Source organism: Embleya scabrispora (assembly GCF_002024165.1).
Taxonomy (GTDB): Bacteria; Actinomycetota; Actinomycetes; order Streptomycetales; family Streptomycetaceae; genus Embleya; species Embleya scabrispora_A.
Genome location: NZ_MWQN01000001.1, coordinates 1,307,938 through 1,423,280 on the forward strand (window position 1 = coordinate 1,307,938; position 115,343 = coordinate 1,423,280).

Below are 115,343 nucleotides of genomic sequence, written 5' to 3' on the forward strand. Positions count from 1 at the left end.
ATCGCCCAACTCACCGGAATCGCCCGACCCGCCCATCACCGCTCCCCCAGCTTGAATACCCGCATCGCGTTCTCCCGCAGGAACTTCGCCCGCACCTCGGGCTTGAACGGCACGTCCGGCAACTCGCGGAAGATCCGCTCCAGGGACAACCCCATCGGGTAGTAGCCCGCGTACATCACCTTGTCCGCCCCACGCGTGTTCGCGTAGTCGACGATCGCCTTCGGGTAGTACTTCGGCGCGAACGCCGAGGTCATGTAGTACAACCCCGGCCACTTGAGCATCAGCTTGACCGCCAGGTCCTCCCACGGCTCCGCGCCGTGCCGCATCACGATCCGCAGTTCGGGGAAGTCGTAGCAGACCTGGTCGAAGTGCATCACGTCCTGGCACGCGGACGGCACGCGCGGACCGGCGATGCCCGCGTTCGACACGATCGGCAGGTCCAGGTCGATGCAGGTCTGGTAGATCGGGTAGTAGCGCCGATCGCTCACCGGCACCTGCGGATTGCAGCCTGCCGGGAACGTGGTCACCGCGACGATCCCGTGCTCCTCGTACGCCGCCCGGATCCGGCGCACCGCCTTGGTGATGTCGTTCGGATCCACCTCCAGCGTCGGCCGGAACCGCTTCGGATGTGCGGCGATCGCGCGCAGCGCGACCTCGCTCAGCCCCACCAGGCCGATCTCGACGCCGCACGCGTCCATCTGCCCGAGCGTCACCTCGACCGGATCGGCGCCCTCGTCCAGCCGGTTCGGCACACCCTTGAACATGTACTCGGCGGGAAACTCCATCTCGCCGCTCTCCGCGTCGCGCAGTTGCGGCTTCAGGAAGTCGTAGTGGCTCCTGGCCTGCGCACTCGGGAAGCCGATCATCAGATCGACCGCACCCAGAGCACCGGCGGACCCGGGCGACCCGGCGGACCCGGCTTCGGACATGGCGAACCCCCTGCCCATAAAGTTGATTGACTCCATCAACTTAACAGCAGCAGGGGGCAACGGCCATAGCCAAACGCGCGCGTCAGCGGTTGGTCATCGCCTGCTTGATCAGCGTGCGGCCGAAGTCCCACATCAGTCCCGTGCCCTTGTGCGCGTCGTCCATGACGTCCACGAAGCCCGCGACGAAGTGGTCCACGTCCTCCTGCCCGATCACATACGGCGGCAGCAGCTTGATCACGTCCATGTGGTCGCCCGCCACCTGGGTGAGCACGCGGTGCCGCTGGAACAGCGGTACCACCACCATCTGCGCGAACAACCCGTGCCGGGCCGCCTGGAGCGCCGTCCACCCGGCGCGCAACTTCAGCGAGCGCGGCTTGCCGAACTCCAGGCCGATCATCAGGCCGCGCCCGCGCACCTCCGCGAACAGCTCGTACTTGTCGATCAGCGGGGTCAGCGCCGCCGTGAACGCGTCGCCCATGCGCGCGCTGTTCCCGATCAGGTCCTCGTCGTCGAGCACCGCCAGCGTGGCCAGACCCGCCGCCATCGCCTGGTTGTTGCCGCCGAACGTGCAGTCGTGCACGAGCACCCGGTCCATCGTCGAATAGACCTTCTTGAACACCCAGTCGCGGGTCAGTGTCGCGCCGATCGGCACATAGCCGCCCGACAACGCCTTCGCGATCGTGACGATGTCCGGCTCGACGCCGTCCTCCCACTGGTACGCGAAGAACTTGCCGGTGCGCCCCATCCCGGTCTGCACCTCGTCGGCGATCAGCAGCGCGCCGTGCTCGCGCAACAACTTCTGCGCGGCGGCCAGCCACCCCGGCGGCGGCGCGAGCACGCCCTTGCCCAGGATCGGCTCGATGATCAGCGCCGCGACGTCACCTCGCTTCAACTCCCGGGCCAGTGCGTCCAGATCGCCCAGCTTGATGCCCACGTCCGGCAGCAGCGGCTCGAAGCCCTTGCGGAACTCGGCCGCGCCGTTGACGGAGAGCGCGCCCGTGGTCAGCCCGTGGAAGGCGTGGTCGATGTAGACGATCCGCCGCCGACCGGTGGCGAACCGGGCGAACTTCAGCGCCGCCTCGACCGCCTCGGTCCCGCTGTTGCAGAAGTACACCCGATCCATCCCGGGGGCCCGGGCGAGCAGCCGGTCGGCCAACGCGGCGGCCAGCGGCGGGGTGTGGAAATGCACGATGTCCGGCAGGTCGAGCGCGATCACATCCTGCATCGCCTTGCGCACCACAGGATGGTGCCGGCCCACCCCGTAGGTGCCGAACCCGGACAGGAAGTCCAGGTAGCGGTCGCCCTTGTCGTCGTACAGGTACGGCCCCTCGGCCCGGACATACTTCCGGTCCATGCCGATCGTCCGCAGCACGCGCGGGAGTTGCGGGTTGAGGTGCTTCGCGTGCAGCTCGAAGCCGCGGTCCGCGTACGCCTCGTACGTCTCACCCAGGTCGAACGTCATCGCCCGCCGTACCTCCTGACTTGGTTCGCTCGTCGTTGGCCCAGTCAAGCAGGGCCGGGGTGGCGTGGCGCAACGTGCGGAACGCCCGGAACCCGTCCACCGCCAAGCGCGGCCGGAGCAGTTCGCGCTCCGGGGTGTCGGTGATCACCCGGATCACCCCGGCCGGCCGCTCCCCCGCCGCCGCGAGCAGGTACGCCGACTCCATGTCGGCGGCCAGCACGCCCCGTTCGCGGAGCGTGCCCCGGGCCCGACCCTTGACCAGCTTGTCCACCGTCTCGATCGGGCCGTGATGCAGCGTCAGCTTCGGCGAGACCCGCTGCATCCACTCCAACAGCACCCCGGACGTGGGCAGTTCGACCACCGTCCCGTCCGAGCCGCGCACCTCGGAGGCGACCACCACGTCACCCACCGCGACCCCCGGTCCCACGCCCGCGCCGAATCCCGCCACCGCCAACGTGCCGAACTCCTCGGCCGGCAGCGCGGACAGGGCCCGCGCGCGGGCACGAGCCTTGTCCGCTCCCATGCCCGCGCGCACCACGCGCACGTTGAACGCCCCCATCAGCCCCGCCTCGACCGCGCGCATCTCGATCCGAAGCGGAGTGACCACCATCAAGGGCATGATTCAGCCTGTCGTCCTGGCATACCGGCCGAGCGCCATCACGGGGAAGACGAGCCGGTACATGTGGTACTTGATGTAGAAGTCGCCGGGGAAACCGGTGCCGGTGAACTGCGGCTCGTCCCAACCGCCCAGCTCGTTCTGATGCTCGGTCAGCCAGTCGATCCCACGCTGCGCGACCTCGCCGAACTCGCCTGCCGCATGCAGCGCGAGCAGCGCCCACGCGGTCTGCGACGCGGTCGACTCGCCGCGTCCCGACCAGGCCTCGGCCTCGTCGTAGCTGCGCAGATCCTCGCCCCAGCCGCCGTCCGGGTTCTGCCGCGCCTCCAGCCAGGCCACCGCGCGCCGGATCGCCGCGTGTCGGGGGTCGACCCCGGCGGTCACCAGCGCCGGCACCACCGCGCCGGTGCCGTAGACGTAGTTCGCGCCCCAGCGGCCGAACCAGGAGCCGTCCGCCTCCTGATGCTCCATCAGCCACTTGACGCCGTCGGCCACGTAGGAGCTGTAGCGGGCGCCGCCGTCGGCCAGCATCTCCACGATGTGCGCGGTCACGTCGGCCGAGGGCGGATCGGTGACCGCGCCGAAATCACTGAACGGCAACTTCAGCGGCAGGATGCTGACGTTGTCCGCGTCGAACGCGCCCCACCCGCCGTCCTTGCTGCGCATCCCGGCGGTCCACCGCTCGGCCCGGTCCAGAACCGCGTCCTTGCGCGCCCCGTCGGGGTGGTCGGTGTAGCGCAGGGCCATCACGATCTCGGCCGTGTCGTCGGTGTCCGGGTAGTAGTCATTGGCGAACTCGAAGGCCCACCCGCCCGGTTCCAGATGCGGTCGGCGCACCGCCCAGTCGCCGACCTCGCGGATCTCCTCGTCCATCAGCCACCCGGCCGCCTTGACCACCCTCGGGTCGCCCGCCGGGACCCCCGCGTCCCGCAGGGCGACCAGGGTCAGGCCCGTGTCCCACACCGGCGACTGGCACGCCTCGAACCGGCGGCGCACCTCGCCGTCCTCGTCGGTGTCCACGATGGTGAAGCCGTCCAGGCCCTTGATGCCCTGGGCCATCACCGGGTGGTTGAGCGGATACCCCATCAGCCGCAGCGCGATCAGCGAGTAGACCCACGGCGGTTGGATGCCGCCCCAGCCGCCGTCGGCCTCCTGGCGGCGGATGATCCACTGCTCGGCCTTGCGCATCGCGGCCTGCCGGATCGGCTTGATCGGCCGCTTCCGGTACTGGTGCAGCCCGGCGTCCAGCGCGCGGAAGACCCGCGACCACGGGTCGGTGGCGGCCGTCTTGCCCACCACCGGCCTGGTCGGGCGCAGTTCGCCCAGGCCGAACGGCGCGGGCCGGACCGGGCGCATCGAGCTGACGATGGTCAGCGGCACGATGGTCTGCCGGGCCCAGCAGGCGAAGTCGTAGACGTTGAGCGGGAACCACTTGGGCAGGTAGACGATCTCCGGCGGCAGCACCGGCAGTTCGTCCCACGACCACCAGCCGAAGAAGGCCAGCCAGAAGCGGGTGAACACCCGCGTCTCGGCCAGGCCGCCGCCGTCGCGGATGAACTCCGCCGCCGCCGCCATGTGCTTGGCGTCGGGGTCGTCGCCCGCCAACTTCAGCGCCACGTAGGCCTCGACCGTCACCGACAGGTCGGCGGGCCCGCCGAAGAAGGTCGACCAGGTGCCGTCGGCGCGCTGGTTGGCCCGGATCCACCGGGCGCTCGCCGCGGTCTGTTCCTCGGTGCGGATGCCCAGGAACTCGCGGAAGAGCAGATCCTCGGCGTCCATCGTGACGTTGGTCTCGAGTTCCCCCTTCCACCAGCCCGCATCGTCCTGAAGCTCCATCAGATGAGCGACGGCCTTGTCGAGCGCGTCCCTGACCCTGTCATCACTGACATCGCCGATTCCCGGCTGGGCGGTCACTGTCATCTCTTCACAACTCCCGAGTGGTGGTGAAGGCCGCGAGAGAGGTCAGGTCCGTGTAGGTACCTTGCGGGACGTCCAGGGAGTCCAGGCAGGCCATCGCCTGCTCCAGGCGCCGAGCCGCCTCGGTCTCGGTGCGGGCACGTCCGCCCGCCTCCTCGACCAGGCGCGCGGCCAGGGCCAGTCCCTCCTCGTTGCGCGGTCCTTCGTCCGTGTAGATGCGCGCCAGCTCACGGCCGGCGGTCGTGTCGCTCGCGAGCGCGGCGACGACCGGCACGGACTTCTTGCGCCGGCGCAGGTCGTTCCAGGCGGGTTTGCCGGTCACCTCGGGTCGCCCCCAGATGCCCAGCAGGTCGTCCACCGCCTGGAAGGCGACGCCGAGGTGGTGCCCGAAGCCGTACAGCGCCTGCACGGTGCGCTCGTCGGCGCCCGCGAGGGCCGCCCCGATCGCCGACGCGCAGGCCAGCAGGGCCCCGGTCTTGTTGCCCGCCATGGTCAGGCACTCCTCGACGGTGACGTCGAGTCGGGCCTCGAAGGACAGGTCCTGGGACTGTCCGTCGATCAACCTGGCGGTCGCTTCGGTGAGCAGACGGGCGGCGCGATCGCCGTCCGCCTCGTCGGCGTCCATCAGGACCTGTTCGGCCAACACGAGCAGTCCGTCGCCGGCCAGGACGGCAAGTCCAGGACCGAAGACCTTCCACGCGGTGGGCCGATGCCGACGTTCCTCGTCGCCGTCCATGAGGTCGTCGTGGATCAGCGAGAAGTTGTGCACGAGTTCGACCGCGACCGCGCCCGGGACGCCCACGGCGGTCGGCGCGCCGACCGCCTCGGCGGACAGCAGCGCGAGGGCCGGGCGCAGCGCCTTGCCGCCGTTGCCCGGCAGTTCGCGGCCGGCCTCGTCGGCCCACCCCATGTGGTACGCGGCCACGCGGGCCAGGGGCGGTTCGAGTCGGGCGGTCGCGACCCGCAGCGCGGGGCGGCTCGCCTCGCGCGCGCGATCGAGCACGGCGGGGGCGATCGATGCGTCGGCGAGCGTCATAGCGGCGTCGTCCTCTCCGGAATGGCACGGGTGCGGCCGAGATGCGGGAGGGCTTCGCGGGCGGCGGAAAGGCCGCTGCGAACGGCGCCCTCCATCGTCGCGGGCCATCCGGTGGCGGTCCACGCCCCGGCCAGGGCGAGACCGGGGATCGCGGTCCGGGGGCCGGGACGAAGCCGGCCCGAACCGGGAGCGGGACGGAAGGTCGCGGACCGTTCCTTGGTGACCACGAACCGCTCCACCCGGGCCTGCCGGGCAGCGGGCAGCACGCGGGCCAGCTCCGGGATGAACCTATCCCGCAGCTGCGCGCTCGTCAGGTCGATTTCCCGAGTCGCCGCGGACAACGACACCGCCACGTAGCGGCCCGGCGCCAGTCCGTGTCCGGCGCTGCGGTCGAACATCCACTGGACCGGGCTCCCGACGCCCGCGGTGAGCGGGACGTCCAGGACCGGGCGGTCGTAGACCACGTGCAGGTTCACGATCGGCGAGGTGCCGAGGCCGGTGAGCAGGTTCGGGTCGGCGAGCACGTCGTCGAGCAGCAGGGCGCCCGCGGGCAGCAGTCGGGCCGCGTCGTAGTGCGGTACGGCCAGCACCACCGCCTCGGCCTCGATCCGCTCGCCGCCCGCGTGGACGGCGAAGCCGCCGGCGCCGGCGTCGAGCGCGTCGACCCGGGCCCGCAGCCGCACCCGGACCCCCGCCTTGGCCAGCGCGCGGGCCGAGGCGTCGCCGTGCAGTTCCTGGAGCGGGACCAGGCTCCACCCGATGTCCGCGCCGTCGTTGTGGTCGAGCACGCCGGTGCGGAAGACCTTGACCGCCATGGCGAGCGAGGCCTCGGTCGCGGGCAGGTTGAGCGTGGCGATGCCGATCAGGTCCCACATCGCCTCGCGCTCGCGGGCGGTGACACCGAACCGGTCCAGCCACGCGGCGAAGGTGGCCTCGTCCAGGGCGGGGTCGGCCGGGTCGAGCCGGCGCAGGGCGAGTGCGGCCAGGCCGACCCGGGCCCGGCCGGCCATGGTCAGCAGGGGATAGCGGGCCAGCGCCGAGGACAGGTGCAGCGGGGCGGGCAGGCCGGAGCGGGCGAGCCGGGTCCGGGTGCCCCAGGGGGTGCGGACCGGGACGTCCATCCGGCGCTGGAGGTGCACCTTGTCGGCGCTGCCGATGCGCTCCAGGAACGCGATGTATTCGGTACAGCAGCGCAGGAAGACGTGTTGCCCGTTGTCGAGCCACATGTCGTCGCGGCGCAGCGAGAACGTCGCCCCGCCCAGTCTGGGTCGGCCCTCGAGGAGGGTGACCTCGACGCCGGCGTCGGCGGCGGTGAGCGCGGCGGTGATGCCCGCCAGGCCGCCCCCGATCACCACCATGCGTGCGCTCATGCCTTGCTCCGTACCCACGTGATCAATCCCTGTACCGGCCCCTGCGACCGGTTTGTCCCACCGGCTCCGGGCCGGTCGTCGCTCGGTGTTTCACCGCCCGCGCGCGAGCAGCGAGCGGGCGCCGACCGGCAGTCCGGCGAGCGCGCGCGCGGCGATCTCGGCCTTCTCCCACCCCGGGAGGGAGAGCCGACCTATCAGCACCTGGCCCGGCTCCTCGCGGATCCTGGTGAGCAGCCGGCGGTAGATGCCCGCCATCGCCCCGGTGCTGGCGGCGCTGCGCCGGTCGAGCAGCGGGAGCAGGGTCAGGCCCCGCTCGAAGAGCTGTTCGGCGCGCTCGGCCTCGAACCGGACCATGTCGTCGAACGCGGCGCTCGGGGTGAACCGGCCGTCCCGCTGCCACGCGTCCTCCAGGCCGAACTTGGCCAGGTCCTCGCGGGGCAGGTAGACCCGGCCGTTGTCCTTGTCCTCCTTGATGTCGCGGAGGATGTTGGTGATCTGGAGCGCGATGCCCAGGGTGTCGGCCAGGTCGGGCGCGTGCAGCGGGTCGCGGGAGCCGAAGATGCCCAGCGAGAGCCGGCCCACCGTGCCCGCGACGCAGCGGCAGTAGACCCGCAACTCGTCGAAGGTCTCGTACTCGGTCTCGCGCACGTCCATCTCGACGCCGTCGATCAGTTCGTCGAGCGCGGACAGCGGGATCGGGAACCGGGTCGCGGCGTCGGCGAGCGCGACCGCGACCGGGTCGCGGTCCGCGCTCAGGTCCTTGAGCTGCTTGCGCATCCGGGCCAGCTCGGCGACCTTGCGGTCGGCGGGCAGGTCGCCGTCGCCGATGTCGTCGATCTCTCGCGCGAAGGCGTAGACGGCGCTGAGCGCGAGGCGCTTGGGCTCGGGCAGCAGCCTGATGCCGTAGTAGAAGTTGCGCGCCTGATTGCGGGTCAGGCGCTCGCAATACGCATACGAAGCGTCGACGTCCATGGTTCCCCTTTTACCTCTTTCGTACCAGTACGCCGGACAGCTCGCGCAGCAGGGCGGCCTTCCCGGGTTTCGCCCGGTGGGCCAGGACGTCGAAACCGACGTCGCCGATCGCGGCCAGGGCCGCTCGTCCACCGGCCACGAACCCGGCGATCGCGAGGCGCTCGCGCCCTCGCAGTGTCCCCGCGAGCGGTGCGCCGGTGCGCAGCAGCCGCGTCGCGCGGTGTGCCTCGTAAGCGATCAGCCGCCGCACCGAGGGTGTGGCGGCGGGTGCGGCGAGGTCGGCCTCGGTGACGCCGAACCGGTCCATGTCCTCCCGCGGGAGGTAGATCCGGTCGCGGTCGAGGTCCTCCGCCACGTCCTGCAGGTGCTCGACGATCTGGAGCGCGGTGCAGATCTCGTCGGAGCGGGCGATGCGTTCCTCGGTGGCGCGGCCGAACACGTGCAGCACGATCCGGCCGACCGGATCCGCGGACAGCGCACAGTACGCGACCAGGTCGTCGTAGGTCGCGTAGCGGCGGACCACCTGGTCCTGCCGGTTGGCCTCGATCAGACCCAGGAACGGCTCGATCGGCAGATCGAGTTCGCGCACGCTCGGTTGCAGCCGGCGCAAGACCTCCAGGCGCGGCTCGCCGGTGAAGACCCGGCGCAGGTCGGTCTCGAACGCGTCGAGTTGGGCGACCCGATCCCCCTGAGCCTCGTCGCCGATGTCGTCGACCAGGCGGGCGAAGCCGTAGACGGCCAGCAGGTGTCGCCGGTGATCGGGGCGCAGGATCCCCATCGCCACGGGGAAGTTCTCGTGGCCGGCCTGACGCATGACCACGTCCGGGTCGATGATCGCGGCGTCGATGCCCGCCGTGTCGTCGTCACTCGCGCCGGGCGCGCGCTCGAGACCGCGGGAATCACTCCCCATATCTCTCCCTGGGCCCCCGAAAACATCCCCAACATTACAGTTGGCCAGGAATTCGTGCCGTCCCGGTCGGTCTGACGGTTCAGCTTGCCCGATCGAAGTCGGATCGATCAAGCACCGAGAACACGCGTGTCATAGCTCACCCGGACTTTTCCTTCACGAAACACTTTTGTTATCACCACGAACGTCCGGGGCACCTTCGACGATCCCCGTACCACTCAGGACGTCCGGCATGCCCCGGTGGTTTCTGGGCACCCGGGGAGGTTTCGTCGCACGATCCCCTCCTTGCGGAGTAGTGCGGAGTTCCGCCTTCCGCATGAGGAGTACGGCGATTATCCGTGCGCAATGGACCAAGTGGGGTCGATAAAGCGAGTGCTCGGCGAAATGTTGATCAACTTTCCGGATTTGCGGAATACCCGGAGGATAGCGGTGCGCGCCGACACGCCGCCGTACACCGAATCGATACCCGAATGCGCGGCCCCCCGCCGAACCGCCTCCATCCGGCCGACTGCTTCGGGCTGCGGCCCCGCCGATCCTCGCCGGAGCGGACCCGGGCCGGCTCCGGTCTCAGGCCGGGTGGTGGCAGGCGACCTCGACGTCGTCCAGGATCTCCCGTACCGGCCGCCGCTCGGCGCACACCTCGGTCGCCAGGGCGCAGCGCGGGTGGAACGCGCAGCCCGAGGGCGGGTCGAGCGCCGAGGGCACCTCGCCGATCGCGCCCGCGCCGAAGTCGGCCGCGCTCGCCGGGCCGGTCCGCTCGGGGTCGGGCACGGGCACGCTCGCGAGCAGCAGGCGCGGATACGGGTGGCGCGGCCGGGCCAGGACCGAGGCGGCCGGCCCCAGCTCGACGATGCGACCCAGGTACATCACCGCTGCCCGGTCGGCGAGCCGGCGGGCGATGTCGATCTCGTGGGTGATCACCACGATCGCCAGGTCCGACTCGGCGCGCAGCCGCAGCAGCAGGTCGACCACGGTCGCCTTGACACTCGCGTCCAAACTCGCGGTGGGCTCGTCGAGCACCAGCACGCGCGGGCGCACGAGCAGCGCGCGGGCCAGCACCAGGCGGGCCAGTTCGCCGCCGCTCAGCTCACCGGGCAGGCGGTCCAGGTGCTCCGTCGACAGGCCGACCCGCTCCACCATCTCGGCCACCAGCGCGTCGCGTTCGGCGCGGCCGGCGCCCAGGCCGTGCACCCGCAGCGGCTGGTCGAGGGCGTGCCGCAGGGTGCGGCGGCGATTGAACGCGGCCCGGGGGTTCTGTGTGACGAGCTGGATCAGCCGCTGATCGGCGGGGGTTCGCCCGCCGGTCAGCTCGCGGCCGGCCAGTGCGACGGTGCCCGAGGTCGCGGTGTCCAGGCCCGCGAGCATCCGGGCGACGGTGGTCTTGCCGCATCCGGACTCGCCGACCACGGCCAACACCTCGCCGGCGGCGACCTCGAACGAGACGTCCTCGACGGCGTGCACCACCCGCGGCGCGGTCCGCCGGCCGAAGGATCGCGGCAGGGTGAACCGACGGGTCAACCCCTGTACGTCGAGCAGCGCGGTCATGCCCCGACCCGCTCACTCGCGAGGTGGCAGCGCACCGTGCCCGCCCCGTGTGCGGTGGGCTCGGGCATACGCTCCCGGCAGACCGGCAGCACCTGCGGGCAGCGCGGCGCGAACGGGCAACCCGGCAGCAGGTTCGCCCCCTCGGCGGTGCCCTCGATCGCGCGCAGCGGCCGATCCGCCGGCGTGGTCGCGGGCATCGCGGCGAGCAGCGCCCGGGTGTACGGGTGTCGCGGCGCGGCGAACAACTCCCGCACGGGGGCGGTCTCCACGAGTCGACCGCCGTACATCACCCCGACCCGGTCGCAGATCGTGGACACCACCGCGAGGTCGTGCGAGACGTAGACCAGGGCCAGTCCGAGCTTGTCCCGCAGGGTCAGCAGCAGGCGCAGCACCTGGGCCTGCACGGTCGGGTCCAGCGTGGTGGTGGGCTCGTCGGCGAGCAACAGCGCGGGTTCGTGCGCGAGCGCCGCGATGGCGATCACGACCCGCTGGAGCTGCCCGCCGGAGAAACCGCCGGGCAGGTCGCGCGGGCGGTCCAGGACGGAGCCCAGGCCGATGCCGGTCAGCGTCTCGCGGACCTCGACGTCGTCCAGCCGATCGCCCAGGTACCAGCGCAGTTGGCGTACGACCGGGGTGGTCGGCGCCAGCGAGGTCATCGGTTGTTGCGGTACGAACGCCAGCCGCCGGCCGCGCACCCGGCGCAGGTCGCGTTCGCGCAGCGCGGCCAGGTCGGCGCCCTCGAACTCGATGGCCCGGGCCCGGCGGTGCGCGCCGGCCGGCAGCAGGCCCGTCAGCGCGGTGCACACGCTGCTCTTGCCGCTGCCCGACTCGCCGACCAGGCCCAGGATCTCGCCCGGCGCGACGTCGAAGGAGACCCCGCGCACCGCGGGCACCGGGCCGGGATAGGTGACGTCGAGGTCGCGCACGCGCAGCAGCGCCGCGCCCGCGGTCGTCTCCGCCATCACACGAACCGCAGGTGGTGCGGGTCGAGCCGGCTGATCCGCAACATCGTGGGGTCGAGCGGGGACAACTCGGCGCGCTGGGCGAGCGCGAGCTTGGGGTAGACCGGCGGGGTGATCACCGCGTCCTCCGCGAGCAGTCGGTCCACCCGGGACAGCGCGGCCACCCGCTCGGCGTCGTTCGAGGTCTGCCAGACGGTGTCGATCAGCCGGTCCACCTCGGGGTTGGCGTAGCCGCAGGAGAGCACGTTGGTGGACCCGGCGGGGGCGAGCGTGAGGTAGTTCGCCGGGCCGGAGGTGAACCCGGAGGAGAAGGTGTTCATCAGCATGTCGTAGTCGCGCGAGAGCCACTTGTTCGACCAGGGACCGCCGGCCAACTGCTCGATGGTCACGTCGAGTCCGACCTGCTTCCAGCCGGCGACCAGCACCTGGGCGACGTCGCGGATGCCCTGGTTGGTACCGATGGTCACGGTGAACGAGCGCTTGCCGGTCCTGGCCCGGGCCAGCAGTTCGCGGGCGCGGGCGAGGTCGGGCGCGGGCGCGAACGGGGCGAACGCGGCGTCCCAGCCGAGTTCGGCGGGCCCGATCGGACCCTGTCCGATGGTGCCCTCGCCGCCGTACACCCGCTGCAACACGCCCTGGCGGTCCATCGACAGCGCGACCGCCTTGCGGAAGTCCGGGTCGCTGAACGGCTCCTTGCGCATCATCACGTAGCTGAGCACGTCCAACGGCGCCTCGGTGAGCACCAGCGCGAGCGAGCGGTCCTTGCGGATGGTGTCGAAGGTGGCGAAGGACGGCGCGGTGATCAGATCCACCTTGCCCTGACGCAGGCTCAGCACGCGCGTGTTGGCGTCGGTGAACACGGTGTACTGCATGCCGGCGAACGCGGGCGCGGAGCCGGCCGGGTACTGGCCACCGTGGTAGCGGTCGAAACGGGACAGGGTGAAGCTCTGGCCGGCCACGAAGGTGTCGAGCCGGTACGGGCCGGTGCCCATCATCGTGTCCTTGCGGGCCACGAAGTCGCGGTGGGTGATCGGCAGGTTGGTCAGATGCGAGCGCAGCAGGCCGTACGGCTTGCTCAGCACGATCCGCACGGTGTGCTCGTCGACCTTCTCGAACCGGGAGAGGTAGCCGAGCATGTAGGTGATCCACTCGCTGCCGGCCGACAGGTCGAGCATGTGCGCGAGGGTGGCCACCACGTCGTCGGCGGTGAACGGCGTGCCGTTGTGCCAGAGCACCCCCTGACGCAGCCGGATGGTCCAGGCCAGCCCGTCCTCGCTGATCTGCGGTTCGCCGTCGGCGAGCAGTGGCACCGAGGCGAGGGTGCCGTCGTAGCGGTACAGGCTCTCCATGATCGGCTCGGCGATCCAGCGGGTGATCTCCGACCCGGAGTCGAGCGGATTGAGGCTGCTGGGCGCGGAGGCGACGCCGATCCGCAGGATGCCGTCCCTGTGCCGGTCGGCCACCCGCTTGGTGCCCGAGGAGCCGGAACACGCGGTGAGCACGCCGGTGCCGCCGGCCGCCGCGAGCGCCGCGAGGCCGAGAAAGCCTCGACGGTTCAGGCCGACTGTGTGCGCCGGGGTCACTGGGTCTCCTTGGGGGTCGGGGTGGAGATGTGTCGTCGGCCCGGGACGCGCCGGACGCTCGGGGCCGAACGCGCGCGGCGGCCCGGTCGGCCGCCGAGCGTGTCGCCGAGCAGGTTGAAGCCCAGGATGCCGAGCACCAGGACCGTGCCGGGCAGCGTGGCGTACCACCAGTCGCCGCCGATGATCTGCCCGCCCGCGTCGGCGATCAGATTGCCCAGGGTGGCATGCGGCGGGGCCACGCCCAGGCCCAGGAAGCTCAGGCCCCCCTCGGCGAAGACCGCGATGGCCATCGCCAGACAGGCCTGGCCGAGCACCGGCGGCCAGACGTTGACCAGCACCTCGCGGAACAGGATCTCCCGCTCCGGCACCCCCAGGCCGCGCAGGTTGGCCACGTAGTCCTCCTGCATCTCCACCACGGTCGCGGCGCGCGCGACCCGGGCGAAGTAGGGCACGAAGCCCAGGCCGATGGCGAACGCGACCCGGGCCCCGTTGCCCACGGTGACCGGCCCGAAGTGCATGTCGGCCGTGCCCATCAAACCGATCAGGAACATGACGAAGACGAACTGCGGCAGCGCCTGGAGGGTTTCCACCGCGCGCATCAGCAGTCCGTCGAGCCGGCCGCCGTGCCGACGCCCGGCCAGCACGCCCAACGGCACCCCGACCACGATCGCGAAGCCGATCGAGGACAGGCAGATCAGCAGCGAGGTCCAGGCGCCCTCGGCGGTCCGGGCCAGCAGGTCGCGGCCCAGGTGGTCGGTGCCGAACGGATGCCCGACCGAGGGCGCCTCGGGCCCGAGGGCGACCAGCGCGGCGGGATCGCCGTGCAGCCGGCCGACGGTGGCGACCAGGAGATAGAGCAGTACGCAGACCACGCCGATCCACCCGGCCACGCCGAGGTGCGGCGGCCGCGTCCGGGCCCTCACGCGGTCCGCCCCGCGAGGTCGCCGGTCACGCCCGCGGCGGTGCGCGGATCGACGAGCGGGTAGAGCAGGTCGACTCCCAGGTTGAGCAGCAGGAAGATCGCCGAGGTCGCGACACACGCGCCGAGCGCGAGCGGATAGTCCTGTCGCTGGAAGGCGGTGACCATCAGCTGGCCGATCCCGGGGATCTGGAACACGTTCTCGATGAGCACGGTGCCCGACAGCAGGCCGCCGATCAGTACGCCGGCCACGGTCAGCGTCGGCACCAGCGCCCCGCGCAGCGCCACCCGGCGCAGCGTGAGCAGCCGCGAGCCGCCCATCGCGCGGGCGAACATCGCGTGGTCGGAGGCCATCGCGTCGGCGAGGCCGCCGCGCAGCGAGCGGGTGAGCATCGCGAAGGTGGCCAGGCCGAGCACGATCGCGGGCAGCACGAGCACCCGGAGGTTGGCCGCGGGATCCTCGCCGAAGGTGACGAAGCCGCCGGCGTTGGGCAGCAGATCGGGATGGCTGTCGCCGACCACCACGAGGGCGACCACGGCCAGCCAGTAGCCGGGCAGGGACATCGCGAGCACGGTCAGCACGCGGGTGCCGTGGTCGACCGCCCCGCCGCGGCGCAGCACCGACCACGCGCCCAGGACGACGGCCGGGATCACCGCGAACACGGAGGCGATCAGCCCCAGTTCGAGCGAGACGGGCAGCGCCCGGCCGATCTGGTCGGCGACCGAGGTGCCGTCGTAGAGCGAGGTGCCGAGGTCGCCGCGCAGCGCGTCGCCGACGTAGTCGAGGTATTGGGTCACCAGCGGCCGGTCCAGGCCCATCCGGTGTTCGACCGCGGCCCGCGCCACCGGATCGGCCGCGACCTGCGGCGCGAGCTGGTTGACCGGGCTGACCGGGGAGGCGTGCAGCAGCAGGAACAGGCCGGTCAGGACGGCGAACATCACCACCACGACGCCCAGGACGCGCCGTGCCAGGTAGTTCGTCATTGCTCCCCCTGCCGATCCGATGCGCCATCCATTGTCGGACGGCGCATCGGACGGTGGGCCCCCGGGTCGTGCGGTGTGTCCGAAGCGGCGGGTTCGGGACGGCGCCGGAGGCGGTATGCCGACCGGTGTCCCGAGGGCCGCGTTCGGGTCAGGCGGCCTTGCGATAGCGGTCCAGGTCCCGGCCCAGCTCACGCAGGACGGCGCTGTTGATGTCGTACGCGAACAGCACCTCCTGGATCACCAGCTCCTGCTCGGCCTCGTCCCACGGGGCGTCGTTCATCGCCGCGCGGTACGCGTCCTTCCACACGGTCAGGTCGCCCAGCCCGTCGAAGACGTAGAAGTCGCTGCCCCGGGTGCCGGGCAGGTCGTAGTGCTTGCGCATCTGCTTGGCGATGAACTGGCCGCCCGACATGTCGCCGAGGTAGCGGGTGTAGTGGTGGGCGACGAAGCCGCCGGCCCAGTCGTAGCACTTCTCCCGCATCCGGGCGGTGTAGCGCCGGGTGGCCTCGTTGGCGGGCCACCGCTCCTGCCAGCCCTCGCCGGCCAGGAAGAGCATGTCGGCCTCCAGGATCGCCCGGCGGTCGAGGCGCGCGTCCGCGAACGGGGCGCCGATCGGGTGCTCGCGCATGGTGTCCGCGGCGTCGTCGAGCACCACGTAGGCCCAGTAGTGCTGGGCCACCATCGCGGTGTAGGCGTCGCGGGTCAGTTCGCCCTTCATCAGCGCCTCCAGGAAGCCCGAGCCCTCGGCCTCCTGGTGGAAGGCCCACGAGCGCTTGCGCAGCGTCTCGGCGAAGGTCGGGGTGGCACCGGCGGTTTCGGCGGTCTCGGTCGTGGTCATGAGGTTTCCCCTAGGTGCGACAAGATCTACCGGACACGCACGCATGGGTGCGGACGGTGCGAACTGTGGAGGATCGGGCGCCATTGCCCGTGCGGAGTCGACGCTTCGGCCATGGCGAAGCCCATGACAAAGCACCTGCGGGGAATCGGTTCTTCGCCCGTTTCCGCCGGCCCCCGCAGTCTGTGCGGCGCCGTACGGTGCCGTCAATAAGTTACCGACAACTTGTCGGCACGTTGTCGGCGGGGTCACATTCCCCGAGCCGGCGGGCCGGGAGAAACGCGGGAGCGACCCGGGAGGAACATGGCAACGGGCCTACGGCACCCGGAGGAACGCGGCGCGGAACCGCCTCGGAACCACCCCCCGGACCTTCCGGCGACCCGCCCCGTCTTAGGATAGCCTCACCTCCAATCATTCCGTACGCAAGCGTACGGTCGACCCAGAGGAAACAACGTGAGCCCAGCCCGCACCGGACGCCTCGGCGGCGCCGTCGCCGCCACCGCGACCCTCCTTCTCGCCTGGCTGGTTCTCGGCCTCGCGGGCCCGGCGCACGCGACCGGCACGCCGGCGGCGGGCAAGGCCACCTTGAGCGCGGTCAAGACCACCGGCCTGAACCCGGCGGGCGACGTGGTCAAGCTGGTCGGCAAGGGCTTCACGCCGGGCGTACGGCTGTTCATCCTCCCGTGCGACCCCGCCCAGGGGGCGGGCCGCGCGTGCGACATGGGCTCGTTCGGCGGCCCCACCGAGGCGGACGCGACCGGCTCGTTCAGCACCGACATCAAGGTGGCCGCCAAGTTCGGCGCGGTCGACTGCCTGAAGACACGATGCGCGATCGCCACCTCGAACTCGGCCAACGGCAAGGACCGGACCCAGGAGGTCTACCTGCCGATCGGCTTCGAGGGCGAGGTCGCGGGCCTGCCGGCCACGCCGGGTCCGGCCACCGCCGCACCGCAGGCCGGCGCCCCGGGCGCGGGCGGCGCGGCGCAGCCCCCGGCCTCCGCCGGTGTGCCGGGGGCGACCGCCACCGACTCGGCGAGGTCGTCGGCCGCGGACAAGGACGACGACGACGGCGGCAACACCGGCTTGATCATCGGCGTGGTCGCCGGCGTCGTGGTGGTCCTGGTCGTCGCCGGCGTCGTGGTCAAGCGCCGCCGCCCGAGCGCCTGATCCACAGGCCCCGCTCCCGCACCTCCCCACCTGCCTCACCAGCCAGTCGTCTTCGTTCGGAGTCCACATGCACAAGTCCCGTACGGCCGCGGCCGTCGCCGCGACCGCGATCGCCGGCCTCGGCCTCACCGCGTTCGCGAGCGCTCCGGCCTCGGCCGCCGACGCGCCGACGATCACCCTGTCCAAGTCGACCGGCCTGGCCGCCGGCGGCGAGGAGATCACCGTCACCGGCAAGGGCTACAAGCCGGGCAAGGGCGTGTACGTCGCGCAGACCGTGGCCAAGCCCGCCGGCGGCGTGCCGACCCAGTACGGCAACGCGGGCTACGTCCCGCAGGTCGGCCCGGACGGCACGTTCACGGTCAAGCTCAAGCCGACGCAGAGCTTCGAGGGCAAGGACAAGGCGAAGGTCGACTGCGCCGCCACCGCGTGCTTCGTGGCCACCTTCAACGACCACACCGACCTCGCCAACCGCGACCAGGACGTGTGGCTCCCGGTGTCCTTCGCCGGCGCGGCCGGCGCGCCCGCCGCCAAGACGCCGACCGGCACCCCGCCGCAGGCCGGCGCCACCAACGAGGTCGGTCAGCCGCAGCTGCCCAAGACGGGCGCGTCGAGCACGCAGCTCGGCTACGTGGGCGCGGGCATGCTGGTGGTCGGCGTGGGCGCGGTGTTCGCGTCGCGTCGGCGCCGCGACTCCGTGTCCGGCTGACACACGTCCCCCACCCCTGCCCCGACCCCACCGCTTACCGCCGGAGGCGAACCCGCATGAACGAGGCGACCGTCAACCCGTTCGGAGCGGACGCGATCACCGCCGTCTGCAAGCACATGAACGACGACCACCCCGACGACTGCCTGCTGATCGCGCGCGGTCTCGGCGGCCGGCCGGAGGCCACCTCGGCGACGATGACGGGCCTGGACGGCGACGCGGCCTACTACTCGGCGATCGTGGCAGGCGAGTCGGTCGAGATCCGGGTGCCGTGGAGCCGGTCGATCACCGAGCGCCGGGACGTCCGGATCGAGGTCGTCGCGCAGTACAACGCCGCGTGCGAGGCCCTGGGCCTGCCGCCGCGGGGCGAGGGCGAGCACTGAGCCCGAGCGGGAACCGGCGGGCGAAGCGGCCCGACCACCTGTAGGACCTGTGACACGCAACAGGTAACAGGTAACAGGTAACAAGCATCACGCCGACGGCCCGGGAGGAAGGTCTCCCGGGCCGTCGGCGTTGTGGTGTCCGGTGCGTGGGGCTGGGAACGCGCCCACGCCGCAAATAACCTGTCGGCTACACACGTACGAAAAGATATACTGAGCTTCGCTCAGTATCAGATCGCGCCTCCCGATTGAAGGCCCCACCCCTATGCCGCCCATATCCGCGTCACGTCTCAGCCAGAAGGTCGTGGTCGGCGCCGTCTTCGTCGCCGCGATGTTCGTCAACATCCTCGACGTCACCATCATCAACGTCGCGCTGCCCGCCATCGGCAAGGACCTCGGCGCGTCCCAGGCATCGCTGGCCACGGTCGCCGTCGGCTACCTGGTCAGCCTCGCGGTGTTCATCCCCGCGTCCGGGTGGCTGGGCGACCGGTTCGGCACCAAGCGGATCTTCCTGATCGCGCTGGCCCTGTTCACCGGCGCGTCCGCGCTGTGCGGCCTGGCGCAGAGCATCGACCAACTGGTGCTCTTCCGCATCCTCCAGGGCGCGGGCGGCGGCATGCTGACGCCGGTCGGCATGGCGATGATGTTCCGGGTCTTCCCGCCCGAGGAGCGGGTCCGCGCCTCGCGCATCCTGATGGTGCCCACCGCGCTGGCCCCCGCGCTCGGTCCCGTGCTCGGCGGCCTGCTCGTGGACAAGGCGTCCTGGCACTGGGTCTTCTACATCAACCTGCCGGTGGGCGTGGCCGCGTTCGTGTTCGGCCTGATGTTCCTGGAGGAGTACCGCAACCCCAAGGCGGGCCGCTTCGACCTGCCCGGCTTCGTCCTCTCCGGCGCCGGCTTCGCACTGCTGATGTACGCGCTGAGCGAGGGCGCGACCAAGGGCTGGGGCTCGCCGATCATCCTGTCCACCGGGATCGCGGGTCTGCTCCTGTGCGTGGCGATGGTCTTCGTCGAACTGCGGGTCAAGGAACCGATGCTGCACCTGCGGCTGCTCCGCGACCGGTTGTTCGTCAGCACCAACGTGGTGTCGATGGTCAACTCGGCGGCGTTCCTGGGCGTGCTGTACGTCTTCCCGCTGATGCAGCAGCAGGCGTTCGGGAAGTCGGCCCTGGAGACCGGCCTGCTCACCTTCCCGGAGGCGTTCGGCGTGGTGATCGCCACCCAGTGGGTCTCGCGCCTGTACCCGGTGGTCGGCCCGCGGCGGCTGATGGCGGGCGGCCTGCTCGGGATCGGCGCGTGTGCGGCGTTGCTCGCGCTGGTCGACGGGGACACCGCGGCCGTGTTGATCGTGGTGCTGATGTTCTGCACCGGCGCCTCGATGGCACACGTGATGATCCCGATGCAGGCGGCGGCGTTCGCGCGGACCGCGCCGGCGGACAACGGCCGCGCCTCGACGATCTTCAACGTGCAGCGCCAACTCGGCTCGGCCCTGGGCGTGGCGCTCCTGGCGAGCATCCTGGCCGGCATCGGCACGATGACCGGCCACGGCGGTGGCGCGCCGACCCCGAACCTGCACGCGTACCACGTGGCGTTCCTGGTCGCCGCGGCCCTGGCAGTCCTCGGCGCCATCGCCGCCCTGACCATCCGCGACAAGGACGCAGCCTCCACGCTCCGCAAAAAAACCGAGGTCACCCCGACAACCACGACCCAGCCAACGGAACCGGCAAAGGTCTGACCCGAACCCTCCCCCGAGGCACACACCAAGCAAGCCCACAAAACCCCAGCCCACCCGGCACGCAACACACGCACCCAACCGGACCGCCCCATCCAGCCCGTCCGGCGCTTGAGGACGCCCGCCGCAGGCGCTACGAACCGCAGCCGAGGCCACCAAACGCAACCAATCCCAGCCCGCCCGGCACGCGACACACGCACCGAACCCAACCGCACAAACCCAGCCCGTCCGGCGCTTGAGGACGCCCGCCGCAGGCGCTACGAACCGCAGCCGCGGCCACCAAACGCAACCAATCCCAGCCCGCCCGGCACGCGACACACGCACCGAACCCAACCGCACAAACCCAGCCCGTCCGGCGCTTGAGGACGCCCGCCGCAGACGCTACGAACCGCAGCCGAGGCCACCAAACGCAACCAATCCCAGCCCCTCCGACGCGCAACACACGCACCGAACCCAACCGCACAAACCCAGCCCGTCCGGCGCTTGAGGACGCCCGCCGCAGACGCTACGGACCACAGCCGGGGCCACCAAACGCAACCAATCCCAGCCCGTCCGGCGCTTGAGGACACCCGTCCCCGGCCGGCCGCCCGGCCCGGGTTCAGGCACGGAACCGCCACGCCACGTGTTCCGCACGCCTCCGCAAGGACTCGTGCCGCTCGCCAACCCCGATCGTGCGCGTCGACGGGTGCAAATGCTCCCGCACCGACGTGCGCGGCACCACCACCGCCCGAACCGCCGGCTGCGCGTACGGGTCGAGCCACCGGTGCGTGGCGAAGACCTCCGCCCGCCCCTCGGTGTCCAGCCAGTTCGGCACGCCCGGATCCACCGCCCCGATCACGACCCGGATCCGCCCGTCCGGATCGTGCTCGGCCTGCACGTGGTTCAGCGAGGTCTGCCGGTTGGCGAAGTCGAGCGATTCGAACCAGCCCGGGCTGTACAACTGCAGGTCCCACTGCCCGGAAACCCCGGGATCGGTCTCCACCACAAGCACCTGATCATCCGTCAGCCGCACCCGCGCAAAGCCGTAGACGACCTCCTTGACCCCACCGGCCACCGTCGAGGGCGTACTGAACGTGTTCACCGGCTGCCGATCCCCCGTCGCCCGCACCCAGTCGTTCCAGACCTCGATCGAGTTCTCCACCGAGGCCGCCGCACCGGCCAGCATGCCCGCGACCCGCTCCGGGGTGACCCGCTCGGCCGGTCGCCCCTGGGTGTCCAGGCGCTCCAGGGCAAACATCGCGGGTTGCTCCGGCGTCCAGTCGAAGTAGTAGTCGCGCACATGCAACACCCGTGCGTCCGGCGTGAGTTCGATCCAATTACCCGGCTGCCGGTCGGCACTCAGCACGATCTCGACCGTATCGCCCGGCCCCACACCCAGCGCGGTGGAGGATGTCTCCGCCAACACCTCCGTACGCCCAGCGTGCATGTCCCCCGGCTTGACCTGGAGCACGAACTTCTCGCACGCGTTCATGGTCACGGTGAGGCGATACACGCCGTCCCAGGAGATCGGCGCACGCCGCGCGTTCTGGTCCACGTTCGGACCGCCCCAGCGGTAGACCAGGTCGTTGTGGGTGAAGAACGCCGGGTTCTCCGGGTCGGTCGCGGCGAGTTGGTAGGTCAGCCAGCAGGCGACCTGATTGGCCAGGTGCCGAATGCCCTCGGCCCGGTCGGCGTCCGTCGCGCCGGGGAAGTCGGCCTCGAGGATACGATCGCCCAGCGCGGCCATCCGCTCGCAATAGGCGCGCCAGGCACTGCCGTCGACCACGCCGGAGGCGGAACCATCGGGCCGGGGACGGGGACGGTCGTTCGAGTCCGAGTGCACGTCAGATCTCTTCCGTCGGAACCTGGAACCGCTTCTGATAGTCCGCCAGTCGAGAACGCACGTCCTCCCGATCCAGGCCGAGGTCGTCGAACGCATAGGCGTGCCGTCCGTGCCGCCCCTGCGGGCGCGCGGCCAGATACGCGCGCATCCGGCCCGCCGCGTCCGCGCCGAACTCCAGCCCGAACCCGGCATACAACTCCCGTACCACCGCGATCGGATCGCGCATGAAATCCGCGTAGGTCGAGTCGTGCCAGTCGGATTCGGTCACCCGGCCCGCGTCACGAAACGCGGTGAGCCGGGCATAGGCGGTGCACCACAGGTCGCTCTGGGTCCGCGCGACGTCCCGGATGTCGGAACGATTCCCGTACGCGTGGTGAATGGTGGCGATCAGGCTGCTCAGCGAGGCCAGCACGGTGAGCGGATCGCGGTGCGTCACCGCCAGGCGCGCGTCGGGGTACACGTCGACCAGCGCGTCCAGGGTCAACAGGTGCGCGGGCGACTTGAGCACCCAGCGGGTCGCCCCCGGTGTACGTCGCTGCAGGATCTGCAGGACCAGTCGGTGGTAGGCGTACGCGGGCCGCATGTCGCAGTCGGCCAGCCACGCGGCGTACGACGGGATCGCGAACTGCCCGGTGAAGTCCTCGGAGCGGAACGCGAGCACGTGCGCGCTGATGCACTCCTTGGGCAGCGTGCCGCTCTTCTCGTGGATCGCGTCCATCGCGGGAAGAGCCGCGGTGACGAAGCGAATCTCCCGCTCGGCGAGCGCGATGCGCGGGTCGGTGTCGCGCGTGGCGGGCTCGGGCGGCGGGACGGGACGCAGGAACTCCCAGGTGGTGGGCACCCGGTTGGCCGGATCGCGGGCAAGCAGCGCGTGCAGGATCGAGGTGCCGGTGCGGGGGCCGCCGGTGACGAAGATCGGCCGCTCGATCGGCTCGTCGCGCACGCCGGGGTCGTCGCGGACGTAGCGGGCGACCTGGAGTCGGACGTCCAGGAGCCGATTCACCCAGGTGTACGCCCACCAGCGGCCGACCCGGTCCAGGTTCGCCTCGTGTTCGAGGGAGTGGAGGAGGCGGTCCAGGCCCTCGCGGAAGGCGGGGTCGGTGTCGGTGAGGGCGAGGCCGGCGGTCTCCGGGGTGCCGACCGGGTCCGGGTCCGCGCCCGCGCCCGCGCCGGCCCATGCACCGCCGGCCCGGGCGCGGGCCTCGCCGAGGAGGGTGTCGGCGTCGAAGGGACGGTCGAGGTCGTCGGTGAGCGGTGGGATGGCGCCGGCCGCCAGGGTCTCGGTCCAGGCGGCGCGTTGTGGTGGTGTCCAGGCCATGGCCGGTCGGCCTCCCTCACGTTCGGGTGTCGCGTCTCACGTCTCGCGTCTCGCGTCTCGGCGTCTCGGCGGTGCAGGTCCGGGCGGCTGTGGCTCGGTCCCGGGCGCAGGTTAGCTCTATGTGAAGGTAAATCTGAAGGGACGTCAGATTCGGGGGCCGGCTTTTCGGCGTCCGGGTACTGGACCGGGGCCGAGCCGCGCCGGGTCGCCCCGTACGGTACGAATCCTCGGGTTCATTGCGAACGGGCGGATGGAGAGTCGTGAGCGAGCGCAACGTGGTCTGGCACGAGGGCGGAGTGACGCGCGAGCAGCGTCCATCGCTGGGGGCGACGGTCTGGTTCACCGGCCTGTCGGGTTCGGGCAAGTCGACGGTCGCGGTGATCGCCGAACGGCTTCTGGTCGAGCGCGGGGTCACCGCGTATCGCCTGGACGGCGACAACGTGCGGCTCGGCCTGAACGGCGACCTGGGTTTCGGCGCCGAGGACCGGACCGAGAACATCCGCCGGGTCGGCGAGGTCGCCAGGCTGTTCGCCGACGCGGGCGTGGTCGCGATCGTCCCGGTGATCAGCCCGTATCGCGCCGACCGCGACCGGGTCCGCGCGCTGCACGCCCGGGACGGTCTGCCGTTCCTGGAGGTGTTCGTCGACACCCCGATCGAGGAGTGCGAACGCCGCGACCCGAAGGGCCTGTACGCCAAGGCCCGGCGCGGCGAGATCGGCGACTTCACCGGCATCTCCGCCCCGTACGAGGCCCCGGAGAAGCCGGAGTTGCGCCTCACCCCGGCAGACGGCGACCCGGAGCAGCAGGCGGAGCGGCTGCTGGCGCTGCTGGAGACGATGGTGGGCGAGGGGTAGTCGGCGGGATCGGCGTCAGGTCACTGGCGAAGGTCGCCGACGGAAAGCGCCAACGCGGCGTCAGGTCCTGTGGATCCCCCTCGGATCCACGGATCCTGACGCCGCGTCACACACCACGAGCGGGTGTGCGATCGGTGGTGCGGCCGCTAGTGGAGCAGGCCGCCCGTGGCGGGCTTGCGGCCGTGCCGCATGACCAGCGCGATCACCAGCGCCAGCAGGCCGCACACGATCAGGATCCAGAAGCCGGTGGTGAAGGCGTCCGTGGTGTAGGTGCAGCCGCGCGGGTCGCAGGCGTCCTGGGTGGCCAGGCCCTGTCCGCTCGGCGCCGGACCGGTGATCCGCAGGCGGTTGTTGGTGAAGATCGGCGACAGCAGCGCGACACCGACCGAGGCGCCGAAGGACTGGGCGACGACCAGCATGCTGGACGAGATGCCCTGCTGCTCCTGCGGCACGGCCTCGATGATCAGGTTCGGCGCGGCGGCGTAGTACATCCCGAAGCCGATGCCGTAGACCACGCCGCAGATCAGCATGAGCTGCCACGAGTCGTGCATGAACACGTACATGAAGCCGGCCAGGGTGAGCGTCGTGACGCCCACGATCATCGGCATCCGCAACCCGCTGCGCTGCCCCCAGAGGCCGGCCAGCGGGCCCGCGATCATGCTGGACATCGACTGCCAGATCAGTACGTGCAGGGCGAGGCCGAGGAGGGTGAAGCCGAGCGCGTAGTCGAGCGAGTCGTTGAACGACACCGCCGCCTTGACCTGGTCGGCGATGCCAGCCCACATCGCCTCGGGCGCGCCCATGGCCTTGGCGCTCTGGACGGCGCCGTCGCCGTACTTGTCGAGCGTGCTCTGCTTGACGTTGTCCGGGGTCAGGCCCATGTAGCTGGTCAGGTAGTTCTGGATGCCGATGATCATGTTGGCCAGGAACGCGATCCCGAGCACCAGGGCCACGCGCGGCGCGGTGAGCAGCTTCAGGTCGATGATCGGGTTCTCCACCCGCTTCTCCCACAGCACCCACAGCCCGATCACGGCCACGCCGGCGAGCGCGTACCCGAATGCCGAGGGCTTGCCCCAGCCCCAGGCCTCCCCCTGGCTGATGTACAGCAGGATCAGCGCGAGCCCGACGCCGAGGATGACCCCGCCGACGTAGTCCACCTTCTGCGGAACGCGCAGCTTGGACTCGGGCACCACGATCAGCAGGAGCGGGATCAGCACGACCATGTAGACGACCAGGAACCAGAACAACGAGCGCCAGGAGTAGTGCTCGGTGAGCAGCCCGCCGACGACCGGCGCGAGCGCGGCGGACAACCCGAGCCCGGTGGCCGAGACACCGATCGCGACCGGGATGAACTTGCGCGGCATCAGGTCGCGAATCAGCCCGTACACCACGGCGGTCATGCCGAAGGCGACCGCCTGGAGCGCCCGGCCGACCAGGAACAGCGGCCAGGAGCCGGTCACCGCGCAGATCAACGACCCGACCAGGAACGACACGCTGGTCGCGAGCAGCAGCCGCTTCTTGCCGTAGACATCGGAAAGCTTGCCGATCAGGGGGCTGACCGCGCCGCCGACGAGGCCCAGGATCACGACCATCCACGAAATGCTCTCGCCGACGGACCGGAACGACGGGGCGATCTCCGGCACGGCCGAGGAGATCATCGCGTACTGGAGCGGCACGACCTCGGAGAACATCACCACGACGGCCAGGACGGCGAACACCCGGCCCTTGGAGACCCCTTCCAGCCGACCGGTATCGACCGAGGACGGGTCGGATCCGGGCTCCGGCGGCTTCGCCGATACTTCAACGGTCGCAGACATACCGGTACTTTCCGTTCTGTGCAGGGACGCGCACCGGACACGTGTCACTAGGGCGACACGCCCGGTTTTGTACGGAATATGCGGGGGGCAAAACGCCACTCGGCCTCGATGAGGCCGGCATGTCTCGTGGACATCGCCAACCGGATCGGTGCACTCCAGCCGAACTGATTGACAGTGTTTAGCACGCCGGGGAAGTGCGCGGAAGGGTGAGGGCGAGAGAGATGGGAGGTTGATCCCGTTTTAGTATACAAATTCCCTGACGGACCGTCAGCTCCCTGTCGGGGTCAGGGTCGGGGTTCGGGGTCGGGAGCATTACGGCCGTTGCGCCTTGGGTTGCGGGTGGCCGGTGCGGGGCCGGTCCGAGTCGGTGATGGGCCGCCGCCGGCGTGCGGGGCTCCAAGACCCGGGACTCCCGACGAGACGCACGCATTGCTCGGCGAAAACCGGCTGGCAGCGGCGGGCGGGGAGGGCGGCCGGGTCGAGTCCTCCGGGGAGCGTTCGCGAGTGGGTCGGCGTTCCCGGCGGGCGTTGGCATGTGGGTGTGACGAAGGCTCACGAACCCGGATCGCGATGGGTGATTGAGGGCTTCGAGCTTCGGTGACCTGCGGTTTTGTGGCGTCGGAGGGGAAAGTCGAGCGTCGAGTGCCGGTTTCGTGTGCTGTGGCCCCTTCGGCGCCGGAGCGGAGACCGGAATCGCCCAATCGGCGTCCGCTTGGAGCCCTGCGACCCCACGGGGGCCGCCGAGGAGACCGAAAGTGCCCAATAGGCGCCGAACCCGGATCCCGAGGAACCCGAATCAGCCGCCGCTCGCGCTGACCTGCGGTTTTTTCCCACGCGAAGGCTCCGGCACCCCACGGATCCGGATTCGTGAACCTTCGTCACCCACATGCCAACGCCCGCCGGGAACGCCCGACCCACCCGGGAACGCTCCCCGGAGGACCCGACCCGGCCGCCCTCCCTGCCCCCCGCTGCCAGCCGGTTTTCAGTGAGCAAGACGCCCGCCTCGTCGCGATCACCGAGTCTCGGAGCCCCGAGCGCTGGCGGCGGCCGACCTCTGGCGCCGGACCAACCCCGCACTTGTTACCCGCAACCACACGCGCAACGCCCGCCGAAGACACCCAACCCACTCGGGAGGGCTCCCCGGAGGACCCGACCCGGCCGCCCTCCCTGCCCCCCGCTGCCAGCCGGTTTTCAGTGAGCAAGACGCCCGCCTCGTCGGGAGCCCCACGCCTCGGAGCCCCGAGCGCCGGCGGCGGCCGACCTCTGGCGCCGGACCAACCCCGCACCAGCCACCCGCAACCACACGCGCAACGCCCGCTGGAAACGCCCGACCCACTCGGGAAGGCTCCCCGGCGCACTCGACCCGGCCGCCCCTCCCCGCCGCTGCTGGTGGTGGTGGTGTGTTCCCGGGAACAACAGCCCTGTTTCGCCCGGCAATTCGACTCCCCCGGCACCCATGACTCCGCGCCCGAAGCGGTCGGACCAGCCAACCCGCTCAGCCGTCCCGGACCGCACGCTCAGTTCGGTCCGGTTCGGCTCAGTTCGTGGAACTGTTGTGTCACCTCTGTCCAGCGTTCGATCGATGCCGGGTTCTCGCGCCAAGTGCTCACCGCCGAGTACGCGACCACTCGGGTTGCGGCTGCTTCGTAGCGGGCCAGGAGGGACTGGGCCAGGGTGTTCCAGGGGGCCGTTACCGTGAGGGTGTCGAGGACCTCGTCGGTGATGGCGGTGGCCATGGCCTGGCGGTCCTTGGCGGCGAAGAGGCGGTTGAGGCGGGGTTGGAGGTCGTTCCAGCCGTGGGTTTCGAAGACCTTCGAGTAGCCCGGGGTCGAGCCGTAGAAGGCCAATCGCAGGCGCAGCTTCTCGCGTTCGGACTCGATCTCCTCGTCGGTGTCGCCCGTTGCCGTCATCACCGGGCAGACCAGCGCGAAGTCGTCGGCCGCGCCGCCGGCGGCCAGTTCGGGGCGGACCACCTCCTCGATGTAGCGCAGGCTGTGCAGCGGGTGGACGTGCAGGCCGTCGGCCACCTCGCCGATCATGCGCAACATCCACGGGTTGACCCCGGCCAGGTAGATCGGCGGGTCGGCGATCGAGCCGCCCGGCGTCCACTCCGGCGTCATCAGGGTGAACCGGTAGAAGTCGCCCTTGAACCGCAGCCGTTCCTCGCCCCGGAAGGCCGACCAGATCGCCCGCAGCGCGGCGACGTACTCGCGCAGTCGCGGGCCCGGCCGGTCGAACTCGGCCGAGTAGCGCCGTTCGATGTGCGGCCGCACCTGGGTGCCCAGGCCCAGTACGAACCGGCCGCCGGTCGCCTCGGCCAACTCCCAGGCCGCCGACGCGGTGACCATCGGGCTTCGGGCGAACGCGACGGCGATGCCCGTCCCGACGGTCAGGTTCTCGGTGGCCAGCGCCGCGGCGGTCGCGGCGGTGTACGCGGTGCGGCCGCCCTCGGTGAGCCACAGGCCGTCGAACCCGGCGCGCTCGGTGGCGGCCGCGGCACGTTGCATGTCGCGGAGGGTGAGGCCGGCCGCCATGACATCGAGCTGAGGGGGTGTCAGGCGACGAGGGGTCGGCGGAGAGGGGGTCACTGGTGCTCCTGTCGTACCGAGGGGCCTGTCATGCCGAGGGTCCTGTCGTGCCGAGGTCCTGTCATGCCGAGGGAGCCGGCCGTTCCGATGATTCCGCCGCCAGTACACCGTCCCACGCGCCGGTGACCGTGCCGGTCCAGCGTGGTGTGCGCCGTTCGGACCACGCGCGGGGGCCCTCGCGTGCGTCGTCGGTGCCCATCAGCACGCGGTGGTAGGCGGTTTCCAGGCGTTCGACCTCGTCGAGCCCGGCGTCGGCCCACAGCAGCCGCTTGGTGAGCGCCGCCGACACCGGGTGCACGTTGGTCGCGATGTCGCGCGCGATCTCCAGTGCGGCGGGCAGAACCTCGTCGGCGGGCAACGCCCGTGACACCAGGCCGAGTACGGCCGCCTCGGCGCCGCGGAAGGTGCGCCCGGTCAGCAGGATGTCGGCGGCCACCGCCCGCGACGTGGCCGCCGGCACGGTCCAGTGCGACTGGGCGTCGGGGACCATGCCGCGCCGTACCTGTGGAATCGCCAGCTTGGCGTCCTCGGCCACGAGCCGGATGTCGCACTGCATCGCCAGCGTGAACCCGATGCCGATCGCGTGCCCGTTGATCGCGGCGATCACCGGCTTGCGCACCTCCCACGCGGCCGGCCGCACCGGCGACGCGCTGAACTTCCGCGACCGTGCCGCCGCTTCCCCCGGTCCCGCGAAGCTGTCCGCCTCCGGCGACATGTCGGCGCCCGCGCAGAACGCCCGCCCCGCGCCGGTGAGCACCACCGCGCGCACCGCATCGTCGGCGTCACACCGCGCGTATGCGTCCCCGAGGGCCGAACCCATGCCCCCGGAGAAGACATTGAGTTCGTCGGGCCGATCCAGCGTGACGACGGCAACCCCGTCGCGGATGTCGAACTTGATCACCCTGGGACGGTAAGCCGGATCCTTGACCAAATCAAGTGATGGCTTCGCGCATTCCGCACACCCGCCGCACCCGCCGCACCCGCGCGATTGCCGACAAAAATTGCCGGGGCCCGCCGTCGAATGCCACGAACACAGCAGCAGCTGCGAACGCCCCGACAGCCGACCCCGGCAATCAATATGGAATATGACGAACAGTCGGACGGTCAGACGGTCAGACCGCGCTGTCCTCGACCTCCGCCGCGGGAATCTCGCCCTGGGCCATCTCTTCGACGAATCGCTGCAGGAGCGTCGCGAACGTCTCGCGATCCTCGTCGCTCCAGCGGTCGAGCATCTCGCTCATCCGTCGATCCATGACGTCGTTCAACCGACGCCGCACGGAGTCGCCGCGCGGGGTGAGCGAGACGAGGCTGACCCGGCCGTCGTCCGGACTGGGCGAGCGCCGGACATAGCCGTCCCGCTCCAACTGGCCGACCTGGCGCGCGGTGGCACCCGGGTCCATGTTCGTCATGCGCGCCAACTCCCCCATGGGGAGCGGGCCTTGCTTCTCGATTCGGCGCAGCAGCACATAGGCGGGCTGCGAGATGGTCGCGCCCGCCGCGGCGGCCTGGCCCGCGTACACTCGGCGGCTGGCGTGGCGCCGAAGCAGGGCCTCCAGCGCCCGCTGGATCGCTTCGACGTTTTCGGTGGAGTTCACCCCGCCATGATAGCAGTCCTTGACTACGTCAATTTAATACTGTGCGATAACGTGCATTACCCGTATCGGATTCCGGATTCCGCGCCCGAGTGCGGGTGTGTACAGGCGTACCGGAGACGGGGATTTGCCGGGCATTGTCGCGGGCCGGCGCGGATCGGCGAGGGCTGCGGGCTCGATCCGAGCGGTCGCCTCGGTCCCGACGGAGGAAACGAGACCGAGACGACCTGCCCATGGACTATGTCAGTCGTCCGACGATCAGACAATGGCAACCGGATTGATGGGACTGCCCGTTGCGCCGGTGACCGGAAGCGGGGATACGCACAGCAGGCACGAATAAGTGCCCGCCTGTGCCATGCCCTCGGCAAGATCGGTCAACCACAGGTGTTCGAGCAGCGGTACACCCGATTCCACCAGCAACGCGATATGTACCGACAGGAACCGGTCGTCGAACGGAATGCACTCGATCGCGCTGTTGTCGGCACCCACGACGCTGATCTCCCGGGCCCGCACGTAGTCGACCGCGTCGAGCGACAGACCGGGCTGCGCGAAGGACGGCTCGCGGCCGGATGCCTCGATCGCCCGGTATTCGTCGAGGTAGCCGGTCCGCACGAGCAGCGCGTCGCCGGACCGCACCTCGACCCCCTGCCGCTCGGCGCAACCCGCCAGATCCGCGGCGGTGATCCGGTAGCCGCCCTCCAGATACGGCGTGTCGAAGTGGCGGGGCAGGTCGAGCAGCACCGCCCGGGTCGCGAAGGCGCCCAGTTTGTCGATCCCGCAGCGGCCGGCGCCGGTGTGTGAGCGGAACGTGTCGGCCGGGAAGCCGTTGTAGAAGCGGCCCTTCGCCTGGACATGGCAGAGCGCGTCCATGTGGGTGAGGTTGTGCGACGGGATGATCAGGACGTCCTCGTTGGACCCGACGTCGCCACCGCCCTCGAAACCGTCGTACATCGCGTCGGTCTGACTCACCAGGGTCAACCGCTGCGGCGAGCCCCGAAAGTCGAAGGCCGGCTGGTTCCCGCGCGCGATGGGCAGCGCCAGGGAGTAGGTCCGCCCGGTCCGGACCTCGTGCGCGGCGGTTCGCACCCCCTCCGGTTCGATCAGGTTCAGCGCCCCGCGCTCGTCCTCCGCGCCCCAGCGGCCCCAGTTGCCGGCGGGGGCGGGGCGACGGACGACGCGGCCCCTTCGGTCGAGCGGATCTCCGTCATGCCTGCCGCGGTCCTCTCGGTGAACGGGGTAACGGGGTAACGGGAGAACAGGTGAACGAATGGGCGCATGGACCGATCGGCTCGGCGATCCGGTCGCGCTCGGCGTTCCGGAGCGGGCGACCGGATCAGAACGCGATGACCCCGCGCGCGATCCGTCCGTGGTGCATGTCGTCGAGGACGTCGTGGAAGCCCTCCGCCGGATAGACCCTGGACACCAGCGCGTCCAGGTCGAACTTGCCCTGGCGGTACAGCTCGACGACGGTCCGGATGTCCTCGTGCGGACGTACGCCGCCGGCCCGGGTGCCCAGGATGCCCCGGTCGCACTGGAGCAGGTTGGCGATCCGGATGCTCGCGGTCGCGGTCTGCGCCGGCTGGCCGACGGCGATCAGCGTGCCGCCCCAGTCCAGCGCCTCCATGGCGTTCTCGAGCACGGCCGGGATGCCGGTGCACTCGAAGATCCAGTCCACGCCGCCCGCGCCGAACACGCCGACCTTGACCTCGTCGCTGTACGGGAACAGGGTGCGGATCTCGTCGGCGACGTCGACGCCCTTGCCGGACTTGACGAAGTCGGTCGCGCCGAACGCGCCGGCCAGTTCGAACTTGCCGGGCACGGTGTCGATGCCGACCACCCGGCCCGCGCCCTTCAGACGCAGCGCCTGGACGGCGGACAGGCCGACGCCGCCGAGGCCGATCACCGCCGCGGTCTGCCCGGGGAGCACGTTCGCCCGGTTGAGTACGGCGCCCGCGCCGGTGACCACGCCGCACGGGACCAGGCACGCGGAGGTCAGCGGCACGTCCTTGGGGATGGACACGCACTGGATCTCCTTGACCAGGGTCAGCTCGGCGAAGGTGGAGGCGCCGGCGAAGTTCCATACCGGCTCGTCGCCGATCGCGAACGGCGTACCACGATTGCCCAGCGTCTGCCGACAGCGGTTCGGGTGTCCGGTCTGGCAGTGCCGGCACATCCCGCACGCGGCGATCGTGGTGATCACGACGTGGTCGCCCGGCGCGACCGAGCCGACCCCCGCGCCGACCTTCTCCACGATGCCGGCGCCCTCGTGGCCGAGCACGGACGGCGTGGGCCACTCGATCACGCCTTCGAGCACGCTGACGTCGCTGTGGCAGACGCCGGTGGCGACGATCCGCACCAGGACCTCACCGGCCTCCGGATCACGTACGGTGACGTCGTCCCGGATCTCGGCGCCCGTGGCGGTGTGCAGGATCGCGCGCATGTACCGTCTCCTCGTTCCGGGCGGACGGCCCGCCGCGAGGTGTTTTCGCCGCGCCCCGGACCGGCCCACCCCAAGCCGAACACTCACATCCTTGGTCACTACAACCGATCTCGATTATTCATCGGTGTCCGGAGAGGTCAAGGCATACCGGGATGGGATCTGACGGACCGTCGGATCCGTTGCGGGGTGTGTTCGGAGTGCGCCGGAGTCAGATGACCGTGGGGCTGCGGCGCTCCAGGAGGGTGACGTCGCGCCAGCGGTCGCGGTGGCGGCCGACGCGTTCGCGCACGCCGATGGTGCGGAAGCCGAGGGCGGCGTGCAGCGCGAGGCTGCCGACGTTCTCGGGGAAGACGCCGGCCTGGATGGTCCACACGCCGGCCGCCTCGGTCGAGGCGATCTGGGCGCCGAGCAGCGCACGGCCGACGCCCCGGCCGGCCGCGTCGGGGTGGACGTACACCGAGGTCTCCACCACCCCGTGGTAGACCGGGCGGCGCGAGGTCGCGCTCGCGGCCACCCAGCCGAGCACCGCGCCCGCGGCCCCGTCGAGCGCGACGAAGCGGTGGTCGGGCAGCTTGCCCTCGTCGAACTCGGCCCAGTCGGGCGCGTGTTCCTGGAACGTGGCGTTGCCTGTGTCGATGCCGAGCTGATAGATCGCGAGCACCGACTCCGCGTGCTCGGCGCGCATCGGCACGATCGTGACGGCGGCGAAACCGCGGCCGTCGGGGGCTGGGGCAGTCGAGGTCATGGCGTTCTCCGAGGACGGGACGATCCGGCGAACACGGCCGTCGGCAGCGATCGACGGGACGGTGAGCGAAGCCACGGGCACACCTCCATCCTCACCCGCGCACCCGCGGGCTCCACACGGGGGTGGCCGCCGGGCGCGGGTCGCGGCCGGGACCGGCCCGGCGCGTCCCCGTCGACCGCTCGGCGCCTGCGACGACGCGCTCGCGTTCCCGCCGGCGATACTCGCGTGCGTTCCCGGAGTCGCGCCGGTATAACTCGCCGGATGGGAGCACACGCAGCGCAGGATGTGGAGGCGACGGTCGCGCACGCCGTCGCCGTGTTGGCCGAGGCCACCGAGGGCAATCGGGACTGGTCGCGGCCGGCCGGCGACCTCGAGTGGGACTGCTGGTACACGCTGGTCCACGTGGTCGGGGATCTGTACGGCTACGCGGGTCAGGTCGCGTCGGGTCGGATGGACGACTACGTCCCCATCGACATCCACGAGGAGGACGACGCGACGCCGGCCCAGATGTTGCACGCGGTCCGCGCCGGCGGCACGATCCTGGCGTCGGTGGTCACCACGCAGCCGGACTCGAACCGCGCCTTCCACCCGTACGGCGTCTCCGACCCGGACGGCTTCGCCGCGATGGGCATGGTCGAGGTGATGGTCCACATGCACGACATGGCGGCCGGACTCGGCCTCGACTACCGGCCCGACCCGGAGATCTGCGCCCGGGTACTGGCCCGGATGTTCCCCGACGCCCCCGCCGGCTTCGAGCCGTGGCCGGCCCTGCTGTGGTGTACCGGCCGCACCGAGCTGCCGGGCCATCCGCGCCGGGTGGGCAAGTGGCGTTGGAAGGGCACCCCGGACGAGTAGGGCGGGAAACCCTCGGGAGCGGAATTCGTCCCCGTTCGACGACCCGACCCCGGAACCGGTCCCCGGGACACGGCACCTACGCTGCGGGCTACCAAGCGCCGATGCGCCTCGCGTTCGCCGAAGGAGCCCGCAATGACCGCACCTTCCCTGGATGGACTTCGCTTCGCCCCGCTCGGTCGTCCCGAGCACGGAGAGGTCGACGCGTCCACGCTGTTCGCGTACCACGAGGTGGACGGCCGGATCTGGGCCGAGTACGACGGCGGCGACATCGTGCACGGTCACCTCGTCGGTACCCGCGACGGGGACACGCTGGACTTTCGCTATGTGCAGCTGAACCGCTCCGGCGGCACCGCCTCCGGGCACTGCGTGAGCGCCGTCGTCGTGTTGCCGGACGGTCGGATCCGGCTGGACGAGACCTGGGAGTGGGAGTCCCGCGAAGGCAACGGGACGAGCGCGGTGGAGCAGGTCGCCGAGACCGGGAACTGACCGCCGCCGGCGGGTCGGGGCCACGACGACAGGGCCGCCCGGAACCGTCGTGCGAAGCCCCCGCGCACCCCTGTCGCCGGCACCCGGCCGGTTGTCGGACGCGGTATCTACCTTGGGCCGCAACGGACATCGCGACCGAAGGGGTGGCCATGGGGTTCAACGGGGACATCGTCGTTTTACGTGCGGACACGCCGCTGGCCGACCTGGCGCCGTATGTGGGCGGCGAGGGCCATCCGGTCTATGCCGAGTGGGCCTACCGCGACGGCTGGCGCGCGGTGCACGTGCGGCACTTCGAGGATCCGTACGCCTTCCAGGGCCCGTGGTTGACCGACCTGGCCGCCAGGACCGGCTCCCCCGTGCTGGTGTGCGGGGTGTTCGAGAGCGATGTCGCGCATGTCCAGGGACTGAGCGGGACGGACTTCTGGGAGGGGTGGCTCGACCCGGGCACCGCCGCCTCGCGGTTGGCGCAGAACCGGTGGCACCGGGGCGGCGGGCGGGGCGACTTCGCCCGGTTCCGGGACGAGGCCGCCGCGTGGCTGGAGGAGGACCGGCCGCGGGTCGCCGAGGCGGCGGTGCGGTGGGCGGCGGCGGCCGGCTACGAGGTGCGGCCCGAGCCGATCCTGGAGTTGTTGGGTTTCCGGCGGGATCCATTCGTCGAGCAGTTGTTCTTCACCCTGCTGAACCACCTCGGGCTCACCGAAGTCCCGGTCGGGTAGGGCGAATTCGTCCGGTCGGTCAGTCCTGGCCGCCCTCGCCGACCCGCTCCACCTCGGTGTCCTCCGGCCGGATCGGGCGGCCGTCCGCCGCACGCACCTCCAGGGTGCGCAGCGGGCGGCCGTCGCGTCGGTCCAGGAGCCTGGACATCGGCTCGCCGGGCCCGAACCAGTGCGTCTCGCCCCACTGCCGCAGTGCGACGACCACGGGGAAGAGGTCGCGCCCCTTCGCGGTCAGTACGTATTCGCGGTAGGCGCTGCCGTCCGACGCGGGTACCGTCTCCAGGATCCCGCCCGCCACCAGGGCCCGCAGTCGGGCGGTCAGGATGTTCTTGGCCACTCCGAGACTGCGCTGGAACTCGCCGAACCGGCGGCTCCCGTCGAACGCGTCGCGCACGATCAGCAGCGACCACCAGTCGCCGATCGCGTCCACCGATCGCGCCACCGGACAACTGTCCTCGTCCAACCGCGTGCGCTGCACCATGGCCCGTCCTCTCGCTCACCCCACCGGTTGCAACATGCTACCAACATTGCCTATGGTCACCTGGTGGCAACTTGCAACCGGATATCCCGCGCCCTCACCCTGCTCTTCGCGATCGCCGCCGGCGTCGCGGTCGCCAACGTCTACCTCGCCCAGCCGCTCCTGGTGACCATGGGCCACGACCTCGGCCTCGCCCCCGGCACGGTCGGCGTCGTGGTCACCCTCACCCAGGTCGGCTACGGGTTCGGCCTGTTCCTGCTCGTCCCACTGGGCGACCTGATCGACCGCCGCCGCCTGATCGTGGGTCAATTCGCCCTGCTCGCCATCGCGTTGGTCGCCGTCGGTACGGCCCGGGGGGCCGCCCCGCTGTTCCTGGCGATGATCGCGGTCGGCCTGCTCGCCGTGGTCACCCAGGCGGTGGTCGCCTACGCGGCCTCGCTCGCCGCCCCCGCCGAACGAGGTCGCGTGGTCGGCGCGGTCACCAGCGGCGTGGTCATCGGCATCCTGCTCGCCCGTACGGTCTCGGGCGTGCTGGCCGACCTCGCGGGCTGGCGCGCGGTGTACCTGTGCTCGGCCGCGTCGACCCTGGTCCTGGCAACGGCGCTGTACCGCGTACTCCCCAGGCGGCGCGCCGCAGCTGCGCCGCTGTCGTACCGCGATCTGCTCGGCTCGACCGTGCGGCTGTTCGTCGAGGAGCCGGTCCTTCGCGTCCGGGCCGGCTTCGCCCTGCTGGCCTTCGCCGCGTTCAGCACCCTGTGGAGCAGCATCGCACTGCCCTTGAGCGAACCTCCACTGTCCCTGTCGCACACCGCGATCGGCGCCTTCGGCCTGGCCGGCGCGGCCGGCGCGCTGGGCGCGATCCCGGCCGGGCGGCTGGGCGACCTCGGCCACGCACACCGGGTCACCGGCACCGCACTGGTGTTGCTGACCGTGTCCTGGCTGCCACTCGCGTTCACCCGCCAGTCGTTGTGGGCCCTGGTGGTGGGCACGATCGTGCTCGACCTCGCCGTCCAGGCGGTACACGTCACCAATCAGAGCCTGATCTACCCGCTGCGTCCGGACGCCGGCAGTCGGTTGATCGGCGGCTACATGATCTTCTACTCGATCGGCAGCGCGGGCGGCGCGATCGCCTCGACCACGCTGTACGCGGCGGCGGGCTGGACCGCCGTGTGCCTGCTCGGCGCGGGCTTCGGCGCACTCGCGCTGTTGCTGTGGGCAGTGGACCCGACGCGACGCGGTCGGCCCGCGCCGGTCGCGGCGTGAGCCGCCTCGCGTCGCGCCGACGGTTTCCGTGGCAGTTGAACCCGTGCCCGGCCGGCGGGCCCCGGGTGGGACCCGCCGGCCGGGCGTCGCCGGCTCACGCGTCGAAGGAGTCCCTGCGGGTGCGCGGGCGCTTGCGGGCCGCCGGGATGGGCTGCGGCGCCGCGCCCTCGACCACCGTGTTGGCCACCGTACCGATGCCCTCGACCGTCAGCGAGACCGTGTCGCCGGCGCGCAGCGACGGCAACTCGCTTCCCCGGCCCCACAGTTCGCCCAGGCAACCGCCGTTGCCGCAGGTGCCGGTGCCGAGCACGTCGCCGGGCCGGATCCAGGTGCCGCGCGAGGCGTAGGCGACCAGTTCGGCGGGCGGCCAGCCCATGTTGACCAGCGAGTCCCGACCGATCTCGACGCCGTTGACCGAGGCGCGCATGGCCAGGTCCAGGAAGCCGTCCGCGTCCCGGAACTCCTCGAACTCGTCCGCCGTCACCAGCCACGGACCGAGCGTGGTCGCGGTGTCCTTGCCCTTGCACGGGCCGAGGCCGACCCGCATCTCGCGGGACTGGAGGTCACGGGCCGACCAGTCGTTGAAGATGGTGTAGCCGATGATGTGTTCGGCCGCCTGATCCACCGTCAGGTCCCGGCCCGCCCTGCCGATCACGATGCCGACCTCCAGTTCGAAGTCGAGCACGGCCGACCCCGGCGGCATCGGGACCGGGTCGTTCGGGCCGATGATCGCGTACGGGTTGGTGAAGTAGAAGGTGGGCAACTCGTACCACTCCGGGACCACGACCGCGCCCGGGCCCTGCACGGTGATCATGGCCCCTTCGACGTGTTCCTCGAACGCCACGAAGTCGCGGACCGTGGGCGGCTGGAGCGGCGGCAGCAGGCGCACGTCGGCGAGCGCGACCGAGGGGCCGGCCAATGCCTGCTCGCCCGCCGCGCGCAGGGCCTCGGCACCACGTTCGATCAGACCGAGCAGGGTCTCGCCGGCCGGCAGCGGATGTACCGCGTCCTCACCCGGCACCACTCCGGAGTGGATCGAGCCATTCAGGTCGAAGGTCGCGAACTTCACGATTGGTGCTCCTTGTTCCGGTACGTGCCGAGGACCGGCGACGATGCGTCGGTATCGCTAAATGATCACATCGGCGCCGGTCGATCTCCGCCCCGACCTCGGCGGACGGCGTCAGGTCAGCAGCCGCGCACCGGTCTTCGCGCGCACCTCGTCCTCGGTCACCCCGGGGGCGGTCTCGACCAGGAGCAGGCCGCGATCGGTCACGTCGAGCACCGCGAGGTCGGTGATGATCCGCCGCACGCAACGTTTCCCGGTGAGCGGCAGGGAGCACTCGTCGACGATCTTGTGCTGGCCCTTCCTGGTCACGTGCTCCATCAGCACGATCACCCGGCGGGCGCCGTGCACGAGGTCCATCGCACCGCCCATGCCCTTGATCATGCTGCCGGGGACGGTCCAGTTCGCCAGGTCGCCGGCCACGCTGACCTGCATCGCGCCCAGGATCGCGGTGTCGATGTGGCCGCCTCGGATCATCCCGAAGGAGAGTGCCGAGTCGAAGTAGGAGGCGCCGGGCAGGACCGTGACGGTCTCCTTGCCGGCGTTGATCAGGTCCGGGTCGACCGCGTCCTCCGTCGGATACGGCCCCACGCCGAGCAGCCCGTTCTCCGAGTGCAGCACGACGTGTACGCCGGCCGGGATGTGGTTGGGCACGAGGGTGGGCAGGCCGATCCCGAGGTTGACGTAGGAGCCGTCGATCAGCTCTGCCGCCGCCCGCGCGGCCATCTCGTCCCTGGTCAGGGCCATCAGTCGCGCACCGTTCCGCGCACCGCCGGGGCGCCGTTCGTGGTCTTCTTCTCGATCGGCTTGTCGGCGACCTGGGCCGGGGTCAGCGCCACCACGCGCTGGACGAACACCCCGGGCAGGTGGACCGCGTCGGGATCGAGCTCGCCCGGCTCGACCAGTTCCTCGACCTCGGCGATGGTGATCCGACCGGCCATCGCCGCGAGCGGGTTGAAGTTGCGCGCCGACTTGTCGAACACCAGGTTGCCGTGCCGGTCGCCGCGGGCCGCCCGGACCAGGGCGAAGTCGGTGGTGATCGCCTCCTCCAGGACGTACTCGACGCCGTCGAAGACGCGGACCTCCTTGCGCGGTGAGGCCACCAGCACGTTGCCCGCCGCGTCGTAGCGCCATGGCAGTCCACCCTCGGCCACCTGCGTCCCGACCCCGGCCGGCGTGTAGAACGCCGGAATCCCACAACCACCGGCCCGCAACCGCTCGGCCAGCGTGCCCTGTGGGGTCAGTTCCAGTTCCAGTTCCCCGGAGAGGTACTGCCGAGCGAACTCCTTGTTCTCCCCCACGTAGCTCCCGGTCGCCCGGGCGATCCTCCCGGCATGCAACAGGATGCCGAGCCCCCACCGATCGACCCCGCAGTTGTTCGAGACCACCCTCAGCCCGGCGGCCCCCTGCGCATGCAGGGCGCCAATCAACACCGAAGGAATCCCACAGAGCCCAAACCCCCCAACGGCGACCGAGGCCCCATCCCCCACATCCGAAACCGCGTCAGCAGCCGCCCCGACCACCTTGTCCACACCGTCTCCATTCACCGACCCGCCCCTGGACGCTAACCCCGGACCCCCCAGCCCCCCGCAGCCCCCTTCCACTCACCGGAAGCCGGGCCCAAAGGCAGACAGCGTCCGACCGGGCCAAAACCGGCGTTCGAGGCCACCCGGCCGGCGCTAAGGAAGCCGGCGTCCGAACAGACCCGCCGAAGCCACACACAACAACACCGACCGGGCCAAAACCCCAGCCCGGCCGGCGTTTGAGGCCACCCGGCCGAAGGCCGGAACGGACCCGCCGAAGCCCCACACAACAACACCGACCGGGCCAAAACCCCAGCCCGGCCGGCGTTTGAGGCCACCCGGCCGAAGGCCGGAACGGACCCGCCGAAGCCGCACACAACAACACCGACCGGGCCAAAATCCCAGCCCGGCCGGCGTTTGAGGCCACTCGGCCGAAGGCCGGACGGATCAGCCCGGCCGGCGCGTGAGGCCGGCCAGGCCGCCAGGCCGGCCGACCACACCTACGCGTAGCACGAGAGCGGCTTGCCCCCGTTGAACGTCACCATGTCCCCGAGCGCGGCGTAGATGTCGATCGCCCCCGCCCGCTCCACCCCACCCAACTCCGCATAGGCACGGTGCAGGTTGCCCACGATCCGCTCCGAGTCGGACAGCGCCGCGTACTCGCCCAGATCCGTCTCCCGCGCCACGCTCAACGGGTCCAGACCCGCCTCGAGACCCTTGCGCGCGGTCTCCAGCACGAACTCGGTGTATCCGATGGCGTAGTCGATCTGGTCCGGACCGCACACCTCGCCGTGCCCGGGAACCAGCGTCGCCGCGCCCAACTCCTTTACCTTCTCCAGCACTTCGAGGTAGCCGGCGGGCGAACCCATCAGCAGGAACGGGGTGCCGCCGTTGAAGATCAGGTCGCCCGTGTACAGGACACTCTGCTCCTCCAGCCACACCACCGAGTCGTTCGAGGTGTGCGCGGCACCGAAGTGCCGGACCTGGGCCCGCAGATCGCCCGCGTACACGGTGACGCCCTCGGTGAAGGTGAGGAACGGCGGTACCGCCCGCACGCCGCCCCAGCCGACACCCGGCCAGATCGACTCGACCTCCATGATCCCGAGGTTCAGTATCTCGGTCCGGGTCTTCTCGTGCGCGACGATCGTGGCCGTCTCGAACAGGTAGTTCCCGTTCGTGTGGTCCCCGTGGTGGTGCGTGTTGATCAGCGTGCGCACCGGTGCGTCGGTGTGCTTGGCGATCGTCTCCTGGAAGGTCCGGGTGCGGGCCTCGGTGGCGCAGCCGTCGATCGCGACGACGCCCTCCGGACCGACCAGGAACCCGGTGTTGTTGATCCACCAGGTGCCGTCCGGCTGGATGTACGCGTACGCTCCGTCGGCCACCTCCTGGACGCGAGGCGGATCCATCCGGCCGTGATCGTGCTGCGACGTGCTCATCGATACTCCCGATCGACTGGGGGTGTGCGTTGACGTGCTTACACCGCCGACCGCCCTCCGCGCAGCCTGACGTACCGTCAGTTGCCGCGTCCGGGAGGGCTTGTCCCGGGATGTCCCGGGCCCGATCGGCGATGTGCGGTCAGTCGACCACGCGTCCGGTGAACGCGGCGAGCCGGTCCGCCGCCGGCGCGTCCGGGGCGACCGGCTGCACGGGGCCGAACGCGCGGCCCTCGCCGCGCGCGGCATCCGGAAGGGTTTGCCGCATACGCTCGAGCAGTTCCTCGGCGAGTTCGGGGTCCAGGTCGCTCGACCGGCCCAGCGCCCGGGCCAGGTCCCACGCGTGCACGAAGATGTCGCCGGTGGCCAGGCCGAGCAGGAAGCCGCCGGTCCGCTCGCCGAACGGGGTCTTGATGGCGGCGGCGATCCGCTCCGGGGTGAAGGTCGCGACCATCGTCTCGACCGCCGCCTCGAAGTCCTCGCGGGGGTCCTCCGAAAGAGGCTCGCTGGGCCCGGTCAACGCCGACGCCAGGCCGCGCTGCGCGCCGGTCGTGTGCGCCAACAGGGCTCGGACGTCCCATTCGGAACACGGACAGGGCAGTGTCAACTCCGCGTCGCCGACCTCGGCCAGCAGCGGGCGGAAGCTCTCGACGGCGCGCCGGTACTGGGTGATCTGGTCCACGAAGGCTCCTCGGGGGGTGACGCCGCGACCACGCGGCGTGATGTCCGGGTGACGGGAGACGAGCAGCGGACAGGCTACGCCCAGGCCCCGAAGCCGCGATACGTCGCGGTTGGGGAATGATGACGCCTGCACGAATGTTTTGCCTCGGGTGTCTCCGGCACCGTGATCGCCGGTACACCCGACCCGCGCCCGTCCCGTACAGCGCCCGAACTTCCCGCGTCCCGGCGCGCCGTCGCGGCCCGACGCCGCGCGCCGACCCCGGGCCCCCGATCCGGAAGGCTGGAGAGCAAGTGAAGGTCGAGATCTACAGCGATATCGCGTGCCCGTGGTGCTACGTCGGCAAGCGGCGCTTCGAGCGCGCGTTGGCCGTGTTCCCCGGCGGCGAGGACGTCGAGGTCACGTACCGCCCGTACGAACTGGACCCGAGCACACCCGCGGAGCCGGCCCCGCTGCGCGAGCGGCTGGCGGAGAAGTTCGGCGCAGACAACCTGGACGCGATGAACGCCCGGCTCGCCGAGATCGGCGAGGACGCGGGCATCACCTTCGACTTCGCCAACGCGCTGGCCGTGAACACGCTGACCGCACACCGGGTGTTGCGACTCGCGCTGACCGAGTACGGCCCGGCGGCTCAGGCCGCGCTCAAGGACCGGTTGCTCGCCGCGTACTTCACCGAGGGCGAGAACGTCGCCGACCATGCCCGCCTGACCGAGTTCGCGGTCGAGGCCGGCCTGGATCGACATCGTGTGGTCGCCTACCTGGCCTCCGACGAGGGCGTCGCCGAGGTGCGGCGGGAGATCGACGAGGCGCGGGAGATGGGTGTCACGGCGGTGCCGACGTTCGTCTTCGAGGGCACGTGGGCGGTCCAGGGCGCGGAGGAGTCCACCACCTTCCTCCGGGTGCTCAAGCAGGTGCGGGAGGGGATACGCGAGCGCGACGGCTCGTCGTCCGCCCCGGAGCCGGCCGCGGGCGACGCGTGCGCCGACGGCTCCTGCGCGGTGTGAGCGCCCTGGGGGAACGGGCCGAGACACCGTCCGTCGCGCGGCTGCGTCGCGCGCGGTTCGCGGCGCTGTTCGTCTTCTTCGCGTTCAGTGCCGCGGTGGCCGACTTCCTGGCCCGGATCCCCCAGTTCAAGGAGGATCTGGACCTGGACGACGCCCAGTTGGGCCTGGCCCTGCTCGGCTCGCCGGTGGGCGCGCTGGTGGCGGTGCAACTCGCGGGCACCGCCGCCGGGCGTTGGGGCAGCAGACGCGTCGCCCGGGTGTCGGTGATCGGCGGCTGCCTGTCCCTGCTGCTGCCGGCGTTCGCGTGGGACCTGCCCTCGCTCGCGGTCGGCCTGCTGGTCCTGGGTGGCCTGATGGGCTTCACCGACGTCGCGGCCAACGCCCAGGGGGTGGCGATCGAACAGCAGTTGCGCCGCCCGATCATGAACAGCCTGCACGGCGGCTACAGCCTGGGCGGTCTGTTCGGGGCCCTGATCGGCTCCGGCGCCGCGGCGCTCGGCATCACTCCGAGGGTGCACCTGTCGATCATGGCCGGCGTGCTCGCGGTCGCGGTCTGGGTCGGGTCGCGGGCGCTGCTCGGTCCCGCGGACGACCCCCATGTCCGCGCGCCGGAGACCGTACCCGCGCCGGACACGAGCACCGACGCGGACCGCGCGCCCGCCCCGGCCGAAGGCGGCCTGGGCCGACTGCTCGCGGGCTATCGCGCGGTCGTCCTGCTCGCCCTGATCGGCCTGTGCTCCTTCGTCGGCGAGGGCGCGGTCGCCGACTGGAGCGGGGTACACCTGCGCGAAACGCTGGACAGTTCGGCGGGCGTCGCCGGTCTCGGTTTCGCGGGCATGTCGGTGGCCATGGCGGCCGGCCGCTTCGCGGGCGACCACGTGGTGGAACGCTTCGGCCCGGTGCGCGTGTTGCGCGTGGGTGCGCTGATCGCCGCGCTGGGCATGACGATCGCGCTGGTCACCCCCTGGCCGGCGGTATCGGTACTCGGCTTCACCCTGTTCGGCATCGGCGTGGCCCCGGTCGCCCCGGTGACGTTCAGCGCGGCCGGCAACACCCCCGGGGTTCCGGCGGCATGGGCCATCTCCCGGGTGACCGGCATCGCGTACATCGGCCTGCTGGCCGGCCCTCCGGTGATCGGCTTCATCGCCCACCACACCAGCCTGACCACGGCCCTGGCCATCCCGGCGGTACTCGTGGCCGTCATCGCCCTCACCGCGGGAGCGGTCCGCCGCTAGGGAGCGTCCCACGGCCGGAGTTCGGCACCGAACCGGGGCAAGTCGTGCCCGAAGGGGTCGGGTTCGGTGCCCGTTCGCCGTCGGCCGGGCGCCGACCCCGAGCCGGACCGGCACGCCTCCGGCGGCCCGCCGGCGCAACACGACAGGCCGTCCCGGCACTTGATCGATGTAGTCACAGGTCGACCAATAGCCGGCGGACGACCGACGCGCGGCCGGCGTGCGACGCGGCGGAACCGGTTCCCGCCGGCGGTGCCGACGCGGAGGATCACCGTCCACTCGCGGCCTCGGGCCGCTCGACAGCCGCCTCGCGCCCCCACCCGACATGTGACCCTTCCGACCCCGGCTCCCCTCGCATCGACCCGAGCCGCTTCCGGTGCCCCCGGCCATGCCGCGCCCATCCGACTTCCGGATAAACGGAGCACAACGATCCGGTATATCCCAACGAATGGTTGGCAAACGGGCACTCCTTCCCGGGTGTGGAAATCCGGATATAAACCCGCGACAGCCGACGCCGACCCCAAATCGCTCGATATCATGACCTGTATTGTCATGTGGCACAATCCGTTTTGCTTCGCCCAGTTAACTTACGCCTGTCAACATTCGGCACCGTATGCGGGCCGGCGCGCGTATTACCCACCGGCAACTGCGAGCACACGTGCGAATGCCGCTAGGCTCTGCCCGTCGTGCACGGAATAGGACGCGATCCGCGTCACCGAAAAGGCAAGACCGGAAAGTGCGAATCATCGGGAAAATGACGTACTTGACAAGCGGAACAATTGACTCCGCATCCCTGGCTCTCTCCCCCGCCCCCTCCCCCCTCTCGGCACCGATCGGGTGGTGGACAAACTGAACATCACTCGCAAACTCGTCCTGCTCGTCGCCGTGCCGCTCACCGTGATGGTGGGTTCGGCGGGCCTCGCCGTGTCCACCACGACCGGCGAAGCCCTGGACGCGAATCGCCTGCGCTCGCTGACCAAGGTGTCCGCCGAGGCGGGCGAACTCGCGCACCGGCTGCAGAGCGAACGCGCCGCGGCCACCGCAGTGTTGTGGCCCGACCCCGGCGCGCTGGCGGCGTACCACCAGCGCACCGCCGCGACGGACGAGAGCGCCGCGCGCTACCGCAAGCTGCGCAAGGACCTCGGCTCGATTCCCGGCAACACCAAGGAACGGTTGCGCAGGGTGGACGCGGGCCTGACCGACCTGACCGCGCTGCGCGAACAGGTCCAGGCGCCCAAGGGCACCTCGCTGACCGCCGTCGTCTTCCGCTACCGCATCCTGATCGCGGCCACGCTCGACTACCGCGACAGCGTGGCCCAGGCCGGCGGCGCCGGCCCCGACAACTCGGACCGACTGCGCGCGGCGGCGGCACTGTCCCACGCCACCGAGTGGCTCGGCCAGCAACAGAGCGCGGTGCTCCGTGCGTTGGCCGCCAAGACGGTCTCGCCGGCCCAACAGCAGGACATCCTGGCCACCCGCACCGGCTACAACGAGAGCGAGTCGTCGTTCGAGTCGCTCGCCGACGCGGACTGGATCCCCTGGCTGGAACAGGCCCAGACCGGGCCCGAGATCCAGGCCGTGCACCTCCTCGAGGACTCCGTCTCCCGGGTCCGCGCGGACGGCTCCATCTCCATCCCCCAGGATGTGTGGACCAAGGCGACCAACGACCGCATCGCCAAGATGAGCGATGTGGAGCGCAAGGTCGACGCCTCGGTGCTGTCCTCGGTCAGCGACGAGCGCGACTCCCGCCGCTGGTGGGCGATCGGCCAGGGCGGCGCGGTGCTGCTCGCACTGATCGCCGCCGTGCTGCTGGTGCTGCGCCTCGGCCGGCCGATGACCCGTGAGCTGGTGCGTCTGCGCGACACCGCGCACGACGTGGCCTACTCCGGTCTGCCGGAAGCGGTCGCCAAGCTCCAGCAGGGTCGCTCCCTCGACGGCGCGACCGCCGAGGAGATGGCCGAACGCGCCGGCACCCCGATCGAGGTGCGCGGCAAGGACGAGATCGCCGAGGTGAGCTCGGCGTTCAACACCATGTTCACCTCCGCCGTCAAGATCGCCGCCGAACAGGCGGTCCTGCGCGCCGGTATCGCGACCGTGCTGGTCGCCCTCGCCCGCCGCAACCAGCGTCTGACCGACGGTCTGGTCAAGGTCCTGGACGAGGCCGAGGCACACGAGCACGACCCGGACCGACTCAAGCGGCTGTACTCGCTGGACCACCTGGTCCAGCGCATGGGCCGCAACAACACCAGTCTGCTCGTGCTCGGCGGCGAGGGCACCGCGCGCGTGCGCGAGGACGCCCTGCTCCTGGACGTGGCGCGCGCGGCGGTCGGCCGGATCGAACGATTCACCCGGGTCGACCCCGGCGCGGTGGACCCGCGCATCCTGATCGCCGGTCGGGCCCGCGACGACGTCGCGCACCTGCTCGCCGAACTCATGGACAACGCGACCAAGTTCAGCCGCCCGGAGACCTGGGTGGTGCTCCAGGCGAACCGGCGCGGCGACGGCGCGGTACTGACCGTGACCGACAGCGGTGTGGGCATCACTCCCGAGCGACTGGCCGCGTTCAACGAACGCCTGTCCTCGCCGGCCCAGTTGGACGTGCACGCGGTGCGCACGATGGGTCTGACCGTGGCCGGGCACCTCGCCTCGCGCTACGGCATCACCATCACCCTGGCGCCCGGACCCCAGGGCGGCACGGTCGCCGAGGTGGGTCTGCCCGAGACGATCGTGGTCTTCCGCGATCGACCCGGCCGGCACCGCGCGGGCGCGCCGAAGAACGAGGCGCCGGCGCTGCCGAAGCCGACTCCCACGCGCGCGATCGACAGCGGCGTACGTGCCGGCGGTCACCCCGACCCCGGTCCGTTCGAGCCCGTGCAGAACGTGTTCGCGCCGGTCAAGCCGCAACCGGTCAGCGACGCGAGCGCCCCCGGACCGCAGGAACCCGCGCCGTCGGGCCTGCGCTTCACCGGCTCCCGGCCGCCCGCTCCGGCCGCGCCCACCCCGCCGACGCTCGCCCCGCCGACCCGCACGCCGGCGAACCCGGCGGCACCGGCGATCCCGGGCACACCGGCCGGCCCGGCGAACCCGGCACTCCCGGGGACCCCGGCGACGCCGGACCGGTCCGCCGGACGCGGGGCCGAACCCCTGCCCCCGCGTTCGACCCCGGAGCCCTCGGAGTCCGGCCGCACCACCAACAAGGGCCTGCCGCTGCGGGTACGCCGGGACACCCCGACCGTGCACCCCGGCACGCCCCCCGCACCCGCCGCGCCGCTGGTCGGCTCGGCCGGGGCACCCGCCCGGGCGAACCCCACGACGCCGGACCGCCGAGACGCCCGCCAGGTGTCCGCGGCGATGTCGGCCTTCGCCCAGGGCATCGGGCACAGCCGGGCCCGACGCGCCCCCTCGCCCCGCCCCGACGGCGGCGAACCGGATCCCAAGGAGAGATCGTGACCCACCCCACCGCAGCCGATCTCAGCTGGCTGCTCAACGATTTCGCCACGCGGGTGCCCGATGTGCTGCACGCCGTCGCGGTCTCCGCGGACGGCCTCGTGGTGGCCAACACCAGCACGCTGCCGCAGGACCGCGCCGACCAGCTCGGCGCGGTCGCGTCCGGCCTGGTCAGCCTTCTGGCCGGTGCCGCACGGCTGTTCGGCACCGACCCGGTGGCCAGCAACCTGACCGAGATGAACGGTGCGTTCATGTTCTCGATGCAGGTCAGCGACGGCGCGTCGCTGCTCGTGCTGGCCTCGCGCGAGTGCGACATCGGCCAGGTCTCGTTCGAGATGGCCGAGCTGATCAACCAGGTCGGCCCGGCCCTGACCCCCGCGGCACGGGAGCGCTTCCTGCACGTGCAGCGCGGCGCGCTGAGCTGAGCCGACCGACGCATCCCCGCGTCCCTCCCGACGCGACCCATCCCATCGATCGACCGCTGTACCCGTCCGAACCCTGGAGCACGTCATGACCCCGGCAAGTCCCATATCCCGTCGCTCGTTCCGCGTCTCCGCCGCGGGACTGCTCGCCGGCGCGCTCGCGTTCACCGCCGCGTGCAGCGGCAGCGCGGCCGACGACAAGAAGGGCGGCTCGTCCTCGGGCACGCTCAAGATCGGCCTGACGATCCCGCTCACCGGTGTGTACGCGGCGCTCGGGCCGGACCTGCAGAACGGCTTCCAGACCTACCTGGACCAGCACGGCGGCAAGCTGGGCGGGCACAAGGTCGAGCTCGTGATCACCGACGAGGGCGACGGTCCGCAGACCTCGGTGCCCTCGGTGACCAAGCTGATCAAGCAGGACAAGGTCACCGCGGTGGTGGGTCTGTCCAACGCCGCCACGGTGGCGGCCAACGTGGACCTGGTGAACGACAACAAGGTGCCCATGATCGGCGCCGTCGGCCGCCCCGGCGAGATCAAGCGGCAGGACTACGTCTGGCACACCAGCTACCTCTCCGAGGAGCCGGGTGTGGCGGCGGCGCCGTACATCAAGGAGGCCGTGCAGGGTCCGGTCTACGCGATCGGCCCCGAGTACCAGGGTGGGTTCGACCAGCTGCGCGGCTTCACCGAGACGTTCGACAAGCTCGGCGGCAAGCTGGCCAACCCGGACGGCAAGACCAAGTGGACGCCGTTCCCGGCGACCACCAACTTCCAGCCGTACTTCAACGAGATCAAGAACTCGGGCGCCAAGGCGGTCTACACGTTCTACGCGGGCACCGCCGCGGTGAACTTCGTCAAGCAGTACAAGCAGTCCGACATCAAGGACATCCCGCTGTACGCGGCGGGCTTCCTGACCGAGGGCGCGGTGCTCGGCGCCGAGGGCGACGCGGCCAAGGGCGTGTTCACCTCGCTCAACTACACGCCCACGCTGGACATCCCGGCCAACCGCTCGTTCGTCTCGGCCTACCAGGCGAAGTACAACACGCTGCCGACGATGATGTCGGCCACGATGTACGACGCGGCGGCCGTGCTGGACAAGGCGATCGCCGCCGCCGGCGACAAGGTCACCCCGGAGGCGGTCAACGCCCAGATCGCCAACACCGGCAAGGTGGACAGCCCGCGCGGTCCCTGGGAGTTCAACACCAAGTCGCACGCCCCGGTGCAGAAGTGGTACCTGCGTGAGGTCAAGCAGGACGGCACCGCGCTGAGCAACGTGATGGTCCGCGAACTCGGCACCCTGGGCTGACGGCGGATCGGGAGCGAAAGGAAGCGTGCCGTGGGCTGGTTCGACGACAATTTCATCCCGGCCCTGGACGGAGTGGCCTACGGGCTGCTGCTGTTCGTCGTGGCCGCGGGCCTGACTCTGGCCTTCGGTTCGGGCGGGGTCCTCAACCTCGCGCACGGCACGCTCTACGCGTTCGCCGCCTACACCGCCACCGAGGTCGCCGACGGCTCGTGGCTGGGCCTGGTGCTCGCGGTGCTCGCGGGAATCGCGGCGGGCGCGGCCGGCGGCGGGGTGCTCGCGGTGATGACCGCCCCGATCGCCGGCAGAGGACACATGGCGCAGGCCATGTTGACCTTCGGTGTCGCCCTGGTCGGCGGCGATCTGCTGATGACCGTATTCGGCAAGGACGACCCGCAGGTCTCGGTGCCCGGTGCGCTGGAGAAGCCGGTATCGATCCTGGGCCACAACTACCCCGGCTACCGGCTGGCGTTCATCGTGGTCGCCGTCGCGCTCGGCGCGGGCGGCTGGTACGTGCTGGCCCGCACCCGGATCGGCGCGGCCGTGCGCGCCTCCGTGGACGACCCCGAGATGCTCGCGGCCGGCGGCATCTCGCCCGCCCGGGTGCGCTCGGGCGTACTGATCGCGGCCGGCGCGCTGGCCGGTCTCGCGGGCGGGCTTGGCGCGCCGATCATCGGCCCGTCCACGTCGGTGGCCAACACCGTGCTTTTGCAGTCCCTGCTGGTCGTGGTGATCGGCGGCCTCGGCTCGGTCGGCGGCGCGCTGCTCGCCGCGATCCTGGTCGGCGAGGTGCAGACCCTCGGGGTCACACTGATGCCCGACTTCGCGCCGTATCTGATGTACGCCACGATGGCCGTGATGCTGATCGCGCGGACCGCGCGCTTCGGCCCGACGGGGAGCCGAGTATGACCACCCTTGCAACGGCCGCCCTGCGCGCGCGTACCGCGCTGCACTCGCCGCGCGGGATCCTGGCGGGTCGGATCCTGGCCGTCGCAGCGATCGTGTGGCTGATCGCGGCGCCGTACATGGTCGACCTGTTCACCATCATCCTGCTGTCCCAGGCGCTGTCCCTGGGCCTGCTCGCGGTCAGCGTCGCGGTGCTCGGCGGCGGCGCCGGGCTGCCCTCGCTCGGCCAGGTCGCGCCCTACGCGGTCGGCGGCTACACGGCGGCGATCCTGGCCGACCACGGCATGCGGATCGGCGTCGTACACACCCTGGTGGCGGCCGCGGCGGGTGCCCTGTTCAACGCGCTCACCGCGCCGATCGTGGTCCGCACGCGCGGTGTCACGGTCCTGATGATCACGCTGGCCGTCGGCGAACTGGTGCGCACCGCGGCGGAGAAGTGGAAGTCGGTCACCGGCGGTACCGACGGCAAGTCCGGCATCCCGCCGATCGAGCCGTTCTGGGGCATGGGCGACCTCGTCGACGACGTGGACACCTACTGGTACGTACTGCTCACCACGCTCGTGGTGATCGCCCTCACCGCGCTCGTGCTGCGCTCGCCGGCCGGACTGCTCCTCGACGGCGCGCGCGAGAACGAGACGCGGATGCGCGCGACGGGCCACCCGGTGACCCGCTATCTCACCGTCACCTACATCGGGGTCGGCGCCATCGCGGGTGTCGCGGGCGCGCTGTTGATCTCGATCCAGCGCTACATCTCCCCCGCGCACATCGGCTTCGACACCTCCTCGCTGGTGCTGCTCGCGGTGGTCATCGGCGGCGGCGCGTCGCTGGTGGGCGCGATGATCGGCGCGGCGCTGATCGTGTTCACCCGGGACTGGCTGTCCGGTCCGTGGCCGGGGCACGGGCCGCTGCTGCTCGGCCTGCTGTTCCTGATCGCGGTCTACACGCTGCCGGGCGGGCTGGCCGGGGTGGTCGCGGGCGGGCCGCGCGCTGCGTGGCGAAGTCTGGCCAAGGTGATCCGATCGGACGGGAAGTCCACGGAAGCGGACGAGCCGACGGCGAGCGAGCCGACGGCGAGCGAACCGGCCGGTAAGCCGGACCTCGCCAAGCGGGCGGCGAGCGGGGCGAGCGGCGCAGGCGCCGCCGACGCCTTGCTCACCATCACCGGTCTGACCCGGCGCTACGGCGCGCTGGCCGCGGTGGACGGTCTCGACCTGACCGTGCGTCGCGGTGCCCGGCACGCGCTGCTCGGCCCCAACGGCGCGGGCAAGTCGACCGTGCTGGCGATGATCGCGGGCGCGAATCCGGTCACCTCGGGCACCATCGTCTTCGACGGTTGCGACATCACCGACCTGGCCCCGGCCCGGCGCTCCCGCCTGGGCATCGCCCGCGCGTTCCAACAGCCCGCGGTGGTGCCCTCGTTGTCGGTCCTGGACAACGTGACCCTGGCCGCCTGGCGGCACGCCCGGCGCGGCGGCATCGCGTGGCGCCCGGGCCGCTACCGCGCCCTCGCGGGCGAGGCGGCGATCCATCTGGAGACGGTCGGCCTGACCGCGCGCGCCGACGAGATCGCCGGCGAACTCTCGCACGGCTCCCGCCGGTTGCTGGACATCGCGATGGCGCTCGCGGGGCATCCGAAGCTGCTGCTCCTGGACGAGCCGGCCGCAGGTCTGACCGACACCGACATCGAGTTGCTGGCCGACGTACTCAAGGCACTGCCCGCCGAGGTGACCATGGTCCTGGTCGAGCACAACTTCGCGCTGGTGCGCGAGGTCACCGACACCGTCACGGTGTTGGCCTCGGGGCAACTGCTCGCCACCGGCACGCCGGACGAGATCGCCGAGGACCGGGCGGTGCGCGACACCTATCTGGGCGCGTCCGAGCCCGAGCACCAGGAAGTGGGCTGACATCGTGCTGGAGATCGGCGAACTGACGGCGGGCTACCAGGGCGGCTCGGTGCTGCACGGGGTCGACCTGAGCGTGCCCGAGGGCACCGTGCACGCGCTCCTGGGCGCCAACGGGGCGGGCAAATCCACCCTGATCCATACCGTCGCGGGCCTGCTCAAGCCCTCCGGCGGACGGGTCGAACTGGCCGGTGTCGACCTCACCGGGCGCCCGGCGCACCGGGTCTCGCACGCGGGCATCGGCCTGGTGCCGCAGGGCCGGCGGGTGTTCGCGAGCCTGACCGTCGCCGAGCATCTGCGCCTCGCCCACCGCAAGCACGCCGCGTGGACGCCCGCGCGCGTGTTGGAACTGCTGCCCCGACTGGGCGAGCGGGCCGGCAACCGCGGCTCGCAACTCTCCGGCGGGGAACAGCAGATGCTGGCCATCGCCCGGGCGCTGCTCGGCGGTCCGCGGCTGATCCTGCTCGACGAGCCGACGGAGGGCCTGTCCCCCGTGATCGCCGAGCAGATCCGGCAACTGATCACCACCCTCGCCGGCGAGGGCCTGACGATCCTGATCGCGGCGCCGCAACTGGGCTTCGTGCAGGGCATCGCGGACCGGCTGACCGTGCTGTCCACGGGCCGGGTCACCGCCCGGATGACCGCGGCCGAGGCGGCGGCCGACCCGGAGCCGATCCTCGCCGCACTGGCGCCGGGCGTGGCCCACGTGGGCTGAACCACGTCGCGCCGGTCGGGGTCGCCCCGACCGGCGCCGGCGCCCTCACAGGTCCACGCGTCGGATCTCCAGCGTGGTCCAGGCCCCCACATGCACCCGGTCGCCGTCCTTCAGGTGCACCGGGTCGCGGCGGACCCGGTCGTAACCGGAGTTGATGGTGGTCCCGTTGGCCGATCCGAGATCCATCACCTCCCACGTCCCGTCCCCGCAGCGCAGCAACATCGCATGCCGACGCGAGACGCCCGGGTCGGTGATCGGGATCTCGGGCGGAGCGGAGCTGGTGCCGGCGTTGCGCCGGCCGATCCGCATCGACTCGCCGGTCAACTCCTGCGTCCACGGCTCCTGTTCATGCGGGAAGTGCATATTGTGCGCGTCCGGGCCGTCCCATTCGAGCACCCGCAGGAAGTAGTCGTGATCGGGCATGACCCGCACGGTCCACAGGGTGCGGGTGGTCGGCGGAGGCTCCGGGTCCCGCTTCCCGGACGACCCGTCGTCCGGGGGAGGATCCACCACGTCGACGACGGTCGTCGAGGGGTTCTCGTGCCCGCAGCCCTCGCAGAACTGGTCGTCGGGGGTGTACTCGGTGGCACAGATCCGACAGATCAGCGTGCCCCAGGGCGGCTGTTCGGAACCCCCGCCGCCACCGGAGGGCTCCGCGACGGTCATGGTGCGCCCGCACTCGTCGCAGTAGTCCGCGGCGGTGGATTGATGGCCGACCGGACAGATGTGCATGAGCGGACCTCCTTCCTGTTCCCCTACCCGACCCGACGCTCGCGGAGCGGCGATGCTCAGTCCCGGGTGGGCGGTCCGACGCGGGCGGTCTTGTGCGACTCCACGTCGATGATCATCATGCCCTCCTCGTCGTTGCGCAGCCGACTGGTGCCGTCGGCCTCGACCTCGACGACCCGGCGGAGCAGCTTCGCGGTGTGCTCGTCGCCCGCCTCGTCGGCCAGTTCGAGGGCCTGGACCAGGCGAGCGGTCGCGGTGGTCTCGTCCCCCCGCGTGCGCGCCTCCAAGCCTTCCTGGACGGCATTGGCCAGTTTCTCCCGGCCGGTGACCTTGGCGACCTCGGAGTTGATCCGGGTGGACAGCTCCTCGTCGTCGGTCCACTGCGCGAAGACGCCGGCCTTGGCCAGTTCCAGGCCGCCCGAGCCGTCCGGCAGGACCACCGAGACCTGGCACGGCCGGCGCTTGCCGCCCGGGTTGACCTCGTCCGGCTCGACCTCGAGACAGATGTGGTAGTGCTTGCTCTCGCCGCCCCACGACCCGGTCGGGTAGTCACCGGCGTTCGGGCCGACGTCGGTACGCCGGGCGGTCAGGTCGTCGATCACCGGGTAGGTCTGCTTGACGTACTTCACCCGCGCGTTGTTGATGGTGCGCACGCGCAGGGCCACGTCGGCCACGGCCTTGCCCATCGCGTTCTCCATCATCTTGGTGAAGTCCGCGACCAGGTCTGCCGGTTCGCTCACCAAGCCGATGTCGCCGAGCAGCGCGTTGGAGATCTTGCGCACCTCGTCCACCCGCCAGTCCAGGCCGATGCCGCGGCAGTCGCAGACGAACACGCCCTCGCAGTAGGCGATCGCCTCGGCCAGGTCCTGCTCGCGCTCGCTCTCGTTCTTGCCGTCGGTGAGCAGGATCGCGTGCCGGATCGCGTCGCGGTGCGGTTCGAGCAGCCGACGGGCCATCAGCAACCACTGGCCCATGGCGGTGCCGCCGCGGGCGCGGAGCTTGTCCACCTCGCGCTTGGCCTCCTTGCGGCTGCGGTCGTCGGCCGGTACGAGCACCTCGTCGAACGGGTAGACCATCGACGCCATGCCGGTCCCGGAGACCACCGCGAACAGCGTGCCGTCGCGCAGCGTGTCGATCGCCGCCTTGGTGGCCTGCTTGGCCGCCTTGAGCTTGCTGGAGGGGAAGTCCATCGAGCCCGAGGTGTCCACCATGATCACCTCGGCGCCACGCCTGGCCGAGGCCGTGCCCGTCGGCAGCCCGGAAGCCTTGATGTGGGCCACGGCGTGGACCTCGTGTCCACCCATCGGTAGGTAGGCGTTCTGGTTGATCTCGATGGTGAATTCGGGGGCGCCTGACATGAATCCGACTCCTTCGCGTCTCGGGTCAGTCGTGGTGGGGGTCGCGTGCGGCGTCCCCGGGCGGGAGGTATGGGATGAGGGCGACGGTGATGTTGTCCGCGCCGCCCTGGTCCAGGGCGAACCCGGTGAGCAACCGGGCCGCGGCCAACGGCTGCTCCAGCGCGTCCGGGAGCACCATCGCGGCCAGCGTCGGTGCCACCGAAAGGTAGTTCCACAGCCCGTCGCTGCACAGCAGCAGCACGCCGGGCCCGGTCGGACGCACGCTGGTCACCCGGGGCCGCACCTCGCCGGCGTCGGCGCCGAGCCAGGACACGATCGCGTGCGCGCGCCGATCCGCGTACGCCTCGGCCTCGGTCATCGCGCCGAGCGCGATCATCCGGGTCGCCCACGAGTCGTCCTCGGTCAGCAGCGCGGAGGGGGTGCGCCGGTCCTGCTCGTCGTCGGGCCCGGCCGACGCCTCGACCGCCCCGCGGGGCAGCGTGCTCGCACCGGGCAGCGTGTCGTCGCCGTCCGCCGGATCGTCGGCCCCGCTGCCCGGGTCGGCCAGCCAGTAGGCGCGGCTGTCGCCCACCCAGCCCACGGTGATCTCGCCGGGCGTCATGATCGCCGAAACCAGCGTGCACGCGGGCGCGTTGCCCTGGTCCTCGGTGCCGGGCATCCGGGCCACCGCGCTCGCGGCGGCGGCCACCCCGGCGCTGGTGGCCTTGGCCGGCGCGCACCCTTCGATCAAGGTCGCCGCCATCGTCGCGCACGCGGTCGTGGCCGCGGTCGCCGAGGCCTCGTCGGGCCGCGGCGAGGAGGACACCCCGTCGCAGACCACCGCCACCACCCGCTTGCTGCCGTCGGGCATCTCGAACACGCGCAGCGCCGCGGAGTCCTCGTTGCGCCGGTGGCGCAGCCCCCGGTTGCTCACCATCGCGACCAGGCCGCTCAGGTCGCTTTCCACGTGGTCGCGCGGGTTGAACGGCCGTCCGCACGCCTCGCACCAGCCGTCCGAGCCGATGGTCGCGGTGCCACAGGCGGAGCAAACCGGTCCGTGTCCGCTGGGCGCGGGTACCCGCCGCGGCGGCGGACGTTCGGCCACCGGGGTCGGGGGGATGTCCAGGTCGTAGCCGCACGACTCGCAGTAGCGGTCGTCGGCGTCACCGGCCAGACCGCAGGACGGGCACCCGTCGGGGACGGCCGTCGCGGGCGGCTCGGGCGGCGGGGCGGCCTCGCCCCCGTTCGGGGCGCCCCCGAGCCCGGTCGCGTCCAGTCGTCCATATCCAGCCACTCTGATCACACCCACGTCCACGGTCGCACTTCGTTCGCCCGGTCGACGAGCGCGATGCGCTCCGCATGCGTCGTCACGTGCCGGGCCAGATCGCGGTAACACTTTTCCAAGGCGAACCGCAGAGGCTTTTCCTTCAACTCGCTGCCGAGCACCCTCGCGGTTCCATCCGCCCCCCCGGCGCCCGAATTCCCCCCGTTCGCACCTGCCTTCACCCACTCCAGGGCCGTCTCCAACAACTCCACGGCGAGCCGGTCGTGCGCCTCGCCCTCCAGTCGCAGCGCACCGAGCCGATCGGACGCGGTGGTCAGGTCCGGCCCCAGCGGCTCGGCGGCGGCCCGGCCGCTGATCCGGGTGCGCAACGCGGCGGTCTGCGCCGCGACATGGTTGGCCGAGGTGTCCGGCACGCTCTCCAGGATGCGTACCGCGCCCGCCCGGTCGCCGGTCGCGAGCAGGCAACGGGCCAGGCCGAAGGCGGCCGAGACGTACGCGTGGTCGGTCGACCAGACGCCGCGGTACTCGGCGGCGGCCTCGGAGTGACGGCCCATCAGTTCGCGGCAGGCGCCCAGCGCGATACGCGGCGCCGGCTCGCCGGGCAGCGCACCCCGCACCCCGTCGAAGAACTCGTGGGCGCGCGGGAGATCGTGCTGGGACAGCGCCGCCAGCCCCTCGAACCAGGGCAGTCGCCAGTCGTCGGCGTCGATGTCGGCCAGGAACGCCCGGGCGCGCACCACGTCGCCCTGTTCGATGCACATCCGGACCAGGCGCAGCGTGCCCTCGGCCGAGGAGATGCCCGCGGCGGTGAGCGCGGAGAGCAGTTCGTCGGGGTCGGTGGTGGCGACCGTGGCCAGCAGGTTGGCGGCCGGGTCGAGGGGGTCGACCCGGGGCACCGGCAGCGCGCCGGCGATGACCGAGGGGTCGGGCGCGGGCGCGAGCAGCCCGGGTTCGGTGTTGCGCGCGGCCACCTCGGCGTGCACCACCCGCGTCTCCGGCCCGAACAGGCCGGACACGCCCGGGCGCGGCTCGCCGGAGCGGATCGCGACCACCTCGCGCAGCACCGCGACGCACTGCTCGGCCATGTCCGCCGCGGAGGCGAAGCGCTGTTCCGGGTCGGGGTGCGTGGCCCGCAGCAACAGGCGGTGATAGGACTCGAATTCGGTGAACAGCGGCACGTCGGCGGCGGGCGGCAGGGATGCCTTGTACTTGCGGGTGTAGCCGGCGAAGTAGAAGCTGAGCACCGCCATCGTGCGACCGATGGTGAACAGGTCCGACTCCACCGACGGTTCGGCCCGCACGGTCTCGATCTCGGGCGCCTGGTAGCCGACCGTGCCGTAGGTGAACTTGCCCGGCCGGGCCAGGTCGGTCACCGCGCCGAGGTCGATCAGCTTGAGCTGGTCCTCGGTCTGGATCACGTTGTCCGGCTTGAAGTCGCAGTAGACCAGGTTCTGTTGGTGCAGGTAGCCGAACGCGGGCAGGATGTCGATCGCGTAGGCCAGGACCTGCTCGACCGGCAGCACGGCCTTGGGGTCCACCTCGCGCATCTGCTTGAGCCGGTCCATCAGCGACAGGCCGCCGACGTACTCCATCACCAGGTAGGTCTCGTCCTGACCGGTGAGCGGGTCGGGGTGCTGGACCACGGTCTGGATGTGCACGATGTTGGCGTGCTGGATCTGGGTGAGGATGCGCTGTTCGGCCAGGGCCGCGGCGCGCGAGTCGGGGTCGTCGCTGCCGAGCAGGCCCTTGAGGACGACCCACATGTTGTGCGCGGCGGTGTCCTGGGCGAGGTAGACCCAGCCGAATCCGCCGCGGGCGAGGCAGCCGATGATCCGGTATTGGCCGACCATGTCGTCGCGCTGGAGCTTGGGCGCGAAGGAGAACGGCGTGCGGTCGCGCGGACAGAAGCCGTTGGCCACCCCGGGCCGGCCGCCGCGCCCGCGCCCGACGGGCTGTTCGCACTTGCGGCAAAACCGCTTCTCCTCCGGGATGACCGGATTGCGGGCCAGCGCGCTCTCGGGGTTGCGGCGCGGCACGTTCGGCATCTCGACCAGACCGCCGCCCAGTCGCCGACTGGTCCCGGTGCTGCCGCGTCGCGAACTGCGCCCGGAGGCGCTGCGCGAGGAGGACGAACCGGCGGTACCGGCGGTACCGGCCGTGCCCGACGTGCCCGACGTCCCGGAGACCCCGGACCGCCCGGTCCTCGGGCCGGGCACGGGCGCGCCGGTCGCCAGCGGCTCGTTGCCGCAGGTGTCGCAGAAGCCGTCGTCGATCTCGCCCGGGCAAGGCGGGCGATTGCACTTGATCATCTCTGGTCCCCCTTGTCGTCCGGACGATCCTTGCGTTGCGCGGCGATGACCGCCTCCTGATAGCGGGTCACCACCCGTACCGCCACGTCGAGTTCACACGGTGCTCGCCACAACAACTCCTTGGCGTGGTCGTAGAGCGACTCGAGCACGGCCTCCTCGCCGTGCCCGGCGCGCGCGGCCATCGCCCGGTAGGACTGCACGAGGCCGCGCAGTTCGTCCCGCCGGGCCAGTGGCGCGTCGATGTGCCCGCGTGTGGCGGCCAGTCGGTCCCGGGCACCCTGCGCGTCGTTCTCCAGGGCGCTCAACTCGCGCGAGACGCGCACCCAGTCGCCCCGGGTGCCGAGCCCGAGGACGCCGGCCATCCGTTCCCGCAGGGTGGCGGCACGCAGCGGTACCTCCGGTACCCGCTTGTCGCTGATCCGGGTCAGTACGTGCGCCCGCCGGCGGATCGTGTCGCCCTCCTGGTAGTCCAACTCGTCCAGCAGACCCGCGAGTCGCCGGATCCGCTCCTCGAAGCGGGCCCGGACGATGGTCAGGTGCCGCACCTCGTCGGCGACGCGGCGCAGTTCCGCGTCCAGGGCGGCGACGTCCACGCCGCCGATGCGCCGGTCGTCGGCGGCGGTCAGCGCCAGCGGGTCGCTCGCCACCAGGGTACGGGCGGTCTCCAGCCGACGGCGGACCCCGTCCAGGGCGGCGGTCTGCTCCGGCACCGCGTCGGGGCCGCCGAGTTCGGCGATCCCGGCCTCGGCGGCGGCGATGCCGGCGTCGACCCGGTCCAGGGTGGGCACCAGGCGGGTCCAGACCGCGTCCGCGGCCTCCACGACCGCGGTCGCCTCGCTCCAGGCGGGCGCCATGTCGGCGACCAGTTCGCTCAGGCTCATCCGGTGTACGCGCAGGGCCGGGTCGAGCAGGCCGCGCTGCCCGATCGGCACGTCGCGCGCGGCGAGTTCGGCGGATTGTCCGAGCAGCAGGAAGGACAGCTCCTCCAACTCCGGCCGCTGCGGCTTGCCGCGCCGTCCGCGCAGCGTCCGGGCCCGGTCGAGGACCGCGCCGTACGCCTCGCGGTGTCCCCACAGCAGCGCGATCGCCCGGCGGCCGACCTCCCAGCGCTCGGCGGTGCGTCCGGTCAGCGTGCCGCCTTCGAGCAGTTGCCGGCCCGGGTGGCTCTCCAACTCCATCAGGCCGGCGGTGATGCCGTCGTACTCGCCTTCGTGACGCACGATCAACTCGTCGATCTCGTCACGACCGAGCACGCGCGGGGCTCGGTTCACGCGGCGTCCCGATATTCGGCCTCGGGCGGCGCGGGCGTGTCGGCCCCGAGCGAGGTGCCCAGATACTCCCGGTACAGCTCGCCCCATCGCCCGTTGCGGCGCAGTTGTTCGAGCACCGCGTTGACGAACCGCACGAAGTCGCCGCGGTTCTTGGCGATCGCCATGCCGTACGGCTCGAAGGTGAGCTTGTCGCCGACCACGACGGTGAAGACGTGGTCCTGCGCCTGGAGCCCGGCCAGGATGGTGTCGTCGGTGGTGACCGCGTCGGCCTGCCCCTGCTGGAGCAGAACCAGACAGCCCGCCCAGGTGTCGCCCTCGATCACGTTCACCTGCGGGGCCTGTCGACGCAACATGCCGATCGAGGTGGAGCCGGGTACCGAGCACACGCGCATGCCGCGTGGCAGGGCGGCCAGTCCGCCGGAGTAGTCGGCGCGGTCCGCGGTGCCGTCCCGTTGCACCAGCAGCCGCTGGCCGGCTCGGAAGTAGACGGAGGAGAACTCGACGCTCTGCCGACGCTCGCAGTTGATCGTCATGGTCTCCGCGACGATGTCCACGTCGCCGCGCGCGATGGCCAGCGTGCGGTCCTCGTTGCGCACCACCCGGAACTGGATGCGGTTGGGGCCGGCGTCGCCGAAGATCGCCTTGGCCACCTCGCGGAGCAGGTCGATGTCGAAGCCCCGCAGCGTGTTGGTCCTGGGGTCGACGAAGCCGAACGGGAAGCTGCTCTGGTCGATGCCGGCGATCAGGAAGCCGCGCCTGCGCAGGGTGTCCATGGTGCTGCCGGCGGGCAGCGCGGTGGGGGCGGGCAGCGAGCCGGTCGGGCGCAGGCTGGCCAGCACGTTCGGGCACGAGGTGTCCGGTCCCGGGGCGCCCTCGGCGGGTGCGCGCGGGGCGCCGGCGGCGGGCGCGGCCGGGCGGCCGAGGGCGCGCTCGGCCGACCCTGCGCCGCACCCGGCGAGGGCCAGCGCGAGGGCGCACACCAGTGCGGGCAGGGCGATGCGGGTGTTCATGGCCGGTTGTACCTCCCGACCTCGCGACGGACGCCGTCCACGGTCGCGGCGGCGGCGATCAGGGCCAGTACGCCCATGCCGACGCCGAGGCCGGCGAGCGCGTCGCGGCCCTGGCGGACCGAGCGGGCGAAGTCGCCCTGGTCCTCGGTGACCGCGGCGGCCAGCGCCTCGTCGATCCGGGTGAAGGCCGTACGCGAGGCGCCGTCGGCCTTGGTCACCTTGGCGACGGCCTGTTCGAACTGGCCGTTGCCGTAGAGCGTGATGACCTCGTCGTGGGCCTTCTTCCAGTCGGCGGCGGCGGCCCGCGCGGCCTTGACCTTGGCGAGCGTGCCGGCGTCGGAGCGGGTGACCCGCTCGGCGGTGGCCAGCATGCCGGTCACCGCGGGTCGGCCGTCGCGCGCGTCGACGCCGACGAGCCTGCCCCACACCTCGTTGAAGTCGGCCTCGTACTGGCCGTTGTCGCTGCCGCGCATGACCAGGGTCAGGCTCTCGTCGCCGTGTGCCTGCAGGGTCAAAAAGCGGGCCTGGGCGAGCGTTTCGACCGGCCCCCAGCCGTCGCTGCGGCTGCGGTCGAGGTGGTCGCGGGAGTTGCCGGAGGCCGCCCACAACCAGCCGATCGACACCAGGGTGGCCAGACCCGCGATCAGCAGGCCGATGTTGATCCGGCGGTGGGTGCGCCGGGCGAAGAACCACAGGGCGCCGGCGCAGGCCGCGAGGGAGACCAGGAGCAGGGACAGCGGTGCCCACGGGGTCGAGGTCGCGTCGCGGTGGTCGCCCGCGAGGCGCTTCTCGGCGATGTCGTGCAGGGCGGTGGCGGCGGGCAGGATCTTGGCCCGCATCACGTTCTTGGAGGCCGAGCGCAGGTAGGCGGCACCGACGGTGTTGCCCTGTCGGGTCTCCGCCCGGGCCCGCTCGACCAGGCGCGCGTATTCGGGCAACTGCACGCCGATGACCGCGAGTTTGTCGGCCACCTCGCCGGAGGCGCCCGCGGCGGTGGCCTCGATCAGCTTGCGCGACGCGGTCTCGATCGCCTGCTGGTAGCGCTCGCGCACGTCCGCCGATTCGACGCCGCCTTCGAGCAGTCCGGCCGCCGCGGTCGCGTCGGCGTCGGCGAGGGCCCGGTAGATGTCCTGGGTCTTGACCCCGAGCGGTTCGCTGCCGGTGGCCACCGCCTTGGCCGCGTCGGCGCGCCGGCCCACCGCGAGGACCGTGAACAGCCCGGCGAGCAGGCTGATCACGACCAGGGCCACGCCCGTGACGAGCATCAGCCCCGGGGTGGTGTTGCCGACCCTGATCAGCCGGCCCACGGATATCCGGCGGGGGCGGAACACACGGGGAGAACGGCCCGCCGCCCGTGCGGGCGTCCCCGGACCCGGTGCTTGCGAAATCGGAACGGCTGCCGCCAACGCCTTGCCTCCCCCACTGTCGCGTGTGCCCCCTGCCGGTCGACCCGACACACCCTGCCGTCTTCGTCGAACGCCGAACGCCGAGGTGCCCGGTGAACGCCGTCACCCAGAAGTTATCGCGAGCGTGTCACGGCTCCCGATGGTCTTCCCTCGTTCTCCCCACAAGACCCCTCACAGGGCCAGGACACTACCGCTGCCGGCGGCCCGCGTGAGCGCGACGCCGGTTTCGATCGGCCGGGCGACAGGCCGGTGGATCAGTCCGCTGCCGGCGGTGCCGGCGGCGTGTGCGCGCGATGCCGGCGCCCCGGACGACGCTGGGTTCCATACGAGGCGAGCCCCGTCGATCCGTCGACGAGCGCCCGCCGCACGAGAGCGACGGACACCGACGGGGAGCAATCCATGACATACGCGATCGAGACCGAGGGCTTGGTCAAGCGGTACGGCGACACCACCGCGTTGGCCGGGATCGATCTGCGGTCCGAGGCGGGCACCGTGCTGGGCCTGCTCGGCCCCAACGGCGCGGGCAAGACCACGATGGTGCGGGCGTTGGCCACGTTGATCAAGCCGGACGCGGGGATCGCCCGGGTCGGCGGGTTCGACACGGTGCGCCAGGCGCAGGACGTACGCCGGCTGATCGGTCTGACCGGCCAGTACGCGTCGGTGGACGAGGAGATGACCGGGTTCGAGAACCTGCTGCTGCTCGGCCGACTGCTCGACCTGCCGCGTGCCGAGGCCAAGGCGCGGGCCCGCGAACTGCTCGCCCGGTTCGACCTGGCCGAGGCCGGCAACCGCAGCCCCGACACGTATTCGGGCGGTATGCGGCGCCGCCTCGACCTGGCCGCCTCGCTGGTCGGGCGCCCGGCCTTCCTCTACCTGGACGAGCCGACCACCGGTCTGGACCCGCGCAGCCGCGGCGACGTGTGGCAGATGATCCGCGACCTGGTGCGCGACGAGGGTGTGACCGTGCTGTTGACCACGCAGTATCTGGACGAGGCCGATCACCTGGCGAACGACATCGTGGTGATCGACCACGGCCGGGTGATCGCGAACGGCACCTCCGACGAGCTCAAGGCGCAGATCGGCGGCCGGAGCCTGGAGGTGCGCCCGGTCGACCCGGCTCGACTGCCCGATGTGGTCGAGCTGTTGCGCGAAGTCGCCGGCCGGGAGCCGTTCGTGGAGCACGAGCGCGGTCAGGTCACCGTCGCGGTGAGCGACGAGGACGTGCTGCCGGTGGTGGTGCGTCGGCTCGACGAGGCGGGCATCCGGGTCAACGAGTTCACTTTGCAACTCCCCAGTCTGGACGAGGTGTTCCTGACCATCACCGGGCACCGCAGCCAGGACTCGGCGGAGCGGGACGACGGCGCGGACCCGAAGAGGGAGGCCGCGTGAACCGACTCCCGGATCGTTACGGCACACGCGTGATGCCGATGCTCGCCCTGCTCCTCACGATCGTCTCCCACCTGGCCCTCATCCCTGGAGCCTCCCGATGACCACGACCACCGTCCGCCCGGCCGACAAGAGCGCCGCCCCGCCCCCCGCCCAACGGCCCGGGGCACACCGCAACGATCCGAGCGCCGTGGTGCGGCACACGCTCACCCTCACCTGGCGCAGCCTGGTGAAGCTGAAGAAGCAGAGCGAGCAGCTGATCGACCTGACGCTGCAGCCGATCCTGTTCACCGTGATGTTCGTGTACCTGTTCGGCGGCGCGATCGAGGGCAGCACGCACGACTATCTGCAGTTCATACTGCCCGGCATCATGGTGCAGACCGTGGTGTTCGCGTCGGTGGGCACCGGTGTCGGGTTGTGCACCGACATGTCCACGGGCGTGTTCGACCGTTTCCGCAGCCTGCCGATATCGCGTCTCGCGCCGCTCGCGGGCACCGTGCTCGGCGACGTGTTGCGCTTCCTCGTCGCCATCACGTCGGTGTTCGTGTTCGGCACCATCATCGGTTTCCGGTTCCAGACCAATGTGCTCGCGGTGGCCGCCGCGGTCGGTCTGGTCCTGGTCTTCGCGTTCGCGTTCTGCTGGGTCGTGGCACTGCTCGGGGTGAGCATGAAGCAGCCGCGCACCGTGCAGGGCGTCTCGTTCCTGATGATGTTTCCGCTGACCTTCGGCTCGAACCTGTTCGCCAAGACCTCGACCATGCCGGGCTGGTTGCAGGCGTGGGTGAAGGTCAACCCGGTCACCGCGGTCACCAACGCCTCGCGCGGGCTGCTGACCGGGGGCCCGGTGGCGCACCACGCGATGGTGGCGCTGTTGTGGGCGCTGGGCCTGATGCTGGTGTTCATTCCGCTGACGGTGCGTCAGTACAACCGGCGGGCCTGACCCGCCGCTCCCGCGTCGTCGACCACCCGTCGCCCGACACCCACAGCGGTGGCGGCGCGACGGGCAGGTCGGCCGTGAGCAGCGCGACCACCTCGTCCCGGGTCATCGCCGTGCCGATCGCCCGGGCCCGGTCGAACTCCTCGACGCTCATCCGCTCCAGGATCCGCTCGGCCACCCGGTCCGCGTCGACGTCGCCCAGATCGGGATGGCCGCGCACCACCTGTGCCCCGCCGAGCAGGATCGCGGCCTGCTCCGGATCGCCGGAGACCAGCGCCAGCGCGGCGAATCCCTCGACACAGCCCGCCAGGATCGGCATGTCCTGGCTCTCCAGCGCGAACGGCAGCCCGGTGCGCAGGTCGGCGCGCGCCGCCGCCGCGTCGCCCCGCGCACAGTGCACGTGCGCTCGGCCGACGTACAGGCTGCAGATGAACTGCGGCGGCAACTGCGGCAGTCGCGGCGTCGGCGGCAGCGCCGCTATGACCTGGTCGTAGCGCTCCGCCGCTTCATCGAAGTCCCCGACGAAGCGCGCGAGTTCGGCCAGGCCCAAACTGGTGCCCAGGCCGGTGGTGAGCGAGGCGCCGGGTGCGCCGGGCCGGCGCGAGATGTCCTCCATCACCTGCCGGGCGAGGGCGATGTCGCCGGCCCGGGCGTGGATCATCCCGCGACGCACCATCAGTTGCGGGATCTCGTCCTCGGCCTGGAGCGCGCCCAGCAGGTCCAGCGCCTCGTCCACGGCGGCCAGCGCCTCGTCGTAGTCGGCCGTGTACATCAGCAGTTCGGCCAGACCCGAGATCGCCGAGGCCCGGCCCCAGCGGTCCCCGATCGCGGCGAACCGATCCCGGGCGTCGGTCAGGAAGGTCACCGCCTCCTTGGGACTGCCCAGGTTGACCGCGAAGTGTCCGCGCATGAGCCGGGCCATGGCCTGGACCCACGGGTCGTCGATGTCGTCCGCGTCCTGCAGCGCGGCCCGCAGACCCGCTTGGTCGGTGCGGATGACGGACGCCAACAGGGCCATGAAGATCGGCAGTTCGGGCACCTCGCCCGGATCGAGCCGACGACTGATCAGCCGGGCCCGGGCGTAGGAGCGCAGCGCGTTGCCGCGCTCTCCCGCGGAGAAGGAGTGCAGCGCGTGGAAGGCGAGCGCGGCGGCCCGGCGGGCCTGCGGCACGGGGCCGGGCAGGGCGAGCGCCTCGTGACCCCAGGAGTACGCCTCGGCGTGGGTGCCGCGCATCGCCCAGTACCAGGAGAGCGCGTCGACCAACCGGGTCGCCAGCCAGGCGTCGGCGTGGTCGACGGCGTAGCGCAGCAGGAGGGCGAGGTTGTCGTGCTCGGCGGTGATCCGGTTGATCGCCTCGATCTGTTCCGGGCCGCGCAGCCGGGCGCCGGCCGCCTCGACGTAGTCGATGAACCAGCGCGCGTGCCGTGCCGAGGTCGCCTCCGCCTCGCCCGCCTCGGCCAGTTTCTCGCTCGCGTACGCCTGGATGGTCTCCAGCAGCCGGTAGCGGGTCTCGGTGCTGCCCACCACGTCCACCAGCGACTTGTCCACCAGTCCGGCGAGCAGGTCGAGCACGTCGGCGGGGTCGAAGTCGTCGCCGGGCAACACCGCCTCGGCGGCCTCCAAGGTGGTGCCGCCGGCGAACACCGACAACCGGCGCAGCGCGGTGCGTTCGCGCTCCTCCAGCAGGTCCCAGCTCCACTCGACCACCGCGCGCAGCGTCTGGTGGCGGGGCAGCGCGGTACGGCTGCCGCCGGTGAGCAGCCGGAAGCGGTCGTCGAGGCGGTGTGCGATCTGCGCGGGGGTGAGCGAGCGGGTGCGGGCCGCGGCCAGTTCGATGGCCAGCGGCTGGCCGTCGAGCCGGCGGCAGATCTCGCCGACCGCGCCGATCGTGTCGGCGTCGACGGCCAGGCCCGGCCGCACCGCGCGGGCCCGGTCGGCGAACAGCCGCACCGAGGCGTAGCCCAGCGCGGCCGCGGCGTCGACGCCGACCGGCGGCAGGGCGAGCGGGCCCAGCGGGTACAACATCTCGCCGTCGATGCCCAACGGCTCGCGGCTGGTGGCGAGGATCCGCAGCGACGGCGCGCGGGCGAGCAGTCGACCGGCGAAGCTCGCGGCGGCGGCGATCAGGTGCTCGCAGTTGTCCAGGATCAGCAGGCTGGGCGGGCCGGTGAACGCGTCGACGATCCGGTCGACCAGGTCGCGCGGACCGGCCAGGTGCGGATCGAGCAGGCCCACCTCGCGCCGGCCCAGCGCCCCCAGCACCGCCTGCGGCACGTCCAACGGGTCGAGTACGGGGGCGAGTTCGACGAACCAGATGCCGCCGTCCACGCCCTCGCCGCGGGTCGCGATCCGGCTGCCGGCCTCGGTGCTCAGTCGGGTCTTGCCCGCGCCGCCGGGGCCGACGACGGTGACCAGGCGCGATTGGCCGAGAAGCCGGTCGACCCGGTCCACCTCGTCCTCGCGGCCGACGAAGGTGGTCAGCCGGGCGGGCAGATTGCCCGGGGCCGGTCGGGCGGCGACGGGCGGGGCGGGTGCGGGCGACGCGGATGCGGCGGGCGCGGGTACCGGTGCGGGCCGCGCATCGCCGCCGCGCAACACCGCCAGGTAGGCGGCCTCCAGGTCGGGCGAGGGGTCGATGCCCAGCTCGTCCGCCAGCCGCTCGCGCAGGTCCTGATACAGCGTCAGCGCATCCGCCCGGCGGCCCTCCTCGTGCAGCGTGCGGATCAGCAGGCCGTACAGCCGCTCACGCAGCGGATGCTCGCGGGTGAGCTGCTCCAATTCGGCGGCCAACCCCTGGCTGCGGCCCAGGATCAGCTGCGCCTGGACCCGGTCCTCGATCGCGCCCAACCGCTGCTCGGCCAGCCGCGCCGCGGGTCCCAGGGCGAAACTCGCGTCGGCGGCGTCGATCAGGGCGGGCCCGCGCCACATCGCGAGCGCGCGCGTGAGCGTCTCGGCCGCACCGGCCGGGTCGCGCTCGTGGAGTTGCCGGCGTCCGCGCACCGCCAGTTCGGCGAACACGTGCGCGTCCAGGTCGTCGGGGCGGATGCCGAGCCGATAGCCGGCCGGCCCCGAATCGAGCCCGACGGGCAGTTGCCGGCGCAGTCGGGAGATCAGCGACTGCAACGCGTTTCCCGCGCCGGAGGGGGGGTCCTCGCCCCACACGGCGGTGATCAACCGGTCGGCGGAAACCGGTCTGCCGGGGTCGAGGGACAGGCGGATCAGCAGCGCGCGCAGGCGCGCGCCGCCGATCGTCACGGATCGACCGTCGTCGTCCCACGCCTGGAGCGGGCCAAGCACCGAGATGTACACCCCACCACTCTTCCACCCCGACGGGTCGCCCGGGGGTGTCGGCCGGCGGCGCGCGGAGCGCGGTGGGGGTCGGCGACGGAGAGTTGCGCTTTGGGAGCGCCCCGGGGCACGGGAACCCGGGACGATCATCTGGAGAATTCACTCTTTCGTGGGATTAATTCCCACTCGGAGGAGTGAGCGCCCCGAACAAATCAACCGTTCGGTATCGGATCGGATCCGACTCAGGCGCCGATACGACCGATAAACGTTTGCCACGCACCGGATTCCAGTTCGAGGACCGGACCGGCGGCAACTTTCGAGTCGCGCACCAGGACGGCGTCGGTGTCGGGGGCCGTCTCGACGCAATTGCTGGTGGCCCCGCTGTAGGTGCTGCGCCGCCAGGCGTAGCCGGTAGCAACCTCGTGACCTGCGACTTTCCCATCGGAGTGGGAATCGATCGCAGCCTCTTGGGAAACGAACGGGAAATGCGATCCCTGCTTTGTGTTGCTCAAGACAATTCCTTTGCTGTGAGCTCGATCATGGACAAGGATTCACCGTACGACAGTGCGGCCGCGCGGATGTCCTCAAACATCCGCTCATAGACACTGACGTGTTCGGGCTCCTCGAGATAGAGGCTACTCGTATGCGTGTCGAGGACGACCACATCCAGATCGGAAAGTTCGGGGAATCCGATGATCGCGAATGAACCCTCGATCGCGGGGTGTGCGCCGGCGGCGAACGGAAGGATCTGCAACCGCACGTGCGGCCGGGCCGCGGCGGCCATCAGATGCTCCAACTGGGCCCGCATCGTCTCGCGCCCGCCCACCACCGTGCGCAGCACCGACTCGGAGATCACCACGCTGAGCCGAAACGTCGCCTCGCCCTGCGCGCCGACCCGGTCGAGCACCGCCTGTCGCTCCTGACGCACCCGCACCAGCATGTCCACCTGCTCGGCCGGCATGTCGTCGCGGACCGCCGCGATCACCGCCCGCACGTAGTCGGGCGTCTGCAACAGGCCCGGAATGAGCGAGAGTTCGAATCCGCGCATGCCCGACGACTCGGCCTCCAGGCTGAGCAGCTCGGCGTAGGAGCTGGGCAGGATCGACGAATAGCTGTGCCACCAGCCGCGCTTCTTGGCCTCGCGGGCCAGGGTGAGCAGCGAATCCCGCTCCCGCTCGTCCGCGACCTCGTACAGGTCGAGGAGGATCCGCAGGTCCACCGGTCGTACCCCGCTGCGCCCCAACTCGATCCGACTGACCTTGGAATCCGAGCACTCCAGACGTACGGCGACGTCTTCGAGGCTCAGGCCGCGCGCTTCGCGCAACCGGCGCAGCTCGGTCCCGAGCCTGCGCTGCCGAACGGTCGGATTGGGCGCCATGGCCACGCCGCACCTCCATGTACACGCTGTTGACGCACCGAACCGGAACGTCGGCGCGTCCGATCGGGGGACAGTGTGCCCTACTGAGCGTGGAAGTGTGGTTACTACCGGAATCTTCCCGTGCATCCAAGAGTGGGAGTTGCACACTCGTTGTCGGCCGGGCACACTCCACGCCGGCCATGACTTACTGTTGTCAACGGGTCGCTCTGGGTGCGTGTTCCGGATCGTGCGACCCCCTGCCGCACGTCCGGAGGTCGACATGCCGGTGATGGCGGAGGACGTCCGTCACTATTGCGTTCAACTGGCCGCCTCGGCACCGGCGGTGGGCAGCGCCCGCCGCACCACCGGCAAGGTCCTGCACGACTGGGGCCTGGCCGCATTGGCCGACGTCGCAGAGGTGTTGCTGACCGAACTGCTGACCAACGTGCTCGTGCACGTCGGGCCCGGCGCCTGGCACGCGCTCACCCTGCTGCACGACGGCGACCTGCTGCGGGTGGAGGTGCGCGACTCGTCGCCGCGCATGCCGATCGCCCGGGTCGGCGACTGGGACGAGGAATCGGGCCGAGGGCTGCGGATGATCGACGCGCTGGCCCACGCGTGGGGCGCCGACCGACTCCCGCCGGGGAAGGTGGTGTGGTTCACCCTGCCCGACGCACCGTAGCCGCGCCCGGGCCGCACACCGGCCCGGGCCGGCTCAGCGGGCGGTCGGTCCGGCGACCGCGAGCAGGCACTCCTCGGCGAAGGCCAACACCCGCAGGTGATAGGCACGCGCGGCGTGGTGGAGGCTGATGTTGTGCCCCACGCCGCGCTGGGTGTACGTCTCCACCGCGCGCGCCCGGCGCAGCGATTCCCGTGCCAGGGCCGGTACTTCGGGCCCCGACGGGTGGGACCGCTCGAACTCGGCGACGGTCCAGTGCACCGCCGGCGTCACCCTCACGAGCACGTCCGGCAGCGTGTTCGGGCTCTCCCGCACATCCACGAACTCGGCCATCGGCACCGGCGCCACCACCCGGCCCGCCCGGGTCAACAGCGCGGGATCGTAGGACCCCGGCGGCCCGAAGAAGGCGTCCGGGGCGGCGCCTCCGGTCGAGGGGACGAAGTCGCCGTCGGTGGGGACGGCGGCGAACTCGGCGAGTCGGGCGGGGGTGTACCGCAGCGGCACGCCCGCGACGGCCAGGCCGAGCAGATCGTGGCCGCGCTTGTCGGCGCCCATGCGCAGCGCCAGGACCGCGCCCATCGAGTGCGCGACGACGAACACGGGCGGGCGCGCCGGCTCGGCCGGCTCGACGGGTTCGACGGTGGCCGCCGGGTCGGGGTCGGCGCCGGCGGCCGGGGCCTGCCCGGGGTCCGGCGCCGCGTCGAGCGCCCCCGCCGTCGACTCCTCGATGAGGGCGAACAGGGCATCCGCCTGCGCGTCCAGCCCCTGGCGGGCCCGGTCCAGGCCCGCGGACGCGCCGTACCCGGGGCGGTCGATCGCCAGCACGGTCCAGCCGAGCGCCGCGCCGAGCAGCAGGAGCGAGCCGTCGGGGGCGCCGTCGCGATGCCAGTAGGCGGCGCGGGAGCCGCCGCCGTGGATCGCCAGGATCAGCCCGCGCGGGCGGACGCCGGCCTCGGGTCGGGCGAGCAGACCCGACAGGGTCGTACCCGCGATGTCATAGCCAACGTTCTCGACCCGGCCGGGCATGGTGCTGACCTCCACGTGCGATTGCCCCCCGATGACACCACATCGCCTCGCCGGACATTGACGGGGTATCGCCCCCGACCAACAATGTAACGGTGTAACAGAGACGAGGTCGGAGCACGGACGCCCACCCGTCGCGGACATTCACCCCTACGGGACAACGGAGTCACCCCTTGAAGCACCGGGACGTGGTCGCCACCGGGCGGCGCATCATCGAGCACATCACCCACCGCACGCTCGACCTGGGCGCGGCCCCCGTCGTCCTGGACGGCTCGGCCTTCACCGATCCGGTCCGGCACGCCCGCGAGCGCGAGGTGTTGTTCCGACGCACGCCGCAGGTGATCGGATGGGCGGGTGAGGTGGCCGAGCCGGGCGACTTCATCGCGCGCGACGTGGACGGCGTGCCGGTCCTGGTCACCCGCGACCGCGACGGTGAGCTGCACGCGTTCCTGGACGCGTGCACCCACCGGGGGATGCGGGTCAGCCGGGACGTGCCCGAACCGGAGGGGCTGTCCGGGACCGGTTGCGGCAGCGCGCAGCGGTTCCGCTGCGGCTACCACGGGTGGACGTTCGGCAACGGCGGCGAGCTGACCGGCCTGCCCTCGCGTCCGCAGTTCCCCGGCATCGACCCGAAAGAGTTCGGTCTGCGCCGGCTGCCGGTCGCGCTGTCCGCGGGCCTGGTCGTGGTGGGCCTGCGACCGGAGGTCGAGGTGGCCGGCGCACTTGACGAACTCGCCGACGCCTACGCCGGTTTCCCCTACGACCGGACCCGGGCGGTGGTGAGCGAGCGGTTCGAACTCGACTGCAACTGGAAGCTCACCGTCGACGTCAACGTCGAGGCCTACCACGTACCGTTCCTGCACACCGCGACGATCGACGGCATCGTGCTCAACCACGGCATCGTCGACACGTGGGGACCGCACACCCGCTTCGCGGTGCCCATCGTCGGCTTCGAGCAGCTGGCCGAGGTGCCCGAGGAGTCCTGGCCCGCGCGGCTGCCGATGGTCAACGTCCAGACCGTGCTGCCCTCGACCGTGTTGATCGAGAGCCCGCTGAGCACCACGATGTTGCGGATCTACCCGGGCGATCGGCCGAACCGGTCGGTCGTGCACATGACCGAGGGCACCTGGGAGCCGCTCGGCGAGCAGAGCATCGCCACCGCCGGGGCCAACCACGAGACCAACAAGCGGGTGCTCGTCACCGAGGACTTCCCGGGGGCCGAGTCCTGCCAGCGCGGGTTCGACGCGGGGCTGCCGACGATGGTCGTGGGCATGGGCGAGTCGGCGGTGGCGCACTGGCACCGGGTGTGGGACGACGCGCTCGCCACGGCGGGAGACTGACGGGTCAAGGCGGAGCGACGGGCGGAGCACCGGACAGGGCAGGCGGGCGGGGCGGTGGGCGGGGCGGGACTTCGGGCGCCGTCGGGTTATGATCGTGCCGCTCGCGAAACGCTGTGCGGTTCGCGAAGGAGGCGCCTTTGGCCGGGCGCCTCCTTTTCTTTTGCCCGAATCCCGGTTACCCGCCCGAAACCGGCACCGTCCCGAGACCGCGCGGTGGGTGTGCGCGCGGCGGGTGCGCGAACCGTTTCCGGATCGTTTTTCCCCGCTCTACCCGTGCCGTGCCGCAGGTCCTACTCTGCTCTCCAGCAAGCACGTCGACGGGTCCCGAAGGGGCGTGGGCGATGCCCGGGGTGCGCACGCTCGAAGAAGTGCTCGACCACGACGGCCCACTCGCCGAGGGGCCGTTACGCGAGGTCGCGGCGGGTATCGCCGACGCGTTGGCCCGGGTGCACGCGATCGGCCTCGTGCACGGCAGGCTCCGTGCGGACCAGGTCCTGCTCACCCCGTACGGCCCGCGCGTGACCGGGTTCGCCGGCCGCGCCGACACGGACGACGGCGGCGATCCGTCGGAGGACGTGTACGCCTTCGGCACACTGATCACCCTGGCCGGGGGCGGGGCGTCCTGCGGCGAACTGGGTCCGCTGCTGCGCCGCTGCCTCGACCCCGATCCCGGGCGGCGCCCGACGGCGGTCGACGTGGACCGGGTGCTCACCCCGAGGCCGGCCGTGCTGACGGTGCCCGCGGGCGTGGACGACAGCGCCGACGTACCGCAGGAGGCACGCGCCGAGGACCCGCCGACCGGGCGCGGGCTGACCCGTCGGCGTCTGCTCGTCGGGGGCGGTTTCGCGCTCACCGCGGCCACCGTGACCTCCGCCGGCGTCGCCTTCGCACGCTATGCCGGCGACGGTCGCTCGGGGCCCGGGGTCCGGTGGCGGCGCTCGGTCGAGGGCCGGGTGACCACCCTTCAGGTCTTCGACAACGTCGCCTACTGCACCACGACGGACAACGTGGTGATGGCCGTCGGCACCGAGACCGGGGTCGCGCTGTGGACGGCGCGGACCGAGTCGATGGTGTGGTCCCAGCCGGTGGTCTCCGGCACCGCGATGTTCCTGGCCTGTGTGGCCGGGCAGGTCACCGCGCTCGATCCGAGCAGCGGCGAGCGGTTGTGGCAGCAGCACGCCGGCGACCGGATCCTCGGCGCACCGGTGTTGTACGGCTCGTCCCTGGTGGTCGGCACCCGGGACGACCGGGTGGTGGGCATCGACATGACGCAGGGCGCGCAGAGTTGGCAGTGGAGCGCGGGGACACCGCACGGCGGGGTGATGCCGGCCGTCTCGGAGACCGGCGGCGATCTGCTGTACCTGACCCACAGCGACGGCACGGTCGGCGCGATCCGCGACGATCGCGGGGAGCCGAGGTGGTCGACCCGGCTCGACGCGCCGATCGCCCGCCCGGCGCGCGCGATGGGCGATCTGGTCTACGTGGTGTCGGGCTTCACGCTGGTGGCGCTGAGCGTGTCGACCGGCGAGGTGCGGTGGCGTTTCCAGGGCGCCCCGGACATGACCGTCCCGGTGGTGACCGAGAACCTCGTCTACACCACCGACGTCGGCGCGCTGTACGCGCTCGACGCGCGTACCGGTCGGGAGCGCTGGCGGCAGCCCGTCGGCGCGCGGGTGCCCAGTCCGGTGGCCCTGGTGGACGGGACCGCCTATGCCGGCGGCACCGACACGCTGTACGCGTTCGACCCGGTCACCGGCGGACGGCACTGGCGGCACGGGCTGCCGACCTACCTGACCGCCGCCCCGGCGGGGGCCGGCAAGGTGCTGCTCCTCGGTACGGCCGGGTCCGAACTGGTCGCGCTCGAGACCTGATCCGCCCGGGCCGCGGCGGCGGCGAGCGTGGCGTGGGCGGCCGGCGCGTCGGCCGCGGTCACCGTGATCAGTCGGCCGCCCCCGGCCAACGCGCACACCGCGCGTCCGGGGGCGCTCGACGCCGGTTCGGCCGGTGCGGGCAGGGTCAGCCGGGTGCCGACCACGGTCCCGCCGGCGGTGCCGGCCGGTCCCCGCCACCCCGGCGGCGCGGCGGGGCCGTACACGCTCTGCTGACGCAGCACCGGCTGCCCGGCCACCACCGCGTCCCACCGCGAGAGCACGTCGCCGCAGGGTTCGCCGGACCGGCCCAGGATCAGCGTCTCCCGGGCGAACAGCCGCGCTCCATCGTCGAGTTCGGCGTGCACGACGGCGTGGAACGTGGCCCGCGCGGCGACCACGACCGGCTCGGGCGACCAGTCGAGGACACCGCCGGCGGCGATCACCAGGTCGACCCGCTGCCGGGCCGGGGTGCCGTCGCCGATCAGCACCACCGCGGCGGCGGCGGTCCGGATCCGCAGTCGGGCGCCCGGGCCCACCTCGACCCGCACCGCCAGGTCGTCGCCGCCGATCGGGCCGGCCGCGCCGCCGACGAGGACCACCTCGGGGATCGGCCCGGGGACGGACACCTCGCGCGGCGCCAGTGGCACCTGTCCCAGCAGCCGGGTTACCACCGAGCGGCCGTGTCGAACCTCCGCCCGGATCAGGGCGGTCGCCCTCACCCGCCTGCCCGGACCGCGGGGACGGGGGTGCCGGCCCGCCAGGCGGCGAGTCGGTCGAGCACCCACGCGGTGACCACGTCCGCGTCCGGGGTCTCGCGCAGCGACAGGAAGGCCACGGGGGTGCCGGGGCGCATCCGGGCCGCGTCCCGGTCCATCACCGCCAGGTCGGCGCCGATCTGCGGGGCGATGTCGGTCTTGTTGATCACCAGCAGGTCGGAACGGCTCACTCCGGGGCCGCCCTTGCGCGGGACCTTGTCGCCGCCGGACACGTCGATGACGAACATCTGCACGTCGGCCAGTCCGCGACTGAAGGTCATGGTCAGGTTGTCCCCGCCGGATTCGATCAGCACCAGGTCCAGGTCCGGATGCGCGGCCTCCAGGTCCTCGACCGCGTCCAGGTTGCCGCTGATGTCGTCGCGCACCGCGGTGTGCGGGCAACAGCCGGTCTGTACCGCGGCGATCCGGTCCGCCGCCAACACCCCGGCCGCGCGCAGGAAGTCGGCGTCCTCGGTGGTGTAGATGTCGTTGGTGACGACGGCGAGCGAGAACCGCCCCGCGAGGACCCGGCACAGCGCGGCGACCAGCGCCGTCTTGCCGGATCCCACGGGACCGCCGACGCCGATCCGCAACGCGCGCGAGCCGGGCGCCGAGGGCTGCGGACGCGCCGACGGCCCACCGTTGCCGGGTGTGTGGTCACGATGCAAAGTGCACGACCTCCTCTTGGACGTGCAGTTCGTGGCAGACGTCCAGGCCCACGGCGGACCAGCAGGGCAGCCGGTCCCAGTCGCCGTCGGCGGACACGGTGCGGGCGGCGTCGGCCGCCTCCTCGGCCACCTGGTCGCAGTGCCCGGCCATCTCGGCGAGCACGACGGTGACCGAGATCGGGTCGAGGGAGAGCAGTTTCACCGCGGCGGAGGCGGGCCCGTTGACCACGTTGGTGGCGGCCAGCACGGCCGCCTCGCGCGCGTCCAGCCGGGCCCGGGTGGCCGCGGCGCCGAGCACGATCGCGTGGTGCGGGGACACCCCGAGCGCGGTCCACGGCTCGGTGGGCCAGGCGGCCTTGACCACCCGGCGCAACGACCGGCCCTGCGCGCGCGAGGCGGCCCGGGCGGGCGCGGACGCGGTCCGGGCATCGAGTTCGGCGTCGAGTTCGGCCCAGGGCCCGTGTTCGGGCAGCGTGTAGGGCCCCGCGGTCAGCGCGGCGACGGCGGCGAAGGCCGCCTGTACCGCGCCGGTGGAATAGAGCTTGCCGAGCAGGAACTCGGTGAGCGTGTCGAGGTCGTGCACCTCGCCGCGCAGGACCGCGTTCTCCAGACCGCCGGAGTGCGCGTAGCCGCCGGCGGGCAGTCGTGAATCCCCGAGCAGGAGCAGTCCAGCACCCATGAGTACCACCTCTTACTGGTCGTAACGTGTCGATGTCGGTCCCGGCCGGTCACCGCAGTCACAGCTCGCTGCCCTGACGGTGAGTCAGCTTTCCCTGACCCTCCGTCAAGAAGCAAGCACAAGCAATCAGAAAAGGAAATAACGTTGGGCCATCGGCAGGGTTCCGGCCGGCGCGGCGACCACCTTCTCGCCGTCCACCCGGACCGAGAACGTCTCGGGATCGACCTCGATGCGCGGCATGGCGTCATTGAGCGGCATGGCCGACTTGCCCCGACCCCGCACGTCGCCGGTGGGCACGAGTCGACGATCGAGATCCAGCCGCCCCGCGAGCCCGTCCTCCAGTGCCGCCGGCGCCACGAAATGCACCGAGGTCGCCGCCGCGGTGCGCGCCGCGGCGCCGAACATCGGCCTGGGCAACACGGGTTGCGGGGTCGGGATGGACGCGTTCGCGTCGCCCATCGCGGCCCACGCGATCGCCCCGCCCTTGACCACCAGATGTGGACGCACGCCGAAGAACCTCGGGTCCCACAACACCAGGTCGGCGAGCTTGCCGACGGCGACCGAGCCGACCTCGTCGTCGAGCCCGTGGGCGACCGCCGGGCAGATCGTGTACTTGGCCACATACCGCCGGGCCCGCAGATTGTCCGCGGCCCCGTCGCCGGGGAGCGAGCCGCGCCGGACCTTGTTCACATGCGCGGTCTGCCAGGTGCGCAGCACCGTCTCGCCGACTCGGCCCATCGCCTGGCTGTCCGAGCCGATCATGGAGATCGCGCCGAGGTCGTGCAGCACGTCCTCGGCGGCGATGGTCGAGGGGCGGATTCGCGATTCGGCGAACGCCAGGTCTTCGGCGACGGCCGGATTCAGGTGGTGGCAGACCATCAGCATGTCGAGGTGTTCCTCGATCGTGTTGACGGTGTGCGGCCGGGTCGGATTGGTGGACGAGGGCAGGATGTTGGGCAGTCCGGCGACGGTGATGACGTCCGGCGCGTGGCCGCCGCCCGCGCCCTCGGTGTGGTAGGCGTGGATGGTCCGCCCGTCGATCGCGGCCAGCGTGCCCTCGACGAAACCGGTCTCGTTGAGCGTGTCGCTGTGCAGCGCGACCTGGATCCCGGCCGCGTCCGCCACCCGCAGCGCGGCGTCGATCACGGCCGGGGTCGAGCCCCAGTCCTCGTGCAGCTTGAGCCCGCCGGCGCCGGCCCGGATCTGCTCCCACAGGGCCTCCTCGGACACGGTGTTGCCCTTGCCGAGAAGCACGAAGTTGATCGGTACGCCGTCCAACGCCTCCAGCATGCGGGCCAGATGCCACGCACCGGGCGTGACGGTGGTCGCCTTCGACCCCTCGGCCGGCCCGGTCCCCCCGGCGACCATCGTGGTCACCCCGGCGGACAACGCCTCGGGAAACTGCGTCGGCGAGATCAGATGCACATGGCAGTCCACGGCACCGGCCGTCAGGATGCGTCCATTCCCGGCGATGACCTCGGTCGACGGCCCGATCACCAGATCGGGATGCACCCCGTCCATCGTGTCGGGGTTGCCGGCCTTCCCGATCCCGCAGACCCGCCCGTCCCGAACACCGACATCGGCCTTGACCACGCCCCAGTGGTCCAGGATCACCGCCCCGGTGATCACCGTATCCGGAGCCCCTTCGGCCCGAGTCCGAGGCGACTGCCCCATCGACTCGCGAATCACCTTGCCGCCACCGAAGATCACCTCGTCCCCGGCAGCCCCCAGCGGCCGCGTCAGATCCTCGGTCACCTCCACCAAGAGCTCGGTATCGGCCAACCGAATGCGATCCCCGGTGGTAGGCCCGTACAAAAGCGCATACCGATGCCGATCGACGGTCGTCACCGCGAGCCCTCCCGGTCCAACTCGCCCCCGCGCCCGACCCGCAGCCCCGGCACCACGCGCGCCCCCGCGAGCGGCACCAACTCCACCTCGCGCCCGACGCCCGGCTCGAACCGCACCGCCGTCCCGGCCGGCACATGCAATCGATGCCCCCAGGCCGCGTCCCGATCGAACTCCAACGCGTCGTTGGCCGCCGGGAAATGCAAATGCGACCCCACCTGCACGGGCCGGTCCCCGGTGTTCAACACCCGCACCACCACCACGGCCCGCCCGGGATTGAGCACGATCGGCTCCGCCCCCAACAACACCTCACCGGGCACCACGGGCACCAACGACCGCCGAGGCCGCCCCCCACTCACGGAATCGGCCGATGCACGGTGACCAACTTCGTCCCATCCGGAAAGGTCGCCTCCACCTGCACCTCGGCGACCAACTCCGGCACCCCGTCCATCACATCGTCCCGCCCCAGCACATGCCGCCCGGCCTCCTGAAGGTCCGCCACGGACCGCCCGTCCCGAGCCCCTTCGAGCACGAACGAGGCCAACACCGCAGTAGCCTCGGGACAGTTCAACCGCAGCCCCCGAGCCCGCCGCCGCTCCGCCAGGTCGGCCGCATACGAAACCATCAACCGCTCCCGCTCCCGCGGCGTCAACAACACGCGACACCCTCCTCCGAAACCACCCCGGCCCGTCCACCCAGCCTGACCACCGCGTGTTTCCCACCGAAGCAGGGCACGTTAACGCAAGGTATCCAAACTCTCACGCAGGGTACCTGTAGGCGTCCGCTCCGAATCCCGAGCGGAACATGCGGTCCCGGGACACCCCCGCCGAACGGTGGTGCGGCTGCGGCGCCGGGCAGCCCGTGGCCGGCGGCCACGGGCCACGCGGGCCGCCGACGAACCGCGGCACGCGGTGCGCGGTTCGGCGGCGGCCGTTCGGCCCGGAGGTCAGAAGCCGCCGCCCGGCGGGGCCTCGATCGGGTCGGCCGGGACGAATTCGAACACCTTTCCGTAGAACCAGAGTTCGGCCTCCAACGCGCGGATGATGTTCTCCGCCCGGCGGAAGCCGTGTTGTTCGCCCTCGAACGCCAGGTAGACGTAGGGGAGTTTCTTCTCCTTCAGGGCCGCCACGATCATCTCGGCCTGGGCCGGCGGTACCACCTCGTCCTCCAGCCCCTGGAACACCGCCAGCGGGCTGGACAGGGCGTCGGTGTGGTTGATCGGCGAGCGGGCCCGGTACACCGCCTCGGCCTGCGGATACGGGCCGACCAGGCGGTCCAGGTAGCGCGACTCGAACTTGTGCGTGTGCCGGGCCAGGGCCGCGATGTCGGCGACGCCGAAGTGGCTGGCGCCGGCGGTGAAGACGTCGTTGCCCACGAGTGCGGCCAGCGTGGTGTAGCCGCCCGCCGAACCACCGCGGATGGCCAGCTTCGTACCGTCCACGACACCGGTGTCGGCCAGGTGCCGGGCCACCGCCGTGCAGTCCTCCACGTCGACGATGCCCCACGAGTCGTACAGCAGGTTGCGGTACTCCCGGCCGTATCCCGTGCTGCCGCCGTAGTTCACGTCGGCCACCGCGAAGCCGCGGCTGGTCCAGTACTGGATCCGCAGATTGAGCACCGCCGGCGCCTGCGCGGTCGGACCGCCGTGGATGGAGACGATCAGCGGCGGCAGCGCGCCGGCGGGCGCCTGCGCGTGCGGGTTCTTCGGCAGGTACAACAGCGCGTGCGCGGTCCGCCCGGCCGCCGAGTCGAACTCGATCGGCCGCGGCGGGCTGAACCACCGGGCGTCGAAGTCGAAGTCCCGCGCCGGACGCAGCCGTTCGATCTGCAGCGCGGTGCCTCCGGTGGGCGCGAGCCGAACCCGGCGCGGCGCGTCCTCGTCGTCCGGACCGCCCCCGATCACCAGCACCCCGCCGGGCACCGCGGCCAGGTCGGACAACCAGGTCAGCCCGGTCTCCACCCGCGTCGGCGGCTCCTCCGGGCGGGTCGGGTCGAGCACGCCCAGGTGCACGAAGCCGCCCGTGTTGACCGTGCAGGCGATCCGGCCGTCGTCGAGGAAGGCGTAGTACCGCTCACCGAACACCCACTGCGGGCCGCCGATCTCGGCCTCGACCGGCGCCACCGCCTCCACCTGACCACCCGCGCCGACCCGGTACAGGTTCCACCACCCGGTGCGGTCCGAGGCGAACCACAACGCCCCGTCGGGTCCCCACTCGGGCTGCACCACCGACTCGCGCCCCCCGCCCGCGACCGCCTGCGCGCCGGTCGTGCGCGGTCCCGCCTCGATCGCGGCGACCATCAACTCCGCCGCGTCCCACGGCATGTCCGGATGCGACCACTGGGTCCAGGCCAGCGCCGAGCCGTCGGCGGCCGGTCGCGGCGAGGACACGAAGTCCGGCCCGGTGACCAGGACCCGGGCCGGCTGCGTACCGTCCAGCGGCAGGGCGACGATCTCGTTGATCGCCTCTCCGTGCGCCTCGACCGCGGCCGGCTCGTGGCTCTCGCGCACCGCGACCAGCCACTCCCCCGCCCCCCACTGCCCCGCGGGCACGAGGGTGAGGTCCGCGTAGCGCAGCCCCGCCGTCTCCCGCGGCTCTTCGGTGATCGCCACCGGCGCGTCGTCGTCGGGCCCCAGCCGGTACAACCGCTGGTCGGTCCAGTTCGCGAAGACCAGCACGCCGGCCCGCACCGTCCAGGCCGCGCCGCCGTACTCGTGCACCCGGGTCCGCGCCGAGAACCCCTCCGGCAGCACGTCCTCCGGCGCCCCGCCCGGACGCAGGCGCACCAATTGGATGCGCCCACCCTCCGTCGGCCGCGCCTCGGCCCACCACACCTCTTCCCCGTCGGCCCGGATCTCCCCGGGACTCGCCGCCCCCTCCACCAACCGCTCGGCCGTGATCGGCGAGGGCCAGGAACCGTATGCCTGCGTCTGTTCCGCGTTCATGTCGGCACTCATCCCACGATCCTCGCCGTCCCGCGCCGGGAAAGCATCCGGCGGCCCCCGGGAAAACCCCGAAAAACCCGGTCGCCCCCGACCGGGTCCACGCGGGATCATGTGCGTATGACGACAGATCTCGACATTCGCGGCGTGGCGATACCCGCCGCCGAGCTGTCGTGGCGGTTCTCCCGTTCCTCCGGCCCCGGCGGACAGTCGGTGAACACCACGGACAGCCGCGCCGAGGTGTCCTTCGACCTGGGCGCCACCACCGCGCTGCCCGACGTGCTCAAGCAGCGCGCGCTGCGCCGGCTGGAGGGGCGTCTGGTCGACGGCGTGCTCACCGTGGCCTCGTCCGAGCAGCGCTCGCAACTGATGAACCGACAAACCGCCGCCCGGCGCCTGGCCGACATCCTGGTCGAGGCCACGGCCCCACCCCCGCCGCCCCGGCGACCGACCAAACCCACGCGCGGCATGCGCGAGCGCCGGCTGCGCAACAAGCACCACCGCAGTGAGATCAAACGACTGCGCCGCTCGACCGGAGACTGATCCCGGGTCCGAACAGGTTCCGAAGCGAACCCAAAGTCGAGATGAAGCGTCGCTTACCGAAGCATTACGGATCACACCCGGAAAACCGGCGCATGAGCACGATTCGCCATCGCAGACTGCGAACGCCGGCCAGTGCCGCGTACCGCAGCGAACGAAGCGAAGGACTCCGGGATGCCCTCCCCCGCACGTGCGCCACACCCACCGCGACCCACGCTCCCCCCCGTCGTGTACCACTCGTGGAGTCATCCGTGACCGCCGTCGGGCGGGCCCGTGCCCGCGCTCGGCACGAGCGGCGCGGCTCGACGAACCACCACCGCGAACCCGATCCCGAACACCCGCCCGGCCCGGTGTTCGTGCGCTGGACCATCGCACCCACCGTCGCGGGCGTACCGGAGGTCCGGCACCGCCTGCGCGACCTGTTACACGGCTGGGGGATCGCCGAGGAACTGGTCGACACACTGCTCCTGATCGCCACCGAACTGACGTCCAACGCGGTCCGTCACGCGGCGATCCGCACCGACCGGGTCCGGATCACCGCGGCGCACGGCGGCGCCGAGATCCGCCTCGAGGTCGCCGACGGACACCCCTTCCGCCCGCACGCGCTCCTGGAGACGGGGCCGGAGTCCGAGGACGGGCGCGGTCTGATGATCGTGAAACTGATGGTGGCCGAACTCGGCGGCCGGATCGACGTGCTGCCCAGCGGCCCCGGCAAGAGCATCCGGGTCACCCTGGACCCGGACGCGCACGCCTAGCAGCCCCGGCGCGAGCGCACGCGCCCGCTCAGTGGAAGGCGTCCAGACCGGTCAGCGCCTTGCCGATCACCAGCGTGTGCATCTCGGAGGTGCCCTCGTAGGTCAACACCGATTCCAAGTTGTTCATGTGCCGGATGACCGGATACTCCAGCGAGATGCCGTTCGCGCCCAGGATGGTGCGCGCGCTGCGGGCGATCCCGATCGCCTCGCGGACGTTGTTGAGCTTGCCGAAGCTGATCTGCTCCGGCCGCACCCCGCCCGCGTCCTTGCGCCGCCCCAGGTGCAGCGCGAGCAACTGCGCCTTGCCGATCTCCACCGCCATGTCGGCCAACTTGGCCTGGGTCAACTGGAACGCGCCGATCGGCCGGCCGAACTGCTCCCGGGTGCGGGCGTAGTCCAGCGCCGACTCGAAGCAGGAGCGCGCCGCGCCGACCGATCCCCACACGATGCCGTAGCGGGCCTCGCCCAGACAGCTCAGCGGACCGCGCAGGCCCACCACGTCGGGCAACACCGCGTCGGCCGGCAACCGCACGTCGTCCAGCGTCAACTCGCTGGTGATCGAGGCCCGCAGGGACATCTTGTGCCGGATGTCGACGGCCGCGAACCCGGGGGTGTCGGTGGGCACCACAAAACCGCGCACGCCCTCCTCGGTGCGCGCCCAGATCACCGCGACCTCGGCCACCGAGCCGTTGGTGATCCACATCTTGCGCCCGTTGAGCACCCAGTCGTCGCCGTCCCGCTTGGCGTGGGTACGCATCGACGCCGGGTCCGAGCCGTGGTCGGGCTCGGTCAGGCCGAAGCAGCCGAGCACCTCGCCGGCGGCCATCCGGGGCAGCCAGGTCTGCCGGTGCTCCTCGCTCCCGAAGCGGTGGATGGCGTACATCGCCAGCGATCCCTGCACCGACACCAGCGAACGCAGCCCCGAGTCGCACGCCTCCAATTCCAGGCAGGCCAGGCCGTACTGCACGGCACTGGTCCCGGCACAGCCGTAGCCGTCCAGGGTCATCCCGAGCACCCCGATCCCGCCGAGGCCGCGCGCGAGTTCGCGCACCGAGGGCAGTTCGCCGCGCTCGAACCAGTCCGCCACGTAGGGCGTGACATGGTCGGCGCAGAACCGCCGCACGGTGTCCCGGATCGCCCGATCCTCGGCATCGAGCAGGTCGTCGATGCCGAGCGGGTCGGCCGGGTCGAACGCGGGTGCCTTGGCCATGCCTGGTGCCTCCTGGGTGCCGTTCGACAGACCCGAGCGGTGTCGAACGGGTCCCGATAGATTGCCCCGAACATAGATCCGGAACACGGGGGAGCACCACCATGACCCAGCCGCCGCCCGAACCGCATCCCCTCTTCGCGGGGGCGACGGGCCCGAGCGACGAGACGCCCGAGGAGCGCCGTCGCCGCCTCGAACAGGAGGAGGAGGCCCGCCGCCGGCGCGAGCGGCGCGAGGACCTCGCCGAGGGCGCCGGCGAGAGCCTGGGCGACCTGCCCGGGGGCGGCGGCGGAGGCGACGGCGCAGGCGGCTCCGGTGGAGGTGGCGGCGGCGGGGGCGGCGGCGGGGGCGGCGGCTGCTTCGGCGGAGGTGGCGGTGGCGGAGGAGGAGGAGGAGGAGGAGGAGGAGGCGGCGGCCGCGGCGGAGGTGGCGGTCGCGGCGGCAGCGGTGGAGGCGACGGCTGCGGCTGCGACCCCTGCCTGCTCAACCTGCTCTCGCTCCGCCTGATGTGGATCACGCTCACGAGCCTGCTCCGCCCGCGCGCCGGCTCGCCCGCCCGCCGCCTCGGTGCCGCCGTCGACCGCTACCGCGCCGAGATCAGCCCGAAGACCGCGCCGTGTTGTACCTTCACGCCCACCTGTTCGACCTACGGCAAACGGGCGCTGCACCGCCACGGCGCGCTCCGCGGTACATACCTGACCGCTCGCCGACTGCTGCGCTGCCGGCCCGGCAACGGCGGCTACGACCCGGTACCGGCCGCGCGGCCTGCTCGGCGACCGCGCTGACCGGCGGTCGGGGCGGGCCCGCGCCCGCCCCGACCCGGGGTCACTTCTTCGGCGACGGCGAGCGGCGCATCTCCTTGTGGATCATCTTCCACTCCCGGGCGCGTTCGGCCCGGATGCGGTGGTCCTCGCGCGAGGCCATCCACCGGGCCTCCCGAAGCAGCTTGCGATAGCTGTCCAGACGGCGCTGCGGGAGTTCGCCCGCCTCGATCGCGGCGAGCACGGCGCAGCCCGGTTCGCTGTCGTGCGTGCAGTCGGCGAACCGGCAGTCGGCCACCAGTGCGTCGATGTCGGAGAAGGTGCGGTCCAGCCCCTCGCCGACGTCGTACATGCCCACCCCGCGCATCCCCGGGGTGTCCACGAGCACACCGCCGTTGGGCAGCGGCACCAACTCGCGCCAAGTGGTGGTGTGTCGGCCCTTGCCGTCGCCGCGCACCGCCTGGACCGCGGTCACCTCGGTGCCCGCGAGCGCGTTGGCGAGGGTGGACTTGCCCGCGCCGGAGGTGCCGATCAGGGCGACCGTCCGCCCGGCGGTGTACGCGTCCAGGACGTCCAGGCCCGCACCGGTGACGGTGCTGGCGACGACCACGTCGACGCCCATCGCGACCGCCTCGACGTCCGCGCGCAGATCGTCGGCGTCGGCCGCGAGGTCGGCCTTGGTGAGGATGACCAGCGGCCGGGCGCCGCTCTCCCACGCGAGGGTGAGCAACCGCTCCAGCCGGCCGAGGTCGGGCGGCGTGTCCAGCGGGACGACGGCGCCGATCAGGTCGACGTTGACCGCGAGGACCTGACCCGCCGAGCGCCCGGACGCCTGCGAGCGCACCAGGGACGTACGCCGGGTCAACAGCGCGGCGACGAACGGTTCGCGACCGTCGTCGGGGATGTCCAGGACCGCCCAGTCGCCGGTGCAGGGCAGGTCGCCGCCGCCGTGCGCGGCACGCACGGTGCCGTCGGCGGTGACCACCTCGCACAACGAGCGGTCCACCCGGGCGATCCGGCCGGGGATCAGGCCGTGCCCGAGGTAGGGGGCGAATTCACTGTCCCGCTCCGCGTCCCAGCCATAGGCGGCGAGCACGTCGGAGGTCGGGAGGGAAGAAGAGGAGGAACGGGTGTGCTTTTGGGAAGACAAGCCGGTGGCCCTTCGAGGGGCGGATCCGCCGACCTGCGCGCCGTCACGACGAACGACGTGGTGCGGCTACGCGGTGCGGGTCCTGGGAATGGGGGTGGGATATGAGGTCCAGCCCGTCCGGGCGACCGTCATCAAGGTCGTGGTCACGACATCCACCTCCCACCTGTCTCGTGCGGCTCTGGGCCGCGCTCCGGGCACCGCTTGCCGCGGCCCGTGGGCCGCTCGGAAAATCCTAGGCCATCACGGACGCTCGCGTCGAGCGTGTTCCTGCTCGCCGACCACCGGTCGGGTCGGGCGCGGCGGCCACGCGGTGTCGTCCAGCGGCAGGCCGGGCAACTCCTGGCCCGCGGGCATGTGCAGGCCGGGCGGCTGGCCGTTGGTGGGCGGCGGCCCCGGCGGGCGCGGCGGCCGGGACGGCATGCGGTTCTGCGGCTCGCCCGCCCGCCGGGCGCCGTTGGCCCGGCCGTTGACCGTGCCCGCGTCGCCGCGTTTGGCGTCGCGCGCGTGGATCGCCCAGCGCTCGGGGAACTCCGACGGCGGCTCGCCGAGGTCGGGGAGTTCGCCGTGGATGACGGTGTCCTCCATCTCGTCGTGCTCGCCCGCGGGCGTCCAGTCGCCGGGAGTGCCCCGGTGCCGCCCCGAGCGCAGGTGCTCCATCGCGGCGGCGATCTCCTCGGCGGCCTTCTCCTTGTCCCGCTCCGCGCGGGCCTGTGCGGTCTCCTGGCTCGGCCACACCTGGTCGATCGCGGCGTTGACGGCGGCGCCGATCAACACCGCCATGGCCGCGAAGTACATCCACACCATCACCGCGACCGGGGCCGCGAGCGAGCCGTAGACGGTGGGCCCGTCGATGGTGGTGGCCAGGTATACCCGGAGCAGGAAGCTGCCCACGATGCACAGCAGCAGCGCGACCAGCGCCCCCGGTATGTCCTCGCGCCACGGCGTTCGCACCGGTACCGACACGTGGTAGAGCGAGGTCAGGAAGCAGACCGAGAGCACCACCAGGACGGGCCAATAGAGGATGTGCACCGTTCCCTCGAAGTGCGGGAACGCCTTGACCACCAGCTCCGGGCCGGCCACCAGCAGCGGGATCAGGAACATGCCGAGCAGCAGCCCGACCACGTACAACGTGAAGGACAACAGGCGGGTGCGCACGATGCCGCGCTTGCCGGACAGGCCGTACATGATCGTGATGGTGTCGACGTAGACGTTGAGCGCCCGCGAGCCGGACCACAGCGCGATCAGGAAGCCGGCCGAGACGATGTCCGCGCGGCCGGCGTCGAAGACGTCGTTGACCAGCGGGACGACCACCTGGTCGATGCTCTTGTCGGAGAGCACCGAACCGGAGGCCTTGATGATGTCGGCCTTGAGGTCGTTGACGGTACTGCCGCCGATCAGACCGTGCAGGTAGCCGACGGTGCCGGCCAGGCCGAGCAGCAGCGGGGGCAGGGACAGCAGCATGAAGAACCCGGCCTCGGCGGCGAGGCCGGTCACCCGGTGGTTGAAGCAGGAGATCACCGTTTCGCGGAGTATCCGCCACAGTGCGCTCCGCAACCGGATGCGACCGGCCCCTCGCAGGCGAGGTCGTTGTTGGTAGTCCGCTGCCACCCCTTTAAGGTATCCGGCCGAAGGCCCGCCATTCGCCAAGTCGTCGTCCGGGTGTGACACCCTCGGCGCGCGGTGCCGCGCCGGACCGCTGCGCGGAGCGGTCCGCGCTGGTCAGCGGCTCGGGATCAGCACCCCGGAAAGCCGGCTGAGCACCCTGGCCGCGGTCCGCAGTTCCTCGGCCGGAAGGTCGGCGAAAGCGCTCTCCCAGCTCTCCCGGAACAGCGCGTCGAGCCGGTACAGCTCGCGCCGCCCGGCGGGGGTGAGCCGAGCCACCGAGCCGCCCCGCCCGCGCCCGGCCCGCACCGCCTCGACCAGGCCCTCGCGCCCGTGTACGTCGAGCAGGTCGCGCACCGCGGCCGGGGGCAGCCCGAGCACCCGGCCCAGCCGGTCGTTGTCCAGGTCGAGTTCGTCGGCGAGCGTCGCGAGCAGGCGGTAGCGGGCGGCGTCGGCATCGGCGTCGATCGAACCGGCCCGCCCGGCGCGGTCGGCGCGGATCGCGGACAGGAAGCCGTTGAGCGCGTAGCGCAGCGTCTCGACCGCCTCCTCGCGCCGCGGCTCGGGCCGCTCGGCGGGGGGCGCGGCGCCGGCCTCGACCACACAAACGGAGCGCGTTCTGCGCCGAGGCACACCCAGAACCTCGCCTGGCATACCGATCAGCTCCTCGTCCACTGTGGTGCGTGGGTCGTGATACCGCCCGGGGGTGCGGAATCCGACCACCCGTACCGTAACCAACCGCGGCGACGATCCATGCCGCGGCCGACCGCGAAAGATCACCCCATCCCATATGCTGGGCAGAGGCGTTCATCATATGAGATGGCTGTTCGCATCCCGGACACCGATGGACGGCTATCTGGCTCCATGTCAATCTTTGCGACATGTCTCGCGCCGGTATTGCCCTCGTAGGTCGACTCCACGTCGACCTCGGACGCATGTCCAGCGCCGTCTGTTCGCCGGTCTGACGACCCGCCCGCCGCATCAGCCTGCCGGGCGCGCGGTCGCACCGGCACCACGACTCTCACGGCCGGTCCGGCGAGGGTGCGGCCGGATGCCCCACCGTGCGTCCCCCACCGATCCGCCCGGAGGACGCTCCCCATGGCCGCCACTACCGACACCGCCGGCAGCGGTCCCCGCGCCCGCAAGACCGCTCGCCATCGCGGCGAGGGTCAGTGGGCCCTCGGCCATCGTGAACCGCTCAACGGCAACGAGCAGTTCAAGAAGGACGACGACGGTCTCAATGTGCGCGCCCGCATCGAGAACGTCTACGCCCACCGCGGCTTCGCCTCCATCGACCCCAACGACCTGCGCGGACGCATGCGGTGGTGGGGCCTGTACACGCAGCGCAAGCCCGGGATCGACGGCGGCAAGACCGGCGTGCTGGAGCCCCACGAGCTGGACGACGAATACTTCATGCTGCGCGTGCGGATCGACGGCGGCCGGCTGAACCTGGCCCAACTGCGCGCCGTCGCCGAGGTCTCCGAGCGGTTCGCGCGCGGCACGGCCGACATCACCGACCGGCAGAACGTGCAGTTCCACTGGATCCGGATCGAGGACGTCCCGCAGATCTGGCGCATCCTGGAGGGCGTGGGCCTGTCCACGACCGAGGCGTGCGGCGACACCCCGCGCGTGGTGCTCGGCTCCCCGGTGGCCGGCATCGCCGAGGAAGAGATCATCGACGGCACCTGGGCCATCGACGAGATCAACCGGCTCTACATCGGCAAGCCCGAATACTCCAACCTGCCGCGCAAGTTCAAGACCGCCATCTCCGGGTCGCCGCTGCTCGACGTCGCGCACGAGATCAACGACGTCTCCTTCGTGGGTGTCGTGCACCCCGAGTTCGGTCCGGGCTTCGACGTCTGGGTCGGCGGGGGGCTGTCCACCAACCCCAAGCTCGCGGTGCGACTGGGCGCCTGGGTGCCGCTGGAGGAGGTGCCGCAGGTCTGGGAGGGCGTCATCTCGATCTTCCGCGACTACGGCTACCGCCGGCTGCGCAACCGCGCGCGGCTGAAGTTCCTGGTCGCCGACTGGGGGCCGGAGCGCTTCCGCGAGGTGCTGGAGAGCGAATACCTGGAGCGCAAGCTGATCGACGGCCCCGCGCCGGACGCGCCCGCGCAGGTGTGGCGCGACCACGTCGGCGTGCGTCCGCAAAAGGGCGGCGGCTTCTACGTCGGCTTCGCCCCGCGTGTGGGCCGGGTGGACGGAGCCACGCTGGGCAAGATCGCCGACCTGGCCGAGCGGCACGGGTCGGACCGGGTGCGCACCACGGTCGAGCAGAAGATGCTCATCCTGGACGTCGCCGAGGACAAGGTGGCCTCGCTCAAGGAGGGTCTGGAGGCGCTGGGCCTGCGGGTGGACCCGAGCCCCTTCCGGCGCGGCACGATGGCCTGCACCGGCATCGAGTTCTGCAAGCTGGCGATCGTGGAGACCAAGGGCCGCGGGATCACGCTGATCGACGAACTGGAGCAGCGGCTCCCGGAGTTCGACCAGCCCATCACCATCAACATCAACGGCTGCCCGAACGCCTGCGCGCGCATCCAGGTCGCCGACTTCGGCCTCAAGGGCCAGTTGGTCCTGGACGAGAACGGCGAGCAGGTCGAGGGCTACCAGGTGCACCTGGGCGGCGGCCTGGGCCTGGACCCCGGCTTCGGCCGCAAGATCCGCGGCCTCAAGGTGACCTCGGCCGAACTGGCCGACTACATCGAGCGGGTGCTGCGTCGTTTCGAGGAACAGCGCGGCGAGGGCGAGCGCTTCGCCCAGTGGGCCCTGCGCGCGACCGACACGGACCTGTCGTGAGCGCCGCCGGCGGTGCCGAGCCGGGCCAACGGGCCGTGCCGTTCTACTGCCCCTTCTGCGGCGACGAGGACCTGCGCCCGCACGAGGAGGGTCACGGGACCTGGTTGTGCTCGGCCTGCCGGCGGGCGTTCTCGCTGAAGTTCCTCGGCCTGGTCTTCCCGACCCGGCACAGCCCCGAGAAGCATGGCGGCGACGGGACGCAGAGCCCCGCCGGGCCCGGCACCGAGCCGCTCGCCACCCACACGCACCAGTCGATCGCACACGAGGAGGGCCGATGACCGTCACCGAGAGCACCGACCTCGAAGCGCTCGCCGGCCGGGCGGCGCTCGAACTGGAGGACGCGACCGCGTCCGAGATCCTGGCCTGGACGCACGAGCAGTTCGGCCCGGCCTGGTGCGTGACCTCCTCGATGGAGGACGCCGTGGTGGCGCATCTGGCCTCGAAGGTCGCCCCCGGGGTGGACGTGGTCTTCCTCGACACGGGCTACCACTTCCCGGAGACGATCGGCACGCGCGACGCGGTCGAGGCGGTCTACGACGTGAACGTGATCACCGTGCACCCGGAGCTGACCGTCGTCGAGCAGGACGCGAAGTACGGCCCCGCGCTGCACGATCGCGACCCCGACGCGTGTTGCGCGATGCGCAAGGTGGCGCCGCTGGAGCGGGCCCTGACCGACTACCGCGCGTGGGCCACGGGCCTGCGCCGGGACGACTCGCCGAGCCGGGCGAACACCCCGGTCGTCTCCTGGGACGCGCGTCGGCGCAAGGTCAAGATCGCCCCGATCGCGCGCTGGACCCAGGACGACGTGGAGGCCTACATCGCCGAGCACGGCGTGCTGACCAACCCGCTCCTGATGGACGGCTACGCCTCGATCGGCTGCGCGCCCTGCACCCGCAGGGTCGCCCCCGGCGAGGACGCCCGCGCCGGCCGCTGGGCGGGCCTGGGCAAGACCGAGTGCGGGATCCACGCATGACCGGCCCGATACGCACCACGGCACCGTGCTCGACGAAGACGAAGGAGGGGTTGGCGTGACCACGACGATCGACAAGGGCACCGCACCCGGAGCCCTGACCCACCTGGACGCGTTGGAAGCCGAGTCCGTGCACATCTTCCGCGAGGTGGCGGGCGAGTTCGAGAAGCCGGTCATCCTGTTCTCCGGCGGCAAGGACTCGATCGTCATGCTGCACCTGGCGCGCAAGGCCTTCTGGCCGGCGCAGGTGCCCTTCGCGCTCCTGCACGTCGATACCGGGCACAACTTCCCCGAGGTCATCGAATACCGCGACAACGTGGTCGCCGAGCACCACCTGCGGCTGCACGTGGCGAACGTGCAGGAGTTCATCGACAACGGCCGGCTGCGCGAGCGCCCCGACGGCACCCGCAACCCGCTGCAGACGGTGCCGCTCCTGGAGGCGATCGAGTCGCACCGCTTCGACGCGGTGTTCGGCGGCGGCCGGCGCGACGAGGAGAAGGCCCGGGCCAAGGAGCGGGTGTTCTCGCTGCGCGACGAGTTCGGCGCGTGGGACCCGCGGCGCCAGCGGCCCGAGTTGTGGCAGCTGTACAACGGCCGGCACCGCGTCGGCGAGCACGTGCGGGTGTTCCCGATCTCGAACTGGACCGAGCTGGACGTGTGGCAGTACATCGAGCGGGAGAAGATCGCGCTGCCGCGGATCTACTTCTCGCACGAGCGCGAGGTCTTCGAGCGCAACGGCATGTGGCTCTCCCCCGGCGAGTGGGGCGGACCCCGGGCCGACGAGGCGGTCGTGCGGCGCGTGGTGCGCTACCGCACGGTCGGCGACATGAGCTGTACCGGTGCCGTCGACTCCCCCGCCGCCACGGTGGCGGACGTCATCGCCGAGATCGCGGTGAGCAGGCTGACCGAACGAGGTGCCACGCGCGCGGACGACAAGATGTCCGAGGCCGCGATGGAGGACCGCAAGCGCGAGGGGTACTTCTAGTCATGAGTGGGACGTCCGAGATTTCCCCGACGGCCGGCGCGGCCGTCGACGATCGTGTGGGCCTGCTCCGACTGGCCACCGCGGGCTCCGTCGACGACGGCAAGTCGACCCTGGTGGGCCGGCTGCTGCACGACTCGAAGTCGGTGCTGAGCGACCAGTTGGAGGCGGTGACCCGGGTCAGCAACGAGCGCGGCCAGGAGGAGGCCGACCTCGCGCTGCTCACCGACGGCCTGCGGGCGGAGCGCGAGCAGGGCATCACCATCGACGTCGCCTACCGCTACTTCGCCACCGCCCGGCGCCGGTTCATCCTCGCCGACACCCCGGGGCACGTGCAGTACACGCGCAACATGGTCACCGGCGCCTCCACGGCGGAGCTGGCCGTGGTGCTGGTCGACGCGCGCAACGGCGTCGTCGAACAGACCCGGCGGCACGCGGCGGTGGCGGCGCTGCTGCGGGTGCCGCACGTGGTGCTCGCGGTCAACAAGATGGACCTGGTCGACTACAGCGAGGAGCGCTTCGCCGAGGTCGCCAACACCTTCACCGCATACGCGAAGGCGCTCGGGGTGCCGGACGTGCGCTCGATCCCGGTGTCCGCGCTGCGCGGGGACAACGTGGTGGACCCCAGTTCGCACATGGACTGGTTCTCCGGGCCGACGCTGCTGGAATACCTGGAGACGGTGCCGGTCGAGACCGACCCGACGCAGGAGCCCGCGCGCTTTCCCGTGCAGTACGTGCTGCGGCCCCAGTCCGACGACGAGTACCGCGACTACCGGGGCTACGCCGGGCAGATCGCCTCCGGCGTGTTCCACGAGGACGACGAGGTGGTGGTGCTGCCGTCGGGGCAGCGCACCACGATCGCCGGCATCGACCGGCTCGGCGTCCCGGTCCGGCAGGCCCGGCAGGGCGAGTCGGTCACCCTGCGGCTCGCCGACGACGTGGACGTCTCGCGCGGGGACCTGATCGCGCCGATCGACGAGGCGCCCACCCCGACCCAGGACGTGGAGGCGACCGTGTGCCACGTCGCCGACCGGCCGCTGCGCACCGGCGACCGGGTGCTGCTCAAGCACACCACCCGCACGGTCAAGGCGATCGTCAAGGACATCGCCTACCGGCTCGACCTGGACGCGCCGATCGACGGCGAACTCGGCCACGAGCAGCACCCGACCGAACTGCGCGCCAACGACATCGCGCGCGTGGTCCTGCGCACCGCCCAGCCGCTCGCGCTCGACGACTACGCCGTCGGCCGCCGTACCGGTTCCTTCCTGCTGATCGACGAGGCCGACGGCTCGACGCTCACCGCCGGCATGGCCGGCGCCGCGTTCGCCGCGCCGGGTCGATGTTCCGGCTGATCCGAACGCGGGTGTGACCACCCGCTTTTGACGCTCCGTCAGCCCTGTTTCCGGCATCGCCCGTCGCCCATTACATACGTCATCCCGGCCCGCGCCCGACGGCGCGGGCCCGAGGGAAGGTCCCCGCATGTCCGTTTTCGGGACGCATTTCGGCCAATACCGCCGCAGATCCATTCGTACCGGCTTCGCCGCCGCCCTCCTTCTGCCGCTGCTCGCCATGTCCGCGTGCGGCTACGGCTCGGACAAGAAGGACGACAAGAAGAACACGCCGGCCGCGGGCGCGGGTCCGGCGACGGCGGGCGGCGCCAAGGCGGGTACGTCGGCCTCGCAGATCCGACTCGGCTTCTTCGCCAACGTCACCCACGCGACGCCCCTGATCGGGCTGAACGAGGGCTTCTTCGCGAAGGAGTTGGGCACCACCGAGATCAAGCCGCAGGTGTTCAACGCCGGTCCGGCCGCGATCGAGGCGCTCAAGGGCGGTTCGATCGACGCGACCTACATCGGCCCGAACCCCTCGATCTCCGGGTTCACCAGCACCAACGGCGAACTTTTGCGGATCGTCGCGGGCGCCACCTCGGGCGGCGCGTCCCTGGTGGTCAAGCCGAACATCAACGGGCCCGCCGACCTCAAGGGCAAGAAGATCGCCTCGCCGCAACTCGGCGGCACCCAGGACGTCGCCCTGCGCGCGTGGCTGACCAAGAACGGCTACAGCGTGGACACCTCGGGCAAGGGCGACGTCAGCGTGGTGCCGACCGACAACGCGCAGACCCTCGCCGCGTTCCAAAAGGGCGACCTGGACGGCGCCTGGCTGCCCGAGCCGTGGGCCACCCGCCTGGTGCTCGAGGCCAACGCCAAGGTGCTCGTGGACGAGCGCACGCTGTGGCCGGAGGGCAAGTTCGTCACCACGGACCTGATCGTGTCCACCAAGTTCCTCAAGGAGCACCCGGACACCGTCGAGGCCCTGATCAAGGGTCAGGTCGCCGCGAACGACTGGGCGGTCGCCAACCAGGACAAGGCCAAGGCCGCGGTCAACGCCAAGATCACCGAGTTCGCGGGCAAGCCACTCGCGCAGAACGTGCTCGACGCGGCGTGGCCGAACATCGCCATCACCAACGACCCGCTCGCCGCGTCGCTGGTGAAGCTCTCCGAGGACGGCGTCGCGGTCGGCGTGACCAAGAAGCTCGACATCCACGGCATCTACGACCTGACCATCTTGAACAAGGTCCTCGCCGCCGCCGGCAAGCCCGCGGTCGCCGACGCCGGACTGGGCCCGAAGAAGTAGCCCGCCCGTTGTTCTCCCCCGGGCCCCCGTGCCCGGGGCGCACTTCCCGCCCGACGCGCCACCGAGAGAGGTGATCCGGACATGACCCAGACCATCAGCGAGGCCACGCCCACGGCCACGACCCCTGTCGACACCGGCTTCGCGGTCCGCCTTGACCAGGTCACCAAGGTCTTCGGCCGACGCGGCGGCACCCCGGTCCTGGACGGCATCGACCTGACCGTCGCCCCGGGCGAGTTCGTCTGCCTCCTGGGCGCGTCGGGCTGCGGGAAGTCCACCCTGCTCAACCTGATCGCCGACCTGGACCGGCCCACCTCGGGCACCATCGAGGTCTCCGGCGACCGCCCCGCGCTGATGTTCCAGGACCACGCGCTGTTCCCGTGGCTGACCGCGGGCAAGAACATCGAACTGGCCCTGAAGCTGCGCGGAGTGCCGCGCGAGCAGCGCCGCGCCGAGGCCGACGCACTGCTGGAGTTGGTCCGACTCGGCGGCGCGTACGGCAAGCGGGTGCACGAGTTGTCCGGCGGCATGCGCCAGCGGGTGGCGCTGGCCCGGGCCCTGGCCCAGGCCGGCGACCTGCTGCTGATGGACGAGCCGTTCGCCGCCCTCGACGCGATCACCCGCGACGTGCTGCACGACGAACTGGCCCGGATCTGGGCGGAGACCGGCCGCTCGGTGGTGTTCGTGACGCACAACGTGCGCGAGGCCGTGCGCCTCGCCCAGCGGGTCGTACTGATGTCTTCGCGCCCGGGTCGGATCGCCCGGGAGTGGACCATCGACATCCCGCAGCCGCGCCGGATCGAATCGGCCGGCGTATCGGATCTGTCCGTCGAGATCACCGACCACCTGCGAGGGGAGATCCGCCGCCATGGCCGCGCCTGATCTGACCAAGCCCGCCCCAGGGGCGGACACCGCCCCGGAGACCGACGCGGACGACCTCGCCGGGCTCGAAGCCGGCCTGGACGCGCTGGAGACCTACGACAAGGAGCGCAAGCCCCTGCACCGGGTGCTCCTGGAGAAGGTGCTGCCGCCGGTCGTCGCGATCGTGCTGGTGCTGGCCGCCTGGCAGATCGCCTACTCCATGGAGATCAAGCCCCGCTACGCGCTGCCCAGCCCCGCCGACGTGTGGGACGCGTTCATGGTGCAGTGGAAGAAGGGCACCGTCTTCGACATCCTGTGGACCAGCCTCTCCCGGGGCATCCTGGGCTTTTTGATCGCGGTCGCCATCGGCACCCCGCTGGGCCTGATCGTGGCCCGGGTGAACTGGATCCGGGCGGCGATCGGGCCGATCCTGTCCGGGTTGCAGTCGTTGCCCTCGGTCGCGTGGGTGCCGCCGGCGGTGATCTGGTTCGGCCTCAACAACAGCGCGATCTACGCGGTGGTGCTGCTCGGCGCGGTGCCCTCGATCGCGAACGGCCTGGTGGCCGGCATCGACCAGATCCCGCCGCTGTACCTGCGCGCGGGTCGGGTGCTCGGCGCGCGCGGGCTCAACAGCGTGTGGCACGTGATGCTGCCCGCGTCGCTGCCCGGCTACATCGCCGGCCTCAAGCAGGGCTGGGCGTTCTCCTGGCGCTCGCTGATGGCCGCCGAGCTGATCGCGGCCGGGCCGGAACTGGGCTCGGGCCTGGGCCAGTTGATGGACCAGGGGCGTGACCTGGGCGACATGCCGATGATGTTGACCGCGGTGTTCATGATCCTGATCGTGGGCATCGGCATCGAGATGCTGGTGTTCACCCCGATCGAGCGTCTGGTGCTGCGGCAGCGCGGCCTGGTCGCGGGCCGGTAGGAAAGCGGCCATGAACCTCGCCCCCCCGCTCCTGGCCGTCGCGCACGGCAGCCGCGATCCCCGGCATGCCGCGGCGATGGCCGCCCTGGCCGCGCGGGTGCGCGCGCTGCGGCCCGGGCTGCGGGTGGAGATCGGCTATCTGGACCACTGCGGGCCGCGGGTGCCGGAGCGGTTGGCCGAGTTGGCCGAGGCCGGAGCGGACACCGCGGTCGCGGTGCCGCTGCTGTTCACCCCGGCCTTCCACGCCAAGCAGGACGTGCCGAACGTACTGCGCCGGCGCGGATTGACGGTGCATCAGACGGCCACGCTGGCTCCGTCCCCGCTGTTGCTCGACGCTTTGAACCTGCGCATGCACGAGGCCGGGGTACGGCCGGGAGACGCCCGTTACGGCGTCGTCCTGGCCACCGCGGGCTCCACCGATCCGGAGGCGAACGCGGTGACCACCATCGTCGCGCGGGAGTGGCGGCGTACCGGTTGGTGCGCCGTGGTCCCCGCGTTCGCCTCCGTCCACCGGGGCTCCACGGTCGCCGCCGCGGTCGAGGGGTTGCGCGCCCTGGGGGCCGAGCGGATCGCGGTGGCGTCGTGCATGCTGGCGCCCGGGATCCTGCCGGACCGCATCGTCGAACAGGCGCTGGCGGCCGGTGCCGAGTCGGTCACCGAACCGGTCGCGGACACCGCCGAGATCGCCCGGTTGGTCCTCGACCGCTACGACGCGGCGCTGCCGGCGAGATCGGGGCTCTCGGCCTGAGCCCGGACCGGTACCATCACCGGCGTGATCGACTCGGTGGCCGGCGAACGTTCGGTGCTCGTGCGCGCGTGTGCGGAGGTCGGAGTATCGTCCGCCGACGCGACGTTGCTCTCCTTCGGCGAGAACGCGGTGTTCGCGCTGCCCGGGCCCGGTCTGGTCGCGCGGGTGGCCCGAGGGGCGCACATGGCCGAGCGCGCGCGGCGCGAGATCGCGGTCGCGTGCTGGCTGGCCGAACAGGACTTCCCGGCGGTGCGACCGGCGGCCGGGATCGAGGCCGCGCCGGTGCTGGTCGACAAACGCCCCGTCACCTTCTGGGAGTTGCTGCCGCCGGCCGAGCGTGAGCCGAACGTGGCCGACCTGGCCCGGCTGTTGCGCACACTGCACGCGCTGCCCGCGCCGCCGTTCGCGCTGCCCGCGCGGCATCCGCTGGCGCTGGTGGAGACCTGGCTGGACTCGGCCGAGGCGGCGGTCGGGCTGGCCGATCGACGCTACCTGTCGACCCGCCGCGAGGAGTTGGAGGCGGCCTGCCGCGAGCTGACCCCGGCGCTGCCGGCCGGCCTGATCCACGGCGACGCGCTGCTGCGCAACGTGGGCGTACACGGCGGCCGGGCGCTGCTGCTGGACTGGGAGACGGTCGCGCACGACCTGCGCGAGTTCGACCTGGTGCTCACTCCGATGGCCGCCGCCCGCTACGGCCTGCCCGACGGCGCGCAGCGCCGGTTCGCCCGCGCGTACGGCTTCGACGTGACCGAGTGGGCCGGCTACCGGGTGCTGCGCGAGACCCGGGAGTTGGCCGCCACCGCGTGGGTGGCCCAGCACGTGCCGGGCAACCCGGCGGCGGAGGAGGAGTTCCACCACCGGGTCCGCACCCTGCGCACCGGCGACACCGAGGCGCGCTGGCACGCGTTCTGACCGGCGTCCCGGTCCTCACGAGGTGCGCTTGCCCGCCACCCACAGCTGCTCGAACTCCTCCTGGAACAGCGGGTAGAGCCCGCGTACGGAGCCGCCCGCCGCGTCGGCGCGCAAGACGAACGCGGGCGACTCGACGCCGCGCGCGTGCCGCAGATACGGCTGGATCAGCCCCACGTCCCCGTCCACCAGGTAGGCCCCGAAGCGCGGCGCCTCGTCGTAGAGCCGGATCTCGATCCGGCGCGGCTCGCGCAGCTTCGCCCGGACGCGGCGCATGTGCAGGATGTTGAGCGTGGTCATCCGGGACAGCAGTCCCTTCTTGATGCCCTCGTCGCGCTCGCGCTGCTTCATCGCGTCGCCCGCCGGGTTGAGGAAGAGCAGCCGCATGTCGCACCCGCCGGCGCCCAGTCGGGCCAGATCGCGGCCCGAATAGTTCTGGCACAGCAGGTTGAGCGAGACGCCCATCGCGTCGATCCCGCGCGCGCCGTCGACCAGGTCGGCGAAGGGCAACCGGCGCTGCAGCGCGGCGCGGTCCTGGAAGACGCCCACCACGTCGGCGTAGCGCCCGGCGAACAACTCCTCGACCGCGTCCAGGGCGAGGCGCCGGTCGCCCTGGTCGGCGAGCGGCCCGTCCAGCATGGCCAGCACGCGCAGGCACGCGCGTTCCACCTGGGCGAGCACGTCGGGCGAGAGCACCCGGTTGCGGGCCACGATGTGCCGGCCGATCTCGACCTCCTCCAGCGCGCGTTCCAGCTTGCGCCGGTCCGGCAGGAAGGGCTCGAAGCACCACCAGTTGCGCACCATCAGCTCGCGCAGTTGCGGGAGGGTCAAAAAGGCGATCAGCTCGTCGTCGGCGGGGTCCACGATGTAGCCGCGTCGGCGACTCATCTCCCGTACCGCCTCGGCTCGTTCCACCCATTCGTTCTGCGCGTTTCCGGCCGCGGCCAGCACCCAGGCGCCGTCGTCGTGCGGGTGCTCGCCGGGTCCGTAGACGGGGACGAGCACCGCGCTGATCACCGCGCGCAGCCGCTGCTCGATCAGGTTCAGGTACACGTACGCCCGGCCCGCCCGGCGGCCGCGCAGCAGGGCGGCGGCCCAGTCGTCCTCGGTCCACGCGAGCGTCGCGGGGTCTATCCCCGGCATCGGGTCGGGCGGCCCGGAGCCGTCCAGGACGGCGGTGCCGGCGGCCGCGTGGCGGGGACCGGGCAGTGCGCCCGCGTCGAGGGCGAAGGAGCCGGTGTCGGGAAATCCGACGGTGCCCGGGACACCGGTGGTGCCGCCCGGGGGGTCGCCGTCGGGACAGGGGGCGTACGGGTCCGGGAAGGTGTCGCCGCCCGAGCCGAATCCGGTCGTGCCGTCGAGACCGGTCGTACTCGTCCCCGCCGCGGGATCCTCGTCGGTTGTCGAGGGTGGCGGGTTGGACTCCCGATCGGCCATCGCGTCCCATCCGTTCGTCGTCGAGCCGGAACCGAACGAGCGTATAGCGAAACCCGGCGGCCTCGGGGGGCCCGCGCGGGCCGGTCGGCGTGCCCCGTTCGGGTGACGAATCCGCCCGCGTTACCCGGATGGCGTAAGGCGATTGGGGGGACTCGACGCGCTCTGGCAACTTCTGCCGAGCAGCGCCATGTCATGGCGAAACAATTGCCGGATGGGAGAGGGTCTTCCCTCCTCCTGGTCCGGGGCGCAACCGAGTCGGATCGACGATCCGTCTCATCCGGCAGGAACCGTGGCACCCAGGAGGTCGTCATGTTGGCCACGAACAGCAGGATCCCGGCGGTATACAGCGGCGCCGAGGACGATTTCGCCCGGTATCGCGATGTGGTCGCGGAGATCTTCGCGCACCATCGGCGCACCGCGACCCCCGGCACCGACGGCGCGGCGTGCTCGTGCGGCGGCGCCTGGCCCTGCCGCGAGGAAGTGCTCGCCGCCGAACTGCTCGACTGGATCTGACCGTTCTGACCACAAATGATCGGCAACGATCGCTTCGATCGACCGTTCGACGCCCGGCGCAGGCATGAAATCCACTCGACCGGGGGACGCCTGGGTGGATTGCACCCCCGGATCGGGTCCGGTACGGGAGACTGCAAGCTGCCGAAATGCTGCCGAAGCACGATCCGCGACAAAGCAGGTTGCTCATGCAGGTCTGGCCCGGTCATTCGTATCCGCTGGGCGCCACGTACGACGGCGCCGGCACCAACTTCGCGGTCTTCTCGGAGGCCGCCGAACGCGTCTGGTTGTGTCTGCTGGACGAGGAGGGCGCCGAGCAACGCATCGAGCTGCGCGAGGCCGACGCCTTCGTCCGGCACGCCTACCTGCCCGGGATCCAACCCGGGCAGCGCTACGGCTACCGCGTCGAGGGCCCGTTCGACCCGGCCGCGGGCGCCCGGTGCAACCCGAACAAGCTGCTGCTCGATCCCTACGCCAAGGCGATGTGCGGCGAGGTGCACTGGCACGAGTCGATGTACGGCTACTCGTTCGAACACCCGGATCTGATGAGCACCACCGACTCCGGGCCGCACACGATGAACTCGGTGGTGATCAACCCCTACTTCGACTGGGGCGACGACCGGCCGCCGCGCACCGACTACCACGACACGGTCATCTACGAGGCGCACGTGCGCGGGCTGACCCGCAGCCACCCGGGCCTGCCCGAGGAGATCCGGGGCACCTACGCGGGCATGGCGCACCCGGCGGTGATCGAGCACCTGGTGAGCCTGGGGGTGACCGCGATCGAGCTGATGCCGGTGCACCAGTTCGTCCAGGACCACCGGTTGTCCGACCTGGGGATGCGCAACTACTGGGGCTACAACACGATCGGCTTCTTCGCGCCGCACGCGGCCTACTCGTCCACCGGCGAACGCGGGCAGCAGGTGCAGGAGTTCCGCTCGATGGTCAAGGCGCTGCACGCCGCGGGCATCGAGGTGATCCTCGACGTGGTCTACAACCACACCGCCGAGGGCAACCACCTGGGCCCCACGCTGTCCTTCCGCGGCCTGGACAACGCGTCCTACTACCGGCTCGCCGACGACAAGCGCTACTACCTGGACACCACCGGCACCGGCAACAGCCTGCTGATGCGCAGCCCGCACGTGTTGCAGCTGATCATGGACTCGCTGCGCTACTGGGTCACCGACATGCACGTGGACGGCTTCCGCTTCGACCTGGCCGCCACGCTGGCCCGACAGTTCCACGAGGTGGACCGGCTGTCCTCGTTCTTCGACCTGGTCCAGCAGGACCCGGTGGTCTCCCAGGTCAAGCTGATCGCCGAGCCGTGGGACGTCGGCGAGGGCGGCTACCAGGTGGGCAACTTCCCCCCGCTGTGGACCGAGTGGAACGGCAAGTATCGCGACACGGTGCGCGACTTCTGGCGCGGCGAGGAGCGCACCCTCGCCGAGTTCGGCTCGCGGCTGACCGGCTCCTCCGACCTGTACCAGGACGACGGCCGCCGACCGATCGCCTCGATCAACTTCGTCACCTGCCACGACGGCTTCACACTGCACGACCTGGTGTCGTACAACGACAAGCACAACGCGGCCAACCGTGAGGACAACCGCGACGGCGAGAGCCACAACCGGTCCTGGAACCACGGCGTCGAGGGCGAGACGGACGACCCGGACATCCTCGCGCTGCGCGCCCGCCAACAGCGCAACTTCATCGCCACGCTGCTGCTGTCCCAGGGCGTGCCGATGATCGCGCACGGCGACGAGTTCGGCCGCACCCAGCAGGGCAACAACAACGTCTACTGCCAGGACAACGAACTCTCCTGGGTGCGCTGGCCCGAGGGCGAGGGCCCCGACCTGCTCGAGTTCACCCGGATGATGACCCGGCTGCGCGCCGAGCACCCGGTCTTTCGGCGCCGCCGCTTCTTCCACGGCAGGTCCGTCCAGGGCACCCACGACGAGCTGACCGACATCGCCTGGTTCACCCCCACGGGCGAGGAGATGTCGGACGGCGACTGGTGGGCGGCCGCGGCCAAGTCGGTCGCCGTGTTCCTCAACGGCAACGCCATCTCGGAACCGGACCCGCGCGGCCAAAAGATCACCGACGACTCGTTCCTGCTGCTGTTCAACGCCTCGCACGAGGCCGAGGAGTTCACCATCCCCGCGGACCTGGGCCGCTCCTGGACCGTGGTGGTCGACACCGCCGACGACAAGACGGTGATACACGAGCCCAAGTCCCGCCCGACCATCGAGGGCGGCGCCGCCCAGACCGTCGAGCCCCGCTCGCTGGTGGTGCTGCAACGACCGTGACCCGATCACCCGCCGGCGTGGCTTTTCCCACCCCGGCGGGTGGTAGGTCGCGGATGTCCGGGGAAGCTTGTCGGCATGACCTCGTCGCCTTCTCGTGTTCCGACCGGCACCTATCGGCTCCAGCTGCAACCCGCGTTCACCTTCGCCGACGCCGCCGCCGCCGTGCCCCACCTCGCCTCGCTCGGGGTGAGCCACCTGCACCTGTCGCCGATCCTGCAGGCCGTCCCCGGATCCACCCACGGCTACGACGTGGTCGACCACTCGCGCGTGTCCGCCGACCTCGGCGGCGAGGACGGGCTGCGCGAGCTGGCGGCGGCCGCCGCCGGGCACGGGCTCGGGCTCGTGGTGGACATCGTGCCCAACCACATGGCGGTGCCCACCCCCGAGTCGCTGAACCGGCCACTGTGGGAGACGCTGCGCGAGGGGGTCGACTCGCCCTTCGCCCGCTGGTTCGACATCGACTGGACCCGGCACGACGGGCGCGTCCTGCTGCCCGTACTCGGCGGCCCGGTCGAGGAGGTCACCGACGAGCTGATCGTGGACGGCCACGTGCTGCGCTATCACGACCACGAGTTCCCGCTCCGGCCCGGCACCGAAAAACTCGCGCTCGACGAGCTGCTCGCCGCCCAGCACTACGAACTCGCGCACTGGCGACGCGCCGACAGCGAGCTGAACTACCGCCGCTTCTTCACCATCGCCGGGCTCATCGCCCTGCGCCAGGAGGACGACGAGGTCTTCGCGGCCACCCACGCCACCATCTTGCGGCTGCTGAACGAGGGCCTGATCTCCGGACTGCGGATCGACCACCCCGACGGCCTGGCCGACCCGCGCGCCTATCTGGAGCGGCTGCGCGCCGCCGCGCCGAACGCGTGGATCGTGGTGGAGAAGATCCTCTCCGACGAGGAGACGCTGCCCGCCGACTGGGCCTGCGACGGCACCACCGGCTACGACGCGCTGCGCCGGGTGGACAACCTCTTCCTGGACCCCGAGGGCGCCGACCCGCTGCGCGCGCTGCACCGCGAACAAACCGGGGTGCGCGAAGGCTTCGACTACCTCGCGCAACAGGCCAGGGCCGAGGTCCTCGCCGACGGCCTGGCCACCGAGTTCGCCCGGCTGCGCCGCACCCTGGACCGGCTGGAGCCGGTGGCCGGCGCCGGCGACGTCGGCCGGGCCCTGCCCCCGCTGCTGACCGCGTTCCCCACCTACCGCCCCTACCCCGGCGCCGGTCCCGGCTCGATCGCCGCGATGGCCCGCGCGCTCACCGCAGTCCCGGGACAGGTCTCCGAGGCGGCCCGCGAGATCGCCGAACTGGCGCTCGCCGACGGGGAGTTCGGTATCCGCTTCGGCCAGGTCGCGGCGGCGCTCGCGGCCAAGGGCGTGGAGGACCGCGCCTTCTACCGCTGGTACGCCCTGAGTTCGCTGAACGAGGTCGGCGGCGCGCCCGACACGTTCGGCCCGGACATCGCCGGGTTCCACGCCGCCTGCCGGCGCATGTCCCCGACCACGATGACCACGCTGAGCACGCACGACACCAAGCGCAGCGAGGACGTCCGGGCCCGCCTGTCGGTGCTCGCCGAGATCCCCGAGGACTGGGCGCGGCGGGTGCACGCCTGGAACGAGCGGTCCCGACCGCACCGATCCGAGTTCCGCTTCGGCCCGGACGGCTACGACACCTACCTGCTGTGGCAGACCCTGGTCGGCGCCTGGCCGCTCACCCCGGACCGGGCGGTGGCCTACCTGCGCAAGGCGATGCGCGAGGCGGCCCGGGAAACCACCTGGGCCGACCCGAACCCGGACTACGAGGCGGCGAGCGAGGCTTTCGTCCGCGCCGTCCTCGCCGACGACGAACTCACCGCCGACCTCGCCGACTTCGTCACCACGGTGGACCGCGCCGCACACGCCGTCTCGCTCGGCGCCAAATTGGTCCAGCTGACCATGCCGGGCGTACCGGACGTGTACCAGGGCGGCGAACTGGCGCTGTACACCCTGGTCGACCCGGACAACCGGGCCCCCGTCGACTTCGGGCGCGAACACGGCCCGCTGGACACCCTCAAGCTCCGGATCACCTCCGCCGCGCTGCGGCTGCGCCGCGCACATCCCGACTGGTTCGCCGGCGCCTACACGCCGCTGCGTGCCCGCGGCAAGGAAGCCGACCATGCCGTCGCCTTCATTCGCGGCGGCGAGGCGATCACGGTGGCGACCCGGCTGCCGGCCAATCTCGCCGCCAAGGGCCACTGGGGCGGCGCGCTGCTTCCGCTGCCCGAGGGCCGCTGGGTCGACGCGCTGACCGGCGGCACGTACACGGGCCAGGCCCGCCTGCGGCACATCCTGGAGGACCTGCCCGTCGCCCTGCTCACCCGGGGCTGATCCGGCCGGGCCGGGCCGGCGCCCGGCCGTTCCCATCCGCTCCCATTGGCTCCCATCCGTTCCGAGCCGTTCGCACCTGTTCCGAACTGTTCGCACCCGTTCGCACCCGTTCCCGGAAGGACACAACCATCGTGGTCAGGTTCGAGGTCTGGGCTCCGAAAGCGTCGTCCCTGGAGGTCGTCGTCGACGGCCGACGCAAGCCGATGCGCGACGCGAACCGGCCGGGGTGGTGGCAGGCGGACGTGCCCACGGCGGTACACGGCAGCGACTACGCGTTCGCCATCGACGGCAACGACCCGCTGCCCGACCCACGTTCGCGGTGGCAGCCCACCGGCCCCGACGGCCCGAGCCGCGTGGTCGACCACGCGGCGTACGCGTGGGGCGACGGGGCCTGGACCGGCCGACCGCTCCCGGGCGCGGTCGTCTACGAGTTGCACATCGGCACGTTCACCACCGAGGGCACGTTCGCCGCGGCCGTCGAGCGGCTCGACCACCTGGTCGACCTCGGCGTCACCCACGTCGAGGTGATGCCGGTGTCCGCGTTCCCGGGCCGGCACGGGTGGGGCTACGACGGCGTGTGCCCGTGGGCCGTGCACGAGCCCTACGGCGGCCCGGACGGCCTCAAGCGGTTCGTGGACGCCTGCCACACGCACGGCCTGGGCGTGATCCTGGACGTCGTCCACAACCACCTGGGCCCGTCCGGGAACCACCTGCCCGCCTTCGGCCCCTACTTCACCGACCGCTACCGCACCCCGTGGGGCTCGGCGGTGAACCTGGACGGCCCGGGCTCCGACGAGGTCCGCGCCTACCTGGTCGGCAGCGCGCTGATGTGGCTGCGCGACTACCACGTGGACGGACTGCGCCTGGACGCGGTGCACGCGCTCGCGGACAACCGCGCGGTGCCGTTCCTGGAGGAGTTGTCCGAGGCGGTGGACAAGCTCGCCGCCGCCACCGGCCGACCGCTGTTCCTGATCGCCGAGTCGGACCTGAACGACCCCCGCGTGGTCACCCCGCGCGAAAGCGGCGGCATGGGCGTGCAGGCCCAGTGGAGCGACGACTTCCACCACGCGCTGCACGCCCTGCTCACCGGCGAACGCCAGGGCTACTACGGCGACTTCGGCTCGATGGGCACCCTCGCCAAGACGCTCACCCGGGTCTGGCTGCACGACGGCACCTGGTCCTCGTTCCGCGAGCGCACACACGGCCGCCCGGTGCCCGTCTCGCGGATGCCCGCGTACCGTTTCCTGGGCTACCTCCAGACCCACGACCAGGTCGGCAACCGGGCCACCGGCGACCGGATCTCGGCGACCCTGCCGCCGGCGCTGCTCGCGGCGGGCGCCGCGCTCGTGCTCACCGCCCCGTTCACCCCGATGTTGTTCATGGGCGAGGAGTGGGGCGCGTCCACGCCCTGGCAATACTTCACCGACCACACCGACCCGGAGCTGGCCGAGGCGGTACGCAACGGCCGCCGCGCCGAGTTCGCCTCGCACGGGTGGGACGCGGCGCAGATTCCCGACCCGCAGTCGGCGCAGACCGTGCGCGACTCGTGCCTGGACTGGAAGGAGCCCGCCCGCGCCCCGCACGCGGCCCTGCTGGCCTGGTACCGGCGGCTGATCGCGCTGCGCCGGGAATGGGACAACCTGACCGACCCGGACCTGACCCGGGTCCAGGTCAGCTTCGAGGAGACGGCCGGCTGGCTGATGGTGCACCGGGGCGCGTTCCGTACCGCGGTCAACCTGGCCGAGCAGCCCGCGACGCTGCCGATGGGCACCGGGGCGGCGGAGATCGTCGCGGCCTGGGACGACCGCGCGGAGATCCGCCGGGGCCTGGTCGGCACCACGCTGCGGCTGCCCGCGACGTCGGTCGCGGTGGTCCGGATCGGCACCCGCTAGGAGGTGCCGCCCGGTCGACCGCGACCGCCGTCCTCGGCCGGCGGGACGCTCAGGCGTCGAGCAGGCGCTTCCGCTGGGCCTCGACGTCGAAGTCGCCGGCCGGGTAGCGGGGGTCCAACTCGGTCAGGTGCTCCAGGAGCAGCCGGCTGATCGCCCAGTTGCGGTACCACTTGCGGTCGGCCGGCACCACGTACCAGGGCGCCGCGTCGCCGTCGCACTTCTCCAACGCGGCCTCGTAGGCGGTGCGGTAGTCGGGCCACACGGAACGCTCGTCGATGTCGGCCGGGTTGAACTTCCAGTGCTTGTCCGGGTTGTCGAGCCGGGCCAGCAGGCGTTCCTTCTGCTCCTCGGGCGAGATGTGCAGGAAGACCTTGACGACGGTCACCTCGTCCTTCGCCAGGCCCTGCTCGAAGCGGTTGATCGTGGCGTAGCGGCGCGACCAGACCTGACGCGGGACCAGGTTGCGCACCCGGGCGATCAGTACGTCCTCGTAGTGCGAGCGGTCGAACACGCCGATCAGACCGGGTCCGGGCACCTGGGCGCGGACCCGCCACAGGAACGGGTGGGCGAGTTCGTCCTCGGTCGGCGCCTTGAACGCGTGGATGTGGCAGCCCGACGGGTTGAACTGGCCGATCACGTGCTTGACCGTACCGCCCTTGCCGGAGGTGTCCATGCCCTGGACCACCAGGAGCACCCGGCGGCGGGCGCCGCCGGCCACGGCCTGCGCGTACAGCCGCTCCTGGAGTTCGGCCAGCCGGGGCCCCATCGCGCCGATGTCGGCGAGCGCGTCGGCCTTGTCGCCCGCGAAGCTCGGCGTGGCGCGCGGATCGATCGCGGCCAGGTCCACGGGGCCGCCCGGCAGCCGCAACGCGGCCCGTACGGACGGCACATCGGCCGGGGGCGTGTACGTGTCGGCGGGCGCCTCGACGAGCACCCGGAGCCGGGGCGGGGCGGGCTCGGGTCGCAACTCGGCCGGGCCCGGGGCGACGGCGGGCGGGGCGCTGGGGTCGACGGCGGGCTCGGCGGCGGGGTCCGGATCGCCCGCGTCGGCGACCAAGTGCACGGCCCGCCCGACGGGCGGCTCCGGGTCCGCGGCCGGCGCCTCGGCGATCGCGCGCTCGGCCTCGGTCTGCTTCGCGAGTGCCCTCGCCGCCTTCGCGGCCTCGGCGGCGACCCGCTCGGCCGCGGCCTCCAGCGCCTCGGCGGCCTTGCGGTCCGCCTTCTTCGCGGCCTTCTTCGCGGCCTTGGCGAGGTCGGCCTGCGCCTCGCGCTCCGCCTTGAGCACCTTGGCCGCCTTCTTCGCGGCCTTCTTGGCGGCCTTGGCGGCCTCGTCGACCCGATCCGCCTTCGCGGCGCGGGCGGCCTTGTCGGGACCGGTGGCCTTGGCGGGCTTGCCGAGCTTCGTGGGCTTGGCGGTCTTGTCACCCTTGGCGGCCTTCGCAGGCTTGGCGGCCTTGTCGAGGTCGGCGGACTTCGCGGGCTTTGCGGGCTTCGCGGGCTTTGCGGGCTTTGCGGGTTTCGCCGCCTTCGCGGGTTTGGCGGGTTTTGCCGCCTTCGCGGGTTCGGTGGCCTTGTCGCCCTTCGCGAGCTTGTCGAACTTGGCGGGCTTCTCGGGCTTGCCGGCCTTCTTCGTGGCCGTCGCCCCCTTCACGACCGCCTCGGCGTCCGGGGCCTCGCCCAGGCCCACCGGCGTCGACCCCTTCGTGCCCCGGTCGGCCCTGCCTGCACTCCTGCCGTCGGCCTTCTTCGCCATGCCGCTGCCTCCGCGTCGTCGGGACCCGGGTCCGATGATGCCGCACCGACCCGCCGATCGCCCACGGGCGCCGCCCGGGCGGCGGTGGGATCAGCGGGGCGCGGGGACGCGCTCGGCGCCGTCGCGGGCCATCGACACCAGGCGCGAGATCGCGCGCAGGTACTTCTTGCGGTAGCCGCCGCCGAGCAGTTCCTCGGTGAACAGTTCGTCGAACGGCACGCCCGAGGCCACCACCGGCAGTTCGCGGTCGTACATCCGGTCCGCGAGCACCACCAGGCGTAGCGCGGTGCCCTGGTCCTCGACCGGGCGCACCCCGCGCCAGAAGACGCCGGTGATCCCGTCGAGCATCGCGCCGTAGCGGCTGGGGTGCACGGTGGCCAGGTGCGCGAGCAGCGCGGGGAAGTCGTCCAGCGCGGCGCCGTCGGGCGCGGCCTCGGCGGCGGCGGCGACCATGTCCTCGGCCACCGGCGCGGGCGCCGCCGGCAGGCCCCGGTGCCGGTAGTCCTCGCCGTCGATGCGCAACGCCTCGAAACGCGAGGACAACCCCTGTATCTCGCGCATGAAGTCCTGCGCGGCGAACCGCCCCTCGCCGAGCTTGTCCGGCAACGTGTTCGAGGTCGCGGCGAGCTTGACGCCCGCGTCGGCGAGCTTGCCCAGGAGGGTGGACACCAGGACGGTGTCGCCCGGGTCGTCGAGTTCGAACTCGTCGATGCACAGCAGCCGGTGGCCGGACAGCGCCTCGACGGTCCGCCGGAACCCGAGCGCGCCGACCAGGTTGGTCAGTTCGACGAAGGTGCACAGCGACTTCGGGCCGGGTGAGGCGTGCCACAGCGAGGCCAGCAGGTGGGTCTTGCCGACGCCGTAGCCGCCGTCGAGGTAGATCCCGCTCGGCCCGGCCGCCTGCTCCCGGCGGAACCAGCGGCGCTTGGTGCCGTCCCCGTTCAACTCCGCCGCGAACCGCTCCAGCCGCACCACGGCCGCGGCCTGCCCGGGTTGGTTCGGGTCGGGAATGTACGTGTCGAAACGCACGTCGCCGAACCGCGGCGGCGGAACCATCTCGGCGACGAGGCGGTCGGCGGGGACGCTGGGGTGGCGCGTGGTCAACGACACGGGAGCTACGGACACGATCATCAAGCCTACGACGCGTGCGAAACTCGATCGCATGCGCCGTCTCCTTCCCGTGCCCTCAACCCCCGACGAACCCGAGGTCGACCTGGTCGAGGCCTATGCCTATCCCCCCGACCGCACCTGGCTGCGGGCGAACATGGTGGCGAGCCTGGACGGCGCCGCGCAGGCCCCCGACGGCCTGTCCGCCGGACTGTCCTCGCCGGCGGACAAGCGCGTCTTCGGCGTGCTGCGCGGCCTGGCCGACGTGATCGTCGTGGGCGCGGCCACCGTGCGCCAGGAGGGCTACCGGCCGCCGCGGCCCAGGCCCGCCTACGCCGCCGCCCGCGCCGCCGCCGGACAGTTGCCCGCGCCGGTGATCGCGATCGTCTCGCGCAGCCTCGCCATCGACTTCACCACGCCGCTGTTCACCGAGGCGGTCACCCCCACCATCGTGATCACCTGCGAGGAGGCCCAGCCCAAGGGCCTGGCCGCGGCGGCGGAGTACGGCGACGTGCTCCTGGCCGGGCGCGACCGGGTCGACCTGGGCGTGGCCCTCGACGCGCTGGCGGCCCGCGGGCTGACCCGGCAGCTCACCGAGGGCGGCCCGCACGTCCTGGCGCAGATCGCCGCGTGCGGCCGGCTGGACGAGCTTTGCCTGACCGTGAGCCCGCTGCTGACCTCGGGACCCGCCCACCGGCTCCTGGCCGGCCCCACGCTCGCCGAGGCACAGGCGATGCGCCCGATCTCGATCCTCGAGGAGGACGGCGCGCTGTTCTCCCGCTACGTCCGCGCGTAGCCAGCGGCCGGGGCCGCTTCGGCGGCCCCGGCCGGCGCCCGCCGGTCCGCGGGAGTGGGAGGGTGAACTCCCGGGCAGACGGGGCACAGACACCCGGCTCGGCCGATGGATCAAGGAGTTTTGCGTGTACACGATCGTGCTGCTCGTCGAAAAGGTCCTGAACGAGGCGGACGTCGCGTTCGTGACCGGCCTGCACGAGGGCGTCGAGACGTCGTTCGTGGTGGTCCTGCCCGGCAAGGCCGACCATCGCAAGCTGCTCCAGGCGCTGGACGACGTGGCCCTGGTGCGCCTGGACGAGGCGGCCGAGGACCTCGAGGAGCGGCCCGGCCCCGACGACGGCGCGGAGGCGGCCCGGCGCACCCTGGAGGCGAGCGTGGCGGCACTGCGCGCGAGCGGGGCCACCGCCGTCGGCGAGACCACCCCCGGCCGGGACCCGCTGGACACCCTCAAGCAGATCGTCGACCGGCACCACGCCGACGAGGTGATCGTGCTCACCGACCCGCACTTCATCGAAGAGGTCTTCCACCGCGACTGGGCCTCGCGGGCCCGACAGAACGTCGGCGTGCCGGTGCTCAAGCTCTTCGCACACGACGTGAGCTGACACAATCGCGGGGAGCCCGCGCCGAACGCGGGTCCACCCCATTCGAAGGAGCCCGCTTCATGGCACCCCCCGCCGAGCCCGTCGACCTCGGCAGCCCGTTCTTCGTCGGCATCGGTGGCGCCGGCATGTCGGGGCTCGCCAAGATCCTCGCGATCCGCGGCGCGAGGGTCTCCGGCAGCGACGCCAAGGACTCCACCCAGGTGCTGGCGCTGCGCCGGCTCGGCTGCACGGTGCACGTGGGCCACGATCGAGCGAACGTCGCCGAGGACGTCTCCTGCGTGGTCGTCTCCTCGGCGATCCGGGAGGACAACCCCGAACTGGTCGTCGCGCGCGAGCGGGGCATCCCGATCGTGCACCGCGCCGACGCGCTCGCCCGGCTGATGGACGGCCGGCGCTCGGTGGCCGTCGCGGGCACGCACGGCAAGACCACCACGACGAGCATGCTCGCGGTCGGCCTGACCTCACTCGGCCTGGACCCCTCCTTCGCGATCGGCGCCGACCTCAACGAGGCGGGCAGCAACGCCCACCACGGCCTGGGCGACATCTTCGTGGCCGAGGCGGACGAAAGCGACCGCAGCTTCCACAAGTACGCGCCCGAGGTGGCGGTGGTGCTGAACGTGGAGCTGGACCACCACGCCAACTACGGCTCACTCGACGATGTGCTCGACGCGTTCGAGGTTTTCGCCGGCCGGATCGTGCCCGGCGGCACGCTGGTGCTCTCCGCCGACGACGCGGGCGCCGGCGCCCTGCGCGAGCGGCTGGCGGTCTCGGCGCCGACGCTGAACGTGGTCACCGTCGGCGAACACGAGGGCGCGGACCTGCGCCTGGCGCAGATCGAGGCGTCGGGCCTGAGCAGCCGGGTCACCGTGCACGGCAAGGCCGTGGGCGGCGAGTTGGTGCTCGCCGTCGCGGTGCCGGGGCGGCACAACGCCTCCAACGCGGTGATGGCGCTCGCGGTGGGCCTGGCGCTCGGCGTCGAGCCGCGGCGCATGGCCGACGGGCTGGCCAACTACCAGGGCGTGCGCCGGCGGTTCCAGCTCAAGGGCGAGGAGAGCGGCATCCGGGTCGTCGACTCGTACGCGCACCACCCCACCGAGATCACCGCCGACCTGGCCACCGCCCGCGGCGCGGTGGGCGCGGGCCGGGTGATCGCGGTGTACCAGCCGCACCTGTTCAGCCGCACCCAGCAGCTCGGGGTGGAGATGGGCCGCGCGCTCGCCGCGGCCGACATCGCCGTGGTGATGGACATCTACGCTGCCCGGGAGGACCCGCAGCCCGGCGTGACCAGCAACATCATCGCGCACGCCGCGCTGGACAACGGCGGCCTGGTGCGCACCGAGCACAGCTGGTCCGACGTGGCCGGCTCGGTGGCCGCGCTGGCCCGTCCCGGTGACCTGGTCCTGACCATGGGCGCGGGCGACGTGACCCTGCTCGGCCCGGAGATCCTGGACGCGATCCGCGCCCGCAGCACCGCCACCCGCTGAGTCCACTCCCGCCGGCGCCGTGCCGTCCCCTCGGGGAACGTCGCGGCGCCGTTGCGTGTTGGATGTGGACATGGCCTACGAAATCGAGAAGACCGACGACCAGTGGCGGGCCGAGCTGACCCCGGACGAGTTCCGGGTGCTGCGTCGGGCGGGCACCGAGCGTGCCTGGACGGGTGAGTACACCGAGACCAAGACGACCGGCGTCTACCGCTGTCGGGCGTGCAAGGCGGAGCTGTTCCGCTCCGACACCAAGTTCGACAGCCACTGCGGCTGGCCGTCGTTCTACGCGCCGCTGGCCGAGGACCGGGTCGAATACATCGAGGACGACTCGATGGGCATGACCCGGGTCGAGGTGCGCTGCGGGACCTGCGGCTCGCACCTGGGCCACGTGTTCGAAGGCGAGGGCTACGGGACGCCCACCGACCAGCGCTACTGCATCAACTCCATCTCGCTGACCCTGGAGCCGGACCCGCAGGGCTGACCCGAGACACGGGCGGCGCCGCTCGGGCCGGCCCGGGCGGCGCCGCCCGTTCAAACATCGGTACCGGCGGTGCGGCAAAACTCACATCGAGCCCGCGTGCGGCGGGCGCGTCCGCTATGCCTGGGGACCATGAATCCCTGGCTGCCACCCCTCGCGTACTCGGCCTGGACGGCGCTCGTACTCGGCGTCGCCATCGGGTCCGCCCGGCGCGGCGGCCGACGGGCGGACCGGGCGCGCCTGGCGGAACTGGACGCGGCCGAGTACGCGTTCGTCGGCGGCGGTGCGGCCCGCGCGGCCGACGTGTCCATCCTGGCCCTGCTCGGCGCGGGCGCGCTGCACCTGAACCGCGACGGGCAGGTGGTCGCGGCCCGGGCGCCGGCGGCCGACGCGGCGGGCGACGCGCCGCTGCGGATCCTGGACCGGGAGTACGGCGGCCTGCCGCTGCGCGACCTACGCACCCGGGTGGCCGCGGCGCCGGAGATCCAGGGCATCGGCGCCGACCTGTTCGCCGCCGGCCTGATCGCCCGCCCGGACGCGGGCCCGCGTCGGCTGCCCCGCTGGGCACTGTTCGCCACCCTCCCCCTGGGCCCGGCCACCGCGATCGCGGGCTTCGTCCGCGCCGACGACGCGACCTCCGGCGCGCTGCCGTGGGTGGGCCTGCTGCTCGCGGTCATCGGCAGCCAGGCGTGTGTCGCGGGCCTGCTGCTCCTGGGCGTGTTCGGCGAGCGGGTGGTGCCCACCGCGCCGACCATGCGCCGGCTGATCCGGCTGCGCCGCGACGAGACGGCCGTGGCCGCGCTCGGCGCCGACGGCCTGGGCACGGTCGCCCTGTGGGGCCTGGACCGCTTCCCCGACCCGGTGGTCAAGGAGATCTTCCGCCGCAACGCGCCCACCCCCGCCGGCCGCCCCCCGCAGTCCGCCTGGTGCGGCGGCGCCTCCTGCGCCTCCCCCCAGGGCGCCCGGGCAGGCTCCTGCGGCGGCACCGCCGACGGTTGCGGCACCTGACCGACCGCGCCCGCGGCGCGCTCGGGGCGGGCGAACCGAGGGAACTCCGCCTGGTTCGGTCCGGGACGGACCCGCCATGCTGGACGCATGCGGACAGCGGTGGGAATCGGATGGCGGCCGGAGATCGATCTGACCGTCGAGCGCCTGGCCGGCGTCGACTTCGTCGAGGTCGTCGCCGAGAACGTATGCGTCGGACACCTGCCCGAGTCACTGCGCGTGTTGTGCGAGCGCGGCGTCGAGGTCATCCCGCACGGCGTCGGCCTCGGCCTGGCCGGCGCCGACCGCCCCGACCCCGCACGCCTGGCCCGGCTGGCCGAGGTCGCCGGCGCCCTCGGCTCGCCGGTGGTCAGCGAACACCTGGCGTTCGTCCGGGCCGGCGGTATGGAGGCCGGTCACCTGCTGCCCACACCGATGACGTGGGACGCGCTCGACGTGGTCGCGGAAAACGTCCGCATCGCCCAGGACGCGCTGCCGGTCCCGCTCGCCCTGGAGAACCCGGCGACGCTGCTGACCTGGCCCGACAACGAGATGAGCGAGGCCCGCTTCCTGACCGAACTGGTCGAGCGCACCGGCGTGCGGCTGCTGATCGACGTGGCCAACCTGCACACCCAGCGGATCAACCACGGCGTCGACCCGGCCGCCGCACTGGCCGAACTCCCGCTGGAGGCGGTGGAGTACGTACACGTCGCCGGCGGCGTCGAACGCGACGGCCTGTGGCACGACACCCACGCGCACCCGGTGACCGAGCCGATCCTGGAGGTGCTGGCCACGCTGTGCGCGCTGCGCCCGCCGCCGCGCGTACTGCTCGAACGCGACGGCGACTTCCCGACGGCGGGCGAGATCGCCGCCGAGTTGGCCGCGATCCGCGCCGTGGTGGACCGCACGGCGGTGCGCCGGTGAACGCGCGCGAGCGGCTGGCCGCACAGCAGAGCGCGCTGCTCGCGGCACTGGTCGCCGGCGGGCCGACACCGCCGGGCTTCGACCCGGACCGGGTACGCGTCCAGGCCCGCGCGCTGGCCGCCAAGCGGCGCGACTCGGCGCTGCGCGCGGTGCCGGAGTTGGCGACGACGCTGGGCCCGCGCTGGCCGGGCGAGTTCATGACCTGGGCCCTGGTCCACCCGAAGCCCGCCGAGGGCGGCACCCGCGCCGACGTACACGCCTTCGCGGCCCATCTGTGGGAACGGGACGCGCTGCCGAAGGCGCTGGCCGAGGTGTTCGTCGAACGAAAGCCGTCCCGATGGACCCGGCTGCGCTCACGACTCGCATCCCGTGCGCCGGCCGGCCACGGGTAGGTACTCCACGCACGGGGGTCGACACCATGTTCTTGCCGCTGCTCGTTGCGGGGGTGGTCCTCGCCGCCGCCGTACCGGTCGTCATCGTCGTCCTGGCCCACCGCGCGGCCCGACGCAGGCTCCGCCACGCCTTCGGCCGACCGGCCGGCCCGCCCTTCGGGCGCGCACCGGGCACCGGCGTACCGTATGGCGGCGGGCCCGGCCCGTGGCCACCCGGCCCGCAGGGACACCAGGGGTACGACGCGCACGACCACCATCACCATCACCACTGGCGCGGCCACCACACCTCGTGCGGCACCGGCTGGTCCTGCGGCGGAGGCGGGGGCAGAGGCGGCAACTCGTCGTGTTCGAGCGGATCGTCGTGTTCGAGCGGGTCATCGTGTTCGAGCGGATCGTCCTGCGGGTCGTCGTGTTCGAGCGGGTCGTCCTGTTCGAGTTCGACCTAGATTCGACCCGACACCGCGCCTCCGGTCGGTCGGAGCGATCGATCGCAGCCCGCCGACCGACCGGGGCGAAGGCTCAGGCCAGGCCGGCGAGCAGTTCGGCGACCGGGTGCCGGCGACCGGTGTAGAACGGCACCTCCTCGCGCACGTGGCGGCGCGTCTCCGAACCGCGCAGGTGCCGCATCAGGTCGACGATGCGGTGCAGCTCGTCCGCCTCGAAGGCGAGGATCCACTCGTAGTCGCCCAGCGCGAACGACGGCACCGTGTTGGCCCGCACGTCCGGGTAGCCGCGCGCCATCC

100 protein-coding genes and 2 pseudogenes (2 of these 102 only partly in view) are annotated in these 115,343 nt (G+C 71.8%); 46 read left to right on the top strand and 56 right to left on the bottom strand.

What is annotated here, in order from left to right:
* The 15 genes from B4N89_RS05785 to B4N89_RS05855 form a co-directional block, all read right to left on the bottom strand.
* Window positions 1–36: the start of an amidohydrolase family protein gene (locus B4N89_RS05785; protein ID WP_078974785.1), read on the bottom strand. The gene continues 1,194 nt to the left of window position 1, outside the view; only the first 36 of its 1,230 coding nucleotides appear in the window; its start codon is at window positions 34–36; its stop codon lies off the left edge, out of view.
* On the bottom strand, window positions 36–929 hold the full coding sequence (locus B4N89_RS05790) for an amidohydrolase family protein (RefSeq protein ID WP_235618487.1): 894 nt from the start codon (window positions 927–929) through the stop codon (window positions 36–38). Before B4N89_RS05790 ends, B4N89_RS05785 begins: the two co-directional genes overlap by 1 nt.
* An 82-nt stretch (window positions 930–1,011) precedes the next feature.
* Entirely contained in the window at window positions 1,012–2,391 is a 1,380-nt protein-coding gene (locus tag B4N89_RS05795; RefSeq protein ID WP_078974787.1) for an aspartate aminotransferase family protein, read from the bottom strand.
* On the bottom strand, window positions 2,372–3,001 hold the full coding sequence (locus B4N89_RS05800; protein WP_078974788.1) for a hypothetical protein: 630 nt from the start codon (window positions 2,999–3,001) through the stop codon (window positions 2,372–2,374). Before B4N89_RS05800 ends, B4N89_RS05795 begins: the two co-directional genes overlap by 20 nt.
* A 12-nt stretch (window positions 3,002–3,013) precedes the next feature.
* Window positions 3,014–4,927 (bottom strand): squalene--hopene cyclase, encoded by a 1,914-nt coding sequence (shc, locus tag B4N89_RS05805; protein WP_078974789.1) that lies wholly within the window; start codon window positions 4,925–4,927, stop codon window positions 3,014–3,016.
* A gap of 4 nt (window positions 4,928–4,931) precedes the next feature.
* Window positions 4,932–5,960: a polyprenyl synthetase family protein gene (locus B4N89_RS05810; RefSeq protein WP_078974790.1), complete on the bottom strand. Its 1,029-nt coding sequence runs from the start codon at window positions 5,958–5,960 to the stop codon at window positions 4,932–4,934.
* The gene (gene hpnE / locus B4N89_RS05815; protein ID WP_078974791.1) at window positions 5,957–7,330 is read right to left on the bottom strand and encodes a hydroxysqualene dehydroxylase HpnE; all 1,374 of its coding nucleotides are present in this window, start codon (window positions 7,328–7,330) and stop codon (window positions 5,957–5,959) included. The genes B4N89_RS05810 and hpnE overlap by 4 nt, the downstream gene beginning before the upstream one ends.
* Before the next feature lie 90 nt (window positions 7,331–7,420).
* Complete coding sequence (hpnD, locus tag B4N89_RS05820; RefSeq protein ID WP_078974792.1) at window positions 7,421–8,302, bottom strand: presqualene diphosphate synthase HpnD; 882 nt, start codon at window positions 8,300–8,302, stop codon at window positions 7,421–7,423.
* 10 nt (window positions 8,303–8,312) lie between these two features.
* The gene (gene hpnC, locus B4N89_RS05825) at window positions 8,313–9,212 is read right to left on the bottom strand and encodes a squalene synthase HpnC (RefSeq protein WP_414646357.1); all 900 of its coding nucleotides are present in this window, start codon (window positions 9,210–9,212) and stop codon (window positions 8,313–8,315) included.
* 564 nt (window positions 9,213–9,776) lie between these two features.
* Entirely contained in the window at window positions 9,777–10,754 is a 978-nt protein-coding gene (locus tag B4N89_RS05830; RefSeq protein WP_078974793.1) for an oligopeptide/dipeptide ABC transporter ATP-binding protein, read from the bottom strand.
* The gene (locus tag B4N89_RS05835) at window positions 10,751–11,716 is read right to left on the bottom strand and encodes an ABC transporter ATP-binding protein (protein WP_078974794.1); all 966 of its coding nucleotides are present in this window, start codon (window positions 11,714–11,716) and stop codon (window positions 10,751–10,753) included. Before B4N89_RS05835 ends, B4N89_RS05830 begins: the two co-directional genes overlap by 4 nt.
* A complete protein-coding gene (locus B4N89_RS05840) occupies window positions 11,716–13,299 on the bottom strand; it encodes an ABC transporter substrate-binding protein (RefSeq protein WP_078974795.1) in 1,584 nt (527 codons plus the stop codon). Before B4N89_RS05840 ends, B4N89_RS05835 begins: the two co-directional genes overlap by 1 nt.
* Complete coding sequence (locus B4N89_RS05845; RefSeq protein WP_161500640.1) at window positions 13,296–14,222, bottom strand: ABC transporter permease; 927 nt, start codon at window positions 14,220–14,222, stop codon at window positions 13,296–13,298. Before B4N89_RS05845 ends, B4N89_RS05840 begins: the two co-directional genes overlap by 4 nt.
* Window positions 14,219–15,202: an ABC transporter permease gene (locus tag B4N89_RS05850; protein ID WP_078974797.1), complete on the bottom strand. Its 984-nt coding sequence runs from the start codon at window positions 15,200–15,202 to the stop codon at window positions 14,219–14,221. The genes B4N89_RS05845 and B4N89_RS05850 overlap by 4 nt, the downstream gene beginning before the upstream one ends.
* Before the next feature lie 148 nt (window positions 15,203–15,350).
* Entirely contained in the window at window positions 15,351–16,040 is a 690-nt protein-coding gene (locus B4N89_RS05855) for a heme oxygenase (biliverdin-producing) (RefSeq protein ID WP_078974798.1), read from the bottom strand.
* A gap of 450 nt (window positions 16,041–16,490) precedes the next feature.
* On the opposite strand from B4N89_RS05855, the gene B4N89_RS05860 reads away from it, so the two are divergent.
* From B4N89_RS05860 to B4N89_RS05875, 4 genes are all read left to right on the top strand, one after another.
* Entirely contained in the window at window positions 16,491–17,204 is a 714-nt protein-coding gene (locus B4N89_RS05860) for a neocarzinostatin apoprotein domain-containing protein (protein ID WP_078974799.1), read from the top strand.
* 67 nt (window positions 17,205–17,271) lie between these two features.
* On the top strand, window positions 17,272–17,910 hold the full coding sequence (locus B4N89_RS05865) for a neocarzinostatin apoprotein domain-containing protein (protein ID WP_078974800.1): 639 nt from the start codon (window positions 17,272–17,274) through the stop codon (window positions 17,908–17,910).
* Window positions 17,911–17,966: 56 nt separating this feature from the next.
* Window positions 17,967–18,290: a DUF2470 domain-containing protein gene (locus B4N89_RS05870; protein WP_078974801.1), complete on the top strand. Its 324-nt coding sequence runs from the start codon at window positions 17,967–17,969 to the stop codon at window positions 18,288–18,290.
* A gap of 262 nt (window positions 18,291–18,552) precedes the next feature.
* Entirely contained in the window at window positions 18,553–20,022 is a 1,470-nt protein-coding gene (locus tag B4N89_RS05875) for an MDR family MFS transporter (protein WP_078974802.1), read from the top strand.
* 595 nt (window positions 20,023–20,617) lie between these two features.
* On the opposite strand, the gene B4N89_RS05880 is transcribed toward B4N89_RS05875, so the two are convergent.
* Window positions 20,618–21,784 (bottom strand): DUF1214 domain-containing protein, encoded by a 1,167-nt coding sequence (locus B4N89_RS05880; RefSeq protein ID WP_143657862.1) that lies wholly within the window; start codon window positions 21,782–21,784, stop codon window positions 20,618–20,620.
* A 58-nt stretch (window positions 21,785–21,842) separates the two neighbouring features.
* Entirely contained in the window at window positions 21,843–23,159 is a 1,317-nt protein-coding gene (locus B4N89_RS05885) for a sulfotransferase family protein (RefSeq protein ID WP_078974804.1), read from the bottom strand.
* 260 nt (window positions 23,160–23,419) lie between these two features.
* Here B4N89_RS05885 and cysC point away from each other — a divergent pair, with 260 nt between their 5' ends.
* Complete coding sequence (gene cysC, locus B4N89_RS05890; protein ID WP_078974805.1) at window positions 23,420–24,013, top strand: adenylyl-sulfate kinase; 594 nt, start codon at window positions 23,420–23,422, stop codon at window positions 24,011–24,013.
* Between the two features lie 146 nt (window positions 24,014–24,159).
* Here the strand turns inward: cysC and B4N89_RS05895 are convergent, their stop codons facing one another.
* The 7 genes from B4N89_RS05895 to B4N89_RS05925 all read right to left on the bottom strand — a co-directional run bounded on the left by B4N89_RS05895 (window position 24,160) and on the right by B4N89_RS05925 (window position 33,195).
* On the bottom strand, window positions 24,160–25,830 hold the full coding sequence (locus tag B4N89_RS05895) for an MFS transporter (RefSeq protein ID WP_078974806.1): 1,671 nt from the start codon (window positions 25,828–25,830) through the stop codon (window positions 24,160–24,162).
* 1,517 nt (window positions 25,831–27,347) lie between these two features.
* Window positions 27,348–28,364: a TIGR03617 family F420-dependent LLM class oxidoreductase gene (locus tag B4N89_RS05900; protein WP_078974807.1), complete on the bottom strand. Its 1,017-nt coding sequence runs from the start codon at window positions 28,362–28,364 to the stop codon at window positions 27,348–27,350.
* A 115-nt stretch (window positions 28,365–28,479) separates the two neighbouring features.
* A complete protein-coding gene (locus B4N89_RS05905; protein ID WP_078974808.1) occupies window positions 28,480–29,319 on the bottom strand; it encodes an enoyl-CoA hydratase/isomerase family protein in 840 nt (279 codons plus the stop codon).
* A gap of 211 nt (window positions 29,320–29,530) precedes the next feature.
* Window positions 29,531–30,013 carry a MarR family winged helix-turn-helix transcriptional regulator gene (locus B4N89_RS05910; protein WP_160161547.1) on the bottom strand — a complete coding sequence of 161 codons (483 nt, stop codon included), beginning with the start codon at window positions 30,011–30,013 and terminating at the stop codon, window positions 29,531–29,533.
* A 255-nt stretch (window positions 30,014–30,268) separates the two neighbouring features.
* A complete protein-coding gene (locus B4N89_RS05915) occupies window positions 30,269–31,096 on the bottom strand; it encodes a cyclase family protein (protein WP_161500641.1) in 828 nt (275 codons plus the stop codon).
* Window positions 31,097–31,343: 247 nt separating this feature from the next.
* The gene (locus B4N89_RS05920) at window positions 31,344–32,450 is read right to left on the bottom strand and encodes an alcohol dehydrogenase catalytic domain-containing protein (protein ID WP_078974811.1); all 1,107 of its coding nucleotides are present in this window, start codon (window positions 32,448–32,450) and stop codon (window positions 31,344–31,346) included.
* A 208-nt stretch (window positions 32,451–32,658) separates the two neighbouring features.
* Window positions 32,659–33,195: a GNAT family N-acetyltransferase gene (locus B4N89_RS05925; protein ID WP_078974812.1), complete on the bottom strand. Its 537-nt coding sequence runs from the start codon at window positions 33,193–33,195 to the stop codon at window positions 32,659–32,661.
* 261 nt (window positions 33,196–33,456) lie between these two features.
* Here B4N89_RS05925 and B4N89_RS05930 point away from each other — a divergent pair, with 261 nt between their 5' ends.
* The 3 genes from B4N89_RS05930 (at window position 33,457) to B4N89_RS05940 (ending at window position 35,252) form a co-directional block, all read left to right on the top strand.
* The gene (locus B4N89_RS05930; protein WP_078974813.1) at window positions 33,457–34,050 is read left to right on the top strand and encodes a hypothetical protein; all 594 of its coding nucleotides are present in this window, start codon (window positions 33,457–33,459) and stop codon (window positions 34,048–34,050) included.
* A gap of 132 nt (window positions 34,051–34,182) precedes the next feature.
* Window positions 34,183–34,536 carry a hypothetical protein gene (locus B4N89_RS05935; protein WP_078974814.1) on the top strand — a complete coding sequence of 118 codons (354 nt, stop codon included), beginning with the start codon at window positions 34,183–34,185 and terminating at the stop codon, window positions 34,534–34,536.
* A 149-nt stretch (window positions 34,537–34,685) separates the two neighbouring features.
* On the top strand, window positions 34,686–35,252 hold the full coding sequence (locus B4N89_RS05940) for a hypothetical protein (protein WP_078974815.1): 567 nt from the start codon (window positions 34,686–34,688) through the stop codon (window positions 35,250–35,252).
* Between the two features lie 19 nt (window positions 35,253–35,271).
* Here B4N89_RS05940 and B4N89_RS05945 read toward each other — a convergent pair whose 3' ends face one another.
* Window positions 35,272–35,733: a winged helix-turn-helix transcriptional regulator gene (locus tag B4N89_RS05945; protein WP_078974816.1), complete on the bottom strand. Its 462-nt coding sequence runs from the start codon at window positions 35,731–35,733 to the stop codon at window positions 35,272–35,274.
* Window positions 35,734–35,796: 63 nt separating this feature from the next.
* Here B4N89_RS05945 and B4N89_RS05950 point away from each other — a divergent pair, with 63 nt between their 5' ends.
* Window positions 35,797–36,993 carry an MFS transporter gene (locus tag B4N89_RS05950; RefSeq protein ID WP_078974817.1) on the top strand — a complete coding sequence of 399 codons (1,197 nt, stop codon included), beginning with the start codon at window positions 35,797–35,799 and terminating at the stop codon, window positions 36,991–36,993.
* A 94-nt stretch (window positions 36,994–37,087) separates the two neighbouring features.
* Here B4N89_RS05950 and B4N89_RS05955 read toward each other — a convergent pair whose 3' ends face one another.
* From B4N89_RS05955 to B4N89_RS05975, 5 genes are all read right to left on the bottom strand, one after another.
* On the bottom strand, window positions 37,088–38,062 hold the full coding sequence (locus B4N89_RS05955) for a fumarylacetoacetate hydrolase family protein (protein WP_078974818.1): 975 nt from the start codon (window positions 38,060–38,062) through the stop codon (window positions 37,088–37,090).
* Window positions 38,063–38,173: 111 nt separating this feature from the next.
* Window positions 38,174–38,803 (bottom strand): CoA transferase subunit B, encoded by a 630-nt coding sequence (locus B4N89_RS05960; RefSeq protein WP_078974819.1) that lies wholly within the window; start codon window positions 38,801–38,803, stop codon window positions 38,174–38,176.
* Entirely contained in the window at window positions 38,803–39,588 is a 786-nt protein-coding gene (locus B4N89_RS05965; protein ID WP_078974820.1) for a CoA transferase subunit A, read from the bottom strand. Before B4N89_RS05965 ends, B4N89_RS05960 begins: the two co-directional genes overlap by 1 nt.
* A 491-nt stretch (window positions 39,589–40,079) precedes the next feature.
* Complete coding sequence (locus tag B4N89_RS05970) at window positions 40,080–41,015, bottom strand: MBL fold metallo-hydrolase (RefSeq protein ID WP_078974821.1); 936 nt, start codon at window positions 41,013–41,015, stop codon at window positions 40,080–40,082.
* 139 nt (window positions 41,016–41,154) lie between these two features.
* Window positions 41,155–41,694 carry a TIGR03086 family metal-binding protein gene (locus tag B4N89_RS05975; protein ID WP_161500642.1) on the bottom strand — a complete coding sequence of 180 codons (540 nt, stop codon included), beginning with the start codon at window positions 41,692–41,694 and terminating at the stop codon, window positions 41,155–41,157.
* A 290-nt stretch (window positions 41,695–41,984) separates the two neighbouring features.
* Between B4N89_RS05975 and B4N89_RS05980 the strand changes: the two genes are divergently transcribed.
* From B4N89_RS05980 to B4N89_RS06015, 8 genes are all read left to right on the top strand, one after another.
* Window positions 41,985–42,695 (top strand): DsbA family oxidoreductase, encoded by a 711-nt coding sequence (locus tag B4N89_RS05980; RefSeq protein WP_078974823.1) that lies wholly within the window; start codon window positions 41,985–41,987, stop codon window positions 42,693–42,695.
* On the top strand, window positions 42,692–43,930 hold the full coding sequence (locus tag B4N89_RS05985; RefSeq protein ID WP_161500643.1) for an MFS transporter: 1,239 nt from the start codon (window positions 42,692–42,694) through the stop codon (window positions 43,928–43,930). Before B4N89_RS05980 ends, B4N89_RS05985 begins: the two co-directional genes overlap by 4 nt.
* 837 nt (window positions 43,931–44,767) lie before the next feature.
* Window positions 44,768–47,377 carry a nitrate- and nitrite sensing domain-containing protein gene (locus B4N89_RS05990; RefSeq protein WP_143657864.1) on the top strand — a complete coding sequence of 870 codons (2,610 nt, stop codon included), beginning with the start codon at window positions 44,768–44,770 and terminating at the stop codon, window positions 47,375–47,377.
* On the top strand, window positions 47,374–47,799 hold the full coding sequence (locus B4N89_RS05995; RefSeq protein WP_078974825.1) for a roadblock/LC7 domain-containing protein: 426 nt from the start codon (window positions 47,374–47,376) through the stop codon (window positions 47,797–47,799). The genes B4N89_RS05990 and B4N89_RS05995 overlap by 4 nt, the downstream gene beginning before the upstream one ends.
* An 85-nt stretch (window positions 47,800–47,884) precedes the next feature.
* Complete coding sequence (locus tag B4N89_RS06000) at window positions 47,885–49,099, top strand: ABC transporter substrate-binding protein (RefSeq protein WP_078974826.1); 1,215 nt, start codon at window positions 47,885–47,887, stop codon at window positions 49,097–49,099.
* 30 nt (window positions 49,100–49,129) lie between these two features.
* Window positions 49,130–50,005 carry a branched-chain amino acid ABC transporter permease gene (locus B4N89_RS06005; protein ID WP_101897003.1) on the top strand — a complete coding sequence of 292 codons (876 nt, stop codon included), beginning with the start codon at window positions 49,130–49,132 and terminating at the stop codon, window positions 50,003–50,005.
* Window positions 50,002–51,906, top strand: a complete 1,905-nt coding sequence (locus tag B4N89_RS51200) for an ABC transporter permease subunit (RefSeq protein ID WP_078974827.1) — start codon at window positions 50,002–50,004, stop codon at window positions 51,904–51,906. The genes B4N89_RS06005 and B4N89_RS51200 overlap by 4 nt, the downstream gene beginning before the upstream one ends.
* Window positions 51,907–51,910: 4 nt before the next feature.
* On the top strand, window positions 51,911–52,618 hold the full coding sequence (locus B4N89_RS06015) for an ABC transporter ATP-binding protein (RefSeq protein WP_078974828.1): 708 nt from the start codon (window positions 51,911–51,913) through the stop codon (window positions 52,616–52,618).
* Between the two features lie 45 nt (window positions 52,619–52,663).
* Here B4N89_RS06015 and B4N89_RS06020 read toward each other — a convergent pair whose 3' ends face one another.
* Genes B4N89_RS06020 through B4N89_RS06050 form a run of 7 tightly spaced genes read right to left on the bottom strand, consistent with a single transcriptional unit; the run spans window position 52,664 to window position 61,890 of the window.
* A complete protein-coding gene (locus tag B4N89_RS06020; RefSeq protein WP_078974829.1) occupies window positions 52,664–53,350 on the bottom strand; it encodes an FHA domain-containing protein in 687 nt (228 codons plus the stop codon).
* A 56-nt stretch (window positions 53,351–53,406) separates the two neighbouring features.
* Window positions 53,407–54,705, bottom strand: coding sequence for a VWA domain-containing protein (locus B4N89_RS06025; RefSeq protein ID WP_078974830.1), 1,299 nt, complete (start codon window positions 54,703–54,705; stop codon window positions 53,407–53,409).
* Window positions 54,706–54,730: 25 nt separating this feature from the next.
* Window positions 54,731–55,978, bottom strand: coding sequence for a PP2C family protein-serine/threonine phosphatase (locus B4N89_RS06030; RefSeq protein ID WP_235618488.1), 1,248 nt, complete (start codon window positions 55,976–55,978; stop codon window positions 54,731–54,733).
* A gap of 5 nt (window positions 55,979–55,983) precedes the next feature.
* On the bottom strand, window positions 55,984–58,278 hold the full coding sequence (locus B4N89_RS06035; protein WP_078974831.1) for a serine/threonine-protein kinase: 2,295 nt from the start codon (window positions 58,276–58,278) through the stop codon (window positions 55,984–55,986).
* The gene (locus tag B4N89_RS06040; RefSeq protein WP_078974832.1) at window positions 58,275–59,549 is read right to left on the bottom strand and encodes a hypothetical protein; all 1,275 of its coding nucleotides are present in this window, start codon (window positions 59,547–59,549) and stop codon (window positions 58,275–58,277) included. The genes B4N89_RS06035 and B4N89_RS06040 overlap by 4 nt, the downstream gene beginning before the upstream one ends.
* On the bottom strand, window positions 59,546–60,559 hold the full coding sequence (locus B4N89_RS06045) for a glutamate ABC transporter substrate-binding protein (protein WP_078974833.1): 1,014 nt from the start codon (window positions 60,557–60,559) through the stop codon (window positions 59,546–59,548). Before B4N89_RS06045 ends, B4N89_RS06040 begins: the two co-directional genes overlap by 4 nt.
* Window positions 60,556–61,890 carry a hypothetical protein gene (locus B4N89_RS06050; RefSeq protein WP_143657865.1) on the bottom strand — a complete coding sequence of 445 codons (1,335 nt, stop codon included), beginning with the start codon at window positions 61,888–61,890 and terminating at the stop codon, window positions 60,556–60,558. The genes B4N89_RS06045 and B4N89_RS06050 overlap by 4 nt, the downstream gene beginning before the upstream one ends.
* 474 nt (window positions 61,891–62,364) lie before the next feature.
* Here B4N89_RS06050 and B4N89_RS06055 point away from each other — a divergent pair, with 474 nt between their 5' ends.
* Both B4N89_RS06055 and B4N89_RS06060 read left to right on the top strand, forming a co-directional pair.
* Window positions 62,365–63,354 carry an ATP-binding cassette domain-containing protein gene (locus tag B4N89_RS06055; RefSeq protein ID WP_078974835.1) on the top strand — a complete coding sequence of 330 codons (990 nt, stop codon included), beginning with the start codon at window positions 62,365–62,367 and terminating at the stop codon, window positions 63,352–63,354.
* A 97-nt stretch (window positions 63,355–63,451) separates the two neighbouring features.
* A complete protein-coding gene (locus B4N89_RS06060) occupies window positions 63,452–64,291 on the top strand; it encodes an ABC transporter permease (protein WP_078974836.1) in 840 nt (279 codons plus the stop codon).
* Here the strand turns inward: B4N89_RS06060 and B4N89_RS06065 are convergent.
* The 3 genes from B4N89_RS06065 to B4N89_RS06075 all read right to left on the bottom strand — a co-directional run bounded on the left by B4N89_RS06065 (window position 64,251) and on the right by B4N89_RS06075 (window position 68,955).
* The gene (locus B4N89_RS06065) at window positions 64,251–67,598 is read right to left on the bottom strand and encodes an AfsR/SARP family transcriptional regulator (protein ID WP_161500644.1); all 3,348 of its coding nucleotides are present in this window, start codon (window positions 67,596–67,598) and stop codon (window positions 64,251–64,253) included. The genes B4N89_RS06060 and B4N89_RS06065 overlap by 41 nt on opposite strands.
* A gap of 221 nt (window positions 67,599–67,819) precedes the next feature.
* Window positions 67,820–68,089 carry a DUF397 domain-containing protein gene (locus tag B4N89_RS06070; RefSeq protein WP_235618489.1) on the bottom strand — a complete coding sequence of 90 codons (270 nt, stop codon included), beginning with the start codon at window positions 68,087–68,089 and terminating at the stop codon, window positions 67,820–67,822.
* A complete protein-coding gene (locus B4N89_RS06075) occupies window positions 68,086–68,955 on the bottom strand; it encodes a helix-turn-helix domain-containing protein (RefSeq protein ID WP_078979138.1) in 870 nt (289 codons plus the stop codon). Before B4N89_RS06075 ends, B4N89_RS06070 begins: the two co-directional genes overlap by 4 nt.
* 259 nt (window positions 68,956–69,214) lie before the next feature.
* Between B4N89_RS06075 and B4N89_RS06080 the strand changes: the two genes are divergently transcribed.
* A complete protein-coding gene (locus B4N89_RS06080) occupies window positions 69,215–69,616 on the top strand; it encodes an ATP-binding protein (RefSeq protein WP_078974838.1) in 402 nt (133 codons plus the stop codon).
* 33 nt (window positions 69,617–69,649) lie between these two features.
* On the opposite strand, the gene B4N89_RS06085 is transcribed toward B4N89_RS06080, so the two are convergent.
* The gene (locus B4N89_RS06085) at window positions 69,650–70,639 is read right to left on the bottom strand and encodes an alpha/beta hydrolase (protein WP_101897250.1); all 990 of its coding nucleotides are present in this window, start codon (window positions 70,637–70,639) and stop codon (window positions 69,650–69,652) included.
* Between the two features lie 170 nt (window positions 70,640–70,809).
* Between B4N89_RS06085 and B4N89_RS06090 the strand changes: the two genes are divergently transcribed.
* The gene (locus B4N89_RS06090) at window positions 70,810–71,976 is read left to right on the top strand and encodes an aromatic ring-hydroxylating oxygenase subunit alpha (protein WP_078974840.1); all 1,167 of its coding nucleotides are present in this window, start codon (window positions 70,810–70,812) and stop codon (window positions 71,974–71,976) included.
* Window positions 71,977–72,317: 341 nt separating this feature from the next.
* The gene (locus tag B4N89_RS06095) at window positions 72,318–73,847 is read left to right on the top strand and encodes a PQQ-binding-like beta-propeller repeat protein (protein ID WP_078974841.1); all 1,530 of its coding nucleotides are present in this window, start codon (window positions 72,318–72,320) and stop codon (window positions 73,845–73,847) included.
* Here the strand turns inward: B4N89_RS06095 and B4N89_RS06100 are convergent.
* From B4N89_RS06100 to B4N89_RS06130, 7 genes are all read right to left on the bottom strand, one after another.
* Window positions 73,763–74,566, bottom strand: a complete 804-nt coding sequence (locus B4N89_RS06100; RefSeq protein ID WP_161500645.1) for an urease accessory protein UreD — start codon at window positions 74,564–74,566, stop codon at window positions 73,763–73,765. The genes B4N89_RS06095 and B4N89_RS06100 overlap by 85 nt on opposite strands.
* Window positions 74,563–75,270: an urease accessory protein UreG gene (ureG, locus tag B4N89_RS06105; protein WP_078974843.1), complete on the bottom strand. Its 708-nt coding sequence runs from the start codon at window positions 75,268–75,270 to the stop codon at window positions 74,563–74,565. Before ureG ends, B4N89_RS06100 begins: the two co-directional genes overlap by 4 nt.
* Window positions 75,260–75,949, bottom strand: coding sequence for an urease accessory protein UreF (locus tag B4N89_RS06110; protein WP_078974844.1), 690 nt, complete (start codon window positions 75,947–75,949; stop codon window positions 75,260–75,262). The genes ureG and B4N89_RS06110 overlap by 11 nt, the downstream gene beginning before the upstream one ends.
* 126 nt (window positions 75,950–76,075) lie before the next feature.
* Window positions 76,076–77,797 carry an urease subunit alpha gene (locus B4N89_RS06115; protein WP_078974845.1) on the bottom strand — a complete coding sequence of 574 codons (1,722 nt, stop codon included), beginning with the start codon at window positions 77,795–77,797 and terminating at the stop codon, window positions 76,076–76,078.
* Window positions 77,794–78,117 (bottom strand): urease subunit beta, encoded by a 324-nt coding sequence (locus tag B4N89_RS06120; protein WP_078979139.1) that lies wholly within the window; start codon window positions 78,115–78,117, stop codon window positions 77,794–77,796. Before B4N89_RS06120 ends, B4N89_RS06115 begins: the two co-directional genes overlap by 4 nt.
* 32 nt (window positions 78,118–78,149) lie before the next feature.
* Complete coding sequence (locus tag B4N89_RS06125) at window positions 78,150–78,452, bottom strand: urease subunit gamma (protein ID WP_078974846.1); 303 nt, start codon at window positions 78,450–78,452, stop codon at window positions 78,150–78,152.
* Between the two features lie 288 nt (window positions 78,453–78,740).
* Complete coding sequence (locus tag B4N89_RS06130; RefSeq protein ID WP_201260794.1) at window positions 78,741–80,750, bottom strand: S9 family peptidase; 2,010 nt, start codon at window positions 80,748–80,750, stop codon at window positions 78,741–78,743.
* 105 nt (window positions 80,751–80,855) lie between these two features.
* Here B4N89_RS06130 and arfB point away from each other — a divergent pair, with 105 nt between their 5' ends.
* Together arfB and B4N89_RS06140 are read left to right on the top strand one after the other, a co-directional pair.
* A complete protein-coding gene (arfB, locus tag B4N89_RS06135) occupies window positions 80,856–81,278 on the top strand; it encodes an alternative ribosome rescue aminoacyl-tRNA hydrolase ArfB (protein WP_078974847.1) in 423 nt (140 codons plus the stop codon).
* A gap of 248 nt (window positions 81,279–81,526) precedes the next feature.
* The gene (locus B4N89_RS06140; RefSeq protein WP_161500646.1) at window positions 81,527–82,030 is read left to right on the top strand and encodes an ATP-binding protein; all 504 of its coding nucleotides are present in this window, start codon (window positions 81,527–81,529) and stop codon (window positions 82,028–82,030) included.
* 28 nt (window positions 82,031–82,058) lie between these two features.
* Here B4N89_RS06140 and B4N89_RS06145 read toward each other — a convergent pair whose 3' ends face one another.
* A complete protein-coding gene (locus B4N89_RS06145) occupies window positions 82,059–83,240 on the bottom strand; it encodes an acyl-CoA dehydrogenase family protein (RefSeq protein ID WP_078974849.1) in 1,182 nt (393 codons plus the stop codon).
* Between the two features lie 101 nt (window positions 83,241–83,341).
* Here B4N89_RS06145 and yidD point away from each other — a divergent pair, with 101 nt between their 5' ends.
* Window positions 83,342–84,022: a membrane protein insertion efficiency factor YidD gene (gene yidD / locus B4N89_RS51205; RefSeq protein WP_078974850.1), complete on the top strand. Its 681-nt coding sequence runs from the start codon at window positions 83,342–83,344 to the stop codon at window positions 84,020–84,022.
* Window positions 84,023–84,062: 40 nt separating this feature from the next.
* On the opposite strand, the gene rsgA is transcribed toward yidD, so the two are convergent.
* The 3 genes from rsgA to B4N89_RS06165 form a co-directional block, all read right to left on the bottom strand.
* The gene (gene rsgA / locus B4N89_RS06155; protein ID WP_078974851.1) at window positions 84,063–85,148 is read right to left on the bottom strand and encodes a ribosome small subunit-dependent GTPase A; all 1,086 of its coding nucleotides are present in this window, start codon (window positions 85,146–85,148) and stop codon (window positions 84,063–84,065) included.
* 240 nt (window positions 85,149–85,388) lie between these two features.
* Complete coding sequence (locus tag B4N89_RS06160) at window positions 85,389–86,756, bottom strand: YihY/virulence factor BrkB family protein (RefSeq protein WP_235618490.1); 1,368 nt, start codon at window positions 86,754–86,756, stop codon at window positions 85,389–85,391.
* Between the two features lie 111 nt (window positions 86,757–86,867).
* Entirely contained in the window at window positions 86,868–87,404 is a 537-nt protein-coding gene (locus B4N89_RS06165) for a MarR family winged helix-turn-helix transcriptional regulator (protein ID WP_143657866.1), read from the bottom strand.
* Window positions 87,405–87,631: 227 nt separating this feature from the next.
* Between B4N89_RS06165 and B4N89_RS53325 the strand changes: the two genes are divergently transcribed.
* The 11 genes and pseudogenes from B4N89_RS53325 to B4N89_RS06215 all read left to right on the top strand — a co-directional run bounded on the left by B4N89_RS53325 (window position 87,632) and on the right by B4N89_RS06215 (window position 97,575).
* Window positions 87,632–87,715, top strand: a complete 84-nt coding sequence (locus B4N89_RS53325) for a putative leader peptide (protein WP_355541009.1) — start codon at window positions 87,632–87,634, stop codon at window positions 87,713–87,715.
* 133 nt (window positions 87,716–87,848) lie between these two features.
* Entirely contained in the window at window positions 87,849–89,546 is a 1,698-nt protein-coding gene (locus B4N89_RS06170; RefSeq protein ID WP_078974854.1) for a nitrite/sulfite reductase, read from the top strand.
* Window positions 89,543–89,737 (top strand): annotated as a pseudogene (locus tag B4N89_RS06175) (hypothetical protein); the annotation flags it as partial. The gene B4N89_RS06170 and the pseudogene B4N89_RS06175, both read left to right, overlap by 4 nt.
* Before the next feature lie 83 nt (window positions 89,738–89,820).
* Window positions 89,821–90,519: a phosphoadenylyl-sulfate reductase gene (locus B4N89_RS06180; RefSeq protein WP_078974856.1), complete on the top strand. Its 699-nt coding sequence runs from the start codon at window positions 89,821–89,823 to the stop codon at window positions 90,517–90,519.
* Window positions 90,520–90,574: 55 nt separating this feature from the next.
* On the top strand, window positions 90,575–91,501 hold the full coding sequence (cysD, locus tag B4N89_RS06185) for a sulfate adenylyltransferase subunit CysD (protein WP_078974857.1): 927 nt from the start codon (window positions 90,575–90,577) through the stop codon (window positions 91,499–91,501).
* Between the two features lie 2 nt (window positions 91,502–91,503).
* Window positions 91,504–92,850, top strand: a complete 1,347-nt coding sequence (locus B4N89_RS06190) for a sulfate adenylyltransferase subunit 1 (protein ID WP_078974858.1) — start codon at window positions 91,504–91,506, stop codon at window positions 92,848–92,850.
* A gap of 217 nt (window positions 92,851–93,067) precedes the next feature.
* Window positions 93,068–94,132 carry an ABC transporter substrate-binding protein gene (locus B4N89_RS06195; RefSeq protein ID WP_201260960.1) on the top strand — a complete coding sequence of 355 codons (1,065 nt, stop codon included), beginning with the start codon at window positions 93,068–93,070 and terminating at the stop codon, window positions 94,130–94,132.
* Window positions 94,133–94,213: 81 nt separating this feature from the next.
* Window positions 94,214–95,011 (top strand): ABC transporter ATP-binding protein, encoded by a 798-nt coding sequence (locus tag B4N89_RS06200; RefSeq protein WP_078974860.1) that lies wholly within the window; start codon window positions 94,214–94,216, stop codon window positions 95,009–95,011.
* Window positions 94,998–95,915 (top strand): ABC transporter permease, encoded by a 918-nt coding sequence (locus B4N89_RS06205; RefSeq protein ID WP_078974861.1) that lies wholly within the window; start codon window positions 94,998–95,000, stop codon window positions 95,913–95,915. Before B4N89_RS06200 ends, B4N89_RS06205 begins: the two co-directional genes overlap by 14 nt.
* Window positions 95,916–95,925: 10 nt before the next feature.
* Window positions 95,926–96,663: a sirohydrochlorin chelatase gene (locus tag B4N89_RS06210; protein ID WP_078974862.1), complete on the top strand. Its 738-nt coding sequence runs from the start codon at window positions 95,926–95,928 to the stop codon at window positions 96,661–96,663.
* A 24-nt stretch (window positions 96,664–96,687) separates the two neighbouring features.
* Window positions 96,688–97,575, top strand: coding sequence for a phosphotransferase enzyme family protein (locus tag B4N89_RS06215; RefSeq protein ID WP_235618491.1), 888 nt, complete (start codon window positions 96,688–96,690; stop codon window positions 97,573–97,575).
* 15 nt (window positions 97,576–97,590) lie between these two features.
* On the opposite strand, the gene B4N89_RS06220 is transcribed toward B4N89_RS06215, so the two are convergent.
* Window positions 97,591–99,009 (bottom strand): SAV2148 family HEPN domain-containing protein, encoded by a 1,419-nt coding sequence (locus tag B4N89_RS06220; RefSeq protein ID WP_078974863.1) that lies wholly within the window; start codon window positions 99,007–99,009, stop codon window positions 97,591–97,593.
* Window positions 99,010–99,318: 309 nt separating this feature from the next.
* Here B4N89_RS06220 and B4N89_RS06225 point away from each other — a divergent pair, with 309 nt between their 5' ends.
* The 4 genes from B4N89_RS06225 to treZ all read left to right on the top strand — a co-directional run bounded on the left by B4N89_RS06225 (window position 99,319) and on the right by treZ (window position 106,081).
* Window positions 99,319–99,522 carry a hypothetical protein gene (locus tag B4N89_RS06225; RefSeq protein ID WP_078974864.1) on the top strand — a complete coding sequence of 68 codons (204 nt, stop codon included), beginning with the start codon at window positions 99,319–99,321 and terminating at the stop codon, window positions 99,520–99,522.
* 185 nt (window positions 99,523–99,707) lie between these two features.
* The gene (gene glgX / locus B4N89_RS06230) at window positions 99,708–101,822 is read left to right on the top strand and encodes a glycogen debranching protein GlgX (protein WP_078979142.1); all 2,115 of its coding nucleotides are present in this window, start codon (window positions 99,708–99,710) and stop codon (window positions 101,820–101,822) included.
* Window positions 101,823–101,897: 75 nt separating this feature from the next.
* Window positions 101,898–104,189: a malto-oligosyltrehalose synthase gene (gene treY / locus B4N89_RS06235; RefSeq protein WP_078974865.1), complete on the top strand. Its 2,292-nt coding sequence runs from the start codon at window positions 101,898–101,900 to the stop codon at window positions 104,187–104,189.
* A gap of 131 nt (window positions 104,190–104,320) precedes the next feature.
* Window positions 104,321–106,081 carry a malto-oligosyltrehalose trehalohydrolase gene (gene treZ / locus B4N89_RS06240; protein ID WP_078974866.1) on the top strand — a complete coding sequence of 587 codons (1,761 nt, stop codon included), beginning with the start codon at window positions 104,321–104,323 and terminating at the stop codon, window positions 106,079–106,081.
* A gap of 49 nt (window positions 106,082–106,130) precedes the next feature.
* On the opposite strand, the gene B4N89_RS50640 is transcribed toward treZ, so the two are convergent.
* A complete protein-coding gene (locus tag B4N89_RS50640) occupies window positions 106,131–106,970 on the bottom strand; it encodes a PPK2 family polyphosphate kinase (protein WP_235618890.1) in 840 nt (279 codons plus the stop codon).
* Window positions 106,971–107,924: 954 nt separating this feature from the next.
* Window positions 107,925–108,965 carry a cell division protein ZapE gene (gene zapE, locus B4N89_RS06250; protein ID WP_078974868.1) on the bottom strand — a complete coding sequence of 347 codons (1,041 nt, stop codon included), beginning with the start codon at window positions 108,963–108,965 and terminating at the stop codon, window positions 107,925–107,927.
* Window positions 108,966–108,996: 31 nt separating this feature from the next.
* Here zapE and B4N89_RS06255 point away from each other — a divergent pair, with 31 nt between their 5' ends.
* The 6 genes and pseudogenes from B4N89_RS06255 (at window position 108,997) to B4N89_RS06280 (ending at window position 114,600) form a co-directional block, all read left to right on the top strand.
* A complete protein-coding gene (locus B4N89_RS06255; RefSeq protein WP_078974869.1) occupies window positions 108,997–109,737 on the top strand; it encodes a pyrimidine reductase family protein in 741 nt (246 codons plus the stop codon).
* A gap of 124 nt (window positions 109,738–109,861) precedes the next feature.
* Window positions 109,862–110,338 (top strand): indole-3-glycerol phosphate synthase, encoded by a 477-nt coding sequence (locus tag B4N89_RS06260; RefSeq protein WP_078974870.1) that lies wholly within the window; start codon window positions 109,862–109,864, stop codon window positions 110,336–110,338.
* Between the two features lie 59 nt (window positions 110,339–110,397).
* A complete protein-coding gene (gene murC, locus B4N89_RS06265; RefSeq protein WP_078974871.1) occupies window positions 110,398–111,822 on the top strand; it encodes a UDP-N-acetylmuramate--L-alanine ligase in 1,425 nt (474 codons plus the stop codon).
* Between the two features lie 70 nt (window positions 111,823–111,892).
* A complete protein-coding gene (gene msrB, locus B4N89_RS06270) occupies window positions 111,893–112,303 on the top strand; it encodes a peptide-methionine (R)-S-oxide reductase MsrB (protein WP_078979143.1) in 411 nt (136 codons plus the stop codon).
* 129 nt (window positions 112,304–112,432) lie between these two features.
* The gene (locus tag B4N89_RS06275) at window positions 112,433–113,308 is read left to right on the top strand and encodes a TIGR04222 domain-containing membrane protein (RefSeq protein ID WP_078974872.1); all 876 of its coding nucleotides are present in this window, start codon (window positions 112,433–112,435) and stop codon (window positions 113,306–113,308) included.
* A gap of 87 nt (window positions 113,309–113,395) precedes the next feature.
* Window positions 113,396–114,600 (top strand): annotated as a pseudogene (locus B4N89_RS06280) (DUF692 domain-containing protein).
* Between the two features lie 519 nt (window positions 114,601–115,119).
* On the opposite strand, the gene hemQ reads toward B4N89_RS06280, so the two are convergent.
* Window positions 115,120–115,343, bottom strand: partial view of a hydrogen peroxide-dependent heme synthase gene (gene hemQ, locus B4N89_RS06290; protein WP_235618492.1) — the 3' portion only. It continues 574 nt past the right edge of the window; 224 of the gene's 798 nt are visible here — the last part of the coding sequence; its start codon lies off the right edge, out of view; the stop codon is at window positions 115,120–115,122.

Bases quoted from the DNA above. Each gene is read 5' to 3' on its own strand.
- B4N89_RS06020 (WP_078974829.1), bottom strand. From the start codon at position 53,350: ATGCACATCTGTCCGGTCGGCCATCAATCCACCGCCGCGGACTACTGC.
- arfB (WP_078974847.1), top strand. From the start codon at position 80,856: ATGACGACAGATCTCGACATTCGCGGCGTGGCGATACCCGCCGCCGAG.
- B4N89_RS06095 (WP_078974841.1), top strand. From the start codon at position 72,318: ATGCCCGGGGTGCGCACGCTCGAAGAAGTGCTCGACCACGACGGCCCA.
- zapE (WP_078974868.1), bottom strand. From the start codon at position 108,965: ATGATCGTGTCCGTAGCTCCCGTGTCGTTGACCACGCGCCACCCCAGC.
- B4N89_RS05790 (WP_235618487.1), bottom strand. From the start codon at position 929: ATGTCCGAAGCCGGGTCCGCCGGGTCGCCCGGGTCCGCCGGTGCTCTG.
- B4N89_RS05850 (WP_078974797.1), bottom strand. From the start codon at position 15,202: ATGACGAACTACCTGGCACGGCGCGTCCTGGGCGTCGTGGTGGTGATG.
- B4N89_RS06255 (WP_078974869.1), top strand. From the start codon at position 108,997: ATGCGCCGTCTCCTTCCCGTGCCCTCAACCCCCGACGAACCCGAGGTC.
- B4N89_RS06075 (WP_078979138.1), bottom strand. From the start codon at position 68,955: ATGGCGCCCAATCCGACCGTTCGGCAGCGCAGGCTCGGGACCGAGCTG.
- B4N89_RS05895 (WP_078974806.1), bottom strand. From the start codon at position 25,830: ATGTCTGCGACCGTTGAAGTATCGGCGAAGCCGCCGGAGCCCGGATCC.
- B4N89_RS05940 (WP_078974815.1), top strand. From the start codon at position 34,686: ATGGGGTTCAACGGGGACATCGTCGTTTTACGTGCGGACACGCCGCTG.
- B4N89_RS05970 (WP_078974821.1), bottom strand. From the start codon at position 41,015: ATGAGCACGTCGCAGCACGATCACGGCCGGATGGATCCGCCTCGCGTC.
- B4N89_RS06195 (WP_201260960.1), top strand. From the start codon at position 93,068: ATGTCCGCGTGCGGCTACGGCTCGGACAAGAAGGACGACAAGAAGAAC.
- msrB (WP_078979143.1), top strand. From the start codon at position 111,893: ATGGCCTACGAAATCGAGAAGACCGACGACCAGTGGCGGGCCGAGCTG.
- B4N89_RS06170 (WP_078974854.1), top strand. From the start codon at position 87,849: ATGGCCGCCACTACCGACACCGCCGGCAGCGGTCCCCGCGCCCGCAAG.
- B4N89_RS05875 (WP_078974802.1), top strand. From the start codon at position 18,553: ATGCCGCCCATATCCGCGTCACGTCTCAGCCAGAAGGTCGTGGTCGGC.
- B4N89_RS05925 (WP_078974812.1), bottom strand. From the start codon at position 33,195: ATGACCTCGACTGCCCCAGCCCCCGACGGCCGCGGTTTCGCCGCCGTC.
- murC (WP_078974871.1), top strand. From the start codon at position 110,398: ATGGCACCCCCCGCCGAGCCCGTCGACCTCGGCAGCCCGTTCTTCGTC.
- B4N89_RS05795 (WP_078974787.1), bottom strand. From the start codon at position 2,391: ATGACGTTCGACCTGGGTGAGACGTACGAGGCGTACGCGGACCGCGGC.
- B4N89_RS06205 (WP_078974861.1), top strand. From the start codon at position 94,998: ATGGCCGCGCCTGATCTGACCAAGCCCGCCCCAGGGGCGGACACCGCC.
- B4N89_RS06085 (WP_101897250.1), bottom strand. From the start codon at position 70,639: ATGCCCGGCCGGGTCGAGAACGTTGGCTATGACATCGCGGGTACGACC.
- hpnD (WP_078974792.1), bottom strand. From the start codon at position 8,302: ATGGACGTCGACGCTTCGTATGCGTATTGCGAGCGCCTGACCCGCAAT.
- B4N89_RS06060 (WP_078974836.1), top strand. From the start codon at position 63,452: ATGACCACGACCACCGTCCGCCCGGCCGACAAGAGCGCCGCCCCGCCC.
- B4N89_RS05945 (WP_078974816.1), bottom strand. From the start codon at position 35,733: ATGGTGCAGCGCACGCGGTTGGACGAGGACAGTTGTCCGGTGGCGCGA.
- B4N89_RS06275 (WP_078974872.1), top strand. From the start codon at position 112,433: ATGAATCCCTGGCTGCCACCCCTCGCGTACTCGGCCTGGACGGCGCTC.
- B4N89_RS05885 (WP_078974804.1), bottom strand. From the start codon at position 23,159: ATGGCCTGGACACCACCACAACGCGCCGCCTGGACCGAGACCCTGGCG.
- B4N89_RS06000 (WP_078974826.1), top strand. From the start codon at position 47,885: ATGACCCCGGCAAGTCCCATATCCCGTCGCTCGTTCCGCGTCTCCGCC.
- B4N89_RS05920 (WP_078974811.1), bottom strand. From the start codon at position 32,450: ATGCGCGCGATCCTGCACACCGCCACGGGCGCCGAGATCCGGGACGAC.
- B4N89_RS51200 (WP_078974827.1), top strand. From the start codon at position 50,002: ATGACCACCCTTGCAACGGCCGCCCTGCGCGCGCGTACCGCGCTGCAC.
- B4N89_RS05800 (WP_078974788.1), bottom strand. From the start codon at position 3,001: ATGGTGGTCACTCCGCTTCGGATCGAGATGCGCGCGGTCGAGGCGGGG.
- B4N89_RS06035 (WP_078974831.1), bottom strand. From the start codon at position 58,278: ATGATCAAGTGCAATCGCCCGCCTTGCCCGGGCGAGATCGACGACGGC.
- B4N89_RS06225 (WP_078974864.1), top strand. From the start codon at position 99,319: ATGTTGGCCACGAACAGCAGGATCCCGGCGGTATACAGCGGCGCCGAG.
- shc (WP_078974789.1), bottom strand. From the start codon at position 4,927: ATGACAGTGACCGCCCAGCCGGGAATCGGCGATGTCAGTGATGACAGG.
- B4N89_RS05830 (WP_078974793.1), bottom strand. From the start codon at position 10,754: ATGACCGCGCTGCTCGACGTACAGGGGTTGACCCGTCGGTTCACCCTG.
- B4N89_RS05810 (WP_078974790.1), bottom strand. From the start codon at position 5,960: ATGACGCTCGCCGACGCATCGATCGCCCCCGCCGTGCTCGATCGCGCG.
- hpnC (WP_414646357.1), bottom strand. From the start codon at position 9,212: ATGGGGAGTGATTCCCGCGGTCTCGAGCGCGCGCCCGGCGCGAGTGAC.
- B4N89_RS06110 (WP_078974844.1), bottom strand. From the start codon at position 75,949: ATGGGTGCTGGACTGCTCCTGCTCGGGGATTCACGACTGCCCGCCGGC.
- B4N89_RS05930 (WP_078974813.1), top strand. From the start codon at position 33,457: ATGGGAGCACACGCAGCGCAGGATGTGGAGGCGACGGTCGCGCACGCC.
- B4N89_RS06045 (WP_078974833.1), bottom strand. From the start codon at position 60,559: ATGAACACCCGCATCGCCCTGCCCGCACTGGTGTGCGCCCTCGCGCTG.
- B4N89_RS05960 (WP_078974819.1), bottom strand. From the start codon at position 38,803: ATGGCCCTGACCAGGGACGAGATGGCCGCGCGGGCGGCGGCAGAGCTG.
- B4N89_RS06130 (WP_201260794.1), bottom strand. From the start codon at position 80,750: ATGAGTGCCGACATGAACGCGGAACAGACGCAGGCATACGGTTCCTGG.
- B4N89_RS06220 (WP_078974863.1), bottom strand. From the start codon at position 99,009: ATGGCCGATCGGGAGTCCAACCCGCCACCCTCGACAACCGACGAGGAT.
- B4N89_RS06165 (WP_143657866.1), bottom strand. From the start codon at position 87,404: ATGCCAGGCGAGGTTCTGGGTGTGCCTCGGCGCAGAACGCGCTCCGTT.
- B4N89_RS06055 (WP_078974835.1), top strand. From the start codon at position 62,365: ATGACATACGCGATCGAGACCGAGGGCTTGGTCAAGCGGTACGGCGAC.
- B4N89_RS06200 (WP_078974860.1), top strand. From the start codon at position 94,214: ATGACCCAGACCATCAGCGAGGCCACGCCCACGGCCACGACCCCTGTC.
- B4N89_RS05835 (WP_078974794.1), bottom strand. From the start codon at position 11,716: ATGGCGGAGACGACCGCGGGCGCGGCGCTGCTGCGCGTGCGCGACCTC.
- glgX (WP_078979142.1), top strand. From the start codon at position 99,708: ATGCAGGTCTGGCCCGGTCATTCGTATCCGCTGGGCGCCACGTACGAC.
- B4N89_RS06190 (WP_078974858.1), top strand. From the start codon at position 91,504: ATGAGTGGGACGTCCGAGATTTCCCCGACGGCCGGCGCGGCCGTCGAC.
- B4N89_RS05870 (WP_078974801.1), top strand. From the start codon at position 17,967: ATGAACGAGGCGACCGTCAACCCGTTCGGAGCGGACGCGATCACCGCC.
- B4N89_RS05855 (WP_078974798.1), bottom strand. From the start codon at position 16,040: ATGACCACGACCGAGACCGCCGAAACCGCCGGTGCCACCCCGACCTTC.
- treY (WP_078974865.1), top strand. From the start codon at position 101,898: ATGACCTCGTCGCCTTCTCGTGTTCCGACCGGCACCTATCGGCTCCAG.
- B4N89_RS06210 (WP_078974862.1), top strand. From the start codon at position 95,926: ATGAACCTCGCCCCCCCGCTCCTGGCCGTCGCGCACGGCAGCCGCGAT.
- B4N89_RS05900 (WP_078974807.1), bottom strand. From the start codon at position 28,364: ATGGCGGCCGGCCTCACCCTCCGCGACATGCAACGTGCCGCGGCCGCC.
- B4N89_RS06145 (WP_078974849.1), bottom strand. From the start codon at position 83,240: ATGGCCAAGGCACCCGCGTTCGACCCGGCCGACCCGCTCGGCATCGAC.
- B4N89_RS06025 (WP_078974830.1), bottom strand. From the start codon at position 54,705: ATGTCAGGCGCCCCCGAATTCACCATCGAGATCAACCAGAACGCCTAC.
- B4N89_RS05935 (WP_078974814.1), top strand. From the start codon at position 34,183: ATGACCGCACCTTCCCTGGATGGACTTCGCTTCGCCCCGCTCGGTCGT.
- yidD (WP_078974850.1), top strand. From the start codon at position 83,342: ATGACCCAGCCGCCGCCCGAACCGCATCCCCTCTTCGCGGGGGCGACG.
- B4N89_RS06180 (WP_078974856.1), top strand. From the start codon at position 89,821: ATGACCGTCACCGAGAGCACCGACCTCGAAGCGCTCGCCGGCCGGGCG.
- hpnE (WP_078974791.1), bottom strand. From the start codon at position 7,330: ATGAGCGCACGCATGGTGGTGATCGGGGGCGGCCTGGCGGGCATCACC.
- B4N89_RS05865 (WP_078974800.1), top strand. From the start codon at position 17,272: ATGCACAAGTCCCGTACGGCCGCGGCCGTCGCCGCGACCGCGATCGCC.
- B4N89_RS06080 (WP_078974838.1), top strand. From the start codon at position 69,215: ATGCCGGTGATGGCGGAGGACGTCCGTCACTATTGCGTTCAACTGGCC.
- B4N89_RS53325 (WP_355541009.1), top strand. From the start codon at position 87,632: ATGTCTCGCGCCGGTATTGCCCTCGTAGGTCGACTCCACGTCGACCTC.